The following is a 98,665-nucleotide window of genomic DNA, read 5'->3' on the forward strand; positions in this document are numbered from 1 at the left end:
GGTCAGCGTTTCGCTCATGCGGTAGTCGGCACCGATCGAGGCGAAGGTGGTGTCGCGGTAGGAGAAGTCCAGCACGCTGTTGGGCTGATTGGAGGCGAAGTCCACGGTCACCTGGTCGAACTTGCTCCAGGCGGTGCGGGTGACGTCGGCCATGATCGACCACTGCTCGTTCACGTTGTGGGTGAAGCTGGCGGTGGCGCTGGCGGGCAGCTTGACGGTGGCACGGCCCTTGGTGTCGATGAAGGTGCCCGGTGCGGCGACGCCCAACACTGCAGCGGCATTACCCGGCACGGTGAAGTCGGCATCGCCGTCGGTGATCTTGTGCTCCACTTCCGAGCGGTAGCTGAAGCCGATGTGGGTGTTCTCATCGATGCTGAACAAGCCGCCGAGGGTGAAGCCCACTTCGGTGCTGTCGCCCTTGATGCGCGAATAGCCATCGGCGCTGCCCGGCGCGAAGCCTGGCACGCGACGCGCGGCCAGCACGCTGCCGAAGTCAACCGCGTTGCCCAAGTCGATATCCAGACGCTCGGCGAACACCGAGGCGCCGAACGACACGTACGGGTTCACGTCGTAGGAGAACGCGACGTTGAAGTCGATCGCCTGCAGCTCGGTCTTGGTGCCGTGGTAGCGGCCGGTCCAGTCGCGGTCGTATTCGGTCTTGAAGCCGAACGGCACGGTCAGCGACGTACCCAGGTGCATGTTGTTGTTTTCACCGAACGGCACGTGGAAATACGCTGCCGGGACCGGCGCGATCATGCCCGCGTCGCCGCCGTTACCGCCGGAGATCGGCGCGCCGTTGGCGTAGCTGCCGCCTTCGCCCTGGTACTTGGCCGAGAAGCTGATGGCGCTGACGTCGGCCTGGAACAGGCGGCCGTCCAGCTGGCGCATGCCGGCCGGGTTGTTGGCGATGATCGATGCGTCGTCCGGGGCGCTGCCCGAACCTGCGAAGGCGCGGCCGAGGCCCTTGGCGCTGTTTTCCTTCAACTGGAAGGCGGCACCGTGTGCCTGGCCAACGGCCAGCACGCCGGCAATACCAACGGCCAGCAAGGTGGCGCGGCTGAGAGTGGAAGCGGTAGACATGAGTTGTTGCTCTCCGGAATAAAGACTGCAGTGGTCGGTACAGCGCCCGCGCCCAGTGGCCAACATGGCCCTGGAGCGCGCCGGAGACCCCCCCCCGACATACGACGCCGTACGCAGTATAACCACGACGATTAACCGAACAATAACGAAGTGCGCGTTATCAGCCCGGTCAGGTTAGGGGTGGGTTCAGGACGGTGAACCCGCTATTGTGCCACTCCGATGTTTGTCTCGATCCCCTCCCGCAAGAAATCCGCGCCGCGCTGGGCGGTGCCGCTGCTGTTCGCGGCCGTCTGGCTGGCCTATCTGTGGTCGATCAGCCGCCCCACCGAGGCGCGCAATACGCTGTGGCTGGACTGGGGCGCGCTGTCCAGCGGCGTCTCCAATCTCGGCGACTGGTGGGCCACCTTGCGCGACGGCAGCGTGCTGCGCCTGTTCACCGCGCTGTTCCTGCACGCGGACTGGTCGCACTTGTTGGGCAACCTGGTGTTCCTGCTGATCTTCGGGCTGCCGGCCGAGCGCATCCTCGGGCCCTGGCGGTTGTTGCTGCTGTTCCTGCTGGGCGGCGCGGCCTCCAACCTGGCGGCGATCTTCGCCATCGGCACGCCGGACCGGGTGATCATCGGCGCCTCCGGCGCGGTGTCGGCGTTGATCGGCACCTATCTGGCGTTGTTTCCCGGCGCCAAGCTTGGCGTGGTGCTGCCGCTGGGCGTGTTCCTGGAATTCATCCGCGTGCCGGCGCCGCTGTTGATCGGTGCGTGGGCGGTGTTGCAGGTGGTGTTTGCCTATATCGGCCCGGCGTTCGGCATGGTGGCGTGGTCTGCGCACATCGCCGGTTTCGTGTTCGGCATCGTCTATGGGTTGTATGTGCGCGCGGCGATCGCGCGGCGGCTGCGCAAGCGCCACGGGTTCTAGCGCCCTGCCCTGCGCCTATAATCGCCGCATGTCCAAGCCCTTGTACAAGGTCACCTTCCTCAATCACGGCAAGGTGTACGAGCTCTACGCCCAGCACGTCACCGGCAGCCATCTGTGGGGCTTCAACCAGATCAGCGAGCTGGTGTTCGACGTGCATGACGGGTTGGTGGTCGACCCCACCGAAGAGCGCCTGCGCGAAGAGTTCGGCAACACCAAGGTGCTGCACCTGCCGATGCAGAGCATCGTGCGCATCGAGGAAGTGGAAAAGAAGGGGCAGTCGGTGATCCGCGATGCCACCACCGGCGACAAGGTGGTCACCCCGTTCCCGCTGCCGACCAAGCCACGCTGATGCGCATTCTGGTGCCGGACGATTACCAGGGCGCCGTGCGCGCCCTGCCCTGCCTGCAGCGTCTGCAGGGCCATGAAGTGCAGGTGCTGGGCGCGCTGGCCACCGATCCCAACGAATGGGCCGAGCGGCTGGTGGAAGCCGATGCGCTGGTATTGATTCGCGAACGTACCCGCGTGGACGCCACGTTGCTGCGGCGCCTGCCGCGATTGAAGCTGATCAGCCAGACCGGCCGCATCGGCCCGCATGTGGATGTGGCGGCCTGCACCGAGTTCGGCGTGGCGGTCACCGAGGGCGTGGGCTCGCCGGTCGCGCCGGCCGAGTTGACCTGGGCGTTGATCCTGTCCGCCAGCCGGCGTCTGACCGAGTACCAGCGCGCCCTGCATCAAGGCCGTTGGCAGGCGCTGGGCGATTCCGCGTTGGGGCGCACCTTGCATGGGCGCACGCTGGGCATCTGGAGCTATGGCCGCATCGGCCAACGCGTGGCCGGATTCGGGCGGGCATTTGGGATGCAGGTGCTGGTGTGGGGCGGTGAAGCGTCGTGCGCGCAGGCGGCGCGCGATGGCTATGCAATCGCCGACAGCCGCGAGGCCTTGTTCGAACGTAGCGATGTGCTGTCGTTGCACCGGCGCCTGAGCGCGCAGACCCGGCATGACGTGACCGCCGCCGACCTGCTGCGCATGCGCCCCGATGCGTTGCTGGTCAACACCAGCCGCGCCGAACTGATTGCACCCGGCGCGTTGATCGCGGCCCTGGACGCCGGCCGGCCCGGGCACGCTGCCGTGGACGTGTTCGAGCGCGAACCGGTCCTGGATGCGCGCGACCCGCTGCTGCAACACCCGCGCGTGTTGGCCACCCCGCATCTGGGCTATGTGGAACGCGATAGCTACGCGGCCTACTTCGAGGCCGCATTCGACAACGTGCTGGCGTTTGCTGCTGGCACACCGCGCAACCTGGTCAATCCTGAGGCGTTGCTGGTTGCGCGTTAGGTAAACGTGCGTGCTTCTGATGATTGAACGTAATCAAGACGCGGGCGAAGTACTCGCGGATCTATTGAATTACATCAGCGATTGGAGAGGTCGGAAGCTTCCGCTGCCCAGACTCTTCACGTGCAAAAAGCCGCATCAGTAGGCGCGAACGAAACGCTGCATTAGGCCCATGCGGAGGGCTGCATCTTTTTGATCACTGCTGCAACCAAATCTATCGTTTCCGAGCAGTATTTCAAAAAATCTGCATCTGTTTGCACGAGTGTGGTGAGCTGAGAAACATCACCCTCACTGAAGAACTCATCTCCCAGTCGAATACGGAAGGGAAGCTGATCTCTGCGCGCAAGAAGTTCTTCGTAGCTGCGGCCCTTGCCGTGCTTTAGCACATTCACTGCAAGTTGCACGTCTCTAAATCTTGCGGAGAGATGTGGCTCACATGCTTCTTCTATGATCTTCAAGGCCTGTTGGAAACCATTCTCGCAGTCCAACGCGTCTTGGAGCGCAGCATCAAACATAGCTGCCATTCCAACCACAATCACCGCCCCTTGTAACTCTAATGCCTGCGATGACTTCACCAACGCAGTGCTGCCATGGTCCTGCAACTCTACAAGCAAGCGGGCTCTTTTCTCGTCGAGCAGACTCTGCGTAAGGGCCGCGCAGCGTGTGGCAAGTTCTGAAAATGGATGCATGTCCAATCCTACTTGTCACCTAGAAAGTGGTTCCACGCGGTGCGCTAATGACGCAATTGGTGCAACTGCTTCAGGCCATTCGCGTCAAAAATAATCAACTACTCTACGACGCTCGAGCGCGGCCATTTTTCATGTGTAAGTCCACTTACCGACTGCACAGCGGGTGTAGTACACACCCGCCACGCCCCACACTGATTTTTTATTTAACCGGTTCGGCCGGCACAGCTGCCGCCGGCTTGGCCTTATCCGTCGGCTCGGCCGGCGTGGTCTGCTCGCTGGCGGGCGGGCGTGGTGCGGCCGGCTTGGGCTCGGGCGTTGGCTTGATGGCCTTGGGCTTTTGCGCTTGCGCCTTGGCCTTGCGCGCGGCCTGGGCCTTGGCAACAGAACCAGGTTGCTTGAGTTCGGCCAGCGCCTCGTTGATCGGGCCATCGCCCGGCAGCACGTCGCCGGCGCTATAGCCCTCCTCGCCTTCCGCATCGCCGCGCAGGTGGCCCGGCAGGGTCGCCTCGCTGAAGTCGGTGAGGCTGGCCGGCACGTCGGCGTCGCCGGGCTGCGGTTCGGGAGTGAGCATCACTTCGGGCACGATGCCGCTGGCCTGGATCGACTTGCCACTGGGCGTGTAATAGCGCGCGGTGGTGAGCTTGACCGAGTCGCCGTTGTCCAGCGGCAACACGGTCTGCACCGAGCCCTTGCCGAAGGTGCGGCTGCCGATGATGCGCGCGCGCTGGTTGTCGCGCAGCGCGCCAGCCAACACTTCCGACGCGCTCGCCGAGCCGGCGTCCACCAGCACCACCACCGGCGCACCGCCGAGCAGGTCGCCCGGGGTTGCGTCGAACTTGGCGTCGCTGATGGAGATGCGCCCGCGGGTGCTGACGATGTTGCCCTTGTCGAGCAGATCGTCGGCCACCTGCACGGCCGAGGTCAGCAGGCCGCCCGGGTTGCTGCGCAGATCCAGCACCAGGCCACGCAGCTTGCCGCCGGCCTGCAGTTGCTTGAGGTTCTTCTGGAAGTCGGCGCCGGTGTCGGCCTGGAAGGTGCTGATGCGGATGTAGCCGTAACCAGGTTCGAGCAGCTTGCTGCGCACGCTGGCCACGCGAATGGTTTCGCGCTGCAGGGTGATGTCGAACGGTTTGGCGACCTTGTCACGCACGATGGTCAGCGTGACCTTGCTGCCGGACTCGCCGCGCAGCGGCTCCATTGCCTTGCTGGCGTCGATCGGCTTGCCGTCGATGGCCACGATCACATCGCCCGCCTTGACCCCGGCGCGTGCAGCCGGCGTGTCGTCGATCGGCGCAATCACCTTGAGCGTGTTGTCCTGCTGCTGCAGCAATTCCACGCCGATGCCGTCATAGGCGCCGGTGGCCTGTTCGTCGAAGGCCTCGGCGTCTTCCTTATCGAAGTAGGTGCTGTGCGGATCCAGGTCAGACAGCAGGCCGCGCACGGCCGCGTGCATCAGCTTCTTGTCCTCGACCGGGTCCACGTAGGCCTGCTTGACCGCGTTGTACACGGCCACGAAGCGGCGGATCTCGTCCAGCGGCACCTTGGAGACGGCGGCTTCGTTGGCTTCCGGGTCGTCCGCGGTGGCCGGTGCGGCAGCGGGGCTGGCCTGCTGTGCCCAACCGGGCGACGCGAACAGGGCCAGCGATAGGGCAACGGACAGGACGGCTACGCGCATGAAGCACTCCGAAAAGAGAGAAGACGCCCCACAGCGCGGCGCTGGCTGGATTATGCGCGAAGCAGCGGTAAATCCGCGTTGAATCGCCGTCAACGCCAGCGTGCGGGCGAAGCACCGGCAAGGCTGCGCGATGAGACCTGCTGCGGTGCTGCCGTCGGGACAGTCCGCAGCAACACTCTGGCGCCGCGGACTGCCGGCATGTGAGCGGCAACACGATGCAGTAAGCAGACGCCAGATAAGTGCGGCGCCCCACCCACTCAGCGGCGCTGCAGCCAGCTCGAAGGATCCACTGGCTGGCCGTTGCGACGCAGTTCGAAGTACAGCGCCGGCACACCCTGCCCGCCCGAACTACCGACCTTGGCCACGGCCTCGCCACGCTTGATGCTGGCGCCGGCATCGCGCAGCAAGGTGTCGTTGTGCGCGTACAGGCTCATGTAGCCGTTGCCGTGATCCACGATCAGGATCATGCCGTAGCCGGTCATCCAGTCGGAAAACACCACCGTGCCATCGGCCACCGCGGTGACCGTGCTGCCCTTGGGTGCGCCGATCAGCACGCCCTTGCTGGTATGGCCATCCGGCAGCGTGGCGTTGAAGCGCGCCAGCAGGTTGCCCGACACCGGCCAACTCAGGCCACCGACCTTTGGCGCCGGTGCGTTGGCCGCGACCTTGGGCGGTGTCTTGCCGGGGCGTTCCGGGCGATCGGTCTTGCCGCGCTTGGCCTGCGCGGCGGCTTCGGCGGCTGCACGCTTGGCCGCCGCGCGGCGCTCGGCTTCTGCCTTGGCCGCGGCTGCACGCAGATTGGCCAGCAACTGCTCCAGCGCCTTGGCATCCTGGCCCAGGGCTTTCTCGCGCTCGGCGCGCTGTTGATAGCGGGTGTCCAGTTGCGCAACGGTGGCGGCCTGCTGCGAGCGGTCTTTCAGCAGCGACGAGGCCTGTGCTTTTTGTTGTGCGCGTGCGGCGTCCAGCGCCTGGCGCCGCTCGGTGATCTGCTGCTCGACCTGGGTCAGTGCTTCCAGCTGCGTGGTGAGCCCCTGGATGCGCTGCGCGCGTGCGTTCTGTACGTAGCGGTGGTCGGCCAGCATGCGCGTGGCATCGCCCACGGTGTCTTGCGACAACAGCACCTTCAGCGGCGCGTTGCGGCCTACATGGTCGGCGGCGCGCAGCAGTGCGGCCAACTGCACGCGTTGCTCGCGCAGGCCACGCTGCAGCTGCGCGCGCTGCTGCTGCAGTTCGGAGAGTTTCTGTTCGTGCGTGCGCAGCGCGGTTTCGGTCTCGCTCAGCGCACGTGCGGTCTTGGCGACTTTTTCATCGGCCTGGCGCAGCTGCTGGGCGGCGGTACCGCGCTTGCCCTCCAGGTCGCGGCGGTCGGCGCTGATGGTTTTCAGTTCGTCGCGCAATTGCTGCAGCTTGCGCTCGGCCTCGCGTTGGCTTTGCGCCCCGGCGCTGGTGCCGGCCAGCAGCGTGCAGGCGAACACGGCCGCGGCCAGCCATGCGCGTGCGGGCGGGCTGCGGGTCGGGTGCGGCAATGGCGCGGCGGCAGGAGGCAAACGAAAGTTCCAGTGACTTCAGGCAGGTGCGCGATTGTAGCCAAGCATGGTGTGATCGCTGCCACGTTACCGACATCCGCTGCGGCGGGAGGTTCAGCATGAAGCACGCGCATTGGATCCTCGTGTTCTCCCTGGCCTGCGGCAGCGCCTGGGCCGATGAGGACATCAGCAAGGTCAATGGCCGCATCAGCGCCGAGGCCGGCAAGACCTACGGCGACCTGGAAACGGTCAACGGTTCCATCGAGATCGGCGCCGCGACGCAGACCAAGAACGTGGAAACCGTCAATGGCAGTATCCAGGTTGGCGAGCGCGCCCGCACCGGCGGTGTCTCCACCGTCAACGGCGGCATCCGCCTGGGCAGCAAGGTGGTGGTGTCGGGCAATCTGGAAACCGTCAACGGCTCGGTGCTGGCCGAGCGCGGCAGCCAGATCAGCGGTGGCGTGGAAACCGTCAACGGCAGTATCGGGCTGGTGGAAACCGAGCTGGGCAAGGGCATCGAGACTGTCAACGGCGACATCACCGTGGGCGTGGGTTCGCACGTGCGTGGCGGGATCCTGGTCACCAAGCCCAATTTCGGCTTCTCGTTCAAGCCGAACCGCAAGCCGCGCGTGATCATCGGCCCGAATGCGGTGGTCGATGGCCCGCTGAAGTTCGAACGCGAGGTCACCTTGTACGTGCACCGCAGCGCCAAGATCGGCGCGGTCACCGGGGCCACCGCGCGCAGCTTCGATGGCGATGTGGCGCCGGAGGACTGACGCGCTCACCACCGCCTGCGCCTAGAATCGGGAACCCCCGCGCACCGAGGAGTCCCGATGCCCCGCAAGATCGTGTTGTGCCTGGCCGCCGCCGTTGCGTTGGCGGGCTGCAAGCGTGAGTCCGCCGACCCCACCACCGCGCCCAGCGCGCAGGCACCTGCCGACAGCGCCCCCAGCGCACCGGTCAGCAGCCACGCCTTCTCGCCGGAACTGACCACCGGCGACTTTGCCGAGCTGGTCAAGACGCTGGCCTCGGACGCCTTCGAAGGCCGCGGGCCGGGCACGCCGGGCGAAGAGAAAACGGTGACCTACATCCGCGACCAGATGCAGCGCATCGGCCTGCAGCCGGGCAATGGCGACAGCTGGTTCCAGGATGTGCCGATGGTGGAAACCACCGCAGACCCGGCCACCGCGCCCAGCCTGCGCAGTGGCGCGCAGAGCCGCCCGCTCACCTTCGGCACCGACATCGTGGTGGGCACGCGCACCGGCCAGGCCGAGGTCAAGCTCGACAACAGCGAACTGGTGTTCGTCGGCTACGGCGTGGATGCGCCAGAGCAGCAGTGGAACGACTACGCCGGGCAGGACTGGAAGGGCAAGACGGTGGTGATGTTCGTCAACGACCCGGGCTTCCACAGCAACGACGCCAAGTTGTTCGACGGCAAGCGCATGACCTATTACGGCCGCTGGACCTACAAGTTCGAAGAAGCCGCGCGCAAGGGTGCGGCCGCCGCGCTGATCGTGCACGACACGCCCGGCGCCAGCTATGGCTGGGATGTGGTGAAGAATTCCTGGTCCGGCCCGCAGTACGACCTGCCGGCCAAGGACGACCCGGACCCGCGGCTGCCGGTGCAGGGCTGGATCAGCGCCGACACTGCCAAGCAGCTGTTCGCCGACGCCGGGCTGGACCTGGCGCAGGCCTACAAGGACGCCGGCAAGCGCGGCTTCAAGCCGGTGCCGTTGAAGGCCAGCTGGTCGGTGGACCTGAAGAGCACGATCGCCCAGAAGTCCTCGCGCAACGTGGTTGGCGTGCTGCCCGGCAGCACGCATGCCGACGAGGCGGTGCTGTACATGGCGCACTGGGATCACCTGGGCAAGCACGACGGCGAAACCGGCGACAACATCTACAACGGCGCGGTGGACAACGCGACCGGCGTGGCCGGCATTCTGGAAATCGCCGATGCCTTCGCGCACCAGGATCCCAAGCCGGCGCGCTCGGTGGTGTTCGTGGCGGTGACGCTGGAAGAATCCGGCTTGCTGGGCTCCAAGTACTACGTGGCCAACCCGAGCTTTCCGCTGGACAAGATCGCTGCGGTGATCAACCTGGATGCGATGTCGGTGGCCGGGCGCGCACGCGATGTCACGGTGGTGGGCATGGGCAGCTCGGAGCTGGAAGACATCCTCAAGCCGATCGCCGCCATGCAGGGGCGCACGCTGCACGGTGAGGCCACGCCGGAGAGCGGCTCGTACTTCCGCTCGGACCACTTCAACTTCGCCAAGGCCGGCGTGCCGGCGCTGTACGCCGACGGCGGCGAAGACCTGCGCGAGGGCGGCACTGCTGCCGGCCGCGCAGCCGCCGAGGACTATGGCCGCAACCGCTACCACGCGCCTGGCGATCAGTACGACGCGGCCACCTGGAAGCTCGATGGCACCATCGAGGACCTGCAGGCGGTCTATGGCGTGGGCAAGCAGGTGGCGGCTGATCAGCAGTGGCCCAACTGGTATGCGGGCAATCCGTTCAAGGCCGCGCGCGACCGCATGATGGCCGGCAAGCCGGGTGCGGCCGCTGCGCCGGCGCCAGCGCCAGCGGCCAAGGACGACGCCAAGCCTGCGCCTGCGCCGTCGCGCTGAGCTGCGGGCAGCCCCTGTGACCGCGCGCTGCGTGGCGACAGGGGCTGCAGCGGTCTGCTACAACCAGTGCGAAACGCTGGCACGTTGAGTCCAACGTCTGACCGCACTTTGCGCCGAACAAAAAAGGGCCTCCGCATGGAGGCCCTTCGTTTGTGGCGAGTCTAACAGCGGCGAACAAAACGTAGCGAGCAGTCGTCAGGTGGGTGCGGACGGCGCGGAGGAACCGGTGTGTACGTCGGTACATGCCGATTCCGAGCCCCGGCCGCGCCCGCCTGGCGGCTGGGCAGTCGTTTTGATAGCTGCTCTAAATCGCAATGCACATCCCGCGCGTCTGCTGCGCGCAGGCGTTAGGCGGGAGCGATCAATCGTTATCCACGCTCACCACGTGCCCATCTTCCGGGTCGACGTGCAGGTCTACCTTCTGCCCACCGCTTTGTTCGGCATCGGCCTTCCACAGGCCATCTTCGAACTTGAGGTCATGCACCTTGGAATAGCCCTTGGTGGAGAGCGCTGCACGAATATCGGCCTCGCTCATCTTGGAGGTGGTCTGGTCGCCATACACGCGGCCGGTGGTCGGGTCGATCCGCACATCCACATCCTTGCCGTCGCCGCTGCGCGCATCGGCCGTCCACACGCCGTGCTCGAACTTGATGTCGTGCACCTTCGTGTAGCCCTTGGCCGTCAACATGCTGCTGACTTCGGCAGAGGTGAGCGCCTTGGCCGGCTTGGCGGCGTCCTGCGCGAACGCACCGTGTGCGGTAAGGGCAAGTGCGCCAACCAGCGCGGTGGTCATCAAACGCTGTGCCATGAGAGTGCTCCTAGCAGTGAAGTGCGTCCATGCTGGGCGCTGGCAGATCGCGGCCCGGTGAAAAAGCGACCTTATGCATTGCAAAAGTTCAGTTAGCTGACAACCGGGGGCGCCTGTTCACCCGTGCTGCACGTGATGTTTACAAACGCGCATGAGGTCGCTGAGAACGGTCGTTGCAGCCTAGTGCGTCGTTGACCTCGAAAGCGCACGATCGCGTGCGTGAGCAAGCGGAGAGCCGCTGTGCACCGACGGTAATCTATTGCCATGACTGCCACCGCAGCTACGAGTACGTCATCGTCGCAATTCAGGCAGAAAATCCGTAGGAGCGCCCTTGGGCGCGATGAAGCCCTACCGATCACGGTAACGCTCCATCGCGCCCAGGGGCGCTCCTACGAAAGGCGGGCATGCGACATCGTGTCAGCGTGTAGCGCGTGCGGCCTGCGGCGAGAGGATGACCATCTGCGGCTTGTCGGTGCCGTCCTTGTTCGGATGCACGTTGTAGGCGTAGCTGGTGTTCCACCATGCGCCCGCTGCCCACCATGTCCAGCCCAGCCAGACATCGGCGTTGTTTTCCATGTAGGCCAGCATGCCTTGCAGCGCGGTATTGCAGACGGCGTTGTTGGCGGTGCCGAACTCACCGAGGAAGCCACGCTTCTTGTTGGCGCGCAGCCATTCGGTGAAGGCACGCAGGCGATCGGCGCCGACGGTTTCACTAACGCAGACACTGGAGGTGCCGCTGGAATCGGCATCCAGATACTGATGCACTTCGAACGCATAGCGATTGAGCGGGTCGCTGATCGATGCCAACGCGGTTGCATTGGAATACCCATCGCTGGTCAGCGAGTGCCAGCTGTGTGCGCCGGTCCACAGCGCACCCGGGACCAGGATCAGATTGTTGGCGCCGGTGGCACGGATCGCATCGATGCCTGCCTGCGCTGCACCGGCCCATTCGCTGGCAGAGATGTTGTTGGGCTCATTCATCAGCCCGAAGATCACGGCGTTATCGCTGTTGAAGATCACCGCCAGGCGCTGCCACAGATCGGCAAAGGTGGCGAGCGGCACTTCCGGCCCACCCACTTTATAACCGTAGTACTTGCTGTAGTTGTGGATATCCAGCACCAGATACATGCCCGATGCCTTGGCGCGTGCCACCGCTTGCTGCACCAGTGCCAGCTGCGCCGAATCCAGCTCGCCGCGTGCGGCAGGTTGCAGACGTTCCCAAAGGATCGGCAGGCGAATCACGTTCATTCCGGTCCCAGCGAAATAGCTGTAATCGGTGCTGGCGGGATACATGTAGTCCTTGTTGAGGACGCCAGGTTTTTTCGATGACGCAAATTCCGCACCCGACAAATTGACGCCGGCGTACTTGAGTGCACGCGTTTGTGCATGGCCCATCGGCAGAACACCGAGCAGCAAGAAGAACACCGCGCAGGACATTAGCCTGCGCAACCACAGAGAACACGACATGGAAACCACTCCTTCGACGACGGAAAAGATGCATCGCAGCCCCATGGCGTGCGATCGACGTTCGTTACGCTGCATCTGCCCGTTCAATGCATCACGCGTGCCAGCCGCGCATCGCGCGGTGGTTAAAGATGATGTGCGCAGGGGCTCACAAACAAACTGCGTTGTGGCCTGCACTTTATGCGGCGTGGGAGGAGCTGGCACCGGGTTCGTGCGGTTGTGCCTGCTTTCAAGGGAGATTGCGCTTTCACGCGTGACGCGACCGCGACGAAATCTCGACATGCGATTTGCTAGGCGACGAAAGCGTGACGCCAAATCTCCGGCTGCGCATGCAACCGACGCACCAGTAGTACAGGTCTACTGCGTGCGTCGGCTGCTGCAGTTGTACACAAGCGAACTGATCGATTGCCGTTAGCGGGTGACGCGATGCGCGCGTGCGCTCAAGGTTTTCATCTGCGGCTTGTCGCGGCCTTGCGCATCGGGCTGCACATTGAACGGATAGCTGGTTTTCCACCACGCGCCTGCCGCCCAGAACGTCCAACCGATCCACACATCGTGGTTGGTTTCGAGATAACCGAGCATGCCGTCCAGCGCCGCAGTGCAGGTTGCGTTATTGGCGGTGCCGAATTCGCCAAGAAAACCGCGCTTACCTTGCGCGCGCAGCCAGCCGGTGAAACTGCGCAAGCGCTCCGCACCGATCGTGCGGCTCACACAACCGGCACTGGTGCCGCTGGAGTCGGTGTCCAGGTATTGATGGACTTCAATCGCATAGCGATTCAGTGGGTCGCGGATATTCGCAAGCGCCACTGCATTGGACTGCCCGGCCACGGTGGAATACCAGCTGTGTGCGCCCGACCACAATGCACCGGGCACCAGAATCAGGTTGGTGGCACCGGTGGCACGAATGCTGTCGATGGACGCCTGCGCGGCGGCGGCCCAACTCTCTGGCGAGATGTCGTACGGCTCGTTCATCAGCCCGAAGATCACCGCGTTGTCGCTCTTGAATGCGATGGCCAGGCGGCGCCAGAGGTCGGTGAAGGTGCGCACTGGCACCGGCTTACTGCCAATCTTCTGGCCGTAGTACTTGGCGTAGTTGTGCACATCGATAATCAGGTATTGATTGGCGGCCTTGGCGTTGGCCACTGCCTGCTTCAGCAATGCCAGTTGTGCCTGATCCAGCGGACCTTGAGCTTTGGACTGCATGCGCTCCCACAGGATCGGCAGGCGCACGATGTTCATTTGCTTGCCCGCGAAGTACCTGTACTCGGACGCGGTTGGATAGCGGTAGTCGATATTGAGCACGCCCGGTTTTTTTGACGACTGGATCTCCGCACCGGAGATGTTGACGCCTGCGTATTTCAGACGATTGGGGCTTTGCGCCTGTGCGATGGACATCGTGGCGATGCACAGCATGACCAACGCGCAGCGCAGCAGCTGGCGTGGCCAGGAGGGGGAGGCAGACATGGGGTGTTCCTTGCAGTTGCGGGGGAGATACGCTGCCCGCAACGTCATGCCGCGCGACGCGGCCAACAGCGCATCTGTCTCTACCCTAGGCGCAACGGCACGCTGAAACTACAGATGCGAGGTATCACTCTTCCAAGCTGTGCGGTGTTTCGCAGTGGCGGCAGGATCTGGTCGACGCATCCGCGACAGAGGCACTTTGTCATGCCCATGTATGGAAGCGTGCGCGCAGCTTGCAACTACGCGCGTGGCGCGTCGGCCAAGAGACCTGTGGCGAAAAAACTGCCTGGCTAAAAACACGGCATGCCGGGATCACTGCAGCACGGGCAGCCACACCGCAACGACCGTGGTGCGCCCGCGTGATCACGTTTGCCTATGTGGTTGTGAGCCGTTGCACGCGCACGTGGCAGCTCTACATACACGCCGCACAAAGGAAGCGCCAGGTGACAGACATCGCCAACGTCGCGCGTGCGGCGTTGGCATTCGGCCGCGCTAAAGCGGCCAGCAAGCAGAGACGCAGACGCCAGGCAGACGCGAGCGTGGAGATGCATCGGTATGGACTGTGTGTCCACGCCAACTGCTCCGCGCATGCGCACTTGCCTGGCATCTGCTTGCTACTTGGTGCTTGGCGCTTACTTGCCGGCGCGACGCGCGTGCTCGCTCAGGATCGACATCTGCGGCTTCTCGCTGCCGTCCTTGCCCGGCTGCACATTGAACGGGTAATCCGGCTTCCACCACGCGCCGGCTGCCCACCAGGTCCAGCCCAGCCACACGTCGCTGTTCTTTTCCATGTAGCTCAGCATGCCTTTCAGCGCGTCGTTGCAGACCGCATTGTTGGCCGTGCCGAACTCGCCCAGGAAGCCTTTCTGCTTGTTCTCACGCAGCCAGTCGGTAAAGCCGCGCAACTTGTCCGCGCCCACCGTGGCACTGGTGCATTCGGGCTTGGTGCCGCTGTAGTCGCCGTCCAGGTATTGATGCGCTTCGAAGGCCAGATTGTTGCCCGGGTCCTTGAGAATCTGCAGGGCCTTGGCATTGGAGACGCCGTAGCTGGTGCTGCGCCAGCTGTGCGCGCCGGTGTAGGCCGTGCCAGGCACCAGAATCAAATTGTTCGCGCCGGTCTTGCGGATGGTGTTGATCGCCGCTTGTGCAGCCGCGGCCCAGTCGGTGGAGGAGATGCCATTGGGCTCGTTCATCAGCCCGAAGATCACCTGCTTGTCGTCCTTGAACTCCAGCGCCAGGCGGCGCCACAGATCGGCCAGTGCTGCAGGCGGCACCTCGTCGGTGCCGATGCGCTTGCCGTTGTACTTGGCGTAGTTGTGCAGGTCCAGGATCAGGAACTGCTTGTTGGCCTTGGCGGCGGCCACGGATTTCTTGATCAACGCCAGTTGCGCCGGATCCAGCTCGCCATTGAGGGTTGGCTGCAGGCGCTCCCACAGGAACGGCAAGCGAATGGTGTTCATGCCCTTGCTGGCGAAATAGCTGAAATCCGCCGCCGCCGGGTAGGTGTAGTCCTTGTAGAGCGTGCCGGGCTTCTTGCGCGAGTTGAACTCGGCGCCGGAGATGTTGACGCCCACGTACTTCAATCCGCCGCGGGCGTTGTCTGCCTCCTTGGCATGCGCCAACGGCAACGTGGCGAGCAGGGCCAGCGCCAGTGCGGCAGCGTGGGTGCGGGTGGAGTGGGGGAGAGATGGGAACATGGGGAGCCTCCTTCGGCAGTCGACGTAGGCGGCCGCAGGGGGAGGGCACGGCCAGCGAGGATGGTGCAGCGCCACACCATCGATGGTCAGCCTAGGGGCCTCGGCGTTAGCGCGCCATTCACGCGGGCAACGCTGATTTGATGATGCGCGAACGTCCAAAGCGCCATGCTGGCGCCACGGTCGAGTTCGCAAGCCGACTGGCAAAACGCACTGTCGCAGGAGTGCGACGGAGCGGTGTCCTAAGCTAACGCACCTACTTTTTTGCTGTCTGCGCCCTGCGCGGGCGGCGTTTCCGTCCCCTGGAGTATTCCCATGAGCAAAGCCCACGCCTACGCCGCCCAAACCGCCGACCAGCCGCTGGCGCCGTTCGTCTTCGAACGTCGCGCGCCGGGTCCCGACGATGTGCAGATCGACATCGCCTACTGCGGTGTGTGCCACTCGGACCTGCACACCGCACGCAACGAATGGCACAACACGGCGTATCCCTCGGTGCCGGGCCACGAGATCGTGGGCCGCGTCACCGCCGTCGGCAGCGCCGTGACCAACTTCAAGGTCGGTGACCTGGCCGGTGTGGGCTGCATGGTCGACAGCTGCCGCAGCTGCGCCTCCTGCCAGGAAGGCGAGGAGCAATATTGCGAACAGGGCTTCACCGGCACCTACAACGGCCCGATGTTCGGCGGTGGCGAGAACACCTATGGCGGGTACTCCGACCATATCGTGGTGGACCAGAAGTACGTGCTGCACATTTCCCACAGCGACAACCTGGCCGCCGTGGCCCCGCTGCTATGCGCCGGCATCACCACCTATTCGCCACTGGCGCATTGGAAGGTTGGCCCCGGGCAGAAGGTGGGCGTGGTCGGCCTGGGTGGCCTGGGCCACATGGCGGTGAAGATCGCCAAGGCCATGGGCGCCACCGTGGTGCTGTTCACCACCTCTGAAAGCAAGCGCGCCGACGCGCTGCGCCTGGGCGCCAGCGAAGTGGTGATTTCCAAGGACGAGGCGCAGATGGCGGCGCAGTACAACACCCTGGACTTCATCCTCAACACCGTGGCTGCGCCGCACAACCTGGACCCGTTCCTCAATGCGCTCAAGCGCGACGGCGCGATGGTGCTGGTGGGCGTGCCCGAACATTCGCATCCGTCACCGGCGGTGTTCAACCTGGTGATGAAGCGCCGCACGCTGGCCGGTTCGCTGATCGGCGGCATCCGCCAGACCCAGGAAATGCTCGATTTCTGCGCCAAGCACAACATCGTTTCCGACATCGAAACCATCCGCGCCGACCAGATCAACGAGGCCTACGAGCGCATGCTCAAGGGCGACGTGAAGTACCGCTTCGTGATCGATATGGCGACGCTGGATAAGGCGGCCTGAGTCGCGATTGCGTTAGCCTGATACCACTGCTTGCGTCCGTCGGACGCAGGCCGTGGCATATGAACATAGCGCCGCTTGAAGGATGGGCTACACGTTAAATCTACTCATATGGCCTGCTGCAGCGATGCCATGTATTGGCCTAGCGTGAACCCACTTTTTTCTACTTCGGCAGTGAGATAGACAATCTTTCCACCAAGTTCTGAAGCCGTTTTTAAGGGTCCCTTATTTTTATCAGTGGTCAGTACGAAGGCTCCAAATGAGCGGGCGGCCAAAGATGCATCAGCTTGATTGGCACTCAGTCCGCTCTTACGTGGGTTTTTGCCAACCACCTGGGATTTGATCTCAGGTGACGCATAAAACGCGCGATCTGTAGCAGACTGAAACGTTCCCTGGCCAAATCCCCCATAAACCTGGACCTTTGAAAGTACGCCATCAATTCCATGGGTTTGAAAGCCGAATCTCGAAGTTGTCTTTATGGACGACCTCTCAAGACTAGATTTGATGTAAGCCTTGAGCGTTTGCTTTTTTTCGCCGTCTGGGATTGCCTCAAGTTCGATTTCCACCTCTCGGGTTAGGTATAGTGCATACGTGTCAGGGGGAAGCTCACGTAGGAGATCTATCGCCTTCTCATGAAGATAGTTCCACGCGCAGCTGTCGATATAAACAGCAATGGTCATGTCAAGAGCCTTTATGGGAGCAGGCGCGCCTGCAGCATTCAAGCTGTGCAAGCCTATTGAATAGCATTACTGGATCGGCCTACGAAGTTCGAGTGTTCAGCACGCCAAGTACACATTGTCCTCGAACAAGTGCATAACCCCAGGCGAATGGCTTCCCACTTACCGGCCAAAGCTGTTCATAAGCCACGAAATAATCACCAGAGCGGTACTGCTTCTTGAGCCACAACCAATCTTTGTTGCCATAAGCAAATGGCACTTGCGGTGCCTTTGTATTTTTAGCGGCGTACGTGACACCAATCTGCTCCATTTGCACGATGGAAAGAGGCAAGCCATCAAACCGCAGATTGTCCGATTCTTGGCATGTGGCGGCCGGCGCTGCAGCAGCGCTACTGGCTGTCAAGATCAGTAAACAGGTAACGAGTGACCTGAGCATGCGGCCTAGCATCCTCACGCCGCAGCCGGCTCCTTGACCTGCGCTTTCACACCCAGCAGCTGCACGATGCTGCCGGCTGCGTCGCGGCCTTCGGCCACGGCGGTGACCACCAGGTCGGCGCCGCGCACGCAGTCGCCACCGGCGAACAGGCGGGGGTTGCTGGTCTGGTAGGGCAGGCGGCCGTTGCCCTCGGCCGGGGCGACGATGCGGCCGTTGCTGCCGGCTTCCACGCCTTGCGCAGACAGCCACTCCGGCACCGTCGGCGAGAAGCCGAACGCGATGATCACCACGTCCGCTTCCAGCAGCGATTCGCTGCCTTCCACCGGTACCGCGTTGCGGCGGCCACTGGCGTCGGGCTCGCCGAGTTTGGTTTCCACCACGGTCACGCCGATGGCTTCGTCGTCGGCGCCGGATTCGATCGACAGCGGCTGGCGGTTGAACAGGAAGCGCACGCCTTCTTCGCGCGCGTTGGCCACTTCGCGCGCCGAGCCGGGCATGCTGGATTCGTCGCGGCGGTAGGCACAGGTGACTTTGGCCGCGCCCAGGCGGATGGCGCTGCGCACGCAGTCCATGCCGGTGTCGCCGCCGCCCAGTACCACCACGCGCTTGCCGTTGAGGTCGGGCAGGGCGATCTGGTCTTCCCAGCCGGCGATCGGCCGGCCGTGCGGGTCGTTGCCGCTGACGATGCGGCTGTTCTGCACCAGGAAGGGCAACGCCGGCAGCACGTTCTTCAGATCCTGGCCGTCCAGCCCGCCGTCGGTGTAGCGGTACGCGCCGGTGCCCAGGAACACGGCGTCGTATTCGCCGAGCAACTGTTCGATGCTGACGTCCTTGCCGATCTCCACGCCCAGGCGGAACTGCACGCCCATGCCTTCCAGGATCTCGCGGCGCTTGCCGATCACCGACTTGTCCAGCTTGAAGCTGGGAATGCCGAACTGCAGCAGCCCGCCGATCTGTTCGTAGCGGTCATACACCACCGCTTCGATGCCGGCGCGCACCAGGCGGTCCGCGCAGGACAGGCCTGCCGGGCCGGCGCCGACCACGGCCACGCGGTGGCCGCTGGGCTGCACGTTGCCCAGGTCCGGGCGCCAGCCCATGCTGAAGGCGGTATCGACGATGTACTTTTCCACCGCGCCGATGGTGACCGCGCCGAATTCTTCCAGCGTGCAGCTGCCTTCGCACAGGCGGTCCTGCGGACACACGCGCCCGCACACTTCCGGCAGCGGGTTGGTGGAATGGCACAGCGCGGCGGCCTCGATGATGCGATCTTCCTGCACCAGCTGCAGCCACTGCGGAATGGCGTTGTGCACCGGGCACTTCCAGCTGCAGTACGGGTTGCCGCAATCCAGACAGCGGCCGGACTGGTACTGCGCGTCGGCCTTGTCGAACTTGCCGTACAACTCGCCCCAGTCACCGGACGTACGCAGCTCCACCGGGATGCGCGTGGGCATGGTCCGCGGCAGGTCAAGGAATTGGAAGGCTTGCTTGCGGCTCATAGGGGCTGGGATTCGGGAGTTGGGATTGGGGATTCGCTAGAGCGGGCGACCTGGCTCTGACGCAGTGCGAACCTCGAACAAAGCATCTCGACGCTTGAGCGCAGGGGATGGAGATCCGGGAATCGGAATTCGCCAATGCGACGGCAGGTCGCAGGGATCGAGCGAATCCCAAATCCCAAATCTCCAATCCCGTCGCTGCGCCGTGCCGCCATCAGGCGGCGCGCCGCAGCGACTCGGTCAACGACTCAATGCTGGCGGCCTTGGGTTTGACCAGCCAGAACTTGCCGATGTAGTCACGGAACTCGTCGAGGATCTGCTGCGCCCAGATGCTGCCGGTCAGCTCGCGGTGGCGGCTGATCAGGGTGTGCAGGTGCTGGCGATGGTTTTCGAAGCCTTCGGCGGAGACGCGGTGGATGTCGATCAACTCGTGGTTGTAGCGGTCCACGAAGTCGCGTTCGATATCCAGCACGTAGGCCAGGCCGCCGGTGAAGCCGGCCCCGAAGTTCAGGCCCACCTTGCCCAGCACCAGCACCACGCCGTCGGTCATGTATTCGCAGCAGTGATCGCCGGCGCCTTCCACCACCGCCAGTGCGCCTGAATTACGCACCGCAAAGCGCTCGCCCGCGCGGCCGGCTGCGAATAGCTCGCCGCCGGTGGCGCCATACAGGCAGGTGTTGCCCACGATCGGCGTATTGCGCGCTTCAAAGCGTGCGCCGCGTGGTGGGCGCACCACCAGCCGGCCGCCGGCCATGCCCTTGCCGACGTAGTCGTTGGCTTCGCCTTCCAGCTCCAGCTGCAGGCCACCGGCGTTGAACGCGCCGAAGCTTTGCCCGGCGGTGCCGCGGAAGCGCAGGTTCAACGGCGCATCGCTCATGCCGTGGTTGCCGTGCGCCCGCGCAATGGTGCCGGACAGGCGCGCGCCGATCGAACGGTCGGTGTTGTGGATCAGGAAGCGGTGGTCGCCGCCGGTCTTGTTGGTGATCGCATCGGCCAGCAGGCCGTCCATCTGCGTGGCGAGGCTGTCCGGCGATTCGTACAGGCGCTGGGCCGCGCAATGGCTGCCGTCGTACTGCGCATGGGTGAGCAGACGTGACAGATCGACCTTGACGCCCGGACGCGGTGAGACCTCGAGCTGTTCCAGCAGATCGGTGCGGCCAACGATCTCGTCCAGCGAACGCACGCCTAGGTACGACAACCACTGACGCACCTCTTCGGCCAGCAGGCGGAAGAAATGCTCCACACGTTCGGGCAGGCCGGTGAAGTAGTTCGCGCGCAGGCGCTCGTCCTGCGTGGCCACGCCGGTGGCGCAGTTGTTGAGATGGCAGATGCGCAGGTACTTGCAGCCCAGCACGATCATCGGCGCGGTGCCGAAGCCGAAGCTGTCGGCGCCCAGCAACGCGGCCTTGACCACGTCCAGGCCGGTCTTCAGGCCGCCGTCGGTCTGCAGGATGGTGCGGTCGCGCAGGTCGTTAGCCACCAGCGCCTGGTGCGACTCGGCGACGCCCAGCTCCCACGGCACGCCGGCATAGCGGATCGAGCTGACCGGGCTGGCACCGGTGCCGCCGTCATGGCCGGACACGGTGATCAGATCGGCGCCGGCCTTGACCACGCCGGCGGCAATGGTGCCGACGCCGGCATGCGCCACCAGCTTCACCGACACCAGTGCGGTCGGGTTGACCTGCTTGAGGTCGTAGATCAGCTGGGCCAGGTCTTCGATGGAATAGATGTCGTGATGCGGCGGCGGGCTGATCAGGCCGATGCCGGGCTTGGCGTAGCGCAGCCGGGCGATCAGCTCGTTGACCTTGTGGCCGGGCAACTGGCCGCCTTCGCCGGGCTTGGCGCCTTGGGCGACCTTGATCTGCAGCACCTCGGCATTGACCAGATATTCCGGGGTTACGCCGAAGCGGCCGGAAGCCACCTGCTTGATCTTGGAGCGTTTCTCGGTGCCGTAGCGGGCCGGATCTTCGCCGCCTTCGCCGGAATTGCTGCGCCCGCCCAGGCGGTTCATCGCGATGGCGAGTGCTTCGTGGGCTTCCGGCGACAACGCACCCAGGCTGATCGCGGCGGTGTCGAAACGGCGCAGCACATCGGCGGCCGGTGCGACCTCGTCCAGCGGGGTCGGGGTGTCGGCGCGCTTGAGCTGCACCAGATCGCGCAGCGTGGAGGCCGGGCGCGAATGCACCGCATCCACGTACTTCTGCCAATCGCTGGCATCGCCGGTGCGGGTGGCGCGCTGCAGCGTCATGACCACGTCCGGGTTGTACATGTGGTACTCGCCGCCGTGCACGTACTTGAGCAGGCCGCCCACTTCCGGCTTGAGCTGGTCGTTCCAGGCGCGTGCGGTGAGTTCGCGCGCTTCGGTATCCAGCCGCGACAGGCTCACCCCGCCGATACGCGCCGGCGTTTCGGCAAAGCACAGCTCCACCACGTCCGGGTCCAGCCCGACGATCTCGAACAACTGTGCGCCGCGGTAGCTGGCGATGGTGCAGATGCCCATCTTGGAGATGATCTTGGACAGGCCCTTGTAGATGCCCTTGCGGTAGCGGCGGCCGATCTGCGATTGCTCGCCACCCTTGCTCAGTTGCAGGATGCCGCGCCGGCCCAGGTCGAACAGGGTCTGGTAGGCCAGGTACGGGTACACCGCGGTGGCGCCGAAGCCGAGCAGGCAGGCCATGTGGTGCGCATCGCGCGCGGTGCCGGTTTCGATGATCAGGTTGACGTCGCAGCGCAGGCCCACCTTGCACAGGTGGTGATGCACCGCGCCGGTGGCCAGCAACGCGTGCGCCATCGGGCGGTCCGGCACCGGGTAACGGTCGGACAGCAGCAGCATCACCGCGCCATCGCGGGCGGCGGCTTCCACTTCCTGGCAGATGCGGTCCAGGCCGGCCTTGAGGCCTTCTTCGACGCTGTAGGACAGGTCGATCAGCCGATTGCGCGCAACGTACTGCTCCATCTTCAGCAGCTGGCGCAGCTTGCGCTGGCTGAGTACCGGCGAATTCAGGATGACGTGGTTCACCGTCTCCGCGCCGGCATGGAAGATGTTGGTCTCCTTGCCGAGCTGGGTGGTGAGCGACATCGCGATGCCTTCGCGCAGCGGGTCGATCGGCGGGTTGGTGACCTGCGCGAACGCCTGGCGGAAGTAGTCGTACAGCGGCCGGGTCTGGCGGCTGAGCACTGCCATCGGGGTGTCGTCGCCCATCGAGCCGGCGGCTTCCTGCTCGGTCTCGGCCAGCGGGCGCAGGATCTGCTCCACTTCCTCGGTGCTGAGCTGGAACAGCTTGTGGTAGCTGCGCAGGGTCTGCTCGCTGAAGGGTTCTTCCACCAGCGAGGGGTCGATCAACTCGGTCTGCAGGTAAGTCACGCCCTGCTGCAGCCATTGCTTGTAGGGCGCACGCGCACGGTTGATGCGGTCGATGGCATCGGAATCGAGCAGATCGCCGCGCTTGAGATCGATCGCCATCATCTCGCCCGGGCCCAGCTTGCCCTTGCGGGTGATGCGCTCGGCCGGCAATTCCCACACGCCCGCCTCGGAGGCCACCAGGAAATGGCGGTCGGAGGTCAGCATCCAGCGCGCCGGACGCAGGCCGTTGCGGTCGAGCATGCAGGCCGCGTAACGGCTGTCGCAGGCCACGATGCCGGCCGGGCCGTCCCACGGCTCGGTATTGAGGCCGTAGAACTCGTAGAACGCAGCCAGATCGGCGTCCTTGAACTCCAGCGACTGGGTCGCCGGCGGCACCAGAATGCGCAGCGCCTGCAGCAGGTCCATGCCACCGGCGATCAGCAGCTCCAGCATGTTGTCCAGGCTCTGCGAATCGGAGCCGTGCATGGAGATCACCGGGTCGAATTCGGCGATGTCAAAGCGCGGCGTCTGCCACACCTTGCTACGCGCCTGCGCCCAGCGCCGGTTGCCTTCGATGGTGTTGATCTCGCCGTTGTGGGCGAGCAGGCGGAACGGATGCGCCAGCGGCCAGCGCGGCAGCGTGTTGGTGGAAAACCGTTGGTGAAAGACAATCGCGCTGGACGATAGATCGCTGCGCTGCAGGTCCGGGTAGAACGTGCTCAGCTTGTCCGGCAGCACCATGCCCTTGTAGCTGATGCCATTGGGCGACAGCGTGGTGACGTAGAAGTTGTCCACCTCGCGCAAGGCCTGCTCGGCGCGGCGGCGCGCCAGAAACAGCGCCAGGGTGAAGCCGTCTTCGGTCTGCTCGGCGCCGGCATCGACAAATACTTGTTCGATGCGCGGCAGGGTGTCGCGGGCCAGCTGGCCGCACACGCTGTCATCGGTGGGCACCACGCGCCAGCCGCGGAACTGCACGCCGGCAATCTGCAGCTGGGTTTCCAGTTCGCTGCGACAGCGCGCTGCATCGGCCTCGTCCAGCGGCAGGAACACCACGCCGGCCGCATAGCGCGTGCCCAGGGTGATGCCGGCATCGCGGGCCAGCCCGCGCAGGAAAGCGTCGGGTTTGCGGATCAGCAGGCCGCAGCCGTCGCCGGTGAGCCCGTCGGCGGCCACGCCGCCACGGTGGGTCATGCGCGACAGCGCAGCGATCGCGGTGTCGACCAGCGAACGGGAAGGCTGGTCGTCCAACTGCGCGACCATGCCAAAACCACAGGCGTCGCGTTCGTCGCGCGCGCTGTTGTAGAGACCGTAGTCGTCGAGCCCTTGGCGAGTGCGGGGGGCCATGTCTGCCTCTTTGCGATCCGGGAAAAACGGCGACGACGTTGCACCGCTCGACCATGGAGCGGTGCAGGAGATCACCGGATCATCGACTAAAACACAGTTGATGCGGTGCCGCAATACACCGTTACAGCTGCAACGAGAGCGGCCTGAATCCCTTGTGCCAGCAGGCTTGGCGCCCGATGGGAGCGCCAGGCCTGCCGCGTGCTCAGCCGCAGCGGACCGAGGTGATCATGTTCTTGGCGTCCACTTCCAGATTGAGCCGTTCGCCGTTGAACTCCATCGTGGTCATTTGGCCGGGTTTGAGCACACGCACCGCCTTGGCACCGGCGTCGTTGCGGGCTTGTTCGCTCACGGTTTCGGTCAAGGGCTGGCCCACCAGCGATTGCACTTGAGTGGCATCGCAGGTGCCGATGGGCGGTGCGTCCGGTGCGGCAGCCGGTGCCGGGGCGGAGGCTTGTTCGGCGGCTTGCTGCGCCTTGGCGGAGACGGCTTCCTGCTCGTCCGGTTGCGGCTTGTTACAGGCGCTGAGTGCGGCCAGCACAACCAGCGTGCAGGCCAGGCGGGCGGTAGGCAGGACAAACCTCATCGATGACTCCAGCACAGGGGGATGGCCCAAGCATAAGCACAAACGCCGCCGCAGGCATTGCTTGCGCACGCTGCGTTGCCATGACGTTGACGCGGCCTAGTCCGGCCCGGCCCAACAATCGGCGCCAGCCTTCCGATGTGTGCGCAATGAAAGCCAACCGTGTTCTTCGCAATGCCGCCGTCGCTGCCAGCACCGCGGGCAAGCTGGCCACCGTCGCCACCACTGCGGTGGCCGCCACCGCCGCCGTCACCACCGCTGCTGCGGTGGCCCAGGCCAAGGCCACCGCGCGTGCGGCCGGCCTGGTCTATGTCAATGATCAGCAGCCCGGTATCAGCCGCCGCAAGGCTGGCAAGAGCTTCAGCTACCGGGACGCGGACGGGCAGCGGGTGACCGATGCCGACACCTTGCAGCGGATCCGCGCGCTGGCCATTCCGCCGGCGTATACCGAGGTGTGGATCTGCGCCAAGCCCAACGGCCATCTGCAGGCCACTGGCCGCGATGCGCGCCGGCGCAAGCAATACCGCTACCACGCCGATTGGGCGCAGGTGCGGGGCGAAGGCAAGTTCGAGCGCGTGATCGCCTTCGGCGAAGCATTGCCCAAGCTGCGCCGCCGGCTGCGCCGCGATCTGCTGCTGCCGGGCTTCCCGCGTGAAAAGGTACTGGCCATCGTGGTGGCGTTGCTGGCTGACACGCTGGTGCGTGTGGGCAATGCCGAATATGCGCGCAGTAACCGCTCCTACGGGCTGACCACGCTGCGCAACCGGCACATGGAATTTCTGAAAGGCGGCCGCGCGCGGCTCAAGTTCCGCGGCAAGAGTGGCCAGGAACATGAGATCGAGGTCGACGACAAGCACCTGGTCAAACTGATCCGCGAATGCCAGCAGCTGCCGGGGCAGTCGTTGTTTCAGTACGAGGATGATGACGGCCAGCTGCAGCCGGTGGATTCGGGCGAGGTCAACGACTACCTGCGCGAGGCGATGGGCGAGGACTTCACCGCAAAGGACTTCCGCACCTGGGGCGGCACGCTGGCGGCATTGCAGCGCCTGGCGCGGCTGCCCTTGCCCGAGCGCAGCAGCGAGCGGGCGCTCAAGCAGGTGCAGAACGATGTCATCCGCGAGGTGGCCGATGCGCTGGGCAACACGCCGTCGGTCTGCCGCAAGGCCTACATCGACCCTTGCGTGTTCGAAGGCTGGCGCGCTGGCGAGTTGCAGACCCTGGCCACCGGTGTGCGCGGCGAACGGCAGTGGGAAGCGGCCACGCTGCGGTTCTTGAGCGCCTCGCGCGCCAAGGTGCGCAAGGTGGTGAAAGCGGCGAAGTCCTCGGCCACATCGGTCAAGCCAGCCAAGCGCGCGAGCAAGCGTGCCATCAAGCGGCCGACGACGGCGAAGGTTGGCGCACGCAAGGCGGCGTGATGCGGCGCGTATCCTGGCGTGATGCCGAGGCACCGGCGTACGTGTTGCTTCGGCAGGTGCCTTGTGCGTTTGTCGCGCGACCTGTTGTGCGCGGTGCGCGACACGGTTGTGTGAATCAGCAGGCGTACGAACGGCGCTGCAGGCGATAGGTGGTGGCGGGCGGCAGGTTGCGATACGTGCGCCCGATTTTGACCGCCTCCAGATCGAGCTGGTCGAGAATGCAGTCGGGCACCGAGCACTTCAATCCATACGTAAACAGATACATGCGGCCATCATCCTTGAGATGCAGGAAGGCACCGCGCACGATCGCCGCCACCTGGTGTATGGGCATGGTCAGCAAGCCCAGGCCGCAGATCACCGCATCCACGCGCCCACCGTCGATGCGCGGCAGTGCTTCCAGGCCGGTCACATCCATCTGCAGCAGGTTGGCGCGGGGGAATCGCTGTTTGAGCAATGCGGAAAATGCCGCGTTGTACTCGAGCAGCACCAGATTGTTTTCCTGCACGCCCCTGTCGAGCATCGCTTCGGTGAACACACCGGTGCCGGGGCCGAGTTCGAGCACCCGCTCGGTGGTGTGCGAGAGCTCGGAGGTGATGACCGCGGCCAGCGCGCGCCCGGAGGGAAGGATCGCCGCAACCGATGCGGGCGCAGTGATCCATTCGCGAAAAAATGAAGTCCTGTACGAACGCGCCATCAATCCTCACACCCGGTTGCAGAGTCTGGCTCAGGCACCTGCCGCCTACCTTGTGGATGCAGTGTGCCAGCACGCCGCGCAAGGCATCCCCGCAAGGATGAGTCCGCCGGCAGTCTGTCGCGGGCGGCGGGATGTTTTCAACCGTTTGTGGCTGGACGGGTGTTCGCGGTGGTGCGTGCGTTCAGTGCGTGCGCGGTGTCTTTGTGCATTCGCAACGTCGCAAAATGCATGCGCGCATTGGTCACGGCGCTTCTCTGTGGGCAGTTGCTGACAGGGCTTCAGAGCGAGCGGCAACGGGCACTGCGGGCCGATGCGAACGCTCGGTCATGCAAGGATGTGCAGTGTGGATGGCAAGCAGAAGACAACTGCTGCCCGCTAGACGACCGCTCAGCCGGCGACGTCGCACGGTCGCATGTGCATGTGCATGTGCATGTGCGTAGGCATTGTGTGGCTTTGCATACCGGCGCGACGCATCAGCGACCGGCAACGGTCGGGACCATCGGGAAGGTTCAAGGTGGCTACCGGGCCATCGGGAAGAGCCAGGCGGCTGCCACAACGGCTCGCAGCCGCACCTTGCTCATGTTGGGCGACACGCCGTCTTGCGCGCATGCGGATGCCACTGCCTGCTGATGCACCTGCCCGGCATTACCGGCGCTGCGCCTATTTTTTGCCTGTCGGATCGTGCGGCACAGCGTGGCTTTGCGCGACTGTGGTTTGGACAGCTTCAACGCATCGGCATCAGGCGAAGTGCAGGGTCGTCGACTGCACGCGTCGGCAGGTTTTCAAGACGATTTGGAGCGACGCGCGGTGTGTATGACCTGCGCGTCGTTGCCGCGTGGCTTCATCCAATGCCCTCGGCGCCCAGCATGACGTATGCGAATGCATCGCGCTGGCGAGACACCAGGCGGCGATGGCGCAGTTGGCGCGCGCGGAATACTCAGCCGCAATAGATGGCGGTGATGTTGTCGTTCGGGCCGGTCTCGATGGTGAGGTGATCGCCGCCGGTTTCGCTTGCGCCCTGGGCCGGGTCGGCCAGGCCGCTGGCGGTGGTGCCGCCGGTGCTGCGCTCGCCACGGCGCACGCTGACCTGCAGGCTGTCGCTATCCACGCGGGCGCGTTCTACAGTCTGCGCCGCGGCGGCCAGACCCACGGCGCCGCGCACCTTGTCCGTATGGCACTGGCCGGAGATCACGCCATCGATCGGCTGCACCTGCGTAACCTGGTTGGTGCTGCACGCCGACAGCAGCAGGACGGCGGCAAGCGGGGCGAGGGTGCGGACCATGGCGATCTCCAGCGGGAAGAATGGCCGCAAGCGTGAAGGCCGCGCTGTGGGGATCGGATGAAGACGCCGGTGCTTGCGGCGCGTGTAGCGAATCGCTGAGCGGATGTCGCGCGCTGGTTGGGGCATCGGGTTGCGGAGTAGACCGCCGATCAGTGCGCAGTGCTTGGTCAAGCCGAAAGCCAAGCTCCTACACCAGGAACGCCCAACGCCTGGCGCCGTCGCTCGGCGAGCCGGTTTTGAAGGTCTGGTGCGCATGTCGTCGGTCCAAGCGTCAGGATCCAGACGAAACAGGACGTTGACTGCCCGAGGCAGTGATGCACGAGCAACCGCATCGATACCGGCGACAGCACCCAACGGTACCTGTAACACAGTGCAGCTAACAGCATCAGCAGTCGCAACTCCACTGCTCATCAGTTCCGTCAGCAAGGCAACCAAGACAATACCCGTCGCATATAGCCCGGCGACGAGCATTGCTCGACCCGGACCAGATGGAGTGTTGCCTTACCGCGGTACCACGCAGACGTGCGGTGCCACCGATAGCGGCAGTGGCGGCGATGGCGATAGCTCTCGCAACGCGACGGTCGCATGTGACTACCGCCGCATCGCCGTTTCGGGCTGTATCTTCAGAGCTTGACGAAGCTGGCGACCGACAGTGGGCCAAACGGCAGGTCGAACAAGCTGCCGCCGCTGGCCAGGCCGCCCAGGTCCACGCTGGCCAGGTCCAGCTGCGTGATCAGCGCGGCGACCTGCGCCTTGGCATCGGCATCGTCGCCAGCCAGGAAGAACGCGCGTTTGCCTTCGGCTACGTCGAGCTTGGCGAGCAGCTGCGCGTCCAGGTGGTTGAACGCCTTGACCACGCGGGCGCCCGGGACCAGCTCGGAGAACACCACGCTGGAGGGCCGGCCGCCGAGATCGATCGCCTTCAGCCGATAGCCGCCGAGCGGGTTGGAAGGGTCGGTGGCGTCCGGCGAATCGGGTGCCACATCCATCAGCGCGTTGTTGGCATCGATGACGATGCGGCCGTTCCAGTCGGGCAGGCCGGCCAGTGCGGCGGACAGGCTGTGCCAGCGCACCGCCACCAGCACGATGTCGGCCTGGGCGGCCTGCTGGGCAGTGGCCGGGGTGATCGAGGGGCCGAGTTCGGCCGCCAATGCCTGCAGCGAGTCCGGGCCGCGACTGTTGGAGATCATGGCCGGGATGTGCTTGCTGGCCAGGATGCGTGCGAAACCACTGCCGATAGCGCCTGCGCCGATGATGCCAATGCTCATGGTGACTTTCCTAATGTATGTCGTCGACATGACGACATTTAAAGTGAAATGAAGGGGTGGGATTGGACTACTGTTCTAGCGGTAGGGTGAACTTGCCCAGCCGGGCCACGTCGGCCGCGAGCTGGGCCACGCTGACGGCGGCCAGTTGCGCTTCCATTGCCTGCTGCGCGCGTTGCAGCACCGGCTGCAGGGCCGGCAGGATGTTGCCGCCCACCGCGCAGTTTTCGCACGGCGGGGTGCGGTGCACCGCAAACAGCTCGGTGTTCTCCACCGCACGGTAGATGTCCAGCAGGGTGATCTGCTCGGCCGGCTTGGCCAGCAGCGCACCACCGCCGGCACCGAGCTGCGAGGTGGTCAGCCCGGCAGCCGTCAGCCGCGAGAGCAGACCGCGGACCACCACCGCGCCGGTGTTGGCGCTGTAAGCCAGGTCTTCCGAGCGCATCGGCTTGCCGCCCACGACCGCCAGGGCGGTCAGGAGATGGGTTGCGACGACGAAGCGGGTACTGGTGGTCATGGCGCTCAAGTCGATGTGTTGGTGACACGATTACACTCGATTCAACGGCTGTCAACGGTTTTTTGAAATCTCTGCCGTGGGTCCACGTCTCCCCGGCGTGCGGGGCGCTGCGGCCAGTGTCTGGCAGCAAGGCGTTGATGCGTGCGGTTAGGTCGGTTTCTCATCGCACAGCGCCTAATCCAAGGTGCGAATGGGATGCGTCGCTACAGACGCCTTGGAGCTAAGCAGCGTGTACTGCTGTCGCAAGTCAGTGAGGGCGAGCGTGCGGTGATCGGCGACCGGCATCGCTGGACCCCTTCGCACTGTGAGCGGATGCACCCGCTTTGCTGCTGTGCTCATGCGGCGATCAGCGATCAGCAGCGCCCAGTCTCTGGCAACTCGAGCAGAGACACGTGCTTGGCTGTAATGCACCCGGTCGGCGCCAGGCCGCAATCAGCGATCCGCCGTCATGGAACCGCTTCGCACTGCGAACCCATGCATACGCTTTCCTGCCGTGCATTCCGGAGTGCCATACCGCGATCAGCACGCTGCGATGACAGCCCGTGACCAGTCGCCAGAAACCCCCCGCAGCGCGATTGGATGCACACGTTTGCGCCGCGCAGCAGGCAGCGACGCAACGCGCGCTGCAACCTAAGCGGCCCAGAGCCAGGCCGGCTGGCCACTGCCAGCAATCGGCCGATTACTTCGAATAGTGGACGACTCCACTCCAAATCTTCCGTCTAGTCGATCAATGCGGCGGCGCCTAGTCTTTCCCTCACCGGAGCAGACCGCTCCACCGACACCCCAAGGGGAACCGACATGAACGCACAACTGGCCTCCTTCCACGCCGATACTCCGTCGCAGGACGCGCCGACCGTGCCGTCCGCCGCCCGGCCGCGCCCGGTGGTGTTCCGTACCAGCGGCACCCGCCGCGGCCCGATCACCCGGCTGATGAGCCCGGGCGACCTGGGCCAGCTGGTCAAGCCGTTCGTGTTCCTGGACCTGTTCACCGTCAAGCCGACGGTTGGCGGGGCGCCGATGGGCATGCATCCGCATTCGGGTATCGCCACGCTGACCTACCTGATGGAGGGCGAGGTGGGCTACGAAGACAGCACCGGCAAGCACGGCACCCTGCCCACCGGCGGGGTGGAGTGGATGCGCGCCGGCAACGGCGTCTGGCACGACGGCATGCCGGTGGGCGGCGCGTCGGCGGTGGGTTTCCAGCTCTGGGTGGCGCTGCCGGCCGCCGAGGAGAACGCCCCGGCGCAGAGCCTGTACCTGTCGCCCGAGCAGGTGCCCAGCGTGGGCCCGGCGCGGGTGTTGCTGGGGCGCTATGGCCAGGCGCAGAGCCTGATCCCGGCACCGGCCGACATGACCTACCTCAGCGTGCAGCTGGCCGACGGCGAGCGTTGGCGCTACGTGCCGCCGGCCGGCCACGACGTGGCCTGGATTGCGGTGCACGGTGGGCAGCTGGAGGCGGCCGAAACCATCGCCAGCGGGCACATGGCGGTGTTCAAGGACGGCGAGCAGGCGATCGAGGTGACCGCGGTTGGCCCGACCACCTTCGTGCTCGGCTCGGCGGTCAAGCATCCGCATGATCTGGTGATGGGCCATTACTCGGTGCACACCAACCCGGCCAGCCTGGCCCAGGGCGAAGCGGAGATCCGCCGCATCGGCGCGCAGTTGCGCAGCCAGGGGCGCCTGGGCTGAGCAACACGATCGGCGGCATGCGTGCCGCCGATCACTGCGCTGCACCCAGGACGGAGCAGCGCAACGCGCTGATGCCATCGCCCGCAGGAATTGCTGCACGCCACGCATCTCAGCCGTGCGCTGCAGTGCAGATGCGTCTTCGCACGATGTAGCAACGGCCTGACGCGCTGCAGCTTGCGCTGTTCTCCGCTTTCAACAGGGCGCTGTGACCACCACCCGTGTGCACAGCGCTCCATGACTCACCGCCAGATCACCGCAGCAACGCCTTCGGGCGTTGCCGCACCCCACGCATCACTTCAACCACTTCAATCACTTCCATCAGAGACATCACCATGAAACTGCTCCATCTCGATTCCAGCATCCTGGGCGACTATTCCGCCAGCCGCCAGCTCACCGCCAGCATCGTGGCCAAGTTGCAGGCCGCCGATCCGGCGCTGCAGTACACCTACCGCGACCTGGCGGCAAATCCAATCGGCCACCTGTCCGGCGCACATCTGGCGGCCGCGCAAAACCCCACCGGCGACCAGACGCCGGAGCTGGCCAACGACCTGGCGCTAGGCGCTCAGGTGCTACAGGAATTCCTGGATGCCGACACCGTGGTGATCGGCGTGGCGCTGTACAACTTCACCATCTCCACCCAGCTCAAGGCGTGGATCGACCGTGTACTGGTGGCCGGCAAGACCTTCCGCTACACCGCCGAAGGCGCGCTCGAAGGGCTGGCCGGCAACAAGCGGGTGATCCTGGCGGTGGCGCGCGGGGGCCGGTATGGCGAGGGCTCGCCGACGGCGGCACTGGAGCATGCGGAAACCTACATGCGCGCCGCGCTGGGGTTCGTTGGTCTGCATCAACCGGAAGTGGTGGTTGCCGAAGGCCTGGCCCTGGGCCCGGAGGCACGCGCCGCCGGCATGGCCACTGCGCAGGCGCAGATCGACGCCTTGCCGGTGTGATCCGGCGCGGGCGGTTGCATGCCGCTCGCAGCAACCGGTTGGCGCGGTGAGGTATCACTGCGCCGGCGTGATCTTCAGGCAGACACATCGAGCGATTGCATCGCTCGATGTGTGTTGTGGAAAGCCGTACAGACGCCGCTTGCGTACGCCTTAGCGCAGCGATCAACACGATTGCGCAGGCGTCAGGCGGGCGTGGCTGGCAATCGGAATCGGCAAGTACCCGTACACCCCGGTTCCCTGCGCGCGTCTGACGGTTGCTCGCTACGTTTTGTTAGCGCTCTTGATCGCAAACGCGCGCAGCAAATCATCGATCACCCAATCAACCAATGCCCGCGCACCGCGCTACATCGCATTCAAGCGCGCGCTGACCGCCTCGATAAACGCTGTCACCGCGCGCGGCTGATGCCGCCGGCTGGGATACAGCGCATGCACGCCCTGGCCATTGCGCTGGAAATCCGGCAACACCGTGACCAGGCGGCCTTCGGCCACATCCGGCCAGGTCAGTGCCTGCGGCAACAAGGCGATCCCCAGCCCGGCCACGGCCGCCAAGCGTAGCGCGCGCGCTGTATTTGCGGCAAAACGGGTGGGTACCTGCACTGTTTCGGCAAGCCCGGACGGACCTACCAGCGTCCAGCTGACGTGCCCGCTGGGATGCGGAATGCCCAGGCAATCGTGCTGCGGCAGCTCATCCAGGCGCAGCGGCCTGCCACGTGCCTGCAGATAGCCTGGGCTTGCCACCAGCACATCGCGGTTGTCGGCCAGGATCGGCCGCCCCACGTAACTGGAGTCGGCCAGGATGCCGGCGCGAAATGCCACGTCGATGCGCTCGGCAATCAGATCCGCACGCGCATCGCTGAGCAAGAATTCCAGGCGCACGCGCGGATGCGTGGCCAGGAAGTCGGCCACCCATTCGACCCGGAAGAAATCCAGGAAATCCGCCGGCGCCGCCACCCGGACCAGGCCGGCGACCTCCTCGCCACCGGCCATCAGCGACTGCCCGGCATCGGTCAGCCCGTCCACCGCATCGGCGCAACGTTCGTAGAACGCCTGCCCGGCATCGGTCAGGGTGAGCTTGCGGGTGGAGCGCTGCATCAGCCGCGTATCCAGCTGCGCTTCGAGTTGCTGCACGCGCCGGCTCACGCTATTGGGCGCGGTGCCCAGCCGGCGCGCGGCCTCGGCAAAACTGCCGCTACGCACGACCTGCACATACAGCGCAATGTCATTGAGGTCGATCACGGCAGGCACACCTTTGTCGGTCTGCGGTGAGTTTAAGCGCGCCGGGGATCTGCGGCACGCACGCACGCGCGATGACCGAATGCCTCAGGCATCTGCGGCCGTGCGTGCGAGCAAACATGCTGCACCGTCATCCTGGAGGCGGTGCGCAACGCCGCCACGCTCAGGCCGGAATATCCGCGGCTGTAGGCGCCTGCCCAGGAAACACATGTGCCGACAGAAATTCGACGAACGCGCGCACCTTGGGCGCGGTCTGCCGGCTGGCCGGCCACAGCACATGGAAGACGCCGGCCGATTCCACATGCGCCTCCAACAGGGGACGCAGCCGGCCATCGGCCAGCGGTTCGCGAATGGAGAACTCCGGCAGATAGGCAATCCCCAGCCCGCGCAGCGCAAAACACACGCGTGTCTCGATGGTGTTGCAGATCATCGAGGTGGGCAGCACCAGCTCGGACATATCGGGCGCGCGGCGCAGGGCCCAGGTTTCCAGCTTGCCGCTGTGCGGGAACCGGTAGTGCAGGCAGCGGTGCTGCACCAGTTCCGCAGGCGTAGCGGGCGTTCCGTACTGCGCAAGATACTGCGGTGCGGCCACCAGCAGCGAGCGGAAACTGCCGAGTCTGTGTGCCGTCAGGCGCGAATCGCTGGGCGTGCCGGCCCGCACCACCGCGTCGAATCCTTCATCGATCACATCGACCATGCGCTCGGTGAAATCCAGGTCGAGTTCGATCTGCGGATACGCGCGCATGAACTCGGCCAGCACCGGCAAGACCAGCGCACTGACCAGCGGCAGGCTCACCCGCAAGCGGCCACGGGGCGCCGTGGTGGCGTGCGACAACTCGGATTCGGCGGCCTCGATCTCGGCCAGGATGCGGCGGCTGCGCTCCAGAAACAGCGTGCCCTCGGCAGTGAGCGTCACGCTGCGCGTACTGCGGTGGAACAGACGCGTGCCCAGCTTTTCTTCCAGGCGCGCCACACGTTTGCCAACGGCCGAGGCAGACACCCCCAGCACGCGGCCCGCCGCAACGAAGCTGCGCGTTTCGGCCACCTGCACGAACACCACAAAGCCACTCAGGCTGTCCACAGCACCTCCGCAACGACCGCAGCGATTGCGGACACAGCATTCCTGACAGCCAGGAACTCTAGCCTACTTTTTCTTCAATCATCAGGTTTCTATCGTCTGTGCATTGCCGATTGCACGAGCGAACTTCCCACGTGATGACCCCACACCCTGCCTGGCGCACAGCCACGCCGCTGCGCCAACAGCACACCATTGACTACGGTGATGCCACATGCATTCCACTGCACCACACAACACGCACGCTTCACCGCGTGAGCAGCAATGCGCAGGCCGACATGCTGCGGCGAATGCATAGCTGGCGTGCGTTGGTCGATCGCGAAACACACGGAACAATGTCCACGCGCGGCCCCGCCATGCCACCAGCAACCAGGCCGCAGCGCGTACGACAACGCGAGGTCGTTACGCGCGTTGATGACAATGGTGACGTGGCATGTACCGGACAGGCCCAGGTCGATCAGCATCGAAGCAAGCGCGCACCGGGCTGGCGATTGACCCGCGACAGCCATCGCGTCGCCACCACGCCGCAGCCGCAGTATCACGCCTGCCCACGACAAGCGTCGCGTGGCACGTTCGCGGAGCGAGCACGATGACTGCGCGCACTACCGACACGCTGCCTATCGCCGCCTTGTTGGCATTGGCCATGGCTGCCTTCATCACCATCCTCACCGAAGCGCTGCCGGCCGGGCTACTACCGCAGCTCGCGCACGGCCTGCAGGTGTCCGAAGCCTGGGTCGGGCAGACCGTCACCATCTATGCCATCGGCTCGCTAGTGGCCGCGATTCCATTGACCGCGGCGACCCGCGGCCTGCGTCGCCGGCCAGTGCTGTTGATGGCGATTGCCGGCTTCGTGGCCGCCAACACCGTCACTGCGGTGTCGAGCAGTTATCCGCTGACGTTGCTGGCGCGGTTCCTGGCAGGGGTCTCGGCCGGGCTGGTATGGGCGCTGCTGGCCGGCTACGCCGCGCGCATGGTGCCCGCCCATCAGCGCGGCCGCGCGATCGCCATTGCGATGGTGGGCACGCCGCTGGCGTTGTCGCTCGGTGTGCCGGCCGGCACCTTCCTTGGGCAGCTGGTGGGCTGGCGGATGTGCTTCGCCAGCATGAGCGGCCTGGCGGTGTTGTTGCTGCTGTGGGCGCGCGTGGCCTTGCCGGACTTTCCCGGCCAGGCGCCAGGCCAGCGCATTGCGTTGGCACGCGTGGTGCGCCTGCCGGGCGTGCGACCGGTGCTGTGCGTGGTGCTGGCGTTCGTGCTGGCACATAACCTGCTCTACACCTACATCGCCCCATTCCTTGCCGCAGCGGGGATGGGCGCGCGAACCGATCTGGTGTTGCTGGTGTTCGGCATGACCTCGCTGCTCGGCATCTGGTGCGTGGGCGTATTGATCGACCGCCACCTGCGCATGCTCACGCTCGCCAGCACCGCGGTGTTCGGCCTTGCCGCCGGCGCGTTGGGCATGACTGGCGATGTACCTGCGGTGGTCTACATCGCAGTGGCCGCGTGGGGGATTGCGTTCGGAGGTGCGGCCACGCTGTTCCAGACTGCGCTGGCCAACGCCGCCGGGGACGCTGCGGATGTGGCGCAATCCATGCTGGTGACGGCCTGGAACAGCGCCATTGCCGGCGGCGGCCTCGTGGGCGGGGTATTGCTGCAACGCTATGGTGCGGGCGCGTTTGCACCCGCACTGGTGGTGTTGCTGGTGGCGACGTTTGTGGTGGTGTGGCGCGCCAGGCAGCACGGCTTTGTGGCGGCGGGCGGGTAAGTCGCTACGTGGAAATGATGGACCGGTTGGCCGGCGGCGTCATCGTGCATGTCGCAGTGCGTGCGTATCGAAGCCCCGCTGTCGTCGCCACCGTTGCGCATTGCTGCCCACCAAACCGGAAGGCAGCACTGCGTGTGCTCACGGACGCGGCGCGCCCTGCTGCACCAGCGCCTGCCACTGCTGCACGCTGGGGCGTCGTTGCACGGTCGCGTGCCATGCCAGTAGCGCGTCGCAGTCATCGGGAACCGGCAGCTTCACCAGCGCTGCGAAGATCATGCCGCCCAGCACGGCGATATCGGCCATCGAAAACGCCTCACCGGCAACATAGGGGTGCTGCCTGAGCAGGCTGTCGAAATAGCGCATGCCGCGCACGGCCTTGTCGCGCATGCGGTTGCCCCATTCGGGGTTCTGATACAACTCCACGTGCGGCCCGAGCCCCGGCGTGGCGTGGTGGAAATACACGCTCACCGCATCGAGGAATTCGATTTCCGCACGCTTGGTCAGCATATGGATGCGCCCCTGCTCCACAGCCGTTTGTCCGGTCAGTGTGGGGCGTTGGTCCAGTGCGTCCAGGTACTGCGTAATGGCAGTGCACTCGGCAATGAAGGTGCCGTCCTGCAATTCGAGCACCGGGAGCGTGCCGGAATAGTTGATGGCCAGAAATTCCGGCCGCTTGTGTTCGCCCACCCACAGGTTGACCGGAACGAACTGGACCTGCGACAGCAGGCCCTTCTCGGCCAATGCGATCCGGACGCGTGCGGGGTAGGGGCCATCGAACCAGTCGTGGATTTTCATCAGTGGGAGTGAAGCGGCGTCGAGCTGCGGATTTGGAGGTGTCATGGTGTCTACCTGTCAGTTGGTAGGTAGGCAGTGCGCCTGGCAATTGGTGCCTGTCAACCCCTGCCTTCCAGTTGGTAGGCTTGCGATTGGCGGGTAGACTTGGCTCATCACAGGCAACGGGGCAGCAGCATGGCGGTGAACGCGCGGGAAGCCATCCTGGCGGCGGCCAAGACCGCGGCGCAGCAGCACGGCTACAACGGCATCAACTTCCGCAGCATTGGCGAGGCGGTAGGCGTCAAGAACGCCAGCATCTATTACCACTTCCCCAGCAAGGCGGACCTGGGCGCCGCGGTGGCCGAACGTTATTGGCAGGACACCGCTGCGGTGCTCGCGGGCATCCGTGAAACGCATGCGGATCCGCGCCGCTGCCTGCAGCTGTATCCCTCGATCTTCCGCAGCTCGCTGGAAGACGGCAACCGGCTGTGCCTGTCCAGTTTCATGGCAGCCGAACACGACGATCTGCCGGAGCCGGTCAAGCGCGAAGTGCTGGCCTTTGCAGACACCAATGTGGCGTGGTTGACGCAGGTCTTGGTCGACGCCGGGCTGGGCACGCCAGCGCACTGCGAACGCCGTGCGCGTGCCATCTACACCGCGGTGGCCGGTGCGCAACTGATCGCGCGCACGCGTGCGGACCTTGGCGTGTTCGATGAGCTCATGCGCAGCTACCAGGACGCCGGGCTGATTCCCGCACCGCTGGACGCGCAGAGCACGCCCGCAGGTGCGGTGGCCAGCCCGAAGCAGGCGACGCCGGTCGCGGGCCGTACAACGCGCGCCAAGCCGCACCCGCGCAAGTAACTCCCCCGCCTGGAGCGCGCAGGGGCTGTCATCCCTGACAGCCCGCACGACAACGGCTCAGTCGAGCGTCTCCAGCAGATCCACCTGCCGGCTGCTCAGCAGCGGCACGATGCGTTCGACCACCAGGTTGCGGTAGTGCGTGGTGCTGCGGTGTGCCTCGATGGCGGCGCTGTCGCGGTAGCGTTCGATGAGCACGATGCACTCCGGCGCCTGCGGTGCATGCAGCACCTCGTATCCGAGGCAGCCGGGTTCCTGCAGCGACTGCCGCTGCAGCTCCGGTAGCAGCGCCACCACCGTGGCGCGCGCGCTGGCAGGCACGCTCCAGCGCGCCACCACCACGATGGGGCGGGCCGGCGCGCTCACGCCTGCACCTGCAGTGCGGCCGCCAGTGCGTGCGCAAGCGGGCCGGCAGAGGCGGGGTTCTGGCCGGTGATCAGCGTGCCGTCCACCACTACATGCGGCTGCCAGTCTGCGCCGGCGGAATACAGCGCGCCTTCCTCGCGCAAGGCGGATTCAAGGTCGAACGGCACATCGGCGCGCGCGTAGCCATCTTCTTCGGCGGTGGAAAAACCGGTGACGCGGCGGCCCTGGACCAACGCGGTGCCATCGTCCAGCGTGATGCCCAGCAGCGCGGACGGGCCGTGGCAGACGGCGGCGACCAGCATGTCGGCCTCCCACGCCTGCTTGATCAACGCCTGCACATCGCGGTTCCCGCTGACGTCCACCATCGGGCCCAGCCCGCCGGGCACGAACACCGCGTCGTAATCGCGCACGTCCACTTCGGACAACTTGCGGCTATGCGCCACGCGGCCGAAGGCCTTGCTGTGGCGAAACGCCAGCTGCGCCGCATCAGACGCGTCGTAGCCATCCTCCGGTGCCGCGCCACCGGCAGGCGAGGCGAATTCGATCGCGATGCCAGCCTGCTCCAGCACTTCGACCGGGTGCGCCACTTCCGGGAAGAAATAGCCGGTGGGGCGCTGATGGGGGCCGATCTGGCCGGCGTTTGTCAGTACGAACAGGACATGCTTGATGTGCATTGCGCTCTCCTTGAGGGTGATTAAGTCCGGCGGTGGCCGGTGGAGAGACGATAGAAGGCGCGCGGCGCGGGCAGTAGACAGCGGGCGGCTGATAGATTGTAAAATCCAGTAAGACAAACCCACTTGAGGTTGCCATGGCTCTGCTGGACGAACTGCGCGCCATGGCGATCTTCGCCACGGTGGTCCGCTGTGGCAGTTTCGCCGCGGCCGCGCGCGAACTAGCGCTGACCCGCGCAGTGGTCAGCCATCACGTGGGCGCGCTGGAAGCGCGCCTGGGCGTGCCGCTCGCGTACCGCAGCACGCGCAGTTTCAGCCTGACCCCGGCGGGCGAGGCGTTTCGCGTGCATTGCGAGCGCTTGCTCGACGAAGCCTCGGATGGTTTGCGCGGCATGGAGCTGTTGCGCGCCGAACCGCAGGGCGAAGTGCGGCTCACCTGCTCGCACCATTTCGGCAACAAACGCATCCTGCCCGCGCTGCTGGCCTTTCGCCGCCGCTACCCGGCGATCCGCCTGCATATCGCGATGGGCGATGCCAACGTGGATCTGGTGCAGCAGGGCGTGGATCTGGCAGTGCGTGCCGGCCCGCTGCCGGATTCCACGCTGTACGCGCGGCCATTGGTGCGTGAAGCCACCTTGCTGTGCGCGTCACCGGCGTATGTAAAGCGCTACGGCATGCCCACCACGGCCGCTGCACTCAAGGAACACCGCTGGGTGATCTATCCACCCAGCCAGCGGCAGACGCAGATTCAGATCGACGGCGAACGCATCGATATCCCGGTGCAGGGCGACATCGTCACCGACAGCGCGGTGTCACGGCTGGCCTTCGTGCTCGCCGGCGAAGGCATCGCGCGCCTGCCCGGCTACGACGCCGCCGCCCCGCTGGCCGCAGGCGAACTGGTGCAGGTGCTACCGCAGGCACAGACCGCGCCGCTGGAGATCTACCTGGTGCATTCGAAAAAGATCGGCCCCAGCGCCCGATTGCTGCGCGACTTTCTGCTGGAGGTGGCGCGTGAGGGTGGCTGGTAGTGGCCTAGCGGAAACAAGCCGTGCGCCAAGAGCCCGCTAGCGGGCGTGCATGTCCCACAGGTGCATGAGTTGCGTAATGGCCGCATCCATCGCCTTGAAGCTCTTGCCGTCCCTGGCGAGCGCGGATAGCCCGAGCATGAAGCTGTCGAACACGCACGTCAGCGCGGCCGCGTCGACGTCCGCTGCAAGGCTTCCATTGGCGATGGCGCGGTCCACGCACGCGCGGATGCCGGCGCGTGTGTGCGCACGCGAGCGCGTCAGCGGGGCAGAGAGCGCGGAGAACTCCTGCGACGGCGTGCTCATGACGCCAAGCGTCACCATGCAGCCCCTGGGATGGCCGCGTTCGCACTGCATCCTGGCCGAACGGCGCAGCGCAAGCTCCACGGCCTGCTTTGGCTCAAGCGAGGTGTCCCACAGGCAGTGGGTCACTTGTGCGTAAGTCGCCAGGTAGCGCTGCACGCATTCTGTGAAGAGTGCTTCCTTGGAGCCAAATGCGGCGTAGAAGCTGGGCGCACTGATGCCGCCGCCGATGGCCTCCTTGAGCTGGCTCAAGGAAGTGGACTCGTAGCCCTGCTCCCAAAACAGATGAAGCGCCTGCTCGACCGCGGCGTCGCGGTCGAAGCTGCGTGGTCTACCCATCTGTGCCATGGCACCCTCCAAGACTGACATCAATACTAGTCGATACAGATATGGTTGACAAACGCAACTGTGCCCGGCCAAATATATATCGATCGGTACATATCTGTGACCTCCACGGTCCGTCACCAAGGAAACCCTGTGGCTTCTTCAAACGCATCATCGGTAGACGCGGTGCCCGCGCCGCTGCCCATCGCGGCCCTGTTGGCACTGGCCATGACCGGTTTCATCTGCATCGTGACGGAGACCCTGCCGGCCGGGCTGCTGCCGCAGATGTCCGCAGGCCTTGGTATTACTGCAGCGCTTGCCGGGCAGACGGTCACCGCCTACGCGCTGGGTTCGGTGCTGGCGGCGATCCCGCTGACCATTGCCACCCAGCAATGGCGGCGACGTCATGTGCTGTTGCTCACCATCGTCGGCTTCCTGGTGTTCAATTCGGTCACTGCACTGTCCAACAGCTACAGCCTGACTCTGGTGGCGCGCTTCTTTGCCGGCGCAGCGGCAGGACTAGCGTGGAGCCTGCTGGCCGGTTACGCGCGGCGCATGGTTGCGCCGGAACAGCAGGGCAGGGCCATGGCGATTGCGATGGTGGGCACCCCCATTGCGCTCTCGCTCGGTGTTCCGCTGGGCACGTGGATGGGCGGCCTGTTGGGGTGGCGCACCGCGTTCGGCAGCATGTCGGGGTTGACGGTAATCCTGATCGCCTCGGTGCTGCTGAAAGTGCCCGATTACCCCGGCCAAGCGGCATCGCAGCGCGTGCCGCTGCGCAAGGTGCTCGCCACACCGGGTGTCCGGCCGGTGCTCGCCACCGTGATGGCATGGATGCTGGCACACAATATTCTGTACACCTATGTCGCTCCATTCGCGGCGCACGTGGGTTTGGGCGATCGTGTCGATGTGCTGCTGCTGACCTTCGGCGTGGCGGCACTGCTGGGCATCGCGGTGACCGGCAAGCTGGTGGAACGCCACCTGCGCCGCACCGTGCTGATTTCGTTGGCGACGTTCTTCGCCATCTGCGTGGTGTTGATCGTGCTGCAGGACATGCAGCCGGTGGTCTACGCCTGCGTGGCGGTCTGGGGGCTGACCTTCGGCGGTGCGGCCACCCTGTTGCAGACCGCACTTGCCGACAGCGCGGGAGAGGGGGCCGATGTTGCGTTGTCGCTCAATGTCGTGGCCTGGAACAGCGTCATCGCCGGCGGCGGTGTGATGGGCGGCGTGCTGCTGAACCACTGGGGCGCGCAGAGCTTTCCCGCGGCCATGGCCGTGGTGCTGGCGATTGGCTGGTGCATCGCCTGGCGCGCGCGGCGCCATGGCTTTGCCGCGGGCACGCGTTCAGCGGTTGCGGGCCATTGAGGTTCCGCTGTGAGTGAGGGCATGCCGAAGTAGCGAGGAGCGTCCGCGCAGTGGCCTGGGCGTCGGCGCGCAGAGCGTGTTGGCACAGAGGTTTCAGCATCACCAACGTCGGGTGGAGTTCCGCAGGCCCTTGTTCGTCGACGGTATGCGTTCGTTTCTAGCTGCGTGGTCGCATCGCGGCGCAGCATCGCGGCATCGGACTCGGCGTGGGAATGCAGTTGTCCAAATACCAAGGCCTCGTTACGCGTAGAGGCTGCTGGTCGCCGGCCGCTGCCGTGTACGCTCGCCATCATCGACAACACGGCTCTGCTTGGTCGCATATCAGCGCGTGGGTTCATCCCAGGCTGTTGCGGTAGCAGATGGCTCCGCCAGTGTGTGGCCGGCGGAGCCATCTGCCGCGCTGTGCACTACACAGCATCTCGGCACTCACGTATAAACAAGTGTTGGTTACGCCTGCTCGGTTGGCACGACATATAGCTCGGCAATATTCACGTGGGCCGGCGCCTGCACCGCAAACAGCACGGTTTCCCCGATATCGGAGGGGTCCAGGGCGCGCAGCGATCCTGCAAATCCCGCCATCATGGCCTGGTATTCCTCGCTGCTGGTCTGGGCAAACAGTTCAGTCGCCACTGCCCCGGGTTGAATACTGGTCACCCGAATATTGTGCTTCTTGCCGACCTCGGTTCTCAGGCTTTCGGTAAAGGCGGTCACGGCATACTTGGTTGCGGAATAGACCGCAAAGCCAGGCCCCAGCAGCTTGCGCCCCGCGACCGACGAGGTATTGATGATATGGCCGGAATGCTGCTTGATTAACTGCGGGAGCACCGCCGCGGTGACATGCAGTACGCCCTTGAGGTTAACGTCGACCATTTGGTTCCATTCGTCAGTCAGCAGATCTTCGACGTTGGACAGCGGCATGAGCCCGGCATTATTGAACACGATATCGATCGCACCATACGCATCCAGCAATGCTTTGACGCCCGCGTCGACGGAGTGCTTGTTGGCAACATCCATTTCCAATACCAATGCGTGCCCACCCTGGCTCTCGATCTCGGTTTTCAGAGCCTCCAGCCGATCTGCGCGCCGCGCTGCAATTCCCACCTTGACGCCTGCCTTGGCCAGCCTGAGTGCAGTCGCGCTGCCGATGCCACTGGATGCGCCAGTGATGAGTGCAACTTTTCCGCTGATCTCAATATTCGTCATTTAGATAGTCTCTGGAGAGGTAAATAGCCTGAGTAACGCTTCCGGCGAAGTGACGGGCGATGTCGGCATGCGGTTTAACTTCATGGCATAACCGAGCGCCCGAGGTGACGGAGAATATCTGTTCTATACTAGGTTTCAATTACGCACCTTGAAGGTACTAGATATGGTCGACGATACCGACAGGGTCTGTAGCCTAGGCAGAGTCGAGGAAATACGCGTTGCCCTGGATCCGATCGCCAACAAATGGTCGATCATGATCCTCACCGTTCTTTGCATGGGTCCGACGCGCTTCAATGACATCAAACGGCGCCTGGGCGGTGTGACCCATAAGTCGCTGACCGATTCGCTGCGTCGGCTCCAGCGCGTTGGTCTGATCAAGCGTCAAGTGATTTCTTCCTCGCCAGTGGCTGTTCAATACGAACGTACCGAGCTTGGGAAAACCCTTGAAGGCCCACTTCTCGGCTTGCTGCATTGGTGCGACGTGCACGCGGACGACATCGCTGCAGCAGAGGCGCGTTATGTATCCAACGAGGCAGTCACCGAAAATGCGGAGCCAGTGGCCGACTACTGACGCGCAGCACGTTGATTACATGGCATGACCAGGCGGCGTTGCAGCAGACCTTAGAGCAGCTATCAAAACTACTGCGCAGCCGCCAGGCGGGCGCGGCCGGTGCTCGGAATCCTCATGTACCCACGTACACTCCGGTTCCTCCGCGCCGTACGCACCCACCTGACGACTGCTCGCTACGTTTTGTTAGCCGCTCTTAGTGCGACGTGGCGGCCAGAGTGCGGCGGCTACGACATCACGTCAGCGATTGAGTTGAACGGTGCAGGGAACATCCGCCGACAGCGCGGTGGTGAAGCGCTGACCTGATGAATATTTGCATGCGGGCAACGCAGCAAGCCCGCAGTGGATGTAGCAAATAGAGCCTTCCCGTTTAGAGAGCTTTCGCAGAAGGCAGGCATCGAACCCGTGAGTTTTCCGCACGCATACGCTGCAAGGTGTCTGTAATTCGCCCGTACTTCGGAGTCGCCCATCCAGCGGTACTGGACGAGGCGAGCGACACCTCAGACCGTGGCCGTCGCTTGGCACCGGCCACCGAGCAGCGTGTGCCACACCTCGAGCCACCCGCGCCCGGCGAGGTACGGTGCACTTTGCTGTCACCTCCTGCCCAAGCCCACCAACGGCACCCTGCCATCCGACCTATTGACTACAGCTGTCGTCAGGCCTAGCGTAGCGACAACTGTAGTCAGGGAGTCGGACATGCGCGGCAAGACCATCGGGGACCAGGAGCTGGCCCTGCTGCAATACATCGAGGAACAGCGGCACGCCAGTGTCGGTGAGGTGGCTGCGGCATTCGGCGAGCCGCGTGGGCTGGCGCGCTCGACCGTGCTGACCATGATGGAGCGGCTGCGCACCAAGGGGTTCCTGCGGCGCAAGCAGGTCGACGGGATGTACCGCTACAGCGCCACCGCCGGCCAGGACGATGTGGTGCGCGGGGCAGTGGGGCAGTTCGTGGAAAAGACCCTGCAGGGGTCGGTATCGCCGTTCGTGGCGTGGATGTCGCAGCGCGCCGAAGTCAGCGATGCCGAACTGGCCGAACTCGAAGCATTGGTTGCCAAGCTGCAATCGCAGCGCAAGGAGGATTGAGTCATGTCGCCCCTGATCGAAGCGGTGTTATGGAAGCTTGGCGCCACCAGCGTGCAGACCGCGGTGCTGGTGTTGGTCGTGTGGGCGCTGTGTCGCGGCGTGCGCCGTCTGCCGGCGGCCACGCAAACCTGGTTGTGGTGGTTGGTGGGTATGCAGGCGCTGGTTGGCTTGGTATGGAGCAGCCCGGTGCAGCTGCCGGTGCTGCCAGCGCATCACCTGACCACTGCGCTGGGCTCGGCCGACAGCCTGGCCCCGATGGCAAACGCCGCCGCGGCATCCACGGCCGCACATGCCAGCGCCACCGCGCAGGCGATGCAGGTCGGCGCCTGGCCCACCGTTGCGATGGCATTGCTGGCGCTGTGGGCGGCGGGCGTGCTGGTGCTGGCTGCCGGCACGGCGCGCGCCTATCTGCGCAGCCGTGCACTGGTGCGTGCGGCCGAGCCCTGCACCGACCACGCCTTGGTGCAGGCGTTGCAGATGGCCTCCGAAGCGCATGGCTTATCGCGCCCGCCGGCCCTGCGGTTGTCATCGCAGATCGATTCGCCGCAGTTGATCGGCCCGTGGCAACCGGTGTTGCTGTTGCCTGCTGCACGTCTGCCGCACATGGCCGATGACGATCTGGACATGGCGCTGACCCACGAGTTGATCCATCTGCGCCGTGGCGATCTGTGGTGGGGCTTGTTACCGGCATTGGCGCAGCACCTGTTCTTCTTCCACCCGCTGGTGCATCTGGCCGCGCGCGAATATGGCATCGCCCGCGAAGCCGCTTGCGATGCTGCCGTGGTCGCCGGGCACCGCCATTGCCGCCACGAGTACGGCCTCTTGTTGCTGCAACTGGGTGTGGCGCCGCGCCCACGCGGTGGCGTGGCGAGCGCGTCGCCCTCGTTTATCAGCTTGAAGCGCAGGCTGTCGATGTTGCAGGACACCCGCGCGTTTCCAAGGCTGGCCGCCGCGATGATTTTGGCCACAGTAGCGGTGTGCGGTGTGCTGCCGCTGCGTCTGGTGGCCAAGCCGGTACCGGTGACGTCTCCGCGCATGCAGCCGGTTGTGGTCACTGCCCCGGCAGCAGCACGCGCTGCACGCGCACAGGTCAACACTGCAGACGCTGCAGCACCGATGACCGCGTTGCCTGCACCGGCGCTGCCGGCTGCGCCTGCGGAAGCGGCCGCCCCTGCTACCCAAGGTGTCATCGCCGATGTGCTGGGTGCCGAGCCGCTGCATGACGAGGATGCGGACCCAGCGGACAGCGGCTGGAATCTCGACCTGGACCGCATCCGCCGCGATGCCACCCGTGGCGCGCAAGCCGCGGTGCACGATGTGCTCGCTGCCAACAACCAGGACCTTGAGATGCAGCAGGAGCGGATGCAGGACGCACAGGACGCATTACAGGAAGCACGCGAACAACTGGCCTCGTTGGGCCCGGAATTGGCACAAGCCAAGCAGGACGCGCAACAGCAAGCACGCGAAGCCGAGCAACAGATTCGCGAAGTGGCGCAGCAGCATCGTCAGGCGCAATACGCGTATGCCGCTGCGATGCGCCAAGCAGACGCGCTGTCGCGGCAGCAGGTCGAAATGGCCAAGCAGGCAGCGCGTCAGGGCCGCGCCGAAGCCGAACGCGGGCAACGGGAAGCGGCACAAGCGCAACGCGAGGCAGCACAGGCGCAGGTAGAGGCCGAAAAAGCGCAAGTCGAGGCAGACCAAGCGCGAGCAGAAGCAGAACGGGCGAAGAACAGCTAGGAGCCATCCACGAAACGGCTGCGCTTACCGTCAGGCGGGTGCGGTCGGTATCAGGAGCCGGCATGGACCAAGCGCGGGTTTTGGCGACGAATCCCTTCATAGTCTGCTAAAAGCAGCTATCAAAACGACTGCGCACCCACCGCGCGGTGAGCGCAATCTTTTTCATTGCGCTTCAGCGCAGTTACTGACGCCAAGCACCTGCCGGCGCAATGCGCTGGTATCGCATCGCTATAGGTAGCACCTGCTTCACCACGGGCCCGCCACAGCCCGGCATTTCCTGAGTCTGGACGCCTGCAGCGTCGGCAACGCCGTGCCGTGTATTCGCAGTTCTTGATCCACCTGCGCAGTCAAGCAGGCACCCGTTGCACGTTGAGGAGATCGCAGATGCATCAAGTCACAGTGTCAGGTCGCTGCGGAGCGCTTTAACGCAGAGCGTTAGACGCGCCACCTGAAGTCAAGGCAGGCCACGCCACCGGCTTGCCCGCCGATCCACCGATCCACCGATGAACCGAGTTTCGACGCCCACAGCGTCGGCAACGCCGTGGTCGCGCGTTTGTTGTTCCCCAATCCGCCGGCGCATGCGTGCAGGCGGAACCAACCTTTCAAGGAAATTGCACATGCGCCAGATCAACCTTCTACAGCGGTACCTGCGTGATGCGGTGCTACTGGCACTCGGTGCCTTCGCCGCACCTGCAGCGATGGCTACACCGCTTGCACCTGCGTCATTGGCAAGCCAGGCACCCGCAGCCGCCGCTGCGCCGTTGCCGCCTGCGTCGGCAGTGTCGCCCAGCGCCACAGCGCAACCTGCAGCACCGCCTGCTCCGGAACCAGCATTGCGCGCTGCATCGCCAGTACCTGCGGCGCGCGCACAACCCGCTGCGGCCCCGGTACCGGCCGCACCCATCGCACCCACAGCATCACCGCATCCGCCGGCGCCACCCGCGCCTGTCTCATCTTCGACGCAAGCGGCGCACCCCTTCGTTGTTCCGCGGCCACGCCAAGTCGCACAGCATGCGCTGCCAACCAGCCGTACCTGCGGCACCGCGACGCCAAGCACGCAAGACGATGGCGATGCCTATGTGCTGCTGCAGGGCGAACGCGAGCTGATGCACGGCACGGCCGACGATCTGCAGGCCGCGCGACGGCATACCAATGCCAACGGCTGGGTGTTGTGGTTCCGTGCCAGCGGCGTGCAATACGTGGTGCGCGACCCCGGCTTGATCCATCGGCTGCGCACCGGCTATGCACGCAGCCTGCAATTGCGCGCGGCGCAAGAGCGGCTGGATGCGCGTCAGCAGGCGCTCGATGCACAGCTCGCTGCAGCGCCCGACGCAGGCACTGCAGCATCTGGTGCGCCCTCGTCGAAGGTACCGCCCGCCAGCACGCAGGCCCTGGCTGCGCAGCGACACGCATTGGCCGAACAGCAGGCCGCACTGGCAAGGAAACAGGCGGGCGCCACGCGTCTGGCCACACGTCAGGCGCTGGGCGTTTTGCGCGAGGCGCTCGCCAGTGGCCGGGCAACGCGGGTGGCGGGTTAGCCGCCAAGGCAGGTAACGCGTGCCGCGCTGCATCGTGCTGCGTGTGTTCCAAAACGCTGTCAGCAATGTCACGCAATGCCCGGGCCTGCCATCAACGCAACGCCGTTCGCACTCACTCATCCGTGGAGATTCTTATGTCGTACACCAATCGTCTGCTTCCGCGCGCTTGCACGTACGCGATCCAGCGCGTTGCGCTCACCGCCATGCTGCCGCTCTGCCTGAGCGTAATGCCTGCGGCGCAGGCAGCACGCAACACCGCCACTGCCGCTGCGCCTGAGCTTGCACGCACGGCAACAGTGCGCGCCGACACCGCACGGACCGCAGCCCAGGCAGCCAATACCCCGCGCCCCACGGCACCGACGTCGGCACCAACCCGCCCGGCAACAAGCGGCGTAACCACGCACGGCCAGCTCAGGCTCTCGGCCAGCGCCGACCAGGACGCCTACGTGCTGATCCACAACGGTGAGAACGTCATGCATGGCACGCTCGATGATCTCAAGCGCGCCCAGCGCCTGGCCGGCAACAGCAACGCAGTGCTGTGGTTCCGCACTGGCGGCAAGAGCTACGTGGTGCACGACCCGGCAACGCTCGATCGCCTGCATGCACTCTATGCACCGGTGGCGCGGCTGGGCGATGCGCAGGGGGCGCTGGGCGAGCGGCAAGGCAGGCTGGGCGAGCAGCAAGGTGCACTGGGCGAACAGATGGCCTCGCTGGCCGAGCGCGATGCAGCTGCTGCTGCCGCACAGGCGCATGCAGCGATCGCAGGTGGTCCCTCTGCCTCAAACAAGGCCGAGCATGCCGCACAGCAAGCCAATGCGGCGCAGCAGCGCAGCAAGCAACAGCAGATGGAGGCGCTGGCCACGCAACAGGCCGCACTGGCCGCGCAGCAGGCCGGCCTTGCCGAGCAGCAAGCAGTGGCCAGTGCGCGTGCAGAGGCGCAGGCGCGAAGCCTCATGCGCGAAGCAATCCAGCAGGGGCTGGCAATCCTGGTCGAGCGCTGATCGCCGCACTGCCTGTTCGCCGATACTGTGCGCTATCGGCAGGTGGCGAGCAGGCAATGACGTATCGGGTGATGGTATTGGGCGGTTACGGGCACTTCGGCGCGCGCATCGTGCGTGCGCTGGCGGCGGCGCCACAGGTGCATGTCATCGCTGCGGGGCGTCACCCGGGCGCGATCGCCGCCACCTGGCCCGATGCTGCGCCTGGGCGCATCTCAGCATGCCGCCTGGACATGGCCGCTGACGACTTCGCCGCGCAGTTGGCTGCCACCGCGGCCGACGTGGTGGTGCACACCGCCGGGCCGTTCCAGGGCCAGGACTACGCGGTGGCGCGCAGTTGCCTGCAGGCGGGCATGCACTACATCGACCTGGCCGACGGCCGCAGCTTTGTGCGTGATTTCCCCGGCGCCATGAACGCGCTTGCGCAGCAGGCCGGGCGTGTGGCGATCAGCGGGGCCAGCACCTTGCCGGCGCTGTCGAGCGCGGTCATCGACGCACTGCTGCCACGGTTTTCTGTGTTGCACGATATCGGCATGGTGATCGCGCCTGCGCAGGGCACGCCGCTGGGGCTGGCCACCGTGCGCGCGGTGCTGTCGTACTGCGGCACACCGTTTACGTGGTGGAGCGAGGGGCGTTGGCAGACCGTGGTGGGATGGGCCGCGCCGCAACGTGTGCACTTCGCAAAGCTAGCACCGCGCCTGGCATCCCCCTGCGATGTGCCCGACCACGACCTGTTGCCGCAACGCTATCCCGGCGTCCGCAGCGTGCAGTTCCGCGCCGCGCTGGAAGTGGGTTTCCTGCAGCGTTGCCTGGCCGCACTCGCCTGGCTGCGCCAACGCGGGGTGCCGCTACCGATGGCGCGCGTGGCGCAGTTGCTCGCACGCGCCGGGCGCTGGTTTGATCGCTTCGGTACCGACCTGGGCGGGATGCGCGTGACGCTGCGCGGCGAGCGCGACGGCCAGCCACTGACCGTGCACTGGGATCTCACCGCCGCGATGCTGCACGGCCCGGAAATTCCGTGCCTGGCCGCGATTCTCTTGGTACGCAAGCTCGCCGCCGGCGCTGCATTACCCAGCGGCGCCCATGCCTGTATGGGCTTGCTGACGCTGGCCGAGTTCGAGCAGGCGTTCGCCGCGTGGCAGATGACCACCGAGGTGTCTGAGGCGCGGGCATAAACGTACCGCGCGCAGCCTGCAGTGATATCGCCCGTCACCTTCAGCCACGCTCACACTTCGTATTCGGTACGAAACGCGTACATGTCGGCAAACGTGCAGAAGTGAAAGTGCGGGATGGTGATTGGCCCAGTGTCTGCAAGCCGCTTCAGCCACGACGTCACCACGCTGCGATACGCCGCCTGCTCCGCAGCATCGAGCGTGGCGCACAGATACGCCAACGAAATATGGAAGCGGAAGTTGACGTAGTCCGGCCGCTGCAAACGGCTCAGCGCCATGAGCCCCGCGCGTGCAGCGTCCAGCCGCTGCGTCGTTGCAGCATCGGCCGGCAGCAGCGGAATCAGCAGGTTGTCGTTGCTGCCGGTCTTGGCCACAGACGGGTCGACGATGAACCGGCATGCCCCCAACGGGGCGGCATTCCGCTGCTTCAGCCGCGACAGGAAGCTGGCATTGATCTCGCCCAGCGGCACATCGCGTGCCACATCGCTTGGCCATGGCCCGCGTTTGCGATCGGTCTCGTTAACGCCGCCCAGCAGGGTCACGTGATAACTGCTGGGCGGCAGCAGCGCGAACTTGTTGCCGAAGCGCTGCTCCGGCAATTGGCGATAGATATCCAGCACGCGGTCGAAGCTGTCGTAGCCATCGCCCTGTTGCGGCAGATGGCCGACGAAGGTGTTGCCCGCAAACGGCAGCGGGCGCCGGGAGCGCGCAAACTTGCGGCCCACGTCCGAGGGCGCCGCAGCCGCCGCAGTGGCGAGGGCGGGCACCGTAGCGGCCAGTGCCGATGCGCCCGCGCAGGCAAGCAGGGCGCGTCGACTGATGCGTGGAGGTGGAAGCGGGGGCATATGCAGTTCCTCAGAGTTTGACATTGACGCCAAGCATCACCGTTGGCGCCATCTTCCACGCCGACTGCACGTATTCCTGCTGGCGGCCGATGCGGTATTGATAGCCTTGCCCAGCCAGGTTGAGCACATCCAGGCTCACCGCCACCGTGGGCGACACGTCCCAGCCCAGTTTCAGGTCGATGCGATCCAGCGGCTGCTGGTAGCGGTTGCGGTAGAACTCCAGCTGGTTGCTGTAGTTGGGGTAGCGGTCGTCCCACAGCTCGCCGGTGTGATTCCAGGCCAGCGATGCGCGCAGCGGGCCGCGTGCGTAATTCATGCTCAGATTCCACAGCTGTTTGGGTTGCTGTGGCAGCACGGTGAGCGAGGTGCGGCTGCCATCGCCCAGCACCACCGGATACGCCACGTCCAGCAACGTGAGGTTGGCACCCACCGACAGGCCGTTCAGTGCAGGCAACCACGGGCCCAGCTCCTTGATGGCGCCGAGTTCGGCGCCGCGCAGGCGCACCGGGCGGTCGGTGTTGCGCGGTTGGGTGACCAGCACCTGCTGGCCGTCGATGTCCTGCAGCTGGCCGTAGCGGAAGATCTCGTCGGAAATCGTTTTGTGGAACAGCGCGACCGACAGCAGGCTGCCGCCATCGTCGAAGGTCCAGTCGTGGCCCAGGTCCAGATTCTGCGAGCGGCGCGGTTGCAGGTCCGGGTTGCCCTGGTTGAGCGTGGGTGGGGTGCTGCCGAGGGTCAGCACGCCGCCGTTCAATGCCATCTGGTCCAGGCGTGGTCGGCCGATCGAGCGCGATGCGCCAATGCGCAGCGTGCCGTTGGCACTGGTCTGCAGTTGCGCGGCAAACGACGGCAACCAGTTGCGATAGGTCCGCACCGCGCTGACCGGCGCCCAGGTGGCGCCGCTCGCCTGCAGGCCTGCGCTGCCGAAGCGTGTCTGTTCCAGGCGGACACCGCCGGCCACCTGCCAGCGCTCCCCGCGCCATTGCGCCTGGGCAAAGCCGGCGCGGACCTGCTCGTCCACGCTGTAACTGCCGCTGTTCTGGGCGCTGGTGTCCACCACGCCGCGCGCCTGGCCGGCAGCCGTATCCCAGCGTACGTCGGCCAGCGCCGGGTCGATGGTCATCATCGGCATCGTGCAGCCCAGTGCGCAGATCGGGCTGCCCAGCACGTCGTCCAGCGCATACGGCAAGCCGCTCCAGGTGGTGCGCGCAAACGCGGTCTGCATGTGCGTGCGTACCTGCCGCAGGCCCCAGGCCAGGCCCAGGCCGCGGCTGTCCTCGTCCATGTTGCGCCGCAGGTCCAGCTGCAGGTCGCTGACCCGCTCGGCGTAGGTCGTGCGCTCCTGCTGGTGGTTGAGGTTGGCGTAGCGTGCGGGGTCGTCGGCCTGCGTGGGATTCAACGCAGCGAAGGCCGGCAGGGTGCCGGTCCAGTCGAACGCGTAGGCCAGGCGGTTTTGCTGGAAGCGATCCCAGGTCTGCGGGTTGTCCACTGTGGCGCGCGAGGTGCTTGCCCGCAGTGCGCCGCGCCACTGGGCCGGCAGCTCGGCCAGCAGCTCGCCATTGAGCCCGGAGAGCCCACGCTTCCAGCGCAATTGCCCCAGCTCCACAAGCTGATTGACGTTGTCCAGCGTGCCGCCTTGCGCGCCGGTGCGGGTCAGGCGCGCGCTGTTTTGCACTTGTGCGGCCTGGGTGTTGCGGTCCGATGCCTCGCGCTGGCGAAACGCGTATCCGGAGACATGGCCACTGAGCGGGCCGTCCGGCTGCCAGTCCACGCGCAGGGTGACGCCGCGGCGTTCGCGGGTGTTGTCGTAGTTGTACCAACGCCGTTCGCTGGGCACGGCAGCACCCACGCCGGCATAGGCGAGCGGCGCACGTGCGCCGTCGGCGTCGTACCAATTCAAGCCGCCGCCGTTTTCCTGCTGCGGCACCGAGATCTCACGGCGCCACACGCTGGCCGCGCCGAGGAAGGCAAACTCGCCCTCACGCCCGAAGCGTTTGCTCCATTTCAGTTCGCCCTCGCCCACCGGGGTGCGCCCGCCGTAGCGCTGCCCCATCAGGTTGGCACCGCCCTTGGCCGAGGCCGTCAGCAGGCCGTCCGGTCGCGCGAAGCCGGTCGCGGTGACCAGGTTGGTGACACCGCCAATGGCCGCACCGTCGTTCTCCGGCAGCAGCGACTTCACCACATCGATGCGGTCGACAAAATTCGCCGGCAGCACATCCATCAATGCCTGCCGACTGCCGATGTCATTGCTGGCAAACGCAAAGCCATCGATCAGCATGCTGTTGTAGTTGCCATTGAGGCCGCGCACCGTCACGTAGCGTGGCTCGCCCTGGTATTCGACGGTGCTCACGCCGGTGACGCGCCGTAGCGCATCGCCGATGTTGAAATCGGGCAATTGCCCGATGCTGTCGGCGGCAACCGAATCCACGATGGTGGGTGCGGCCTGCTTGGTGGCGATGGCACGCGTGTTCTGCGACTGGAACGGGTTGCGCACCTGCACGGCATCCAGGGTCTGCGCGTCGGCCGCCACCGGCGCCTCGATGGCGCTGGCGAACCGGGGTAGGCAGCCAGTCACCGCCAGCCCGAGCGCAAGCGGCACCACCCGTCGCGAGGGCAGGGCGCGCCGTGGCGGGCAGGCGGGGTGGGAATCCGGGTGCAACAGGCGCATGGCACGCTCCAGCAGCGAGACCCAACGCGGGCCGCAGGTGGGTTAAATTAAGCGGCTTAATTAAAACCTTTGTGACAACGCCGGAGCTTTCGCTGCGCATGCCTTCTTTCTTCGTAAATGCGGCGATCCGTTCGCACTACCGTCGCCGCAGCGATGGGCGGGCCGCCGGTGCCAGCGAGCGCATGCTGCTGGATCTGGTCCGTTGTGCCGGGCAGATCGCCCGCGCCGATCTGCCGCGGGCCACGGGTCTCAGCGTGCCGGGCACCAAGGGCATCATCGACCCGCTGGTGGCCAGCGGGCTGCTGCAGCTGGGGCCATCGCTGCGGCGCGGACGGGGCCAGCCCAGCGTGCAGGTGCGCCTGGCACCCGACTATGCGTACAGCTTGGGCGTGTCGTTGATGGTGGACGGCATCGCAGTGCTGCTGATCGACTTCGCCGGCCAGGTTCGCGGCATGCGCCAGTTCACCGCCTTCCCGCTGACGCTGGCGGCGGTGCGTACGCACCTGCCTGCACTGGTGGAGGCGCTGTTGCAGGACACCGGCGTGGAGCGGCAACGGCTGTTTGGCGTGGGCCTGAGCATGACCGGGCCGCGCATCGGCAATGGCACGCGGGTCAATCCGCCGCTGTCACTGGACGCGGAATGGATGCAGGTTGAGCTGGACGCGCTCGTCGCCGACTGCCTGCAGCTGCCGGTGTGGATGGACAACGACGCACACTGCGCGGCCCTGGCGGAGGCGGTGTACGGGATCGGCCGTCAGTCGCCCGACCTGGTGTACCTGTACATCGCCGATGGCTTTGCCGCTGGTGTGATTGCCGCAGGTGACGTCCGCCGCGGCGCACATGCAAACGCGGGTGAACTGGGCCGCATCTCGGCCATCACCGGCACCGCACGGCCCACGCTGGAAAACCTGCGCCAGGCGCTGGCGGCCGAGGGTCATCTGCTGCCGGATCTGCACGCGATGCTGCAGCACTACGATCCGGCATGGCCGCAGATCGATGCCTGGCTGGACACCGTGCAGGCCACCGTGACCCTGGCGGTGGCGGCGATCATCGCCTTGATCGATCCCCCCGTCATCGTGTTTGGCGCGCGCCTGCCTGCCGATCTTGCGCAGCGCTTGATCGCCCGCGTCCGCTTCGAATCGGCACCACGGCGCGGCGTTGCATCGCCGTATCCGGCATTGCTGGTCGGGCAGGTGCAAGCCAACGCCACGGTGCTGGGCGCAGCCATGCTGCCGTTCAAGGAAACGCTGTTTTAAGCCAGACGCTGCGTGTGCGATGAGGGATCAACGGCGTAGCGGCATCGCATCGCATCGCAGCGGCTCAGGTTGCTGCGATTTCCTCACTGTCTTGCGCCTGCACCGCCACCAAGCGCTGCATCAACAGCGACAACGTCACCACGTCCTGGTGGTTGTGGTCGGCCACGCGGCGCAGGTTGCGCGCGCTGCCGCCGCGCAGGTAACTCAGCCACGCCGCCGGAGCCTCGGAGCCGGGCAGGTCGTCTTCGCGCACCACGCGCAGCAGCTGCCGCTCGATGGTGGAGAGCTTGCAGTTCTCCCAGGTGCCGCGATAGCGGCGGCGGGTGGGGAATAGCAGGTCCACATGGTCCAGTGCGGAAATTGGATCGCCGCGCCGTGCCAGCCGGTAGCGCGTCTTCAACAGCGGCGCGTCGTAGCAGCGGCCGTTGTAGCTGGACAGCACCGTCTGCGGGGTGAGCCAGCTGCGGAACAAATCCAGCATCGCGCTTTCGGCGGCCATCGTGGACATCATCAACTGGCGCACGCGCAGCCCGCTGCCGCGCGTGGCATCCACGCGCCAATCGGCCACGCCAATCATGAAGGCGCGCGTGCCGGTACCGCCGGCCAGGCCGGTGGTTTCGGTATCGAAGAACAGCAGGTGCTCCGGCTCCACCGCATCTTCGCGTTTGGCGAAAGCCAGCGACAGCGCCTCGCGCGGGATGGCCTGCGGCAGGAACGCTTCGATCAGGTGCAGGCCGGGTGCGATTTCGTCGCCTGGCAGATGCCGATCAAGGGAAGGCGCACGCACCGGCATGGTGGCGGACACCGCGCGCTCCCGCACACCGATCATCTTGCGCAACGCACCGATGTCAGCGCGCCGTTGCATCGCTGGCGCCGCTGCTGGCGTTTGCACTGTTGGCAACGCAGGCGCGGCTACGGCACTGGGTGTTACCGCAGGCTTGTGCCGCACGTCGTGTTCCACCCACGCAAACACCGAGGCATCGCGTGCCGGCGGTGCCGCAGGTGACTGGAGTGCGCGGCGCATCATTCCCGATGGGCTGGGTTGCTGCTGGGCCGCATCCATGCTGCTTGCGCCGGACGCATGCGTGGGGCGCATCACGTGAGCGCTTTGCGTACCCGCGTTCGCGTCAGGCGACAACGCGCCGTCATCGCGCATGGCTGACGGCCGCGCACGCGCAGCGTGATCTGACAATCCGCGCGCCGTTGCTCCCGATGTCGCCACACCATCGCCGGCCGCCGCTTGCCGTTGTGCACGCGTCGGCACTGCCGCTGCGTCCTTCCGGGGCGCAGGCGTCATGCCACCCACCTGGCGGCGCAATAACCGCAGCCGCTCTGCACTGACACCGGTCGTGTTGCCAGCCGCAGTTGGCACGGCAACAGGCGCATCTGTTTCCACAGGGATGGGCGGCGCCGATGTTGCGGCACGCGACGCCGCACGGTGCCCGCCACGCTGCACCGTCCCGGCATCGCGGCGCATGCCCAACGGCTGCAGGCCATCGGCATAGGTCGCAAGATCGCGCGCACTGACGGCGTTCGAGGGCGCATCGAGCGGTTCACCAGCCGTGGCATTCGCTGCGGCGCTGTCAGCGCGCGTGCCGTCCACGGCAACTGCGGCCCGTTGCGAAGCGGCGGTGCCATCGACACTGGCCTGTGCACCGGAATCAACAGCAACGGACGTGTCCGCCTCTGCAGCTGCACCCGCGCCCGCGCGCGCACCATCATCCACGCGCAACGCATCGGCCGCCTCCACACGCGCCGACGTAGCGGCCTCTCCACCCTCCGGCCCGCGCACATCCGTCTGCCCCGCCTGGCGGCGCAACAGCCGCAGGCGGTCCGCACTCACACTCATGCAAGCACGTCCAGCGCCAGGTCGTCATCCACGTGCGTGGCGTGGCGCAGTGGCGCATCCGGGTCGAACAACAGCGCCAGCACCGTCAGTGCCAGCGACTTGGGCGATTCGCCCTTGCCTTCCTCGTGAGCGGCCAGCACCGGGCCCACGCAGGCCGGGCAGCCGGCGGTGCAATCGCAGCGGCGCACCAGCTCGTCGGCGCGCTGCAACAGCTCGGCCTGGCGCAGCCACAGTGGTTCGCTCAGGCCCACGCCGCCGGGGAAGTTGTCGTACAGGTAGACGGTGGGCACGAAGGCCTGCTGCAACTCCACCGTGCCTTCCTCGCCTTCTTCCACGCCGCGCAGTTGCCCGCGGCCGGTCTGGTCGGCCACCGCAAACCACGCGCCATCGCCATTGCCTACGGCCTTTTGCAGGTCGCGTGCATCGGCCATCACCGCCACCGTGGCCACCACGTGCAACGCATACGCCGCGCCGAGAAACCCATCCAGCGCATCCTGCTTGGAGGCGAATGCCTTGCCCAAGGTAGCCTGCGGCAGCTGCCACCACACCGCGGTGGTGTGCAGCTCCTGGTCGGGCAGGTTCACCGGGCCGTAGCCGATGTTTTCATGCGTGTAGTAACGGATCTTCTTGTAGCCGGAGACGCGCCGCACCACATGCACTTCGCCATGGTGGGAATCGCCGCGCCCGGCCACGCCGCCATCGAAGCGGTCCAGCACCTTCAGCTTGGTGTAGTCGATGCTGTCGGTGTAGTAGTCCACATGCGTGCGCGTTACGTACGCCTTGCGGCCTTCCCAATCCAGCCGTTCCACTTGATACGGCGTGCTCTGCACCATGTGGATGGCGCCTTCGTACAAGGTGAGCGCAGCGGCCGAATAATCCACCTCGGCGATGATCTGCTGCTTGCCGTCGGTCTTGTCCACCACCACGAAGTTGCCATCGGCCACCGAGCGCAGGCTCACCGCGTTGGCCGGGTAACTGTCGGCAATCCATTCCCAGCGGTCGCCTTCCTGGTGGATCACTTCGCTTTCGGCCAAGGCTTCCAGAAACACCAGCGGGTCGATCGGGCCGAACGGTTCATCGGCAATGAACGGCAATTCGAATGCCGCGCAGCGGATGTGGTCGAACAAAATCAGCGGCTGATCCGGCGCAATGCGCGCATGTTCGGGCGAGGCATCGGCGAAGAAATCCGGGTGCCGCACCACGTACTGGTCCAGCGGCTGCGAGCTGGCCACCAGCACGCCCAGCGCCGGTTGCTGGCGCCGCCCGGCGCGGCCAAACCGCTGCCAGGTGGCCGCCACGCTGCCGGGGTAGCCATTGAGAATCACCACGTCCAGCGCGCCGATATCCACGCCCAGTTCCAGCGCCGAGGTGGACACGATGCCATCGATGGTGCCCGCGCGCATCGCACGCTCCACTTCGCGGCGCTCGGTGGGCAGATAGCCACCGCGGTACGCCCGGATGCGCGCCGGCTTGCGCGGGTCGTGGTCGAAGATGTCCTTCAAATACTTGGTCAGCACTTCCACCATCAGCCGCGTCTGCGCAAACAACAGCGTCTTCAGCCCGCTCTTGATGGCGATGCGCGCGATGCGGTTGCTCTGCGACCGTGCCGATGCGCGCAGGCCCAGGTCGGCATTGACCACCGGCGGGTTCCACAGCAGCACGTGCTTGTCGCCGGTAGGCGCGCCGGATTCGGTGATGGCATGCACGCGTTCTTCGATCAAGGCCTGCGCGTGCGCATGCGGGTTGCCGATGGTGGCCGAGCACAGGATGAACTGCGGGTTGGCGCCATAGAACGCGCAGATGCGCTTGAGCCGGCGCAGCACGTTGGTGACGTGGCTGCCGAACACACCGCGGTAGGTGTGGATCTCATCGATCACCACATAGCGCAGGTTTTCGAAGAACTGCGCCCACTTGGTGTGATGCGGCAGGATCGCCTGGTGCAGCATGTCCGGGTTGCTCACCACGATGTCGCCATGCAGGCGGATCGCCTGGCGTGCATCGCCGGGCGTATCGCCATCGAAGGTGAAGGCTTTCACGCCCAGCTCGCCGGCGCGGTTGAGCTCCAGCAACTCGGCCACCTGGTCCTGCGCCAGCGCCTTGGTCGGGAACAGGTACAGCGCCTTGGCGCCGGCGGTCATCGCCGCGCTCACCACTGGCAGCGTGTAGCACAGCGACTTGCCCGAGGCGGTGGGCGTCACGATCGCCACATGCTCGCCGCGCTGGCTCGCCGCCCAGGCATCGGCCTGGTGGCTGTAGAGCTGGCTGATGCCGCGCGCGCGCAGCGCATCGGCCAGGGCCGCCGGCACGTCATCGGGAATGGGCGCGTAATGGCCTTCGCGCCCGGGGATGGTGAAGCTGCCGGTGATGCGGTCGTGGTAGCGCCGCTCCAGGCGCTCGGTGAGCAATGCGCCGTCGCGGCTGGGCCGGCCATCGGTGGTGGCCAGGGCGCGTTCGGCGGTTTCGGTGCGGGGAGCGAGGGCAAACGGAGGCATACGGCGGCTCCCAAAGAGGGGCATGAGACAGGGGAGGTGTCTCAGGGTATGAGACCGCGGCCAAACCGGCGAGCCTGTGTCACTGAGCGGATTCAGCAAGCGGGTATCCTGCGCCGCCGCAGATGTCATCGGCAGCGCCGCGTTGGCACCGAATCACGCAGGAACTGGTGGCGTTGCAGCAGCGTTCCGTGGTGTGCAGCGTGCGTGGTTGCCGAACGTGCGCTAGGCGCGCAACAGGTTCACGTAAGCCTGGTAACTGAAGCTCTGGCCGCGTGCACGTCCGGTGGTTTCCACCAGCACACCGATGTCCTGCAGCGTGGTCACCGCCGCGCGCGCTGTGGGATAAGAGACCTCCAGCGCCTGCTGCGCGCGATCAACGGTCAGCTTCGGCATGGTCGGCAGGAACTCGAACAGCCGCAGCGCCTGCAGCGTGCTGCTGCCGGTTCCCAGCACGCGCTTGCGATCGGCCGCGATCAACGCCGCAATCGCCATGATGCTGCGCTGGGCCTGTTCGGCAGAGGCTTCCACGCCCTCAAGGAAGAAGGCCACCCATGCTTCCCAATCGCCATGCGTTCGAATGGCCGACAGGTGCCGGTAGTAGTCGTTTTGCCTGGCTTTGAGGTAGCCGGACAGGTACAGCAACGGTTCGGGCAGCAACTGCCAATGCTCCAGCAGCGCGGCAATCAACAATCGCCCGATCCGGCCGTTGCCATCCAGAAACGGATGGATGGTTTCGAACTGCGCATGCACCAGCGCAATGCGGACCAGAGGCGGCAACGTCGGGCGCGTGTCATGGATGAAGCGCTCCAGATCACCAAACACCTCGGCCAGGCGCTCGGCCGGCGGTGGCACGAATGCCGCATTCCCGGGCCGGGTGCCGCCGATCCAGTTTTGACTGGTGCGCATGCTGCCCGGCAGTGCGTGCGCGCCACGGACGCCAGCCAGGAGAATCCTGTGCGCTTCGGCGAGCAGGCGCAGCGAGATGGGCAATCCGGTGGGCGCCTTTAACTGCTCACGGACGAACTTGAACGCCTGCAGGTAGTTGGTGACCTCTTCCACATCGTCTGCGTTGGTCACTGTCAGCCCTGCCTCCTCGTCGAAGACGTCGATCAGGGTGGCCTGGGTTCCCTCCAGCTGTGAGGTCAGCAGCGCCTCTTGCCGGACCGCGCTGTAGATCAGCCACTCGCTCGAGGCCACCAGCCCGGCCATGCCTGTCAGCCGCGCAAGGGCGACCTCGGCGAGGCGATTACGCTCCAGATACGCGGACGGATCTAGCTTAGGGGCGGCCGGCGGAAGCGGCGCTGGAACAAACGCGCGCACGGTCTCGTCATGGGTCTTGATGACGGCATAGGAGCCGGTGACACGGGTCATTCAAGGATCCTTTCCTAGCAGTGCTGGCTATTAAAGAATGCCTTAATAAGACCGAGCTTTGTGAAACACCTCGCTGCTACGCGATGGAGGGTCAGCCGGAGCGCGCTGCAGGTTTGGCCAGGTGCCACATCGTCGCGGCGATGGCAACTGGGCACACGTGACATCAGCGCCAAACCGGCGAGCCTGTGTCACTGAGCGGATTCAGCAAGCGGGTATCCTGTCGGGCCCCACCGGGCCGCGCCATGCGGCACCGGCGGGCTCCCCCACCTCGAAGACCTGCCGTGCCCGTGCCCCCCAGCGCTCTCGCCCCGCACTACAAGACCCCTTCCGCCCGCCGTGCCGACGTTGTGGTGCACGCCGCCGGGTTGTTCCTGGCCATCGTTGGCGGCGCCTGGATGATCTGGCGCGCGCATGCCAACGGCACGATGGTGCTGGCCACCTGCGTCTACGCGCTGGGGCTGCTGGTGATGTTCGCCTGCTCGGCGGCCTACAACTTCGCCCCGCCGCAGCGCCAGCCGATGCTGCGCAAGTTCGACCACGCCGGCATCTTCGTGATGATCGCCGGCTCCTACACGCCGTTCTTTCTGCTGGCGCTGGATGGCAGCTGGCGCTGGGCCATGATCCTGAGCGTGTGGGGTGTGGCTCTGTTCGGCGTGTTCGCCAAATTATTCCTGCCCGGAATCGCCAAAGGCTTTTGGGTGGCCATCTACCTGCTGCTGGGCTGGGCCGGCATCGTGGTGATCAAGCAGATCGTCGCCGGGCTGGACAGCACCGTGCTGTGGCTCATCGCCGCCGGCGGTGCGTTCTACACGGTGGGCGTGGGCTTCTACGTGCGCAAGTCCATGGTCTACAACCGCGCCATCTGGCACGCCCATGTGCTGGGCGGCGCACTGTCGCATTGGTGCGCCATCTGGCTGTGCCTGCGGCCGATGGGCGAGGTGTAGCGCGCTGTCGATGTCGTCGAGCAGTCGCGTATGCCCCTCGCTCGCTAGCATCGACACGTCATGGATCTATTGATCGCCTGACGACGTCGGCTTCCAATCAGAGCGCGCAGGTACAAGGACAAGGATCAGCACATCGTCGCCGTCGCGTGTGTAGATCAAGAGACATCTGCCGTGCTGGCAGGTGGACAACGCGTTCCCGGCAGTGGCCCAGAGTGATAGATGGCGGCACCATCCAGCGCGTCGCCCTCGGTTTCGATCCGGTCGTCCTGTTCACATGCGGCGAAATACATCTGCGGGTCGGAGATTTCGATCGCGCGCGCCAGTGCTGAGGCGAGCAATGCGGTGCGCGCATCCAGCGCGCTCTGCTTCCAGGCCACGCTCGCGCACGCGTGTCCTTTGCAGCCAGTGCTGCCTCAAGCGCCGCACGTTGTTGCGTCTTGAGCGTCTCCATCTGCTGCTTCGCCTGCGCGCTGGAGAGTGCGGGGCGGGGGACGGCCAGGGCATGCTCGGTCTGGGTGCGTAGCGACACCGCATAGCGTGCGTCCAACTCCTTGACCTTCATCGCCTCGGAGCGGTCAGGCCGGCGCTTCGTATTGCCGCCCTCGGCGTCCCACTGCGCAGCGTCCACATGAAGCACGTCCAATGGCATGCCCATCTCGCGCAAGACCTTCAACGCACTTTCGAAGCTGCCAAACCGGCGCGGCGCATTCGCCTTGGTGGTCAGCACACGGGTCTGGTTATGGGTCTGCAACCGCACGGTCCAGGCACGGCTTCCCCGATGACCGATGCCTGCCTGACCGCACTGGCGTCGACCAGGGCGCGTGCGGTCGCCAGCTTGACCAGATTGGTCGTGGCGCTATCCAGTTAACGATTAAGAGCAGCTATCAAAACTACTGCGCAGCCGCCAGGCGGGCGCGGCCGGTGCTCGGAATCCTCATGTACCCACGTACACTCCGGTTCCTCCGCGCCGCCCGCACCCACCTGACGGCTGCTCGCTACGTTTTGTTAGCCGCTCTAAATGGCATTCACCTTACCCTTGATCAGGGGCGCCAGCTAACGGCTGTCGGTCAGGCTCGCACCCTCACAGCTTGGTCTTCAGCACCGCCTCGAACGCCGCATCCGGCTCAAGGCTATCGGAGAGCACGATCACCGAATGCAGCGTGCCCCGCGCCTGCACGCTGTATTCGAAGCCCACCTGCTTGCCGTTGCGGCTGAACACCTCGATCTCGCTGTACTCGCCGATCTCGCCTTCGAAGCGCTCCTGCGTGTAGCCGTGCTCCTTGGCGAAGTTCTTAGCGGCCGAGCGCGCGCCTTCCCAGACGGCATCTTCATAGTTGATGGGCTGCAGCAGGCTGACCAATTGCGTGGCGCACGGCGTGGTGCTGGTCATGCCATAGCCATCGACGGTGCCCACCAACGGGATGCTGCTCTGGCTGCGCTTGGGCGTTGCCTTGACAGTGCAGCCAAGCTGTTGCAGCTCGGCCAGCGTGAAGTGCTCGGATTCCGGGCGCGGCGGGTCAGCGGTGTGGCTGCCGTCGCAGGACGCCATCAAGCCAACCAGGGCCACGGGCCAGAGGATGCGGAAGGAAACGGTCAACAACGGCGACGTCCTTGTAAGAGTTGGGAAACACATACCAAGTTTGGACCTGGGCGTAGGAGCGCACCTGGGCGCGACCTAACGTCAGGCCAGCATGGCCAAAAGCCGGTGCGCGCAACAACAAGCGCACCACAACGCTGCTGCGTGAATACCTGCGTGGCGCTAACACCACCACGCCGCCTCCCAACCAGCACCACGCGTGTGCACCCCGCAGTCAGCACAACAGCATAGCCGGCAGGCGCGCAAAACGCCTGCCGCTTTCCATCAGCCCACCACGCGCGGTGCCAACAGATCGCCCAATCCCACCCGGTGCAGCATCTCCGCACGCAGGCGATCGAGCACGCCGAAGCCGACGTCGGCACCATCGCCAGCCGGGTCGATATGCACGCGGAACGGGCGCTTGCCGAACGGCGCATCCACCACCTGCACGATGGCCTGCGCCACCTCGGCCACGTCCGCATGCTCCGGCACGCGCCGCCAACGGCAGTTGGTAGTGCGTCACGACCATTTCGACGAATGCACTAGGCGATCACACCGGCTAGCTTAGTCACGCAGGAAGCCGTTTTCATCCACGCAAGGTGGCAAAGAATTTTGCTGTCCCTATCCAGGAGGCCACCTATATTTGTGTTTTGATAAATCGGGCTCCGTTGACGCTACGCTATAAGTATGATTTTGTGTTCAAGTACCATCGCAACATTAAAAATCGACAAAGTTTGCTTACTAACAAGGAGTTGGCAATGCATGCATGGAGAGTAACGGCAATAGTGGGCTTAATAATCTGGTCTCACTCGGCATTAGCGGCGGGGCGATTGAGTATTAAGATTGAACAAGCAGTTAAAGCTGTTAATAGCGATAAGCCTGTAAGTAACAAGCAAGATGAAACAGGTATACGCGTCGTTGCTACTAATCTAGGTGGCCAGGACATCGAAGTCGTAGATCAGTGGCTTCCAAAGACCAACAAAAGTGGTCTTTTGATGAACAATGTTTTTCGTGTCTTGGCAGATGATGGAAGTGAAGCTCCCTATTTTGGCATCTATGTCAACATGGACGGCGCGCCAGAAGATGTATATGTCAAAGTGGGTCCAAAGCAGAAGAAGGTGGTGGACGTAAATATTCAATTGAATTATCGTCTCAAGCCAGGGCGGCACTACACTGTTAGCTTAAGAAGTCCTTCTCTTTATTTAAACAGGCCTAAACTGACTTATAAGGATGCATCCCGAGACTCACTTCGGGCATCGTGGCTTGAAGCGTCATCAAATGAAGTTAGAATTTTTGCTGGCGATCAGCTAAGACTGAATAACATCTCTAAAGACGAGTCATCACAAGATAACTGAGGCGGAATTCGCATCTTGCAGCGCAGCTCAGGTCCAGCATGTTGGACAAAATGTTATACCGCAATCAACCGCGATCGCTTACGAAGCTCTTACTGAATACGGCCAGCAGACGAAAGTTCAGACCTTCGATGTTCCGCCATATGTTGACATGTCGTTTGAACCGACCGCGCGATTTACGACTTGGTTCGGCGTTCATGGTGATCCTGATGACTACTGCCGGACGACCAATATAATGACAGTATGGTATTCGCCACATGGTATCGATTGCCCTGGCTATATAGCGTAGTGATGGAATCCGACGTCGCAGGGCGCCCTTGGCGCTTTGCTTCGCTGCGCAGGGTCACGTTCTCGCTGCCCTGGCAGTAACGCGCCAATCCCGGATGTTGGTGCGCGCGCTACTGCTCCTAGCTGAAGGGCGTGGTTTCCCGAAGCACTGAGTTTGCTGAGCTGCCCGCTGCCGAGATGTAATCCTCAGAGCGAGCGAGCCTGCCCCGATTGCTGCTGCACAACATCCTGTTGCTGGTTTCTCTGTATTTCCTCAGCTTTCGCCTGCTGCAGTGTCTCCACCTGCGTCAGACGTTGCTCCGCCGGAACAGACAGGGCTTCCTGCGTCGGCATGTGCGCCCTATTCGCAGCTGGATCAGGGGAAGCATCGCTCGCGCGCCACATATGCAACACTTCGCCGCTGCCCAGATTTGGGGTGGGTGTGTTGAATGCAAACTTCAAGTCGTCTTTCGCAGTGAAGCCTTTCTCAGCTGCCATCAGCATCAAGCTGGCACTGAGTCGCTCACTATTGTCATCCCAGGGCTTTCCAGCCTGGCGGTCTAGCTCACTGACGCCTTGGCGTACTTTTTCAAGCAAGGCACTGTCGATGGACGGATGTTGACTGCGGCCGCTTCTTTCGTCGCTTGGAGCAGCAAGATCAAACGCCGGGCTGACATGTTGGTGCGTACCCTGCGTATGCTGGAATAGCCCACGTGTGGGTGGGGTCGTGCTGGTATCCCAGTATGGCTGAGGGTTAGCCGCACCGGTTTGGGAAAGATCAATCCCGTTATGTTCCAGCAACGGTTCCTTGAAGCGGAGGCGCTGCATATCAAGATGCATCTGGGGTGCAATGCCGCCCACCGGATGAGCGTGCGTCCTCTCGATATAGATCGCCCGACTGACCGCCCCTGCACCGTAGTAGTTTGGGTAATCGGAGTCGCCATGAAATCCGATGCCGGTGGTCTGAGCTGTGGGTAGGCCTGGTGTTCCTCGCGGTTGCTTGTTGAAATAGTAAGTCTCTTGGGCGGCAACATTCTGCGGCGTCATCGGCAGCGATCCGTCGGCATTGAATGTAATTCCCTGCCGTGCCTGAGCTTGTAGAGGATTAGAAGGATTGAGTTCCACAAAATCGTCGATTCGCCCGTTCCCCAGTGACTTCATTGCCGTTGCGTCAACATGAGGATTGCTTTGTCGTACCCTGTCTGCCAAGGCGTTCCATCCAGCAATCTGCGCTTTCGCTTCGTCCTGCCGGTTACTGGCAATCAAGTTCTCGATAGGGACTGTGTAATCATTTATCGGATTGTTATCTTTGGCAATTGCAGTGGCTGCCTGATCAAACCTGCGGTATGCAGCCGCTGTGTCGATCTGGTTGAAGGCATGTTGCGTCTCGTGCCCAAGAACAAAAGTCAGATCATTGGCACTGATCTGATTGAACCGGCTTGGCGGCTGGGAAAGCGTGGTTGGGGGAAGGCTCATCGTGTTAGTTGCCGGATTGAACGTTCCGCCAGCAACAGTTCCACTCAACGGCGCGAAGTTTTCCAACAGCATGTGCGGTTGCCTTGCGCTGGTATCAACGGTAGTGACCGCTGTCTTCATTTCGCGTGCTAATGCAGGCGAACCATTGATGGTGGCTTGAAGGTTGGTGACCATGTTCTGCGTCACCGGTTGGCTTTGTTGGTTTGCGTCCAAATAGGTGCTGTTTGCAAAGCGCACGCTCATTTCTTGCAGGCGCAGCGCAGCACGCAGGTCCGTACTCGGGCCACTGCCCGGGTCAAGAGCCGGAAGCGTTATGACGCCAGTGGATTTTTCATATGATCCAGTCAGCGGCTCGGAGCCGCTTGCTCCTAGGGAAAACCCGGTCAAATGACCGTTTGCTGCTTCGCTATTCAGGCGTTGAGTGAGATCTTGGTCAGCAGCAAGCGTCGCTCTCAACTGCGACACTTGATCGGCACTGACTCCTGGCTGCCCAGCGAACTGAGCCAACGCAGCTTCCAGTTGGGTGTTTGCACTGGCCATCTACTCAGTCCTCAAATCTATGAGCGCTGATCCTTTTGACGCAACCAGTTGCCTTTTCCCCCGAAGCCTCTGTGCCTTTCTGATATGGATTTATTCGGACAAGCAGATTGCGGCGCGTATAGCTGTAATCCACAACCAAGCCAATTTCGTTATGAGAAGTGGGCGCTGGTGAGAAACCCATGTCTACCAGCGATCGCTGAAAGTCTTCTAGCTTCAGCTCGCAGGGCAAAGTGCTTGCATCTGCGGAGGGATTCGATTGAATTAATTCAAGTGCAATACTGGACTGCGCTGATGAACTCTCATGAAGATTGTAAATCATGCTGTACTGCCAGTCGCCTCCAGGCACTTTTGACGTGTAGAAGCCAGACTTCTTATCTTCATCAGCTTGAAATGTAACCCCCATCGACGTCTGTACGACTGTCGGCGAAAGCGTGTCAACGCCATCGGTATTCTTGATCAATACCAAAAATCGCTTTCCCAGCTCGTTGGGTGTGATCTGGTTGCTCTCGCTCATGATTGCTCTTTCCTTGGTCGCAGTTGCCACACCATCCGTTGCACAGGACGTGGAGGAAAAGATTAGTGTCAACGCCAGTAGCAGTTTCCAATGTTCTTTCATGTTCATGGTCCTTCTGGCATTCGAGGCTAAGTGTGCCGGCTCAGCGGAGGACGAGCAATATTCCAAGCCAGTGCGGACAGAAGGAGTGGTGAGCAAGCACCTGTCGTCATCGGCCTTCTGTCTAAAGCAACAGCTGATCAGGCGATACAACCCGTGGCGCTGGATGCTCAAGCCGCATGAGTTAGCAAAACCTAGTCATCGTTCCGGCCAGTCCGCCGGCCAGGCAGCTCACGCACGAACCAGACACACGCCGCTACCGCGCACCACCCAAATCCTCCAGCACGTCCTCCACCTGCTCGGCCAGATGCTGCAGACAGCGCGCCCACTGCTGCAGGGGAATGGCGGGCATGCCCATGGCGCCTTCGTCGCGTGTGCGTGGGCTGGCCAGGGTGGCGAGCAGGCGCAGTTGGTCGCGCACGCGCAGCAGGTGGTATTGCGTGCCTTCGGACATCCAGTAACCGGGTTCGTCGTGCATGCCGCTCTCCTTGCCATCAGGCAGCTCCCGCTGCACAACGCAGCGGGATGCCGGGAGGCTAGAAACCGCACAAAGCCGGCGGGCTTATTCCCCTTGCGGGTGTTGTATTCGCCGCCCTCCCGGCGCAGGAACGCCGAGCCATGCCCGATCTTGCGACCGGACACAAAAAACCCACCAAGTTGTCGGAGGTGGGTGCCGCTTTGTGAGGAGTTTCTAGGCTCCGTTCGGGAGTGTGCTGCTAGGGCTTCTCAGGGTCATGCCAGATGCAGCTCGCGTGCGATTGCCCAACGATGGCTTGTGCTCGTGTACGACGGCCTGCATGAAAAAGAAGGCAGAGGACGTCCCCTGCCGCCGCAATGCTGGCGTTGTCGCCATGCAGGCACGCCGCGGCTGCAGGACCTACCGGACAGGCGCCGTCTGGCTTGGCTCGTTCATGCTCCGCGACCCCTCGGGTTGCTGGGTGAGCGCGCGTTCCTGCGCCAGCGCCTGATTGGCGGCCAGCAGTTGCTGGTCGGACTGTTCGACCGGTGTCTGGATGGCCTGCTCCACGTCCACATGCACCCGCTTGTGTGCAGGGTCATCCAGGCGGCCCTCAACTGCGAACACATTGCCGGTTTTGCCCATCACTACGTGGTCCACACGCGTCAGTGCGTTCTCTGCCAGCGACCGGTCACCGGCGCCCGGATACGCATCGCGGTTGTCCTTGCACACGGCCAACAGACTCCGGCTGATTCGTTCGCTCATGGCGTCGTACGGCTTGCCCGCACGAGGTGCAGCCGGGTCCGCTGTTGATGGGCCTGTGCTGCTTGCCGGTAACGCCGTGCAGGCGCATGTCGAATTCCGTGCGGCCCATTCGTCGTTGTTACGAAGGCCGGCATCCTGCCTGCCGCGTCGTGCTCCCGCCGGGGCGCACAAGGAACCCGCAATGGGTGAGTTGAAATTGATGATGTCGGTGTCGCTGGATGGGTTTGTCAGCGGCCCGGCGGGCGAGATCGACTGGATGTTCAGTGGCGACCAGGCAGCCATTGCCTGGAAGGTTGAAACCGCGTGGAATGCCAGCCTGCACCTGATGGGCAGCCGTACATTCCAGGGCATGGCCAGCTTCTGGCCGACGGCCACCTCGCCGTTTGCCGTGCCGATGAACCAGATCCCCAGGGCCGTGTGTTCGGTACAGGGCCCGGCGGTGCTGGAGGTGGCCCGCGCATCACTCGCCGCTGCGCGCGCGCAACTGAGTACCCTGCCGGGGGCGCAGCTGCAGGCCGGCGCGGACAGCTGGGCCAACGCCACGGTCGCCAGCGGCCCGTTGGCCGATGCAATCGCCAGGCTCAAGGCCCAGGACGGCAAACCGATCATTGCCCACGGCGGCGCTGCCTTCGCACGCAGCCTCATCGCCCACAACCTGGCAGACGAATATGTCCTGGGCGTTTACCCGATCCTGCTGGGCAAGGGCGTGCCGATCTTCAACGACCTGCCGGCCCCCAGGCCGCTCACGCTGGTGAGCACCCACACCTTCCCCAGCGGTTTTATGGCGCAAACGTATCGGCCTGCCTAGAAGTGCCTGGTGCTGTGTGTTGTCAATAGCGCGGTGGCTGCTAGACACAAGACAGCTGAGTCGCGCATAGCAGGGCGCCCGCCTTCCCGACATCATCCACGCGCCGTCTTGCATGCAGGCAGGTGATCATGCCGACGCGGCATTGATGCGTGTGAGCGGGGCGTTGCGCACGGAGCGCACGCGCGCAGCCATAAACGCCAAACGCCCCGGACAAGCCGGGGCGTTTGGCGTTTTGACTCATTGGCGTAGTGCGCGTGAACCATTCAAACGGCGATGGCCCTCAACGCATTCCGCGTTCCATGGGCTGTGCACTACCCGCAGGCTGCGGCACTGCGCTCCAACTCAACCTGACATGCGCACCACCTGCCGAACCTGCAACAGCAGCGCTGAAGCAAAGGAGTTACTTGGTGGACTTGGTCGCGTCGCGCACGTCGTCGGCGAGTTCGCCGGCCTTGCGCTGCACCTTGCCGATATTCTTTTCGGCGGCGCCTTCCAGTTCGGTGCTCTTGTCGCCGGTGACACGGCCGATGGCTTCCTTCACCGAGCCCTTGACCTGCTTGGCGGCGCCTTCGATACGGTTCTTATCCATGGGACGTTTCTCGTAGTTTGGGGAACCGGTCCAGTCTGTCTGGGCCGGTGTGAGCATGGTGTGCGTCTGTTGCGGCGCTGCCCACATGCGAATGCACTAGCTGGAATGGTGCATTCGCGTCATCTACCCCGCGCTCACGGCTTGCGTGCAGGTTTCTTTGCCAGGCGGCCGGCAAAGCCGCGCTCACGCGCCCAGACAATGGCTTCGCCGCGGCTATGCACATCGATCTTGGAATACAGCGCGGCCACATGGTTGCGCACCGTGTTGGGCGACACGCCCAGTTGCTGGGCGATCTCCTTGTCGGCCAGGCCTTCGGCGAGCAGGCCCAGCACATCGCGCTCGCGGCCCGTGAGGTCGGCCACGCCGCAGCCGTGCGCCTGACGCGCTCAAGCGCACCGCCGAGCAGAAGGCACGCAAAGCCGGCGACACCGCCGCACGCGGTGTCTCGCGCGCTGCCTGGACCACACTGGTGCTGCTGTTGGGCGCCGCAGTGTCATTCGCCGCCGGCCGGGTGGGCCGCCGTACCGATCCGGTGGTGGAGGGGTGAGCCAACGCGCGGCTATGTCCGCCTGCTACACGGAGCCCTGTATGGACACCGCGCTGTGAGCCGAGAGTTACGACCGGGCAGACAGCGAAGCCACCAGCGGTGTCTGCAGTAACTCAATCGACACCGGCCAATCTGCAGATGGCCCGGCGTTTTTTTTTTTCTGATGAAGCAAGCATCCAGAAATTTTTCAGATACTGCAGCACAGCCACACGCCGAACGCGCTGAAGCAAAAACTGCTGAGACCTGTGTGCAGGAGAGTTAACGTGGGATTGAAGGTCGTTTGCTCTCACAACGCTGGTGCAGTTGAACACCCGGACCTGGTGCATCTTGAAGTTACACGCGCTGCACAGCTTTGACGTGCTCATCCTGCTGTTGCGTCAGAGCTTGCTGACTTTGCAGCGCCACGTTGCGCTGCTCCACCTGAGCTAACTCCCGGAATGAGGCTTCTATTGGCGTAGAAATTGCCTGGTCCGCCGACATATGCGCGCGTAAATGGGCAGGGTCGCTCAGTTCGCCTTGAACGATGAAGACATTTTGTCCCAGGCTCGCCGGTTTGGCCTGATCGCTTAGCAGCACGTGATCCACACGCTCCAGGCCATTGCTCACGGCGAGGTTGGTAAGGCTCGCGGCCATACAAGCGCTCTTCTCGTCAGACGCGCGTCCCAACTGCTGATCCAACGCACCGACACCTGCTTTGCATTGCTGATGCAGCGCGTAACGCGGGTGACTTGGATCATCTGGTGTTAGGCCCTGGTCGCCTGGCGCGTTGGCACCAAAAAAACCGGACGTGCGCGGCGCTGCTGGTACTACGTCTGGCGTCTTCAGGTGTCCTTGAATCGCCTCTTTGGGTGACAGCCCATGTTGGCCCACCTCGACTTGATTGCTCCAAGCAAGCGCTCCGTTACGATCCATGAGAATCAATTTGCCTTCGCTCAGTGCGTCACCCACCAACGCCGCAAGCTGCTCCTTGGATGCATTCGGATGCGCGGCCGCAATTCCTCTGCCAACTTGGTTGTTATAGAGGTCCATCGCTTCGCGGTTAGCCGGGTTTCCTGGCATCCCTTCGTGCGCTGTTGCAAGTGCCTCTGCCCACTCGTTTCCGAACTCTTTAGCTAGCAGCGCATTCCAGTATGTATGACGAAAAGCGTCACGATGGCCATCATTGAACTGCCATTCTTTCGCCCGACCTTCTGGAACTCCGTCAGGGACCGGCTGGTCCGGAAATCGGCGCCGGCTCTCAATGAATGCCAGATCTTGCGTGTTCTTGAGCTCCAATAGGCCTTGTAGACCTCTACTCCAGGTCATCTCATCCATAAGCTTGCCCTCGGTCATCGTGACTTCAATCGAGGGCGAGAAAGGGATATCCACTTTCCCGGCCAGTCTGGGGTGATACTTGATCACCTGATCGTCTTGGACCTGAAAATTCTTCCGGATCTGTTCCAGATCAGATTCGCTCGACATCCCTGTTCTCCTTTAGCCCTGTACGGTATGGTGAACCATTACTTTTCCGTCTTTGTACTGAATGTCGTATTCTTGTGTATCTCCTGCATAGGGAGAAATTCCAAGATAATAGACGTCTGTTGACGTGTTTGTGCCGTCTTCGGAGTAATCGGGTGGTCCCAATAGCGTGAGCACATCTTCCCTGCGCATACCCACGTGAATAACGCCCTTTACGGCCTCCATCATATGGATGCGTTGATTCTTTTCAAAATCAATTCCGCGTTGGGATTTCCACGCATTGGTATCAAATTCTTGATTGTTTTGCATGGCACACGCTGTTAATGAGGTGAGTAAGAAAAGGAGGGCAGACATCGCGCCCGTCATGCATGTGGATCGTATCGTCAAATGCATCGGACAATCTCCCTATTCAAGTTTCCCAGCTGATGGCGCCCCGGAGCGTCGAGCTAAGGGGACAACATCCGTTTCCGCGCTTGGATATGAGTGCAGCAAGTCCAGGCATGTACTCAGATCTGCTGCAGGCCACACCCAAGCGTAACCTTATAAGCGCGTTGAACTCGGTGAAGGTTAACCTCGTCCCAGGGCCGACGCGTGCTATTCCACGCTCGCCGCCACCAGCCGTTGCCATAGCGCGGCATTGGCCGCCTCGTCCGGTTCCAGCGTGGCAAGCACGCTCAGGGCGTGGGTTTCGGTTTCGGCGCCGTGGCGGGCGAGCATGGCCAGGGCGGCAGCCAGGCGCCCGTAGCGCAATGCGCGCCCGAGCGATGTGGCCAGCAAGGTGCTGTCGTGCTCGGGGCGTTGTTCGTCCAGCGCGGTGCCGAGTTGGGCGGGCAGCTCCCAGGCGGTGGCGATGGTCTTGGCCACCGCGGCGGTGTGGCGGTCGACCAGGGTGGCGGCCACCTCCAGGCTGTACGGCACCGACGGCTGCTCGGCGTAGGCGTCGCGCAGCACGCGCAGGATCACCACCGCACCCAGGCCTTGCAGCAGGCCGGCCAGTTGCGCCGACAAGGTGTCGCCACCGCGTTCGCGCACATAGGCGGCCGCGGCGGTGGCCGTGCGCAGCGCGTAGTCCCAGACCGCCGCCGGCAGGCGGGCGTACAGGCCACCTTCCAGGCTGAGCACCGGTTGCATCACCGCGGCGGCCACGATCTGGCGCACGCCTTCGGTGCCGATGTGCACCACCGCGCGTTCCAGACTTTCCAGCGGTCCGCCTTGCGGGCGGTACAGGGCACTGTTGGCGATGCGCAGCAGGTTGGCGGCCAGCGCCGGGTCCTGCGCGATGATCGCGGCGATGCCGCGGCCGGACGCATCCGGGTCGTTGACCGCACGCATCAGCTGCGGCAACAGGTGCGGGCGCCGCGGTAGCAGCTGCGGGCGCATGTCCACGTGGTCGAGCGCGCTGACCGCACTGGCCAGCACGGCGGCCTGGGCCGGGTCGATGGCGGCGTCGGCATCGGCCAGCGACGGGGTGTCCATTACCGCGGCATACATGCGCCGCAACAACGGGCGCATCGGCGGCGGCTCGGCCATCACCGCGCGCGGCTCGGGTGTGCTTGCAGGCATGGCGGTGGCAGCGCCATCGGGCGCCGCGGTGGCGCCCGCAGCCGGTGCCGCTGGCGCGGACTCGGATAACGGCGCGGGGTCGGTGGTGGAGACGGCGGGCGGGCCCCCACGGCGCGAGGCGGCGACCACGCCGAGCACGATGGCAAGCACCCCCACAACAGCCAACAGCACAATCACAAGCATCTTGAGAAATCGTTTGATCAGTGGCGCGACTATCCGCGAAGCGGGCCGTGCCGGCAACGTGGCACGCGTGCGGGCGCGGCCTGGCGCGGTCATGTCGATTTCCGGCGGCCTGGTGCGTTGTCGGGCAGAGGGTCGTCCTCTGCCAGTTGCGAGCGCCATGTCCACTGTCACCCTGCACCGTGTTCTGCGTGCCAGCCCCGAGCGGGTCTACCGCGCCTTCCTGGATGCCGCTGCGTTGAGCAAGTGGTTGCCGCCGCATGGGTTTACCAACACGGTGGAGCATCTGGATGCCCGCGTCGGCGGTACCTTCCGCATGGCGTTCACCCAGTTTGGCAGCGGCCAGCGGCACGCCTTCGGTGGCACCTACCGGGAGCTGGTGCCCAACGCGCTGCTGTGCTAAGACGATGTCTTCGACGACCCGTCACTGCCCGGCACGCTGCTGACCACGGTGCGGCTGCAGCCGTTGCCGTGCGGCACCGACCTGCACGTGGTGCAGGAGGGGATTCCCGAACAGATCCTCTGCACGCTTGCTACCTGGGATGGCAGGAGTCGTTGACGCTGCTGGCGTTGTTGGTGGAAGCGCAGCACGCGGAGTGAACCTGGCGCCACAGCGATTGCTGCACGATCGATGCGGCAATGCAGCGATGAGCGGGCTGTCTTCAGGTTGACCGCTGCGCTGCACGCGGTGCTAACGGGGACACCGCGACTATGCGTCACCAGCTGTGCAGCCCTAGAGCATCTAGGCAGCTTAAAGGGTGCAGGCATCCGCAGTTGGACCACTTTCTTCGACAGACCCCGTGCAGGCATGGAGGTCTGTCGCGCCGTGTGTGGCGTTTGCTGGATGTGCTGGCGTTGACGCCTCCGCCGTATCCGTAGGAGCGCGCTTGCGCGCGATGGGGCGTTACCGGTAGAGCTTCTTCGCGCGCGAGCGCGCTCCTACGCGGCTGCTTGCGCGGTTACGTATTCTGATCGTTTGCGTGCTGGCCGCTCCAAGGTTTTCGAGCTGTAGTCGCACGATCTGTGGCGGCTGTACGCCGAATAAGCGCACCAGTCTTGTCTACGTTGATGCTTTGGCAACCGCGACCAAGCTGCCTTTGTAGGAGCGCGCTTGCGCGCGATGGAGCGTTACCGGTAGAGCCTCGTCGCGCGCGAGCGCGCTCCTACGTTGCATTTGCTTGGTGCGTTACGAGCTACGATCGTTTGCGCGTCATCGCCGCTACAACATCTGTCCTGAGCCGCGCGTTCTGCCCCAACGCCGAATGTGGCGGAGATTGCCGCCCCTGGCGTACTGATTCTGGGCCGCCGCTGCGGCAACCATGACCAAACTGCCTTTGTAGGAGCGCGCTTGCGCGCGATGGGGCGTTACCGGTGAAGCATCATCGCGCGTAAGCGCGCTCCTACGAGGCGTCGACCGCCCGCGACGTGACCGGCGCCTCTGCGCCTCCGCGTGCCGCGCTCGCGCGCAAGCTATCTACAACGTGCCCTGCTTCCACAGCCGTACGATTTCCGCCGGGGCGTGTTCTTCGGGGATGCGCAGCGGTTCGCTGGCGCCGTCCCAGATGATGCTGAAATAGCGGCGGTCGCCGCCGCCGGCTTGCGGGGCGGGGAGTGCATGCGCCAGGCACTGATCCAGCAGCGCGCCCAGGTGTTGGCGTTGCACCTCGTCCAGCTCTTCCAGCACCAGCTGGCGCTCGCGGCGCATGGCCGGGAATGCGGCCACGCCACCTTCGCGTGCCAGCCGCAACACGACACCTGGTTGCAAGGGCGGCAATTGCACGGTCATGCGAGCACGCCCACGTCGCGCCAGGCCTGTTCCACCGCACTGGCCTCGGCACTGCCCGCGCCGTAATCGGTGCTGGCCACGCGCACGGTGAGTGCGGCGAAGGTGGCGAAATCTGCACTGGCCGACAGCGCGCCGCCGGTGAGGGCGCGGTACCAGATGCGCCCGGCCTTTTCCCAGGCGTAACCGCCGATGGCAACCGCGGCGCGCTGGAAGGCGCGGTTGGGAATGCCGGAGTTGTAATGCACGCCGCCGTCGTCTTCTTGCGTGTCCACGTAGGCGTCCATATGCGCCGGCTGCGGGTCCTTGCCCAATGCCGGGTCGTCGTAGGCGGTGCCGGGCGCCTGCATCGAGCGTAGCGCCACGCCCTGCACGCCGGGCAGGAACATGCCGGCACCCACCAGCCAATCGGCTTGCGCGGCGTCCTGGCGCAGCGCGTATTGCTTGACGAGCACGCCGAACACATCGGAGACCGATTCGTTCAAGGCACCGGACTGGCCCTGGTAGATCAGGTTGGCGGTGCGCTCGGTAACACCGTGGGTGAGCTCATGGGCCACCACGTCGATGGCGATGGTGAAGCGGGTGAAGATCTCGCCGTCGCCATCGCCGAATACCATCTGCTCGCCGGTCCAGAACGCGTTGTCGTAGTTGCGCTCGTAGTGCACGGTACCAAGCAGCGGCATGCCGGCATCGTCGATCGAGTTGCGCGCATACACCTGCTGGAAGAAGGCATGGGTGGCGCCGAGGTAATCGTAAGCCTCGGTCACGGCGACATCGTCGGTGGGCGGCGCACCTTCCTCGCGCACCAGCACGCCAGGCAGGGCGGTGCCTTGCTGGGCGTCGTAGAGATGCCGCCGCACCGCGGTGTCAGTGGTGGCGGTGGGCGCATCGTCGGCGCTGTCGCGCGCCAGCAACCCCTGCGCGCGGCGCTGGCGCAGCTGCGCGGTGATGTGGCGGGTGAGCTGCGCGCAGTGCCGTGCGCGCTCCGGTGCGGCCTGCGCCACGTGGTCCAGCAGATACGGCGGCAGGATGCCGGCGCGGCGGGGCGCAACAAACGCAGACATAGCGATCTCCACAGTGGGGGCTGCGCCGGCGACTATGCGCGGTGCGACTTTAGGAAATCGTTAGCTGCCAGCGGCCCTTGCCATGGCAGCGCGCTGCGGACGGGCTGGCGTTCATGCCAGCTGCGCGAGCGCCTGCGTGATGGGGGTGGGCCCATCCACGAATCCCACGGTCTTGCCGATGGTGGCCGGCGTGGCCAGGGTGGCGGCGATCACCTGCGCGACATTGGCGCGCGATACGCCCTCGGTGGTGTCGCTGCCCGGGTCGCGGGCGATGCAGCCGCTGGGTGGGTCCAGGGTGAGCCGGCCCGGCCCGAGCACGGTCCAGTCCAGCGTGGTTCCGCGCAGGTGCGCATCGGCAGCTGCCTTGGCCTGCGCATAAGCGAAGAAGCCATCCTCCGGGCTCACCCCGTGCTCCAGCCCCGCGCCCAGGTAGGACACCGTCACGTAGCGCCGCACACGCGCCTGCTCGGCCGCGTGCATCGATCGGATCGCGGCATCGCGGTCCACCGCATAGGTGCGCGCGGCATCGCCACCGCCGGCACCGGCCGACCAAACAACTGCATCGTGGCCGGTGATGTGCGCGGCGATGGCCGCGGTGTCGGCGTGTTCGATATCGAACAGTGCGGGAGTGGCGCCATCGGCGATCACATCGCTTGCGTGGTCGGGATTACGAAACAGCGCTGTGACGTGGTGGCCACCGGCCAGCAGCAACGGGGTGAGCAAACGCGCCACCTTGCCGTGACCACCGATCAACAGAATGCGAGACATGGAGTTCCAGCCAATGCGCCTGCTGCGAGGCGTGATGACCTAGCGTGACGGCTGCAGCGCTAAGGCGATGTCATTGGTTGCGTTCGCAATGCGTTTCGCAGGGCATTGGAAACGAATGCATGCGATGCCCTGACGCAGCCGCCGCCGCCGCGGTGACGCAGGGCGGCTACGGCATTTCCGCAGTTTGCCCGCGGCCGCAGCGCTGCCGGACAATGCGCGCGCCACGCACCGTGGCGTACCCAGGCCCACCGATGACCGCTCCGTCTGATTCCCACGCCCGCGTTGGTTGCGGCGCCTTTATCCGCCGCAGCGACGGCCGCCTGTTGCTGGTGCTGCGGGCACGCGCGCCCGAACAAGGCCACTGGGGATTGCCCGGCGGCAAGGTGGACTGGATGGAGACAGTGGAAGACGCGGTAGTGCGAGAAACCCTGGAAGAAACCGGTCTGCACATTCACCTGCAGCGCGTGCTGTGCGTGGTGAGCCAGTTCGAGCGGGCGCTGTCGCCGCCGCAGCACTGGGTGGCACCGGTGTACCTGGCCGCGATCGACGGCAGCGAAACCGCCGTGCTGCGCGAACCGGACGCACTGCACGACCTGGGCTGGTTCGCACTGGATGCGTTGCCCACGCCGCTGACCCGCTCGGCAACGCTGGCGGTGCAGCAGCTGATGCGTGAGGCGGCGGCTTGATCGGGACATACGGATGGTGCAAGTGCTGCGCGGGGTAGTGGTGCAACGGCGCGACACGGTGGCCACGTTGGATCCACAGGTGTGTACACCGAAGCGGCGCGGTGATGCACCCCCGGCATTGCGGCAGGTTGCCGCCAAGCGGCGACCCCTGCTTGAAGAGACGGTGCGGCGGCGCGACCGACGTCGTTAGCTGACGTGGCTCGACTGGCGCGTTCGATGCAGACGTTTGGCCTGATCAGGAACGCAGTGATACACCTCCGGCATCAATACGTTGCCGCTAAGCGGTGGTGCTGTTTGACGCGCGCCAAGTAACGGCAAGTAACGGTGCGCAACGCCTGCTTGCGTGTGTGGCCTGGAGGACGCTTCAGCGATTGCGCGTGTCGCATACAGCAAGCGCAACGGATGCAGCCCCGCCAGCACGGGCACAGAATCTTCTCGCACGCCTCGCTAGGCTGAGTGCTGTTTCCGCGTTGCGAGCTGTTGTCCATGCCGTCCTCCGATCTGCGTGCCTTCGTCGTCCGTGTGGTCATCGTGCTGGCTCTGGTGGCCTGCGCGTGGTTGCTGTGGGCGCTGTCGGGCCTGCTGCTGATGGTGTTCGGTGCGGTGGTGGTGGCGGTGTTGCTGCGCGCGCTGGCCAGTTGGGTCACCCGCTATACGCCGCTGTCGGATGGCATGGCATTGGGGCTGGTGGTGGTCGTGGTGGCGGTGGGATTCACGGCGTTGCTGTGGTTGTTCGGCTCGCAACTGGCGACAGAGCTCGGTGCCCTGCAGCGCACCTTGCCGCAGGCCTGGGCGCGCTTCCATGATTGGGTTGCGGCCGGGCCGTTGGGGCCAGCGCTGGAAGAACTCACCCGCCAGGCACCGGCGCGCGTCTCCAATCTGGCGCCGCGTGCCGGCGCCTTCGCGCTCAGCATCACCGGTGGTGTGGCGAATCTGTTCCTGGTGCTGGCCGGTGCGGTCTATCTGGCCGCGCAACCGCAGTTGTATCGGCGCGGGCTGTTGTTGCTGTTTCCCGTGCAGGCGCGCGCCACCATGGACGATGCCGTGCGTGCCAGCGGCACCGCGTTGCGCTTGTGGCTACGCGGGCAATTGCTGGCGATGGTGGTGGTGGGCGCACTCACCGGGCTGGGCCTGTGGGCCCTGGGCATTCCCGGCGCACTGGCTCTGGGCATCATCGCCGGGCTGCTGGATTTCGTGCCGATCGTCGGGCCGATCTTGGCCGCCATTCCGGCCATTCTGCTTGGCTTTACGGTGAGTCCGCAGATGGCGCTGGCCACGGCGGCGTTGTTCGTCGTCGTGCAGCAGATCGAAGGCAACATCCTGCTGCCGTTGATCCAGCAACGCACTGTGGATCTGCCGCCGGTGTTGCTGCTGTTTTCGCTATTTGGCATCGGCACCTTGCTGGGGCCCGCGGGTGTCCTGCTCGCTGCACCGTTGACGGTGGTGGCCTTCGTGCTGGTCAAGCGCTTGTACGTGCAGGAAGCACTGCATACGCCCACCTCCATCCCTGGGCAGAAGCACGATTGAGCATGGCGCCTGCGTAAGCGGCAACGCTGCAATGCAGGTCCGTTGTCCATGCATGGATGTGCCTGCTTGTGCGCTGCGCGACGCGATCACTGCAGCGCCGTCTCCCATGGCAGCCGTACACATGGCATGCCGCAGTGCGCAGGCTATGCTCGTGCGTTGATCGACGCCTGGGAGGGCATTGCATGACACACCATCGATGGACACGACGCATGCTGCTGGGGTGCCTGGCGTTGCTAAGTGCGGCGAGCGCGAGTGCGGCTGCGCCTGCAGCTGCAGCCGCATCGGAGCCGGCCGCAACGCTGGGCGTTCGACATGTGCCCGCGTTCGATCTGCCCGTGTCTGAGTACCTGAGCCCTGCGGCACGTGCGCAGGTCAGTGGCGACGTGGACCGCGGCGACCCGCTGGCCAAGGCCGACAACGCCACGCTGCTGCGCCAGTTGCCCACCATTCGCGCCGATACCGAACGTTGGGCCGCAGGCGTCATCGCGCAGATGCGCACGCGCTACGCGGTGGAGATCACGCCCGAGCAGTGGAACGGCGTGCCGGTGCTGCGTGTGCAGCCGCGCACGCGCACGCCCGAGCAGGCCAAGCGGTTGCTGATCGAATTGCATGGCGGCGGTTTTGTGATGGGCAGTGCGGCCTCGTTCGGGTTGATGGAAGCCATTCCGGTGGCGGCGATGACCGGCATTACCGTGGTGGCGGTGGATTACCGCATGGGCCCGGAGCACCAGTTCCCGGCGGCCAGCGAGGACGTGGCCGCGGTGTATCGCGCCGCTCTCAAGACCCACACCCCGGCGCAGGTGGGCCTGTTCGGCTGTTCGGCCGGTGGCGTGCTCACCGGCGAGGCGCTGGCGTGGTTTGCCAAGGAACAGTTGCCGATGCCGGCGGCGGCAGGCCTGTTCTGCGCTGCGGGCGACGCACGTTACCGCGGCGATTCGCAGCGCGTGGTGGCGGCGGTGAACGATGCCCTGCTGCCTGATGCGGCAGGCACCCTGCCGATCATGGAGGACCTGTACTACGGGCCGGATGTGGATTTCCGCGACCCGCTGGTGTCGCCGGTGTTCTCCGATGCGGTGCTGCGCCAGTTCCCGCCCACCTTGCTGATCACCGCCACACGCGCGGCCGAGTTGAGCAATGCGTCCTACACGCACGCGCGGCTGGTGGATCTGGGGCGCGAGTCGGACCTGCATGTCTGGGACGGTTTGGGCCATGCCTTCCATCTCACCGACACGGTGCCTGAGAGCCAGCAGGCCTTGCGGGTGATGGCGCGCTTTTTCAGCAAGCACCTGGGCCTGCCGCCGCCGCCACTACCGGCGGCGCGCTAACGTGGCACACACACCGGCTACCCGCGGTGCTTACATCGGCTTGCTTAGGTTGAGGTCGACGGCGCTGCAATTGCAGTGCTGACACTGAAACAGGAGAAACGACGGATGAGTCTGCAAATTCCCCAGGGTGCGTTGGTGGTGGTGGCCGATGGCGGCGAAGCGCGGTGGTTCACCAATACCGGCGACGAAGCCAAGGTGGTGTTGCGCCAGCATGCCCGCACCGATGTGCAGAACGTCGATGACGAGGGCCCGGCCGGCAAAGTTCCGCCCCGCACCGCAGAGGCGGAACTCGACGAAATGACCTTCGCCAAACAGCTGTCGCAGGCCTTGAACGACGGGGCGCTCAAGCACGAGTACAACCACTTGGTGCTGGTGGCCGACCCCACCACACTCGGCCGGGTGCGCCCGCTGCTGCACAAGGAAACCCAGCAGCGCCTGGTGGGCGATTTGGCGAAGGACTTCACCAACTTGCCGCTGGAAGATATTCAGCGCGCGCTGTCCTAAGGAGCTCACGCAGCGATGGCGTTCGTGCGGAAGTACGCGGCGCAGGCGCCGGACCGTAGTGCGGTCGATGCGCAACCGGGGCTGCAGGTGTTGGAGTTCGGCACCGACTGGTGCGGCCACTGCATGGCCGCGCAACCGCTGTTGCAGAAGCTGCTGGGCGGTTACGCGGATATCGAGTACCGCAAGATCGAAGACGGAAAAGGGCGGCCGCTGGGCCGATCGTTTCGCGTGAAGCTGTGGCCCACCATCATCCTGCTGCGCGATGGCGAAGAAGTCGCCCGCGCCGTCAGGCCGCAAACGCGTGAGGATTTGCAGGCAGTGTTATCGGCGTTGGAATCGGTGGGGTGAATCCGCTGGTACGGTTGGCGTAGTCTGCTGTTCTACTGGTATGAAAGTGCCACCGAGGCGCCGTCGCACACCACGCAAATCCATGCATGTAGGAGCGCGCTTGCGCGCGATGGGGCGTTACCGGTAAAACCGCATCGCGCCCAAGGGCGCTCCTACGAAAGGCGGGCCGTGCAGCACTCGTTATGCCTACAGAGCGAGGATGTTTGCAGCATCAATAACGCAAGCACGCACCATGCAGAGATCGATAGCTCCGTAGGAGCGCGCTTGCGCGCGATGAAGCTCTACCGGTACGCCCCATCGCGCCCAAGGGCGCTCCTACGAAAGGCAGGCTGTGCAGCACTCGTTACGCCTTCAGAGCGAGGGTGTTTGCAGCATCAATAACGCAAGTGCGCGCCATGTAGAGATCGATAGCTCCGTAGGAGCGCGCTTGGGCGCGATGAAGCTCTACCGACAGAGCCTCATCGCGCGCAAGCACGCCCCTACGACAAGCGGGTGCGGATGACTCATGCCTGCAAAAACCACGCACTTGCTGAAGACAGATTCAGGAAAACCCCTGAAATCAGGCCATTTCCCGCAGCGTCCCACGCTCGCGCCTGCAATGCTGTGCACGCTGGTGTAACATGTCGGGCTGATCAAGCCCTTGGGCACTGCCCACCCCTTGGTCGTCTGTCCCGCAGCGTCGCTGAGTTCACGCGGCCGTCCGGGAATGCCTCCGGCGTCGTCCACTGCATGTGCCTTAGCCGTGCAGCGCGTGATGTGCCGTGCCTTGCGTAGTGCCAGGGCGAGCGGGCAGCGATGGCCGCACCAGGAGACTTCCGCATATGCACGACACGCGCGCGATCCGCTCGCATTTCGGTTGGTTCAAACGCCGCCGCCAATTGCAACTCGACGAGGTCACCGTGGTGGACCGCGGCATGCTGCGCAAGGCCGTAGGCGCGGCCGCGCTGGGCAATGCAATGGAATGGTTCGACTTCGGCGTCTATGGCTATCTGGCAGTGACGCTGGGCCAGGTGTTCTTTCCGTCCAGCAGTCCCACCGCGCAGTTGATCGCCACCTTTGCGACCTTCACCGTGGCGTTTTTGGTGCGGCCGATCGGCGGCATGGTATTCGGCCCGCTCGGTGATCGCTATGGCCGGCAAAAGGTGCTGGCGGCCACCATGATCCTGATGGCGCTGGGCACCTTCAGCATCGGCCTGATTCCCTCCTACGCGCAGATCGGCCTGTGGGCGCCGGCGCTGTTGTTGCTGGCGCGGTTGCTGCAGGGGTTTTCCACCGGCGGCGAATACGGCGGCGCGGCGACCTTCATTGCCGAATACGCCACCGACCGCAATCGCGGCTTGATGGGCAGTTGGCTGGAATTTGGCACGTTGGGCGGCTATATCGCCGGCGCGGCCACCGTTACCGCGTTGCACATGGCGCTGAGCCAGGCGCAGATGCTGGACTGGGGCTGGCGGGTGCCATTCCTGGTGGCCGGGCCGCTGGGGTTGCTCGGCCTGTACATGCGCATGAAGCTGGAAGAAACCCCGGCGTTTCGCGCCTATACCGAACAATCCGAACAGCGCGAACGCGAAACCGCAGGCCAGGGCCTGATGACCCTGCTGCGCCTGCACTGGCCGCAGCTGCTCAAGTGCGTGGGCCTGGTGCTGGTCTTCAACGTCACCGATTACATGCTGCTGACCTACATGCCCAGCTATCTCAGCGTCACCATGGGTTACGCCGAGAGCAAGGGCTTGCTGCTGATCATCCTGGTCATGCTGGTGATGATGCCGCTCAACGTGGTCGGTGGCATGTTCAGCGACAAGCTGGGCCGGCGCCCCATGATCATCGGCGCGTGCGCGGCGTTATTCGCACTGGCCATCCCGTGCCTGTTGCTGATCGGCAGTGGCTCGGACGTGCTGATCTTCACCGGGTTGATGCTGCTTGGCCTGGCGCTGGTGTGTTTCACCAGCTCGATGCCTTCGACACTGCCGGCGCTGTTCTACACCCCGGTGCGCTACAGCGCGCTGTCGATCGCCTTCAACGTGTCGGTGTCGTTGTTTGGTGGCACCACGCCGTTGGTCACCGCGTGGCTGGTGGAGCGCACCGGCGACCCATTGGTGCCGGCGTATTACCTGATGGGCGCGGCGGCGATCGGTTTGGTGACGATGCTGTTCGTGCGCGAAACCGCCGGGCTGCCGCTGCGTGGCTCGCCGCCGGCGGTAGCCAGCGACGCCGAAGCGCGTGCGCTGCTGCAGGGCGACAGCCCGGTCACGGTGGACGCGCAGTTGCCGCTGAGCGGCACGCCGTCGATCGGCCAGCCGCGCCCGGCGTAAGGCCCGGCGGCGCGCTCAGCGCAGGGCCGGGTCGCGGGTGTCGGGCATGTCCGGGTAGGGCATGCCCTGCCCGGTTTCCACGTAGCGTTTGAGGCTGCTGCCCAGGAAGAACTGCCAGCCCTGCGCACAGACCTCAAAGCACGGCGAGTCGCGGTAACCGGACTGCACGAAGTCCAGCCGCGTGCCATCGCTGGTGGACAGCAGATCAAAGCGCATCACCGTGCCCTCCCACGCGGTGGTGTCGAGCATGTTGGAGCGCTCGCAGCGCCAGCACACCTGGCGGTGGTCGGCACCGCCATCGATGCGCAGCTCTACCTGCCAGCCGTGGCCGCTCCAGTCCAGACACACGCGCTCGCCCACTTGCCGCACTTCGCGCGTCCACCAGCACGCCAGCTGCGCGGGCTCGGACAACGCGGCGGAGACCACCTCCGGGGCGGCGGCAATGACGAAGCTATGGCGGATCTCGCGGTTCATCGGTCACGGTGTTGCCTGCGCGGAGGCCGATGATCGCGCATCTTGCGCGCAACATGCAGTTTTTGCCACGAAGGTTGTGCCCGCTTGTGCGCCGCTCACATGCGGCTGAGTACCATCGCCACAGGCCCCAACACGATGACGACCGCCATGACGACGCTCCCGATCCCGGTGATGGATGCCGCAGCGCAGCACGATCTGGCCACAGCGCATGCGCTGCTGGAAAAGCCCGGTGTGGCCGCACAGATCGCCAATACACTCGGCGCGCCCATCGAAAGCCTGGTGGCCAAGCGGCTGCCCAAGGTGGTGACGCGCAGCATCGACGGCGTCACCCGCCGCGCGCTGCAGGTGGCGATGAAATCCGCGCTGCTGAGCCTGCGCGGCAAGACCGTGGCGCACGCGCCGGCCGCCACCGCGCGGCACACCCTGGCGGTGGCTGTGGCCGGCGGCGCTGGCGGCTTTTTCGGCCTGCCTGGGCTGATGGTGGAATTGCCGGTGACCACTACGGTGATGCTGCGTTCCATCGCCGACATTGCGCGCTCGGAAGGCGAGTCCCTGCACGACCCGGAGACCGCGCTGGCCTGTCTGGAAGTACTGGCGCACGGCGGCCGCAGCGCCAGCGACGACGGCGCCGAATCGGGTTACTTCGCGGTGCGCACTGCGATGGCGCAGCAGCTCAGCGCCGCCGCGCACTACGTGGCCGCGCACGGCTTCGCCAGCAAGGGCGCGCCGGCATTGGTGTCGCTGGTCTCGCGCATCGCCGCCAAGTTCTCGGTCAACGTGGGCGAAAAACTCGCCGTGCAGGCCGTACCGCTGGTAGGCGCGGTGAGCGGCGCCACGCTCAACACCTTGTTCATGCGCCACTTTCAGGCGATGGCACGCGGGCACTTCATCGTGCGCCGGCTGGAACGCCGCTTCGGCGCCGAGGCCGTGCGCCGCGCGTATGACGCGTTGCCTGCGCCGCGGTGATCACACGGTGGGATGTGCATACCGCATGCGTCGCAGCAGCCTGCACCACGTTCGTAAGACACATCGGACCGAGCGCCCCGCGCTGACGCACGCGCGCAGGCATAGTGCCCGTCGCAGTGGCAGAGCAGTGCCTCCGCTTCGCGCTTGCTCCATCACCGCCACGCGCACTCGGCGATTCGCCCTCTTTGGAAGTATCCATGACCAAACCCTTTGCCCCCGCCTCCGCACGCAACCGCGATCCGATTCTGAGCGTGCTGCAGCGGTACTTCGCTGACCGGCAGCACGTGTTGGAGATCGGTGCGGGCACCGGGCAGCATGCGGTGCACTTCGCTGCAGCGATGCCGTGGCTGCGCTGGCAGGCCAGCGACCACCCGGACCATCTGCCGGGGATGCGGCAGTGGCTGGACGAAGCCGCGTTGCCCAATACGCCGCCGCCGGTTGCACTGCAGGCGGTGTTGACGCCCGCGCCGGGTCTGGCACCGGCGCCACCGTTGCCGCCGGTGCAGGCAGGCACGCCGGCCGGGTATGACGCCATCTACAGCGCCAACACCTTGCACATCATGGGGTGGCCACATGTGCAGGCGTTGTTTGCCGGCTTGCCTGCGGTGATGGCGCCGCAGGCGGTGCTGGTGATCTATGGGCCGTTCAACCGCAACGGTGAATTCACCAGCGATAGCAATCGCGACTTCGATGCGATGTTGCGCGCCCGCGATGCGGCATCGGGTATTCGCGACGCCGCGGAGGTGGATGCACTGGCCGCGCAGGTGAGCTTGCAGCTGGTGGACGATGTGGACATGCCGGCGAACAACCGTTGCCGGGTGTGGCAGCGCGCTTGATCCTTCGGTGACGATGACGCCGCGCTTTTGCGTTGGAAGGAAATCGTTCGCGCCGTTGGCAACGCGGCACTGTCCTGTCAGGTGCGCCGTCGTTCCAACCACCACACCCCCGCAGCCACGGTGAGCCAGGCGAGCAGCCACGGCCAGCGTGCGCCGGGGTGTGCTGTTGGTATGGCAGCGCTCGCGCGGCTGGAGCCGCTGGCCGCCAGTGCGGCGGTGGCCTCGCGCAGCTGTTGGCGATACAGCGCGGGCGCATCGGTGGGCGCGCGGACAAACAGCCAGCGTTGGGTGGTGCCGGTCTGCAGGCGATGCCAGCCGGTGGCGGCCGGCCAGTAGCCGGCGCAGGGCGGCGCGCTGCCGCTGCGTTCGGGCAGCAGCGGGTGGCGGCTGCCATCGGGCGCAATCACGTGAGCGTCTGCGCCGACATCGCACAGGGTCATGCGTTGCTGCACCCAGCCGTCCTGCACTGCTGCGGGAAGTGCGGCGCCTGGGCGTGCCACCGCGCCGAGCAGTTGCGCCCACAGCTGTGCATGCAGGTCGCTGCGGCCTGCCAGTACCAGCGCGTAGCTGTCGTCGACCACACTCACGCCGATGCGTCCGCGGCCGGCGCTGCGCCACCAGCCCAGCGCGGTGCCATCGCTGGCGCGTGCGGCGACGATGGCGTCTTGCACCTGTGGCTGCAGCGTGCGGCGTTGCAGGGGTGGCACGGCGGTGTCGGCCGTTGTGCTAGTGGTGTCGGGGTCGATGCCGGCGTCGGCCGGCGCCGCTGCCACGGTCACCGCGGTGCTGGTGTCGCCGCCGCTCACCGGCAGGCCGAGCGCGGCGAGCGCGCTGCGGGTGGCCGCATCCACCGGGCCGGTCACCCGCACCAGCACGCCCAGGCCGCGTGCGATGGCGGCGCCCAGCAGCTGGCGTTGTGCTGCGCTCAAGGCCAGCAGGCGACGGGTGTCCAGCACCAGCACATCCAGCTGGTCCAGGCTGGCGGCGTCCAGGCTGGCCGCATCGCCCAGCTGCAGGCCGGCGCTCACGGTCACCTGGCTACGTACTGTCAGGCCGGCATCGCTGGCCCAGCGGCGCAGGTATTTGACCTCCGGCTGCGGGGCCCCGGCCAGCAACAGCAGCCGGACCGGCGGCACCGGGACCACCTGCACCGGCACCGCCAGATGCCCGCGCTCGGCGCCGGCCGCATCGCGCAGGCGCAGGCCGAACAGCACCTGCCCGGGCGCGCGCGCCAGGCCGTGCAGGTGCACCTGGCCGTGCGCATCCGGCGAGGCGCGATCGACGCGTTGACCGGCCGGGTCGAGCAGTTCGACCTGCGCGTCCGGCAGGCCCTGCACCTGCGCGGCGATGGTCAGCGCTTCGCCGGGCGCCACCGACGGCGGTGCCCAGGCGGCGACCAGGCCGGCCGGTGCCGGGCTCGGCTGCACCCGCACCGGCACGCGCACGGCGTCGCGGTCGCGCGCGGGAAGGCCGTCGCCATGCACGATCACGGTGGTGGTGCCGGGCGCGCGGCGCAGCGCGGTGGCCAGGTCCGGCATGCGGGCGACACCCGGCAAGCGCGGGGCTTCCGGCAACGCCACCCATTGCGCGGCCGGGCCCACCTGCGCCGGTTGGGTGCCGGCCGTGGCCACGTGCAGCGGGCCGCCATCCTGCAGACGCGGCGGCGGCAACAGCACCGGGTAGAGCAGGGCAGCCAGTACGGGTTGGGCCGCAAGCAACAGCCATAGCCTGCCGCGCGGCTGCGGTTGGCGTGCGTGCGCGCGCAGCAACCGCAGCCAGCCCAGCACCACTACCAGCAGCAAGGCCGCGCCGACGATCCAGGGCAGGGCGACGGTCATGACCGCCCCCTCTGAGCCGCATCACGAAGCACCGATGCTGGCGGACGCAGCGGGCGGGCCAGCGCGCGCTGCCGGTGGCCGGCTTCTGATCGGCAGGACCAGGACCCGGGAGAACGGGATGCGGCAAGCATCGGCGGCACGGCAGCGGTCATGGCTGTGGCGCCTCGCGCAGGGCATCCAGGTACCGCTGGCCGCGCGCGTCCGCGGCCGGGCGGCGGTGCACCGGGGCCGGCGGCGCGGTGACCGTGCGCCACACCAGGGCGCGCAGCTGCGCCCGGCACGCGCGGCAGGCCGGTTCGCTGCGCAGGGTCTCCACCGCGGCGGCCAGGCTGAGCGGGTCGGGCAGCTGGTCCTGTGCGGTCTGCAGCCAGCGCGCGTACCGGTCGAGCAGCGCATCGGGCACCGCGCCGTCTTCGTCCAAGGCGCTCCACAGTGCCAACGCGGTGGGGTCCGTTGGCGGGCGGGTGTCGAGCGCGGCGGGGCGGTCGCCCAGGCCATCGCGCTTGCCGGTCATGCGCCGGCTCGGGTCGATCGGTGGCAACTCCGGCCCCACCCGCGCCAGGTAGATGCGCTCGGCCTGCTGCACCTGCTTGATGAAACCCAATGCCTTGTTGGCGTACGGCAATGCGCGCTCGGGGTGGCCCTGGCGCAGCTCGCCTTCGGATTGCCACATCTGGTCCAGCGCGGCGCGCAGCAGGGCGCGGGTCTGTGGGTCGAGCAACGTGGCTGCTTCGGCGTGGTCGTGGGTGTGGCCGAACTCGGTCAGCACGTCCTGTTCCTGACCGAAGCCGCCGCGCGCCGGCTGCGCGTCGTCGTGGTCATGATCGTGTGGGTCCAGCGCGGCTGCGCCGGGTGGGTGGTCGTGAGCATCGCGAGCATCACCGGTGGCCTTGGCTGTGTGCTCGGCATGTGCGTGCTCGGCGGGCGGTGCCGGTGCATCGGCGGTGGGCATGTCGGCCGTGGGCAGGTCGTCGGCTGGCGCGTCGCTGGTGGGCGGCTCATCGGCAGTGGGCGGCCCCTTGGGCGCGCCTTCGCTCTCTTCGCCCAGGAACTGGCCATAGCGCAGCCGCAGCAGGCGTTGGTCCACGCCGATGGCATCCGAGCGCTTGAGGTAGGTGGCCGCATCCAGGCGCGGTTTTTCCTTCAGCAGCGCCTCGGCATCGATGATGATCTGGCGCTGGCTGCGGAAATACGCGGGCAATGTCTGCTTGACGCTGGCCTCCAGCCCGGCGGCCTGGGTCTGCTGGGGCGGCGGCCAGCGCAGGATCACGCTGGCGCTGCGGCCTTCCTGCGGGGCGGGTTGGCGGGTGTCGCGGACCACCAGCTGGGCGATCAGGTCATCGCCGGCGGCCATGCCCAGCGCCTGCGGCTGCAGCGTGGCCACGAAGCTGCGCCGGGTGGCCGGGCCACTGCCGGTGAGCGGGCGGCGCTCGGTGCGGAAGGTGATGTTCTCGCCGCCGCCCTGGGCCAGGGTCAGGCGCAGTTCGGCGCCGGCGGCCACGGCGTAGTCGTCGCTGGCCTCGAAGCGCAGCGTCCAGGCACCGTTGGCCGGCGTCCACAGCACCAGGCTCTGTTCGGGCGCCAGCACGCGCACCTGCGGCGGGCGGTCGGGTACCACGTCGAGCCGGTGCAGGCGGCGGTCGGCCGGCTGGCCGTCGATGAGGATGCGGTACAGCGTGGGGCGCTCGGCCAGCAGCTGGCCGTGCCAGTGGTCGCCGTCTGGCTGCCGGGTCAGCGGGAGCACACGGCCATCGTTGAGACGCAGCGCCACCGTGCGCGGCGCCGGTTGCACCTGCAGCTGCCACTGCAGCCGGGTGCCAGCCGGGACGCGGCCATCCAGCTCCGGCAGCTCGGCCGGCGGCAACCCGGTGTAGGCCGGCGGCGTGCTGCGCAGCCGGGCCTGGCGCAGGGCGGGTTTGCCGGCTGCGGCGCGCGCGGTGGCGACTGGGTCGGTGGTGGGCGCGGCGGGCGCGCTGGACTGCGGCCACACCAGCACCGCAACGCCGGCCAGCACGCCGAGCAGGGTCCACGGCCACCAATGCCAGGGCCAGGCCGGGCGCAGGTCGCGCGGGCGGGCGTGCAGGCGCTGTTCCAGGCGCTGGCGTTGCAAGGTCTGCAAGGGGCCCAGGGCGACGGGCGTGGCGAATAGCAGGTCGCTGCTGTCGTCCAGGTCCGGCGCCTGGTTCAGGCGCCGGATCAGCCAGGCCTGGTCCAGCCGCCGCGCGGCCTGCCAGGCCGCCACGGCCAGTGCGGCCAGGCTCGCCAGCAGCACCAGCCAAGCAGCGGTGCCCACGCCCAGCCGCCAGCTCAGCAGCGCCGGCAGCAGCGCCAACGGCAGCCAGAACAGCAGCAGCGCCGCTGCGCGCCGCCGCCGTGCCGCCTGCCAGGCGCGTTGCAGTGCGGGCGTGCTCATGCCGCCCTCCCGCGGCGCGGGCCGGTGGCCAGCCAGCGTTCGATACCCAACAGCAGCAGCACCAGGCCGATCAGCCACGGCGCCAGCGGCTGTGGGTCGATGCTCAGGCGGATGGCGGGGCCACGCACGGGGCGCACGGCCTGCGCCACCGCGCGCTGCGGGGTGGGACGCGTTTGCAGGGCCTCCTGCAGGCGGGTGGGGAAGTCGGCGTCCAGCAGCACCGGCAGCGGCTGCGGTTGCAGCGGTGCGGCCCAGCGCAGCACCTGGCCGCGCCCGAGCGCGGCGGCGTCCAGCACGCGGGCGCCCTGGGCATCACGCAACAGCGGCTGCAGCGGTGCGTTGAGCGATGGCGGCAACGGCGTGCCGGCAGCGAGCAGCAGCTGGCCGCCGGCCGTGGCCCAGGCAATGACCGACGCCGGCGGCGCGCGCTGCGGCAACCACACCACCAGCGTGCCCGGTGCCCAGCGGCTGGGCACCGCCGTCTCCGGCGTGCTGACCGGCAGCGGCCCAGGCGTGGCCCAGGCGGCATGCACCGCGCGCAGATAGCGCAGTGCCGGTGCGGCGGCATCATCGGCAATCACCTGCAGGCGCAGTGGTGCGGGGGGCGCGTCCGCGGGCACGGGCGAGCGCCCGGGCGCTACCTGCCACTCCACCTGGCGACCCAGCTGCAGGCGCTGCGCATCCAGCCGGCCCCACTGCGCCGGCACGATCACGCCAAGCGTGCTGGCGGCGGGCAGGCTGGCGTCGAGCTCGCGCAGCAGGCTGGTGGCCGTGGCCGTGCTGCCGGCCGGCACCGCAGGCGCGGGCGTCTGCGCATCGATCGGCGGGAAGCCAGGCGCCAGCCACACCCACTGCGCATCGGCTGCGCGCGCGCGCAGGCGCACGGTAGCCAGATCCACGCCCGGGCTCACCGCAATGCGCGGGCGTGCATCGGCGTGGTCACGCAGCGCCGGCTCGGCCAGCAACACGGCCAGCGCCGCCAGCAACACCAGGCGCACCAGCAGCAGCGGCCATTCGTCAAAACGCACGCGGTGACGCGGGCGCGGCAGGGCACGCAACCAACGCAGCGCAGCGAAGTCGGTAGGGCGGTGCTCGCTGCGCCGCGCCAGATGGATCAGCAGCGGCAGCACCAGGGCGGCAAGGGCGGCCAGGCCAGCGGGGAAGAGCAACAGCATCATCGCGCCGCTGCCGTGGGTGCAGATGGATGCGGCGATGCCTGCATGCGTGCGGATGGCGTGCGGACCTCATGCATGTCATGCGCAGCGGCAGTGTGGACGCATGCTGCATCAGGCCGCCGCATTGCACTGGCGAGAACGCAGCCGTGCCTCATCGCCGCGCCTCGCGCGCGAACAACTGCCGCAGGGCCATGTCCGGCGGCCCATCCAGGTAATGCACGGCGTGCGCGATGCCGGCGGCGTGCCAGCGCGCCTGCCGCGCGCGCTGTGCCTGATCGAAGCGCTGCAGGTAGTCCGCGCGCATGGCCGCACCATCGCCCAGCAGCTCCTCGCCGGTTTCCGGGTCGCGGAAACGGTGCCCGCCGTCGAAGGGGAAGTCGCGTTCGTCGCAGGTCAGCACCTGCAGCTGCAGCACGTCGCGGCGTGCGGCGGCGAGTTTTTCCAGCGCCTCCAGCAAGGCATCGTCGAAGCCATCGCCGATCGACAGCACCAGCGCATGCGCGGCGATGCGTTCCCACAGCGGGCGCAGCGCGTCCATGCCCGGCCAGGCGCCGCCGGCCCGCAGCCCGTGCAAGGCCAGCCACAGCCGGTCGCGTTGACGCGGCCCGCCGCCGGCCGGCACCGCCACCAGGCCGCCGCCATGCACCGCAAACAGGCCGACCTGGTCGCCCTGGCGCAGCGCCACTTCGGCCGCGCAGGCGGCCAGCGTGGCCATCGCCTGCAGGCGCGTGCTGCCCGGGCGCGCCTGATCGGCCTGGCCGGCGGAGGCGGTGGCGTCCAGCAACAGCCAGAGCGTGAGCGGGCTCTCGCGCTCGGCTTCGCGCACAAAGAAACGGTCCGAGCGTGCGTAGAGTTTCCAGTCGATCTGGCGCAGCGCGTCGCCGGGTTCGTAGGCGCGGTACTGGGCAAATTCCAGCCCGGCGCCACGGCTGCGGCTGGCGTGCTGGCCGATGCCCTGCTGGCCCTGCGCGTTGCGCGCGTGCAACTGCAGGCCACGCAGGCGGCTGCGCAGCGCGGCGGGAATCAGGGCCGGCACGTCGATACTCACGCGTGTGGATGCCTTACGCGGGGTACGGCACGGCGCGCAGCAGCGCGGCGATGACGTCGTCGGCGCTGCGCTGTTCGGCCTCGGCGGCGAACGACAGCAGCAGGCGGTGGCGCATCACCGGCGCGGCCAGTGCGGTGACGTCCTCGCGCGTGGCGGCCAGGCGGCCGTGCAGCAACGCACGCGCCTTGGACGCGAGCACCAGCGACTGCCCCGCACGCGGCCCGGCGCCCCACTTGATCCACTGGCGCACCTCCTCGCTGGCCTGCGGACCAGGCCGGCTTGCGCGCACCAGGCGGTTGATCCAGGTCAGCAGATCCGCACCCACGTGCACCTCGCGAACATGCTGCTGCAGCGCCTGCACGCTGGCCGCATCCATCACCGTGGGCACCTGCGCGCTGGCAGTGCCGGTGGTCTGGGTGAGGATGTCGCGCTCTTCCTGCTCGCTGGGGTAATCCACGCGCACATGCAGCAGAAAACGGTCCAGCTGCGCTTCCGGCAGCGGATAGGTGCCGGCCTGTTCGATCGGATTCTGCGTGGCCAGCACGAAGAACGGCGCGGGCAATGCATAGGTGGTGCCGGCGTAGCTGACGGTGCGCTCGCTCATCGCTTCCAGCAGCGCGGCCTGGGTCTTGGGCGGGGTGCGATTGAGTTCGTCGGCCAGCAGCAGGTTGGTGAAGATGGGACCTTGCTGGAAGCGGAAATGCCGGTGCCCGGTGCCGTGATCTTCTTCCAGCAGCTCGGTGCCCAGGATGTCGCTGGGCATCAGGTCCGGAGTGAACTGCACGCGCCGGAACTGCAGCTCTAGCGCCTGGCCTAGCGAGCGCACCAGCAGCGTCTTGCCCAACCCGGGCGCGCCTTCGAGCAGGCAGTGGCCGCCGGCCAGCAGGCCGATCAGCAGTTGTTCGACCACCGCCTCCTGGCCCACCACCGCCTGCGCCAACGCTGCACGCAGCGCGCCGAGTTTGGAGAGCTGTGCGGTGAGGAGGTCGTCATTGGGGGAGCTCATGCGGGAAGTCTCGTCGTGGGCGGTGTGCGTAGCGTGGTGCGTGTGATGCGTGTGATGCGTGTCATTGCAAGTGCAAGGGTGCGATGCGTCTGGATGTGGCCATGCAGGAGCGTGCTTGGGCGCGATGGGTGACCGGTGACGCCGCATCGCGCGCAAGCGCGCTCCCACGGGGATGGTGGCTTGTCATCGCCTTTATCCGCTATGCATCTCCAGCTCGGTTCTGCAATGTCCTCTCTGACTTGGTAGGAGCGCACTCGTGCGCGATGCCTTACCGATACACCCCAAACGCGCGCCCACCTGGTTCTATCAATTGGTCAATGCATACATGACGATGTTCACTGCAAACTTGGTGTTGTCTTCGGCCAGGAAGCGCTTGTTGCGCCAGTCGTAATCCCATTCGCAGCCATAGTCCTTGTTGCTGTAGAGCACCCCGAGCCGGCCGTCGATGGCGATGCCCTTGAGGTAGTCGTGCACCAGGTCGTCGCCCCAGCCATTGAGCTCGAAGCTCGTGGCTGGCGGGCCGTCCGGAAACCTAAAGAACGCGTTGTACAGCCGATGGTTCTTTGGCAGTTTCTGCAGCGCACTCTTGCCGAAGATCGAAGCCATCTGCGCTTCGAACGAGGTGGCGAACAAACCATCGATGTCGTGATTGCAGTCGTCCACGAACACGAACCCGCCATTGCGCACGTAGCGTTCGAAATTGCGCCGCTCGGCCGGATTGAACTCCACCAACTTGTGCCCGGCCAGGTAACAGAACGGCGCCTGCAACATGCGCGGATCGGACAAGGCGATCACATGTTCCTGCGGGTCCACACGCAGCTGCGTGTAATCGATCAGCGAGGTGATCAGGTTGGACGGCATGCGCGCATCCACATCCCAGTCACCGGAGTCGTAGCGCAAACGTGTAAACCAGAAATCGTAGTTGCCCGCCGCGCGCGCGCGCAACGGCAGCGCCAAGGTGGCGACGCTACCGAGCAGCAGGCTGAGGACGTGGCGCCGCGAGATGGGAGCCGGGAGACCGTGAAGGGGAGCCGCAGGCGCGCGCGCCTGCAAGGTATCCGTCTGCAAAGAGCGGCTTCTGCTCTTCGATTCCCGAAGCCCCACTTCCGATTCCCGGCTCCGACTCACACCGCATCCGACAACGAGGTAAACGTGAAATCACGCAGCCGCATCGGCGGAATCATCATCACGTAGCTGGACTCGTCACCGGCCACGCGCACCGGCTTGCCCAGCTCGTCGATGTTGTTGAGCATGATGATCGGCGATTCGTTGAAACGGAAATTCTTCACCGGGTATTTGATCTGCCCGTTCTCGATGTAGAACGTGCCATCGCGGGTCAAGCCGGTGAGCAGCACCGTCTGCGGGTCGACCATGCGGATGTACCAGGTGCGCGTGACCAGGATGCCCTTCTCGGTGCCGCGCACCAGCTCGGCAATGTTCTTCTCGCCACCGGCCATCAACAGGTTGCCCGGCTCGCCGATCGCGCGCTTGCCGTTCTTCTGCGCCCAGAAGCGCGAATACTGCAGGTTGGCGATCTTGCCGTTTTCCACGATCGGCATCTTCTCGCGCGGCAGGCCTTCCTCATCCCACGGCATGACCGCTGCACGCGGGTCCCACGGGTCGGCGGTGATGTTCACGCGCGGGTCGTAGACCTGCTCGCCGAGCTTGTTGCCGCCACCCTTCTTGGACAGGAAGCTGCGGCCTTCATCGGCCATGCGCGCATCGAAGTAGCGCATCATGAACGAGATCAGGCCAGCGGCCGCGGCGGGCTCCAGAATCACCGTGTATTTGCCCGGTTCCAGCGCCTTGGCCTCGGCCGAATCGCTGGCCTTGCGCATCGCAATGCGCACGTCCTGCTCGGCCTTGAAATCGGCGGCGTCTTTCAGGTTGCGCCCCACCCAGCCCGAGCCGCGGCCGTCTTCGGTGCGCACGGTGCAGGTGTAATCGAAGCGGGCGCCGCGCTGGTAACCGAAGTTGCCCTTGCTGTTGGCGAACGCGGTGAAGCTCTGGCCATCTTCCAGAAAGCCGGCGGCGATCAGGCCCTTGCCTTTGCACGGCGCGATCGAATCGGCGGCCACCTGCGCACGGAACGCCGGGTCGATGGCTGCAGTGGATTCGCTGAAGGTGGGGCTGGCGGTGTAGGTCTGCTTGTCGACGGCCGGCATGAACTCCGGATTCTCCGGTGCCAGCCGTGCCAGGTCTTCGGCGCGGCGTACCACGCGTTCCAGCGAGGCATCGTCGAACTCGTTGATGGTGGCCACGCCCACGCGCTTGCCGAACGCCACCTGCACCTGCAGGTCGGTGTTGTCGACGATGCCGCTGGTGGACACGTTATTGAGCGCAAAACGGATATTGCCGTCGATCGAGCCGGTGAGCTGTGCGGTGCACTCATCGGCCTTGGACAGTTTGATGACCTTGTCCAGGATGGCCTTGGCCTGCGCTTCGGTAAGGATGCTCATCTAGTTTTCTCCTGTCAGCCGAGCGAGCGGGCGGTGTTGATGACGTTGATGCCGTCGAAACGGGCGGTGGACGAACCATGCGACACCGCCGACGATTGGCTCGGCTGGCCCTTGCCGTCGAAGAACGAACCGCCTAGGCGGTAGTCGCGTTGATCGGCCACGGCGCTGCAGGCATTCCAGAATTCCGGGGTGCGGATCTGGTAGGCCACGTCTTCGAGCATGCGGGTGATGGCGCCGTTCTTGATTTCGTAGAACAGCTGGCCGCCGAACTGCGCGTTGTAGCGCTGCTGGTCGATGGAGAACGAGCCGTCGCCGATGATGTAGATGCCGTTTTCCACGTTCTTGATCAAATCGCTGACGCTCAGCGGCGTCTTGCCGGCCGCCAGCGAGACATTGGCCATGCGCTGGAACTGCACGCTCGACCACGAGTCGGCATAGCAGCAACCATCAGAGGCGGTCTTGCCGAGAATATGCGCCTGGTCGCGGATGGCCTGGTAGTCCACCAGCTTGCCGTCGCGGATCAGATCCCACTGCTTGGTCTTGACGCCTTCATCGTCGTAACCCACCGCGCCCAGGCTGCCGGGCTGGGTCTTGTCGGCCAGGATATGCACCTTGTCGCTGCCGTACTGGAAGCCGGCCTTGAGCTTGTCGAGCGTGGCGAAACTGGTGCCGGCGAAGTTGGCCTCGTAGCCGAGCACGCGGTCCAGCTCCAGCGGGTGGCCCACCGACTCGTGGATGGTGAGCCAGGTGTGCGAGGGGTCCAGCACCAGGTCGTATTTGCCCGGCTTCACCGACGGCGCCTTGAGTTTTTCCTGCGCCTGCTTGGCCGCGGCGATGGCGTCTTCCTTCATGTCGTAAGACAAACCGTAATTCACCACGCCGTTGGGCGAAACGAACTTGCCCGAGGACGCACCATCCAGATACTCGTAGCCCAGCCCCATCGGTGCGGACAGCCCATCGCGGGTGCGGAACTTGCCGCTGGCCTTGTCGATGGCGGTCACGCTCATCGGTGCCCAGATGCGGTGCACGTCCTGGTCGATGTAGGAGCCATCGGTGCTGGCGAAATACTTCTGCTCGTTGACCACGAACAGCATCGAATTGACGAAGTTGGCACCGGCGGCGGTGGCCGCGGCGTTGACGCCGAGCAGCAAGTCCACCTTGTCCTTGATCGGCACTTCCATCGCATTCTTCTTGATCGGCGTCTTCCAGCTGACCTCGCCCACGCCGGGCGTGGGAGCGAGCTGGACCGGCGTGCCCTGTACCTTGGCGTTGGCCTTGGCGATCGCGGTCGCCTGCTGCGCGGCCTTGGCCACGCCTTGCTCGGTGAGATCGTTGGTGGCCGCAAAGCCCCACGCGCCCGCCACGATCACGCGGATGCCGGCACCGATGGACTCGGTGTTGACCACGTTCTGCACCTTGTCTTCGCGGGTGATCACGAACTGGCGCAGATACCGGCCGATGCGTACATCGCAATAGCTCGCACCACCCTGACGCGCGGCGGTGAGGCCGGCATCGGCCAGGCGCTTCTTGCGGCCCACATCGAAGGGTGTCAACAACTGCTCGGCGGCAATGGCCTTGCCGAAGTAGGCAGGCACGATCAGCCCACCCATGGTCAGCCCGGTCAGGGCCAGGAAATCACGTCGCTGCACGGGCAACTCCCCACTAGTCCCGCGCGGTGCGCGGGTATCCATTTGACGCGCGGATCGCTGCCCACGCGTGTCGACCCCGATTCTTGCTGGACGGTGAATCCCGCGTCAAATGACTTTCGGCAGGGGTCTAGCGGCAATCGCTGTGCTCGCGTGAGTCGAGCGGCACACGCTGACTGCATGCAACTGTGGCGAGCGGGGCTGGTTGCGTGCGCTTGATGCGTCATCGTGTCGGCACGCGATGGGATCGCTGAAAGGCGTGCATTCTCTTATTGGCGCTCGTGCAATGCGCGACGCGCACGCGCACGCGCACGCGCACGCCCTCGTGCGCAGTGCCTGCTGCATAAAGCTCAAAGAGGCTAAAGATGAAGAGATCGTCTGCCGCGTGGCTGCAGGGCCCTTGCCCGCCCACCCTCGCAGGACACGCTGCAAGTGCGTCCCTCTAAGCTCTTACGCGGCATCCATGCCGCGTAAGGTCCCGCGACGGTGGGCGGGCAA

Annotated in this window: 83 protein-coding genes, 3 other RNA genes and 4 pseudogenes (1 of these 90 running past the window's edge); 34 read left to right on the top strand and 56 right to left on the bottom strand. The window is 65.5% G+C overall.

All coding sequences use genetic code 11. From position 1 onward, the window contains the following. On the bottom strand, positions 1 to 1,080 hold the 5' portion of the coding sequence (locus QRM60_RS09690; RefSeq protein ID WP_042595433.1) for an outer membrane protein transport protein. The gene continues 261 nt to the left of window position 1, outside the view; the window shows 1,080 of its 1,341 coding nt (coding positions 1-1,080); its start codon is at positions 1,078 to 1,080; its stop codon lies beyond the left edge, outside the window. Between the two features lie 219 nt (positions 1,081 to 1,299). Here QRM60_RS09690 and QRM60_RS09695 point away from each other — a divergent pair, with 219 nt between their 5' ends. Genes QRM60_RS09695 through QRM60_RS09705 form a run of 3 tightly spaced genes read left to right on the top strand, consistent with a single transcriptional unit; the run spans position 1,300 to position 3,327 of the window. Continuing rightward, a complete protein-coding gene (locus QRM60_RS09695) occupies positions 1,300 to 1,992 on the top strand; it encodes a rhomboid family intramembrane serine protease (protein WP_012436869.1) in 693 nt (230 codons plus the stop codon). 28 nt (positions 1,993 to 2,020) lie between these two features. Continuing rightward, entirely contained in the window at positions 2,021 to 2,341 is a 321-nt protein-coding gene (locus tag QRM60_RS09700) for a DUF1820 family protein (RefSeq protein WP_011035277.1), read from the top strand. Then, the gene (locus tag QRM60_RS09705; protein ID WP_014505945.1) at positions 2,341 to 3,327 is read left to right on the top strand and encodes a D-2-hydroxyacid dehydrogenase family protein; all 987 of its coding nucleotides are present in this window, start codon (positions 2,341 to 2,343) and stop codon (positions 3,325 to 3,327) included. The genes QRM60_RS09700 and QRM60_RS09705 overlap by 1 nt, the downstream gene beginning before the upstream one ends. A gap of 161 nt (positions 3,328 to 3,488) precedes the next feature. On the opposite strand, the gene QRM60_RS09710 is transcribed toward QRM60_RS09705, so the two are convergent. From QRM60_RS09710 to QRM60_RS09720, 3 genes are all read right to left on the bottom strand, one after another. Continuing rightward, entirely contained in the window at positions 3,489 to 4,013 is a 525-nt protein-coding gene (locus tag QRM60_RS09710; RefSeq protein ID WP_115557156.1) for a hypothetical protein, read from the bottom strand. A 199-nt stretch (positions 4,014 to 4,212) separates the two neighbouring features. Next, positions 4,213 to 5,688, bottom strand: a complete 1,476-nt coding sequence (locus QRM60_RS09715; RefSeq protein WP_228944229.1) for a S41 family peptidase — start codon at positions 5,686 to 5,688, stop codon at positions 4,213 to 4,215. 257 nt (positions 5,689 to 5,945) lie between these two features. After that, positions 5,946 to 7,175, bottom strand: a complete 1,230-nt coding sequence (locus QRM60_RS09720; RefSeq protein ID WP_323487183.1) for a peptidoglycan DD-metalloendopeptidase family protein — start codon at positions 7,173 to 7,175, stop codon at positions 5,946 to 5,948. Positions 7,176 to 7,333: 158 nt separating this feature from the next. On the opposite strand from QRM60_RS09720, the gene QRM60_RS09725 reads away from it, so the two are divergent. Both QRM60_RS09725 and QRM60_RS09730 read left to right on the top strand, forming a co-directional pair. After that, on the top strand, positions 7,334 to 7,990 hold the full coding sequence (locus QRM60_RS09725; RefSeq protein WP_070689153.1) for a hypothetical protein: 657 nt from the start codon (positions 7,334 to 7,336) through the stop codon (positions 7,988 to 7,990). A gap of 57 nt (positions 7,991 to 8,047) precedes the next feature. Next, positions 8,048 to 9,838: a M28 family metallopeptidase gene (locus QRM60_RS09730; RefSeq protein WP_285446085.1), complete on the top strand. Its 1,791-nt coding sequence runs from the start codon at positions 8,048 to 8,050 to the stop codon at positions 9,836 to 9,838. A gap of 169 nt (positions 9,839 to 10,007) precedes the next feature. Here the strand turns inward: QRM60_RS09730 and QRM60_RS09735 are convergent. From QRM60_RS09735 to QRM60_RS09755, 5 genes are all read right to left on the bottom strand, one after another. Further along, positions 10,008 to 10,082, bottom strand: a non-coding RNA gene (locus tag QRM60_RS09735) — sX9 sRNA. Between the two features lie 117 nt (positions 10,083 to 10,199). Next, positions 10,200 to 10,646, bottom strand: a complete 447-nt coding sequence (locus QRM60_RS09740) for a PepSY domain-containing protein (protein ID WP_014505953.1) — start codon at positions 10,644 to 10,646, stop codon at positions 10,200 to 10,202. A gap of 417 nt (positions 10,647 to 11,063) precedes the next feature. Next, entirely contained in the window at positions 11,064 to 12,113 is a 1,050-nt protein-coding gene (locus tag QRM60_RS09745) for a glycoside hydrolase family 5 protein (RefSeq protein ID WP_285446086.1), read from the bottom strand. Positions 12,114 to 12,521: 408 nt separating this feature from the next. After that, positions 12,522 to 13,574 carry a glycoside hydrolase family 5 protein gene (locus QRM60_RS09750; protein WP_115529569.1) on the bottom strand — a complete coding sequence of 351 codons (1,053 nt, stop codon included), beginning with the start codon at positions 13,572 to 13,574 and terminating at the stop codon, positions 12,522 to 12,524. A 629-nt stretch (positions 13,575 to 14,203) separates the two neighbouring features. Next, positions 14,204 to 15,268, bottom strand: coding sequence for a glycoside hydrolase family 5 protein (locus QRM60_RS09755; RefSeq protein WP_103699820.1), 1,065 nt, complete (start codon positions 15,266 to 15,268; stop codon positions 14,204 to 14,206). Between the two features lie 312 nt (positions 15,269 to 15,580). Here QRM60_RS09755 and QRM60_RS09760 point away from each other — a divergent pair, with 312 nt between their 5' ends. Then, positions 15,581 to 16,639 carry an NAD(P)-dependent alcohol dehydrogenase gene (locus tag QRM60_RS09760; RefSeq protein ID WP_285446087.1) on the top strand — a complete coding sequence of 353 codons (1,059 nt, stop codon included), beginning with the start codon at positions 15,581 to 15,583 and terminating at the stop codon, positions 16,637 to 16,639. Positions 16,640 to 16,743: 104 nt separating this feature from the next. Here QRM60_RS09760 and QRM60_RS09765 read toward each other — a convergent pair whose 3' ends face one another. The 5 genes from QRM60_RS09765 to QRM60_RS09785 form a co-directional block, all read right to left on the bottom strand. Next, entirely contained in the window at positions 16,744 to 17,316 is a 573-nt protein-coding gene (locus tag QRM60_RS09765) for a hypothetical protein (RefSeq protein WP_285446088.1), read from the bottom strand. Between the two features lie 79 nt (positions 17,317 to 17,395). Further along, the gene (locus QRM60_RS09770) at positions 17,396 to 17,749 is read right to left on the bottom strand and encodes a hypothetical protein (protein WP_076037566.1); all 354 of its coding nucleotides are present in this window, start codon (positions 17,747 to 17,749) and stop codon (positions 17,396 to 17,398) included. Positions 17,750 to 17,763: 14 nt separating this feature from the next. Further along, on the bottom strand, positions 17,764 to 19,245 hold the full coding sequence (locus QRM60_RS09775) for an FAD-dependent oxidoreductase (RefSeq protein WP_042595449.1): 1,482 nt from the start codon (positions 19,243 to 19,245) through the stop codon (positions 17,764 to 17,766). Between the two features lie 211 nt (positions 19,246 to 19,456). Then, positions 19,457 to 23,929, bottom strand: coding sequence for a glutamate synthase large subunit (gltB, locus tag QRM60_RS09780; RefSeq protein ID WP_285446089.1), 4,473 nt, complete (start codon positions 23,927 to 23,929; stop codon positions 19,457 to 19,459). 202 nt (positions 23,930 to 24,131) lie between these two features. After that, complete coding sequence (locus QRM60_RS09785) at positions 24,132 to 24,512, bottom strand: I78 family peptidase inhibitor (protein WP_012436878.1); 381 nt, start codon at positions 24,510 to 24,512, stop codon at positions 24,132 to 24,134. Between the two features lie 56 nt (positions 24,513 to 24,568). On the opposite strand from QRM60_RS09785, the gene QRM60_RS09790 reads away from it, so the two are divergent. Then, positions 24,569 to 25,924, top strand: a complete 1,356-nt coding sequence (locus tag QRM60_RS09790; protein WP_285446122.1) for a DNA topoisomerase IB — start codon at positions 24,569 to 24,571, stop codon at positions 25,922 to 25,924. Between the two features lie 115 nt (positions 25,925 to 26,039). Here QRM60_RS09790 and QRM60_RS09795 read toward each other — a convergent pair whose 3' ends face one another. The 4 genes from QRM60_RS09795 to QRM60_RS09810 form a co-directional block, all read right to left on the bottom strand. Next, positions 26,040 to 26,618 carry a methyltransferase domain-containing protein gene (locus tag QRM60_RS09795; RefSeq protein ID WP_274347914.1) on the bottom strand — a complete coding sequence of 193 codons (579 nt, stop codon included), beginning with the start codon at positions 26,616 to 26,618 and terminating at the stop codon, positions 26,040 to 26,042. A 937-nt stretch (positions 26,619 to 27,555) separates the two neighbouring features. Beyond that, positions 27,556 to 27,900, bottom strand: coding sequence for a hypothetical protein (locus tag QRM60_RS09800; RefSeq protein WP_161963452.1), 345 nt, complete (start codon positions 27,898 to 27,900; stop codon positions 27,556 to 27,558). Positions 27,901 to 28,523: 623 nt separating this feature from the next. After that, entirely contained in the window at positions 28,524 to 29,168 is a 645-nt protein-coding gene (locus QRM60_RS09805) for an NAD(P)-binding domain-containing protein (protein ID WP_225042576.1), read from the bottom strand. Positions 29,169 to 29,235: 67 nt separating this feature from the next. Then, positions 29,236 to 29,682: an Rrf2 family transcriptional regulator gene (locus QRM60_RS09810; RefSeq protein ID WP_103699816.1), complete on the bottom strand. Its 447-nt coding sequence runs from the start codon at positions 29,680 to 29,682 to the stop codon at positions 29,236 to 29,238. 798 nt (positions 29,683 to 30,480) lie between these two features. Here QRM60_RS09810 and QRM60_RS09815 point away from each other — a divergent pair. Both QRM60_RS09815 and QRM60_RS09820 read left to right on the top strand, forming a co-directional pair. Beyond that, the gene (locus QRM60_RS09815; protein ID WP_285446090.1) at positions 30,481 to 31,371 is read left to right on the top strand and encodes a pirin family protein; all 891 of its coding nucleotides are present in this window, start codon (positions 30,481 to 30,483) and stop codon (positions 31,369 to 31,371) included. Between the two features lie 332 nt (positions 31,372 to 31,703). Next, entirely contained in the window at positions 31,704 to 32,318 is a 615-nt protein-coding gene (locus QRM60_RS09820; RefSeq protein WP_115006493.1) for an NAD(P)H-dependent oxidoreductase, read from the top strand. 342 nt (positions 32,319 to 32,660) lie between these two features. Here the strand turns inward: QRM60_RS09820 and QRM60_RS09825 are convergent, their stop codons facing one another. Both QRM60_RS09825 and QRM60_RS09830 read right to left on the bottom strand, forming a co-directional pair. Further along, positions 32,661 to 33,554 carry a LysR family transcriptional regulator gene (locus QRM60_RS09825; RefSeq protein WP_285446091.1) on the bottom strand — a complete coding sequence of 298 codons (894 nt, stop codon included), beginning with the start codon at positions 33,552 to 33,554 and terminating at the stop codon, positions 32,661 to 32,663. Positions 33,555 to 33,714: 160 nt separating this feature from the next. Next, a complete protein-coding gene (locus tag QRM60_RS09830; RefSeq protein ID WP_285446092.1) occupies positions 33,715 to 34,632 on the bottom strand; it encodes a LysR family transcriptional regulator in 918 nt (305 codons plus the stop codon). A gap of 583 nt (positions 34,633 to 35,215) precedes the next feature. Between QRM60_RS09830 and QRM60_RS09835 the strand changes: the two genes are divergently transcribed. Next, positions 35,216 to 36,388 (top strand): MFS transporter, encoded by a 1,173-nt coding sequence (locus QRM60_RS09835; RefSeq protein ID WP_285446093.1) that lies wholly within the window; start codon positions 35,216 to 35,218, stop codon positions 36,386 to 36,388. Between the two features lie 138 nt (positions 36,389 to 36,526). Here the strand turns inward: QRM60_RS09835 and QRM60_RS09840 are convergent, their stop codons facing one another. Then, a complete protein-coding gene (locus QRM60_RS09840) occupies positions 36,527 to 37,183 on the bottom strand; it encodes a glutathione S-transferase (protein WP_238595571.1) in 657 nt (218 codons plus the stop codon). A 174-nt stretch (positions 37,184 to 37,357) separates the two neighbouring features. Here QRM60_RS09840 and QRM60_RS09845 point away from each other — a divergent pair, with 174 nt between their 5' ends. Further along, positions 37,358 to 38,023: a TetR/AcrR family transcriptional regulator gene (locus QRM60_RS09845; protein WP_285446094.1), complete on the top strand. Its 666-nt coding sequence runs from the start codon at positions 37,358 to 37,360 to the stop codon at positions 38,021 to 38,023. Positions 38,024 to 38,080: 57 nt separating this feature from the next. Here the strand turns inward: QRM60_RS09845 and QRM60_RS09850 are convergent, their stop codons facing one another. Both QRM60_RS09850 and QRM60_RS09855 read right to left on the bottom strand, forming a co-directional pair. Further along, entirely contained in the window at positions 38,081 to 38,386 is a 306-nt protein-coding gene (locus QRM60_RS09850) for an antibiotic biosynthesis monooxygenase family protein (RefSeq protein ID WP_042595464.1), read from the bottom strand. Next, on the bottom strand, positions 38,383 to 39,060 hold the full coding sequence (locus QRM60_RS09855) for a type 1 glutamine amidotransferase domain-containing protein (RefSeq protein ID WP_285446095.1): 678 nt from the start codon (positions 39,058 to 39,060) through the stop codon (positions 38,383 to 38,385). The genes QRM60_RS09850 and QRM60_RS09855 overlap by 4 nt, the downstream gene beginning before the upstream one ends. A 134-nt stretch (positions 39,061 to 39,194) precedes the next feature. On the opposite strand from QRM60_RS09855, the gene QRM60_RS09860 reads away from it, so the two are divergent. Further along, positions 39,195 to 40,085, top strand: a complete 891-nt coding sequence (locus tag QRM60_RS09860) for a LysR family transcriptional regulator (RefSeq protein ID WP_011035301.1) — start codon at positions 39,195 to 39,197, stop codon at positions 40,083 to 40,085. Between the two features lie 36 nt (positions 40,086 to 40,121). On the opposite strand, the gene QRM60_RS09865 is transcribed toward QRM60_RS09860, so the two are convergent. Further along, positions 40,122 to 40,733 (bottom strand): TetR/AcrR family transcriptional regulator, encoded by a 612-nt coding sequence (locus tag QRM60_RS09865; protein WP_285446096.1) that lies wholly within the window; start codon positions 40,731 to 40,733, stop codon positions 40,122 to 40,124. A 129-nt stretch (positions 40,734 to 40,862) separates the two neighbouring features. On the opposite strand from QRM60_RS09865, the gene QRM60_RS09870 reads away from it, so the two are divergent. After that, a complete protein-coding gene (locus QRM60_RS09870; RefSeq protein WP_338016104.1) occupies positions 40,863 to 42,074 on the top strand; it encodes an MFS transporter in 1,212 nt (403 codons plus the stop codon). A gap of 447 nt (positions 42,075 to 42,521) precedes the next feature. Here QRM60_RS09870 and QRM60_RS09875 read toward each other — a convergent pair whose 3' ends face one another. Further along, entirely contained in the window at positions 42,522 to 43,277 is a 756-nt protein-coding gene (locus QRM60_RS09875; protein ID WP_285446097.1) for an SDR family oxidoreductase, read from the bottom strand. A gap of 163 nt (positions 43,278 to 43,440) precedes the next feature. On the opposite strand from QRM60_RS09875, the gene QRM60_RS09880 reads away from it, so the two are divergent. The 4 genes from QRM60_RS09880 (at position 43,441) to QRM60_RS09895 (ending at position 46,665) form a co-directional block, all read left to right on the top strand. Beyond that, entirely contained in the window at positions 43,441 to 43,848 is a 408-nt protein-coding gene (locus tag QRM60_RS09880) for a helix-turn-helix domain-containing protein (RefSeq protein ID WP_115557143.1), read from the top strand. Between the two features lie 114 nt (positions 43,849 to 43,962). Further along, a non-coding RNA gene (locus QRM60_RS09885) (sX9 sRNA) lies at positions 43,963 to 44,037 on the top strand. Positions 44,038 to 44,541: 504 nt separating this feature from the next. Continuing rightward, positions 44,542 to 44,928 (top strand): BlaI/MecI/CopY family transcriptional regulator, encoded by a 387-nt coding sequence (locus tag QRM60_RS09890; RefSeq protein WP_042595475.1) that lies wholly within the window; start codon positions 44,542 to 44,544, stop codon positions 44,926 to 44,928. A gap of 3 nt (positions 44,929 to 44,931) precedes the next feature. Next, positions 44,932 to 46,665, top strand: a complete 1,734-nt coding sequence (locus QRM60_RS09895; protein ID WP_285446098.1) for a M56 family metallopeptidase — start codon at positions 44,932 to 44,934, stop codon at positions 46,663 to 46,665. A 702-nt stretch (positions 46,666 to 47,367) separates the two neighbouring features. Here QRM60_RS09895 and QRM60_RS09900 read toward each other — a convergent pair. Further along, positions 47,368 to 47,661 carry a hypothetical protein gene (locus QRM60_RS09900; protein WP_153065467.1) on the bottom strand — a complete coding sequence of 98 codons (294 nt, stop codon included), beginning with the start codon at positions 47,659 to 47,661 and terminating at the stop codon, positions 47,368 to 47,370. A gap of 83 nt (positions 47,662 to 47,744) precedes the next feature. Here QRM60_RS09900 and QRM60_RS09905 point away from each other — a divergent pair, with 83 nt between their 5' ends. From QRM60_RS09905 to QRM60_RS09915, 3 genes are all read left to right on the top strand, one after another. Continuing rightward, positions 47,745 to 48,203 (top strand): hypothetical protein, encoded by a 459-nt coding sequence (locus QRM60_RS09905; protein WP_114996552.1) that lies wholly within the window; start codon positions 47,745 to 47,747, stop codon positions 48,201 to 48,203. A 134-nt stretch (positions 48,204 to 48,337) separates the two neighbouring features. Further along, positions 48,338 to 49,204: a hypothetical protein gene (locus QRM60_RS09910; protein ID WP_115557141.1), complete on the top strand. Its 867-nt coding sequence runs from the start codon at positions 48,338 to 48,340 to the stop codon at positions 49,202 to 49,204. Between the two features lie 56 nt (positions 49,205 to 49,260). Then, positions 49,261 to 50,376 carry a saccharopine dehydrogenase NADP-binding domain-containing protein gene (locus tag QRM60_RS09915; protein ID WP_285446099.1) on the top strand — a complete coding sequence of 372 codons (1,116 nt, stop codon included), beginning with the start codon at positions 49,261 to 49,263 and terminating at the stop codon, positions 50,374 to 50,376. Positions 50,377 to 50,426: 50 nt separating this feature from the next. On the opposite strand, the gene QRM60_RS09920 is transcribed toward QRM60_RS09915, so the two are convergent. Beyond that, positions 50,427 to 51,218, bottom strand: a complete 792-nt coding sequence (locus tag QRM60_RS09920) for a DUF1868 domain-containing protein (protein WP_285446100.1) — start codon at positions 51,216 to 51,218, stop codon at positions 50,427 to 50,429. A gap of 10 nt (positions 51,219 to 51,228) precedes the next feature. Further along, a complete protein-coding gene (locus QRM60_RS09925) occupies positions 51,229 to 53,886 on the bottom strand; it encodes a TonB-dependent receptor (RefSeq protein WP_238154044.1) in 2,658 nt (885 codons plus the stop codon). A 98-nt stretch (positions 53,887 to 53,984) separates the two neighbouring features. On the opposite strand from QRM60_RS09925, the gene QRM60_RS09930 reads away from it, so the two are divergent. Next, complete coding sequence (locus QRM60_RS09930) at positions 53,985 to 55,142, top strand: ROK family protein (protein ID WP_115557138.1); 1,158 nt, start codon at positions 53,985 to 53,987, stop codon at positions 55,140 to 55,142. A 64-nt stretch (positions 55,143 to 55,206) separates the two neighbouring features. Here QRM60_RS09930 and QRM60_RS09935 read toward each other — a convergent pair whose 3' ends face one another. From QRM60_RS09935 to QRM60_RS09945, 3 genes are all read right to left on the bottom strand, one after another. Beyond that, positions 55,207 to 56,991: a ribonuclease H-like domain-containing protein gene (locus tag QRM60_RS09935; protein WP_285446101.1), complete on the bottom strand. Its 1,785-nt coding sequence runs from the start codon at positions 56,989 to 56,991 to the stop codon at positions 55,207 to 55,209. Then, positions 56,988 to 59,483: a DEAD/DEAH box helicase gene (locus QRM60_RS09940; RefSeq protein ID WP_161962877.1), complete on the bottom strand. Its 2,496-nt coding sequence runs from the start codon at positions 59,481 to 59,483 to the stop codon at positions 56,988 to 56,990. Before QRM60_RS09940 ends, QRM60_RS09935 begins: the two co-directional genes overlap by 4 nt. 222 nt (positions 59,484 to 59,705) lie before the next feature. Further along, on the bottom strand, positions 59,706 to 60,854 hold the full coding sequence (locus QRM60_RS09945; protein ID WP_285446102.1) for a Fic family protein: 1,149 nt from the start codon (positions 60,852 to 60,854) through the stop codon (positions 59,706 to 59,708). A gap of 281 nt (positions 60,855 to 61,135) precedes the next feature. On the opposite strand from QRM60_RS09945, the gene QRM60_RS09950 reads away from it, so the two are divergent. Further along, the gene (locus tag QRM60_RS09950; RefSeq protein ID WP_042595485.1) at positions 61,136 to 61,798 is read left to right on the top strand and encodes a hemolysin III family protein; all 663 of its coding nucleotides are present in this window, start codon (positions 61,136 to 61,138) and stop codon (positions 61,796 to 61,798) included. 155 nt (positions 61,799 to 61,953) lie between these two features. On the opposite strand, the gene QRM60_RS09955 is transcribed toward QRM60_RS09950, so the two are convergent. Then, the gene (locus QRM60_RS09955) at positions 61,954 to 62,175 is read right to left on the bottom strand and encodes a hypothetical protein (RefSeq protein ID WP_285446103.1); all 222 of its coding nucleotides are present in this window, start codon (positions 62,173 to 62,175) and stop codon (positions 61,954 to 61,956) included. A 559-nt stretch (positions 62,176 to 62,734) separates the two neighbouring features. Between QRM60_RS09955 and QRM60_RS09960 the strand changes: the two genes are divergently transcribed. Then, a non-coding RNA gene (locus QRM60_RS09960) (sX9 sRNA) lies at positions 62,735 to 62,809 on the top strand. A gap of 70 nt (positions 62,810 to 62,879) precedes the next feature. On the opposite strand, the gene QRM60_RS09965 is transcribed toward QRM60_RS09960, so the two are convergent. Both QRM60_RS09965 and QRM60_RS09970 read right to left on the bottom strand, forming a co-directional pair. After that, positions 62,880 to 63,398, bottom strand: a complete 519-nt coding sequence (locus QRM60_RS09965) for a hypothetical protein (protein ID WP_285446104.1) — start codon at positions 63,396 to 63,398, stop codon at positions 62,880 to 62,882. 261 nt (positions 63,399 to 63,659) lie between these two features. After that, positions 63,660 to 63,866: pseudogene (locus tag QRM60_RS09970) on the bottom strand (oxidoreductase); the annotation flags it as partial. Between the two features lie 107 nt (positions 63,867 to 63,973). Between QRM60_RS09970 and QRM60_RS09975 the strand changes: the two are divergent. Beyond that, complete coding sequence (locus tag QRM60_RS09975) at positions 63,974 to 64,729, top strand: hypothetical protein (protein ID WP_285446105.1); 756 nt, start codon at positions 63,974 to 63,976, stop codon at positions 64,727 to 64,729. 173 nt (positions 64,730 to 64,902) lie between these two features. On the opposite strand, the pseudogene QRM60_RS09980 reads toward QRM60_RS09975, so the two are convergent. The 5 genes and pseudogenes from QRM60_RS09980 to QRM60_RS10000 all read right to left on the bottom strand — a co-directional run. Next, positions 64,903 to 65,169 (bottom strand): annotated as a pseudogene (locus QRM60_RS09980) (hypothetical protein); the annotation flags it as partial. 31 nt (positions 65,170 to 65,200) lie between these two features. Next, on the bottom strand, positions 65,201 to 67,009 hold the full coding sequence (locus QRM60_RS09985; protein ID WP_285446106.1) for an XVIPCD domain-containing protein: 1,809 nt from the start codon (positions 67,007 to 67,009) through the stop codon (positions 65,201 to 65,203). A gap of 4 nt (positions 67,010 to 67,013) precedes the next feature. After that, entirely contained in the window at positions 67,014 to 67,625 is a 612-nt protein-coding gene (locus tag QRM60_RS09990; protein WP_153064906.1) for a hypothetical protein, read from the bottom strand. A 253-nt stretch (positions 67,626 to 67,878) separates the two neighbouring features. After that, positions 67,879 to 68,100 (bottom strand): hypothetical protein, encoded by a 222-nt coding sequence (locus QRM60_RS09995; RefSeq protein ID WP_161962875.1) that lies wholly within the window; start codon positions 68,098 to 68,100, stop codon positions 67,879 to 67,881. Positions 68,101 to 68,499: 399 nt separating this feature from the next. After that, a pseudogene (locus QRM60_RS10000) lies at positions 68,500 to 68,862 on the bottom strand (XVIPCD domain-containing protein); the annotation flags it as partial. A gap of 163 nt (positions 68,863 to 69,025) precedes the next feature. Here QRM60_RS10000 and QRM60_RS10005 point away from each other — a divergent pair. Then, a complete protein-coding gene (locus tag QRM60_RS10005; RefSeq protein WP_285446107.1) occupies positions 69,026 to 69,652 on the top strand; it encodes a dihydrofolate reductase family protein in 627 nt (208 codons plus the stop codon). Between the two features lie 400 nt (positions 69,653 to 70,052). Here the strand turns inward: QRM60_RS10005 and QRM60_RS10010 are convergent, their stop codons facing one another. From QRM60_RS10010 to QRM60_RS10030, 5 genes are all read right to left on the bottom strand, one after another. Then, positions 70,053 to 70,241, bottom strand: coding sequence for a CsbD family protein (locus QRM60_RS10010; RefSeq protein ID WP_057670974.1), 189 nt, complete (start codon positions 70,239 to 70,241; stop codon positions 70,053 to 70,055). Positions 70,242 to 70,375: 134 nt separating this feature from the next. Next, positions 70,376 to 70,603, bottom strand: a complete 228-nt coding sequence (locus QRM60_RS10015) for a response regulator transcription factor (protein ID WP_238595563.1) — start codon at positions 70,601 to 70,603, stop codon at positions 70,376 to 70,378. A gap of 518 nt (positions 70,604 to 71,121) precedes the next feature. Continuing rightward, on the bottom strand, positions 71,122 to 72,249 hold the full coding sequence (locus tag QRM60_RS10020) for an XVIPCD domain-containing protein (protein ID WP_153065466.1): 1,128 nt from the start codon (positions 72,247 to 72,249) through the stop codon (positions 71,122 to 71,124). Between the two features lie 12 nt (positions 72,250 to 72,261). Next, positions 72,262 to 72,600 carry a hypothetical protein gene (locus QRM60_RS10025; protein ID WP_153065465.1) on the bottom strand — a complete coding sequence of 113 codons (339 nt, stop codon included), beginning with the start codon at positions 72,598 to 72,600 and terminating at the stop codon, positions 72,262 to 72,264. 240 nt (positions 72,601 to 72,840) lie between these two features. After that, on the bottom strand, positions 72,841 to 73,992 hold the full coding sequence (locus QRM60_RS10030) for an HDOD domain-containing protein (protein ID WP_285446108.1): 1,152 nt from the start codon (positions 73,990 to 73,992) through the stop codon (positions 72,841 to 72,843). Between the two features lie 157 nt (positions 73,993 to 74,149). On the opposite strand from QRM60_RS10030, the pseudogene QRM60_RS10035 reads away from it, so the two are divergent. Continuing rightward, positions 74,150 to 74,589 (top strand): annotated as a pseudogene (locus tag QRM60_RS10035) (SRPBCC family protein). A gap of 874 nt (positions 74,590 to 75,463) precedes the next feature. On the opposite strand, the gene QRM60_RS10040 reads toward QRM60_RS10035, so the two are convergent. The 3 genes from QRM60_RS10040 to QRM60_RS10050 all read right to left on the bottom strand — a co-directional run bounded on the left by QRM60_RS10040 (position 75,464) and on the right by QRM60_RS10050 (position 77,604). Continuing rightward, on the bottom strand, positions 75,464 to 75,775 hold the full coding sequence (locus tag QRM60_RS10040; protein ID WP_014506009.1) for a protealysin inhibitor emfourin: 312 nt from the start codon (positions 75,773 to 75,775) through the stop codon (positions 75,464 to 75,466). Next, positions 75,772 to 76,836 carry a M4 family metallopeptidase gene (locus tag QRM60_RS10045; protein WP_161960222.1) on the bottom strand — a complete coding sequence of 355 codons (1,065 nt, stop codon included), beginning with the start codon at positions 76,834 to 76,836 and terminating at the stop codon, positions 75,772 to 75,774. Before QRM60_RS10045 ends, QRM60_RS10040 begins: the two co-directional genes overlap by 4 nt. Positions 76,837 to 76,947: 111 nt before the next feature. After that, on the bottom strand, positions 76,948 to 77,604 hold the full coding sequence (locus QRM60_RS10050; protein ID WP_285446109.1) for an SDR family oxidoreductase: 657 nt from the start codon (positions 77,602 to 77,604) through the stop codon (positions 76,948 to 76,950). Positions 77,605 to 77,855: 251 nt separating this feature from the next. On the opposite strand from QRM60_RS10050, the gene QRM60_RS10055 reads away from it, so the two are divergent. The 6 genes from QRM60_RS10055 (at position 77,856) to proP (ending at position 84,306) form a co-directional block, all read left to right on the top strand. Further along, positions 77,856 to 78,290 (top strand): NUDIX domain-containing protein, encoded by a 435-nt coding sequence (locus tag QRM60_RS10055; protein WP_285446110.1) that lies wholly within the window; start codon positions 77,856 to 77,858, stop codon positions 78,288 to 78,290. A gap of 486 nt (positions 78,291 to 78,776) precedes the next feature. Further along, positions 78,777 to 79,817: an AI-2E family transporter gene (locus QRM60_RS10060; RefSeq protein WP_042595501.1), complete on the top strand. Its 1,041-nt coding sequence runs from the start codon at positions 78,777 to 78,779 to the stop codon at positions 79,815 to 79,817. Between the two features lie 209 nt (positions 79,818 to 80,026). Further along, positions 80,027 to 81,142 carry an alpha/beta hydrolase gene (locus tag QRM60_RS10065; RefSeq protein ID WP_285446123.1) on the top strand — a complete coding sequence of 372 codons (1,116 nt, stop codon included), beginning with the start codon at positions 80,027 to 80,029 and terminating at the stop codon, positions 81,140 to 81,142. 105 nt (positions 81,143 to 81,247) lie between these two features. Next, positions 81,248 to 81,646 carry a host attachment family protein gene (locus QRM60_RS10070; RefSeq protein ID WP_042595503.1) on the top strand — a complete coding sequence of 133 codons (399 nt, stop codon included), beginning with the start codon at positions 81,248 to 81,250 and terminating at the stop codon, positions 81,644 to 81,646. Between the two features lie 15 nt (positions 81,647 to 81,661). Next, a complete protein-coding gene (locus tag QRM60_RS10075; RefSeq protein ID WP_285446111.1) occupies positions 81,662 to 81,994 on the top strand; it encodes a thioredoxin family protein in 333 nt (110 codons plus the stop codon). An 821-nt stretch (positions 81,995 to 82,815) separates the two neighbouring features. Then, complete coding sequence (proP, locus tag QRM60_RS10080; RefSeq protein ID WP_011035341.1) at positions 82,816 to 84,306, top strand: glycine betaine/L-proline transporter ProP; 1,491 nt, start codon at positions 82,816 to 82,818, stop codon at positions 84,304 to 84,306. A 15-nt stretch (positions 84,307 to 84,321) separates the two neighbouring features. Here proP and QRM60_RS10085 read toward each other — a convergent pair whose 3' ends face one another. Continuing rightward, positions 84,322 to 84,780: an SRPBCC domain-containing protein gene (locus QRM60_RS10085; protein ID WP_285446112.1), complete on the bottom strand. Its 459-nt coding sequence runs from the start codon at positions 84,778 to 84,780 to the stop codon at positions 84,322 to 84,324. Between the two features lie 147 nt (positions 84,781 to 84,927). On the opposite strand from QRM60_RS10085, the gene QRM60_RS10090 reads away from it, so the two are divergent. Further along, positions 84,928 to 85,746 carry an EcsC family protein gene (locus QRM60_RS10090; protein WP_274347877.1) on the top strand — a complete coding sequence of 273 codons (819 nt, stop codon included), beginning with the start codon at positions 84,928 to 84,930 and terminating at the stop codon, positions 85,744 to 85,746. A 197-nt stretch (positions 85,747 to 85,943) separates the two neighbouring features. Further along, positions 85,944 to 86,582 (top strand): DUF938 domain-containing protein, encoded by a 639-nt coding sequence (locus QRM60_RS10095; RefSeq protein ID WP_119960685.1) that lies wholly within the window; start codon positions 85,944 to 85,946, stop codon positions 86,580 to 86,582. 77 nt (positions 86,583 to 86,659) lie between these two features. On the opposite strand, the gene QRM60_RS10100 is transcribed toward QRM60_RS10095, so the two are convergent. From QRM60_RS10100 to QRM60_RS10135, 8 genes are all read right to left on the bottom strand, one after another. Further along, positions 86,660 to 88,420: a carboxypeptidase regulatory-like domain-containing protein gene (locus QRM60_RS10100; protein WP_285446113.1), complete on the bottom strand. Its 1,761-nt coding sequence runs from the start codon at positions 88,418 to 88,420 to the stop codon at positions 86,660 to 86,662. Between the two features lie 148 nt (positions 88,421 to 88,568). Next, a complete protein-coding gene (locus tag QRM60_RS10105) occupies positions 88,569 to 90,833 on the bottom strand; it encodes a hypothetical protein (RefSeq protein ID WP_285446114.1) in 2,265 nt (754 codons plus the stop codon). Then, the gene (locus QRM60_RS10110) at positions 90,830 to 92,011 is read right to left on the bottom strand and encodes a BatA domain-containing protein (RefSeq protein ID WP_285446115.1); all 1,182 of its coding nucleotides are present in this window, start codon (positions 92,009 to 92,011) and stop codon (positions 90,830 to 90,832) included. The genes QRM60_RS10105 and QRM60_RS10110 overlap by 4 nt, the downstream gene beginning before the upstream one ends. 148 nt (positions 92,012 to 92,159) lie before the next feature. Then, positions 92,160 to 93,056, bottom strand: coding sequence for a DUF58 domain-containing protein (locus QRM60_RS10115; RefSeq protein ID WP_285446116.1), 897 nt, complete (start codon positions 93,054 to 93,056; stop codon positions 92,160 to 92,162). A gap of 13 nt (positions 93,057 to 93,069) precedes the next feature. Continuing rightward, positions 93,070 to 94,062 carry a MoxR family ATPase gene (locus tag QRM60_RS10120; protein ID WP_114996582.1) on the bottom strand — a complete coding sequence of 331 codons (993 nt, stop codon included), beginning with the start codon at positions 94,060 to 94,062 and terminating at the stop codon, positions 93,070 to 93,072. Positions 94,063 to 94,368: 306 nt separating this feature from the next. Continuing rightward, positions 94,369 to 95,190: a DUF4159 domain-containing protein gene (locus QRM60_RS10125; protein ID WP_285446117.1), complete on the bottom strand. Its 822-nt coding sequence runs from the start codon at positions 95,188 to 95,190 to the stop codon at positions 94,369 to 94,371. Further along, entirely contained in the window at positions 95,187 to 96,521 is a 1,335-nt protein-coding gene (locus QRM60_RS10130) for a TldD/PmbA family protein (protein ID WP_014506027.1), read from the bottom strand. The genes QRM60_RS10125 and QRM60_RS10130 overlap by 4 nt, the downstream gene beginning before the upstream one ends. Before the next feature lie 14 nt (positions 96,522 to 96,535). Next, complete coding sequence (locus tag QRM60_RS10135) at positions 96,536 to 98,170, bottom strand: TldD/PmbA family protein (RefSeq protein ID WP_014506028.1); 1,635 nt, start codon at positions 98,168 to 98,170, stop codon at positions 96,536 to 96,538. Between the last annotated feature and the right edge of the window lie 495 nt (positions 98,171 to 98,665).

This window comes from Xanthomonas sp. fls2-241-TYG-148, assembly GCF_030208815.1.
Classification (GTDB): domain Bacteria; phylum Pseudomonadota; class Gammaproteobacteria; order Xanthomonadales; family Xanthomonadaceae; genus Xanthomonas; species Xanthomonas campestris.

Coding starts and splice junctions, on each gene's coding strand:
- QRM60_RS09695 (WP_012436869.1), top strand. CDS start 1,300: ATGTTTGTCTCGATCCCCTCCCGCAAGAAATCCGCGCCGCGCTGGGCG.
- QRM60_RS09700 (WP_011035277.1), top strand. CDS start 2,021: ATGTCCAAGCCCTTGTACAAGGTCACCTTCCTCAATCACGGCAAGGTG.
- QRM60_RS09705 (WP_014505945.1), top strand. CDS start 2,341: ATGCGCATTCTGGTGCCGGACGATTACCAGGGCGCCGTGCGCGCCCTG.
- QRM60_RS09710 (WP_115557156.1), bottom strand. CDS start 4,013: ATGCATCCATTTTCAGAACTTGCCACACGCTGCGCGGCCCTTACGCAG.
- QRM60_RS09715 (WP_228944229.1), bottom strand. CDS start 5,688: ATGCGCGTAGCCGTCCTGTCCGTTGCCCTATCGCTGGCCCTGTTCGCG.
- QRM60_RS09725 (WP_070689153.1), top strand. CDS start 7,334: ATGAAGCACGCGCATTGGATCCTCGTGTTCTCCCTGGCCTGCGGCAGC.
- QRM60_RS09730 (WP_285446085.1), top strand. CDS start 8,048: ATGCCCCGCAAGATCGTGTTGTGCCTGGCCGCCGCCGTTGCGTTGGCG.
- QRM60_RS09740 (WP_014505953.1), bottom strand. CDS start 10,646: ATGGCACAGCGTTTGATGACCACCGCGCTGGTTGGCGCACTTGCCCTT.
- QRM60_RS09745 (WP_285446086.1), bottom strand. CDS start 12,113: ATGTCGTGTTCTCTGTGGTTGCGCAGGCTAATGTCCTGCGCGGTGTTC.
- QRM60_RS09750 (WP_115529569.1), bottom strand. CDS start 13,574: ATGTCTGCCTCCCCCTCCTGGCCACGCCAGCTGCTGCGCTGCGCGTTG.
- QRM60_RS09755 (WP_103699820.1), bottom strand. CDS start 15,268: ATGTTCCCATCTCTCCCCCACTCCACCCGCACCCACGCTGCCGCACTG.
- QRM60_RS09760 (WP_285446087.1), top strand. CDS start 15,581: ATGAGCAAAGCCCACGCCTACGCCGCCCAAACCGCCGACCAGCCGCTG.
- QRM60_RS09765 (WP_285446088.1), bottom strand. CDS start 17,316: ATGACCATTGCTGTTTATATCGACAGCTGCGCGTGGAACTATCTTCAT.
- QRM60_RS09770 (WP_076037566.1), bottom strand. CDS start 17,749: ATGCTCAGGTCACTCGTTACCTGTTTACTGATCTTGACAGCCAGTAGC.
- QRM60_RS09775 (WP_042595449.1), bottom strand. CDS start 19,245: ATGAGCCGCAAGCAAGCCTTCCAATTCCTTGACCTGCCGCGGACCATG.
- gltB (WP_285446089.1), bottom strand. CDS start 23,929: ATGGCCCCCCGCACTCGCCAAGGGCTCGACGACTACGGTCTCTACAAC.
- QRM60_RS09785 (WP_012436878.1), bottom strand. CDS start 24,512: ATGAGGTTTGTCCTGCCTACCGCCCGCCTGGCCTGCACGCTGGTTGTG.
- QRM60_RS09795 (WP_274347914.1), bottom strand. CDS start 26,618: ATGGCGCGTTCGTACAGGACTTCATTTTTTCGCGAATGGATCACTGCG.
- QRM60_RS09800 (WP_161963452.1), bottom strand. CDS start 27,900: ATGGTCCGCACCCTCGCCCCGCTTGCCGCCGTCCTGCTGCTGTCGGCG.
- QRM60_RS09805 (WP_225042576.1), bottom strand. CDS start 29,168: ATGAGCATTGGCATCATCGGCGCAGGCGCTATCGGCAGTGGTTTCGCA.
- QRM60_RS09810 (WP_103699816.1), bottom strand. CDS start 29,682: ATGACCACCAGTACCCGCTTCGTCGTCGCAACCCATCTCCTGACCGCC.
- QRM60_RS09815 (WP_285446090.1), top strand. CDS start 30,481: ATGAACGCACAACTGGCCTCCTTCCACGCCGATACTCCGTCGCAGGAC.
- QRM60_RS09820 (WP_115006493.1), top strand. CDS start 31,704: ATGAAACTGCTCCATCTCGATTCCAGCATCCTGGGCGACTATTCCGCC.
- QRM60_RS09835 (WP_285446093.1), top strand. CDS start 35,216: ATGACTGCGCGCACTACCGACACGCTGCCTATCGCCGCCTTGTTGGCA.
- QRM60_RS09840 (WP_238595571.1), bottom strand. CDS start 37,183: ATGAAAATCCACGACTGGTTCGATGGCCCCTACCCCGCACGCGTCCGG.
- QRM60_RS09845 (WP_285446094.1), top strand. CDS start 37,358: ATGGCGGTGAACGCGCGGGAAGCCATCCTGGCGGCGGCCAAGACCGCG.
- QRM60_RS09855 (WP_285446095.1), bottom strand. CDS start 39,060: ATGCACATCAAGCATGTCCTGTTCGTACTGACAAACGCCGGCCAGATC.
- QRM60_RS09860 (WP_011035301.1), top strand. CDS start 39,195: ATGGCTCTGCTGGACGAACTGCGCGCCATGGCGATCTTCGCCACGGTG.
- QRM60_RS09865 (WP_285446096.1), bottom strand. CDS start 40,733: ATGGCACAGATGGGTAGACCACGCAGCTTCGACCGCGACGCCGCGGTC.
- QRM60_RS09875 (WP_285446097.1), bottom strand. CDS start 43,277: ATGACGAATATTGAGATCAGCGGAAAAGTTGCACTCATCACTGGCGCA.
- QRM60_RS09880 (WP_115557143.1), top strand. CDS start 43,441: ATGGTCGACGATACCGACAGGGTCTGTAGCCTAGGCAGAGTCGAGGAA.
- QRM60_RS09890 (WP_042595475.1), top strand. CDS start 44,542: ATGCGCGGCAAGACCATCGGGGACCAGGAGCTGGCCCTGCTGCAATAC.
- QRM60_RS09895 (WP_285446098.1), top strand. CDS start 44,932: ATGTCGCCCCTGATCGAAGCGGTGTTATGGAAGCTTGGCGCCACCAGC.
- QRM60_RS09910 (WP_115557141.1), top strand. CDS start 48,338: ATGTCGTACACCAATCGTCTGCTTCCGCGCGCTTGCACGTACGCGATC.
- QRM60_RS09915 (WP_285446099.1), top strand. CDS start 49,261: ATGACGTATCGGGTGATGGTATTGGGCGGTTACGGGCACTTCGGCGCG.
- QRM60_RS09920 (WP_285446100.1), bottom strand. CDS start 51,218: ATGCCCCCGCTTCCACCTCCACGCATCAGTCGACGCGCCCTGCTTGCC.
- QRM60_RS09925 (WP_238154044.1), bottom strand. CDS start 53,886: ATGCGCCTGTTGCACCCGGATTCCCACCCCGCCTGCCCGCCACGGCGC.
- QRM60_RS09930 (WP_115557138.1), top strand. CDS start 53,985: ATGCCTTCTTTCTTCGTAAATGCGGCGATCCGTTCGCACTACCGTCGC.
- QRM60_RS09935 (WP_285446101.1), bottom strand. CDS start 56,991: ATGAGTGTGAGTGCGGACCGCCTGCGGCTGTTGCGCCGCCAGGCGGGG.
- QRM60_RS09940 (WP_161962877.1), bottom strand. CDS start 59,483: ATGCCTCCGTTTGCCCTCGCTCCCCGCACCGAAACCGCCGAACGCGCC.
- QRM60_RS09945 (WP_285446102.1), bottom strand. CDS start 60,854: ATGACCCGTGTCACCGGCTCCTATGCCGTCATCAAGACCCATGACGAG.
- QRM60_RS09985 (WP_285446106.1), bottom strand. CDS start 67,009: ATGGCCAGTGCAAACACCCAACTGGAAGCTGCGTTGGCTCAGTTCGCT.
- QRM60_RS09990 (WP_153064906.1), bottom strand. CDS start 67,625: ATGAAAGAACATTGGAAACTGCTACTGGCGTTGACACTAATCTTTTCC.
- QRM60_RS09995 (WP_161962875.1), bottom strand. CDS start 68,100: ATGCACGACGAACCCGGTTACTGGATGTCCGAAGGCACGCAATACCAC.
- QRM60_RS10005 (WP_285446107.1), top strand. CDS start 69,026: ATGGGTGAGTTGAAATTGATGATGTCGGTGTCGCTGGATGGGTTTGTC.
- QRM60_RS10010 (WP_057670974.1), bottom strand. CDS start 70,241: ATGGATAAGAACCGTATCGAAGGCGCCGCCAAGCAGGTCAAGGGCTCG.
- QRM60_RS10020 (WP_153065466.1), bottom strand. CDS start 72,249: ATGTCGAGCGAATCTGATCTGGAACAGATCCGGAAGAATTTTCAGGTC.
- QRM60_RS10025 (WP_153065465.1), bottom strand. CDS start 72,600: ATGTCTGCCCTCCTTTTCTTACTCACCTCATTAACAGCGTGTGCCATG.
- QRM60_RS10030 (WP_285446108.1), bottom strand. CDS start 73,992: ATGCTTGTGATTGTGCTGTTGGCTGTTGTGGGGGTGCTTGCCATCGTG.
- QRM60_RS10040 (WP_014506009.1), bottom strand. CDS start 75,775: ATGACCGTGCAATTGCCGCCCTTGCAACCAGGTGTCGTGTTGCGGCTG.
- QRM60_RS10045 (WP_161960222.1), bottom strand. CDS start 76,836: ATGTCTGCGTTTGTTGCGCCCCGCCGCGCCGGCATCCTGCCGCCGTAT.
- QRM60_RS10050 (WP_285446109.1), bottom strand. CDS start 77,604: ATGTCTCGCATTCTGTTGATCGGTGGTCACGGCAAGGTGGCGCGTTTG.
- QRM60_RS10055 (WP_285446110.1), top strand. CDS start 77,856: ATGACCGCTCCGTCTGATTCCCACGCCCGCGTTGGTTGCGGCGCCTTT.
- QRM60_RS10060 (WP_042595501.1), top strand. CDS start 78,777: ATGCCGTCCTCCGATCTGCGTGCCTTCGTCGTCCGTGTGGTCATCGTG.
- QRM60_RS10065 (WP_285446123.1), top strand. CDS start 80,027: ATGCTGCTGGGGTGCCTGGCGTTGCTAAGTGCGGCGAGCGCGAGTGCG.
- QRM60_RS10070 (WP_042595503.1), top strand. CDS start 81,248: ATGAGTCTGCAAATTCCCCAGGGTGCGTTGGTGGTGGTGGCCGATGGC.
- QRM60_RS10075 (WP_285446111.1), top strand. CDS start 81,662: ATGGCGTTCGTGCGGAAGTACGCGGCGCAGGCGCCGGACCGTAGTGCG.
- proP (WP_011035341.1), top strand. CDS start 82,816: ATGCACGACACGCGCGCGATCCGCTCGCATTTCGGTTGGTTCAAACGC.
- QRM60_RS10085 (WP_285446112.1), bottom strand. CDS start 84,780: ATGAACCGCGAGATCCGCCATAGCTTCGTCATTGCCGCCGCCCCGGAG.
- QRM60_RS10090 (WP_274347877.1), top strand. CDS start 84,928: ATGACGACGCTCCCGATCCCGGTGATGGATGCCGCAGCGCAGCACGAT.
- QRM60_RS10095 (WP_119960685.1), top strand. CDS start 85,944: ATGACCAAACCCTTTGCCCCCGCCTCCGCACGCAACCGCGATCCGATT.
- QRM60_RS10100 (WP_285446113.1), bottom strand. CDS start 88,420: ATGACCGTCGCCCTGCCCTGGATCGTCGGCGCGGCCTTGCTGCTGGTA.
- QRM60_RS10105 (WP_285446114.1), bottom strand. CDS start 90,833: ATGAGCACGCCCGCACTGCAACGCGCCTGGCAGGCGGCACGGCGGCGG.
- QRM60_RS10110 (WP_285446115.1), bottom strand. CDS start 92,011: ATGATGCTGTTGCTCTTCCCCGCTGGCCTGGCCGCCCTTGCCGCCCTG.
- QRM60_RS10120 (WP_114996582.1), bottom strand. CDS start 94,062: ATGAGCTCCCCCAATGACGACCTCCTCACCGCACAGCTCTCCAAACTC.
- QRM60_RS10130 (WP_014506027.1), bottom strand. CDS start 96,521: ATGAGCATCCTTACCGAAGCGCAGGCCAAGGCCATCCTGGACAAGGTC.